Source organism: Brachyspira murdochii DSM 12563 (assembly GCF_000092845.1).
Classification (GTDB): domain Bacteria; phylum Spirochaetota; class Brachyspiria; order Brachyspirales; family Brachyspiraceae; genus Brachyspira; species Brachyspira murdochii.
Window position 1 is genome coordinate 2,825,621 of sequence record NC_014150.1, and the last position, 115,343, is coordinate 2,940,963.

Genomic DNA, 115,343 nt, shown 5'->3' on the forward strand with positions numbered 1-115,343 from the left:
GCATAAACTGATAAATCTTTATTGTTTTTTAAATTTCCATCATCAGTAAAGTAATTTTTATTTATTTTCATTGGTTTATCATCAATATTTTGAGAATAAAGATTAAAAGAAAATATAATAACAGATATTAATACTAATCTTAGCATAGTTAGCATAGATAAAAAACTCCAAATTGTAATAAATGAAGTTATACCCTATAACCCTTTATTTGTCAATATTTAAATTAATGAACTTAAAATAAAAAAACCGTTCCTAAAATATTTAGAAACGGCTTATTATTTTTTAGTATATAATTTTTATGCTCCCATATCCATTATACCGTCATTAAGCATAGCATCATTATTGTCCGGCATATATGATGGGAAGTCATTAGGTGAAGAAGGTACTGTATTATTACCCGGATTGGATCTTGCTTCATATTTCTCTAATATTCTAGCAGCAACAGCAGCATCCATCAAACTTAAAAGATATGAAGTAGTACTGTTTCTTCCTTCAGCAGCAGCCATAGAATCCATTTCAAGAAGTACATCTATTACCAAATCATCAGAACCGTTTGCAGCTAGCTGATTAAGTAAAGCTACAGAGTTTTGAGGAGGCATACTGTTTATTTTGTTTGCTAAATCTGAAAGTACCAACTGATACTGTGAAGATTCGTCCATTGTTGCCTGATAATTAGACCAAGCATTTAATAAATTTTGTCTGTCTTGTTCTATCAATTCAGACTGAGTATTTAATTCTAATGCTCTGCTTGCTATTAATGATTCCTGAGCCTGTAAATCTTTTTCTCTTAAGTTAAAAGATTCTCTCATTTTATTTAGATCATCTCTTGCAAGTAGGGACATATCTTCCACTCTTTGCTTTTGAGTAAATCTGTTTAAAAATCCCGGTACATTAGGAGCTATTTTATTACGCATTAATGTGTAGTAATTCACAACTCCGAAGATATCAAACATATAGAGTAATGCTATAAATGCTATTAAATTGACTATAGTTAAAATTGCTATTTTAAATTTCATAACCCTTAATCACCTTATAATATTATTACAACATAATATAGATAAAACAATAATATGTCAACTAGATTTTGTTATCATAATTATTATCGTAATAATAAAATATTTAGTTATCATATTTTTTTGTTTTGTATAAATAAAAATAATAAAAAAGAGACTGTGTATTAACAGCCTCTTTTATATATGCCCTAATTTTTATGTTATTTTTTAAATATGCCTAGAGGTTTTCCAACAGGAAGTACAACTCTGCCTAAATTTTTGTTTAATACTCCAGCAGCAGCACCATAGAAACCTAATAATCCAGCAGCAAGTTCAGATATGCCAGCTATAATTTGAGTTTCTTTAACTGCTATTCCTAAGTAATTTAATGCCATAGCTATTAAAAGTACATCTACAGCAACAAATATTAAAAATAATACCTTATGAGCTTCAGCCGCACCAAAAGTTAAAGGTCCTACAAGAAATAAATAACCTATACATACTACTCCAAATTGTCTGAAGTCAATAGTACTTTTCATTTCTTCTCCGAATACTCCTAAAGTAGTGAGCCAAATAAAAGCTACAGCCATCCAGAATAATCCGAAAGCACCAAATACTGTTGCCCCAAATACATTTTCTTTTTTGAAGTCAATAATAGCAGCAACAAATTGTGTTATACAGCCAAGAAATATAGCCCAAGGAATAAGACCTGAAAATCCTGATGTAAGTCCCAATTTTTGTGTCGAAGCTACGAATGTTATTACTGCAAGCCCGAATAAACCGAATGGTGCTGGATCTGCAAGTGTTTGTGTTACTTTTACTTCATTGTTCATATATGAATACTCCTATATCCTATTTATTACCTAGTATAGAAAAAAAAAAGGCTATGTCAAATTTTACGCACATAAAATGATAAAAAATTTACAAAAAATATTAATTTATGTGATTTTTTTAGTTTTTTATTATATATTAATTCTAGTATAATTAATAGCAAGTAAATATTTAATAATATATATGTTTATATTTATATATATTTTATTTTATATTGAATTCACATGTAACTATAAAAAATGTAAACGGTTACTTTTTATTTGTGAATATATATGCTCATTTTGAAATTTATTGAGATATAATTTTGTAAGTTTATCATTTTATGACAATAAATATAATATTGATTATTTTATGTATATAAAATAGGCAGATAGTTTAGTTTGAACAAATTAAAAATTGTAAATATAAATTGATTAATTATATACTAAAATTTAATGATATATCTATACAGCTATAATTGATTAAGAATGAATTTTTTAAATTTAGAATATTTTTTTGCATTGTAACTTTAGAGGCATTAGTAATTTTAAATAAACTCAGTAAAAAAGCTGATAATACATTTATAAAAGCATATAAATTGGTAAAATATATTTGTTTATATAATAATAAAAAATATTTATGTAATAATCAATATTATTGTGTAAAATATTAAATTTGTTAAAATTATATATCAATAGTTTTTGAAACAATTATAATTATAAATTCAAAATGCTATTCAGTTCTTCTTAGCATTATCATACTTATATCATCAGATAATATGTTATCTGAGAAAGATTTTAATTCTTTTATTATACAATCTTTTATTACATTAACATCTTTATGCGAATGTTTTATAAATGTGCTTTTTAAAAGTTCATCTCCAAACATTTTGCCGTCTTTATCAAATATTTCATAAGCTCCGTCTGTAAATATAAATATGATATCATTATGATTTAGCTGTATTTCAGTTTCAGTATATTCTGTATCCTCCATCATACCAATTAGAGGTCCTCCTACATCGATTTCAATTATTTCATCTTTAGATTTGCATATGGGCTTTGGAGATCCTGCAGAGGAGCATATTAATTTTCCTGTTTCATTATTATATATTGCATAAAACACAGATGCAAATAAATTTTTGTCAAAATTTTCTCCTATAAAGAAATTATTCATCTGCCTTAAAAATTCAGCAGGCTGAGTATTTTTAGAATCCATAATAACATGTGAATCAAAAAAAGATTTTATCAGTATAGTGAGCATACTAGCTGCCACTCCATGACCTGATACATCGGCAAGAAGTATAGCATACCAGCCGTCATTAATAGATTTTATGCCGCTGTAATCTCCTGAAACTTCATTAGGGGCATAATGGAATATTGATATATCATTTTTTGGTATAGAAGTGTTTCCGTAGGAGAGAATAGATTTCTGAAGTTTTGAAGCATATTCAATATCCTGCTTTAATATGTTCATATACATAAGGTTAGATTCTATAGCCTTTTTTAGTCTTATATATGCTTTCATTTTTGCTAGTAATATATCAGTATCCATAGATTTAAGAAAAAAGCCGTCAGCTCCGCATTCATAAGATTTTAGGCATTCACTTTTATTGTCAGTTGCAGTTAAAAATAAAACGGCTATATTTTTGAGTATGTTATCATTTTTTATATGTTCAGACAGTCTTGAAGCACCTGAATTTGGAAGCATATAATCTACAAGTATGCAGTCTGGTATTTTATCATAAGCCATATTCATAGCATCTTCATATGATAATGCTATATAAGATAAATATCCGGATTCTTTTAAAAACTTCTGCAGAAAGCTTGCATAATCTATATTAGAATCTACTATTAAAACTTTTTCTGTTAAAATATTACTATTTTTCATATTAACTGCTTCTCAATATTTTAATGAACATATCTTCTAGCTTCTACATTAAATATCAAACCTATAGAAATAGAAAAAGTCCATATTGATGAACCTCCGCTGCTTATAAAAGGCAATGTTAATCCAGTAATAGGCATCATACCTACAACCATACCAATATTAATTATAACATGGCATAAAAACATGGCAATAACCCCAGATACTATTAATGCACCTAATCTATCTTTGGCAAAATATGCTGCCATAGTTCCGCGTATAAATATAACTGAATAGGCAAGTACTACTAAAGCACTTCCAACAAATCCCCATTCTTCGCATATATTTGAAAATATAAAGTCATTTACCTGCTGCGGTATGAAATTTAATTGCGATTGACTTCCGCTTAAAAATCCTTCTCCGAATAATCCTCCGCTTCCTACAGCTATGAGAGATTGTATAATATTATATCCTGAACTTAATCTAGTTAATTGAGGATTCATAAATACCAATAATCTTTGTTTTTGATACTCTTTTAAACCTATATCAAATATTAAGGCAGCACCCATACATAAAAATAATACAAAAAATGTAAATGATAGAAGACCCACATATTTACTGTTCATATAAAAATTAAGCGTAAGTAAAAGAGCAGATACAAAAAGGAATATTCCAGCCAAATATCCTATATATATTCTTTGAGATAAGAAGTTAAAAAGCAAATTATCTATATCATCAGACATTCTTTTATATTCCAAAAACATAGGTATTGAAAGCCCAACAACACCTATACTTATTAATGCTATAATATATCTGGTAGGAACTCCTCCCACAAAAAGCATTATAAATACTATAAAACAATATACTAATACAGTACCCAAGTCTGGCTGAAGCAGTACCAAACCTATAGGTATAGCAATAAAAACACCAGCCAAAGCAAAATACTTTATCTCTTTTATTTTGTCTCCTATTTGATCCAAATATCCTGCTAAAAATATTATAACTACAATTTTGCCGAACTCAGAAGGCTGCATACCAAATAACCAGCTGCTGCTGCCGTTTACAGTAGTTCCAACCCCCGGTATTAACACAAGTATAAGCACTCCAAGCATTGGTATATATAAAGACATTCTGTGTTCTGCTAATTTTGTATAGTTAATAAACATACTTATAAATATGAGTACAATTCCAGTAGCACAGAAGAATATAAATTTCAAAAACATCCAGCTAGTTTTACCAGATTCAGGAGAATATGTAGAAGAATATACAGCTATGGCACCTGCTGTCATTAAAAATATAACAGCTGCTAATATTTTCCAATCGAAGACAAATAATTTTTTTAATTCTTTTTTATCATTCATATTTTATCCTTTCATCTTCATTTGCATCTTTTTTATCTTCTTCTTTTTGCTGTTCACCATCAATATTTTCTGGATTTTCACCATTTTCCTGTTCTTCTTTCATTTTTTCTCTTGCTAATCTTATCTGCTGATAAATATACTGCATTCTAGCATATATAACGTTTCTAGCCTCAACAGCATTTTCTCCTCCTAATATAGAGCGAAGCATTGCAGTAGCAATAGGTCCTGCAGTAGCACCTCCGCCGCCGCCGCTATGCTCTAACATCACTGTAACAGCTACCATATCATCAGTAGGTCTAGGATTATAAGGTCCGAATATTGTTACCCAAGTATGGTCTTTACCTTGAGCATTCTGAGCAGTACCTGTTTTTGCTGCCAATTTTATATGAGGAGACCAAGCACCGTTTCTTGCTGTACCGCCAGATACCGCCATTCTCATACCTTCTTTTACTACTGTAAATATGTTCTTATCTATATCTAGCTTTTTGATTATAATTTTATCATTATTGTATATAACCTCATCAGTCTGAGAACTTCTTATTTCTTTAACAACATGAGGTCTGTACATAACTCCGTCATTAATTATAGCTGAAGTAGACATATGTACAGCTATAGGGGTAGCAGACATGTATCCCTGACCTATAACATACTGAATAGTGTCTCCGTCCCACCAATATTCGCCAATTTTTCTTCTTTTCCAATCGGCACTAGGAACGACTCCAACTTTTTCACCAGGTAAGTCTATACCTGTAATGTCTCCGAAACCTAGCATTTCAGCGTATCTTTTTATAAAGTTAGGACCAAGCTCATATGCCAAGTTGTAGAAATATGTATTGCATGAGAACTGAATGGCCCTGTACATATTTACATAACCATGCTGACCAGTACATCTGTAGAACCTATTTTCAAGAAGCATACCGCCTCCGCAGTATCTTGTAGTATTTACTCCTATTCTTTTTTCAGCTAAGGCTCCTACAGCTGTAACTAGTTTGAATGTTGAAGCTGGTGGGTATCTTCCTCTTATAGCTTTGTTCCAGAATGGATTTGCAGGGTTGTTAATAAGTTCTGCATACTTTTGTCTGTCTATTTTACCTATAAATATATTAGGATCATACCAAGGAGAGCTTACCATTGCTAATATTTCGCCTGTAGTAGGTTTTGATACTATTACAGTTCCTACTTGTCCTCTTATTAGGTCTTCAGCATCCTTTTGTATTTTAGAATCTATGCTTAATATAAGTTTTTTTCCCGGTATAGGCTTTCCTATTGCAGGACTTATAGTCTCTTTTACTCTGTTTCTTGAGTCTACTATCCACTGAACATAACCGTCTATTCCTCTAAGTTCTTTATCATAAAATTGTTCAACACCTTCTTTACCTATTACGCTGTTTCTTCTGTATCCCTCTGCCTGTTTGCTTTCAAACTCTTCCTGTGATATGTTTCCTATATATCCAAGTACATGCGTCATAGTTTCGCCAAGAGGGTAGTGTCTTACCGATTTGCTGCCGTAATAAACCCCTGGATATTCTTCAGATCTCTCCGCTAAATAACTCATTTGTGCCATGCTTATATTTTCTGATATCTCTACTGATTCATAGCTGTTTTTTGATACTTTCTCTAAACTTGATTTTATATGTCCTAAATCTATATTAAATACTTTTGAAACTCTGTATAATAATTCCTCTCTCTCAAAATAATTTTTTGGAAGATAAACTGGTATCATATACATTGTGTATGTTTTTATATTTTCAGCTACTATAATACCGTTTCTGTCATAAATTTCACCTCTGTATGCATCTATAGGTATTATCTGTTCTTTATTATTTCTTGCCAAACTGTCATAATGTTCATTTTGTATTATCTGAAGATAAAATAATCTTAATAACAGCAATGTTGTTACAAGTACTGATATTATAAATACAACTATTAATCTTTTTCTATATTTGAAGTCTTCGCTTATAATTTTTTTGTCTTTATTTAATTCTATTTCTAAAAAATTCATGCATAAACCTTCTTAATAATTATTAATTAATATAAGTAATATTATACTAACAAAAAATTTTTATCAATACTATAAGTAACGGTATTTTTTACTGTATTATTAATATTATTAGTTTATTTATATAATTTATATAATTTATATAATAATAGAATGTTTCAGCATTAAAAATAATTAATATTTAAAATGCTGAAACATATAATTTTATAATAAAAAATATTATAAAAAGTGATATTGATTAAGTATTCTTATATTAATTTTGCTGCAAATACTTATGATATTCATTTAAATCCAAATTATCAGTATTAGCATGATATATACATAATGGATTTTCTGCTTTCAAACCTAAATATTTAAAACTTGTTGTTATAGGAGATAGTATAGTATTAATACCAAACTCCAAAGAATCATAAAAAGATTTCTCTCCTCCTGCAGTAGTAATTATTTGAAAAGTTTTTCCTTCTAAACATTTGCTTTCGCTGCCATAAAGTATATCAGTTAAAACAGTATCCTCCCATTCTTTTAATAGGCTCGGAGTGCTGAACCAAAACAATGGAAACTGAAATATTATTTTATCATGTTCTTTTAATAAAGATATTTCTGACTTCACATTGTCTTTACTTATTTTATTATCTTTATATATTTCATTTAAATTATGAATTGTAATGTCTTTAAAATCTTTTATTGATTCTAATAGTTTACGATTGACTTTAGAATCATTCCAATAGGTATGTGAAAAAATTATAAGTGTTTTCATTTTATTTTTCTCCTTTGATGTATTAATTTTTATTTTATTATTTTTTAAATATTATTATTTTTTCTAATTTTTATTTTTGGTAAATAGTAGCTTATAAATATAAATAAACCCATTATAGATAAATAATCCATAAAGAAAAGTATTACAGGCTCTTCATAATTAAAAAAAGCAAACTCTACAAGCAAAAACATTTTATTGTATAATTCTCTTTTTATAAATGAAATAATACCATATACAGCAATTAATGAAGCTATTATTAACGCTATTTGTTTTTTTATATTGATAAACTTTTTACTCATATTGATAAACATACCCCAATGCATTCCTAAATGTGCCGACATAAATATAAATCCCCAAGAGCTTGAAATCATATGAAGACGTCTTGTAAACATTCCGCTGTTATGAATATTCAAAAATCCAAGCACCCTTTGAGAAAATAGTATTCCGCTTATCATTAATCCTATCATACATAAAAAAAGCATAGTATTAATAAATGTACTTAAAACCCTATTAAAATTATATTTTCCTTTAGGCAAGTTTTTGTACCAATTAAAATTAAGTATATGATGAAGTATAAAAAATATAAAAAGAAGAAAACCCAAATATTCATGTACGGCATCTCCAGTAAAATGATATGCCATCAAAATAAAAAATAGTAAAGTCATTATTATGTCTACAGTTGTTTTTATTATTTTTTTAGTCATTATGTATTTTACTCCTTTTTATATTATTATATTAATTCTTTAATAATCCAACTTTCTAAGCCAATCTAAAACTTTATTTTTTGATGTTTTTACTTCTGGTCTGTATATTCCTATAGGCTCTAATATTTTGCAGTCATCTGGAAGTAAGTTTCTCAAATCTCTTATAGTTCTTGAAAGCCCTCCTGTTCCATGAGTACAAAATGGTATTATGGTTTTTCCAGATAGATCATAGCTTTCAACAAATGTGAAAATAGCCATAGGGCAAGTATACCACCAATTAGGAAAACCCAAAAATATAACATCATAATCATCTATATTATTAACTCTTTGAGTAAGTCTTGGTCTTTCGTTATTATCCCTTTCTTTTCTAGCTTGATTAAGACATTCATCATAATCGCTTGAGTATTTATTTTCTGTTTTTATACTAAATAAATCGCCTCCTGTTTCCTCTTGTATCCATCCTGCAATTAATGCAGCATTGCCCGGAGAAAGTACGCTTGCAGATGTTTCAGCATCTGGGTCTATAGATGAAGGATTTTCAACTACAGTATTATCTGCCCAAGTAAAATATGCTATTAATATTTTTGAATTGCTTTGAGTATAATTAATATTAACATAATTATTTTGAGTATTATAATTATTATCACTTTCTATATTAGAAGTATTGTTATTTTTGCATGATATAACTATTGATAAAAGTAAAAAAATTAAGATTAAATTTTTCATATAACCTCCTATTATTTTTTAATAGTACGCCTATTATTTATTTTTTTATGACATGTGGAAGCAAAAAATTATTAACAAGCTTAAAATATTATTTATTATTTGATAATTCTCCATACCACCAAGAAGCTGTTACGCCTCCGTCCATAAGAAAATCACTTCCGGAAATAAAAGAGCCTCTATCACTCATTAAAAGCTCAGCCACATTTGCTACATCATCTGGAGTTCCTGCTCTTTTTGAAGGGCAAAGTTCAAGCATTTTTCTGTAGCTTTCTCCTCTTGGTCCGTTTAATTCATCATTGGCTAAAGGTGTAATTATTATACCGGGACTTATTGAATTTAACCTTGCTCCTCTTTTACCCCAATTTCCAGATTCATACATTACCCTTAAACAATTGCATCTTTTTGATAATTGATATGCCTTTAAAGTGTCTGTTGCTTTATCAAGTATAGGCAAAGATAATAATTTTTCAGTAGGAGTAGTTGCAAGTATTTTATTTTCTTCATCTGTCAAAGAACCTAAACGGTAGCCAGATTGTGAAGATATTGTTATACCGCTTCCTCCTTCTTCTATCACTTTACCAAACTCTTCAAGAAGTACAGATGTTCCATATAAATCAACTTTTAAAATATCTTTAATAGATGCTTGAGACGGCGAAACTCCTGCAGCATTAACAAAATATTTTATTTTTCCAAAACTTTTTGCAAAATCAATAAGTTTTAATATAGATTCTCTTGAAGAAATATCTGTTTCATATACAGAAGTTTGAAACCCAGCATTATATAATATTTGAGATTCTCTTTCAGCATTTTTTATGTTTAAATCTGCAAGTACTATATGTTTTCCTATTCCCATTCTTCTGGCTATTGCAATTCCTATAGAACCAGAGCCTGTTAAAACAAATACATCTTTTTTATTGTTCATTTTTATTCTCCTTAATAATTATTTATTTTTAAATTTCTTATCCAAGACTTTATTCTGCCGTCCTCGTATTGTATATTAGAGGAGTCTAATGCCAAGCCATTTAATATATTGGCATTTTTTATCATGTTTCTAATAGTATTATATGATCTTCCAGCACCGTATCCGTCATGAGTACAAAATGGTACTATAGTTTTTGATGACAAATTATAATCTCTTATAAATGAACGCACTGCCATTGGTACATCATTAGCCCATACTGGATATCCTATAAAAACAGTATTATATTTGTTTATATCAATATTTAGCGGCTTTATTTTTGGAAAATAATTATTACGCATTTCTTCATGATTTTTATCAACTAAATCGTCGAAGTTATCAGTGTATTTATCAACTGTTTCTATTAATCTAATATCAGCATTTAATTCGTTTTTTATTATATTAGCAGCATATTCTGTAGTACCCACTCTGTTATTATTTGCTATAATGCTTGCTGAAGTTGATGCGTCTATATTATCTTTAAATAAAGTATTTCCTACTCTTGAAAAATAAACAATCAAAATTTTTGAATTCTGTGCATATCCTATGTATGTAAACACTATAGAAAATATTATAATAATATATTTTTTCATGTACACTCCTTTTATGATAAAATTAATTTCTATATTTTATAAATGTATTGTCAGCTTTCGCAGAGCGAAGGCGGGAAAAAAATAACAAAAAATTTACAAACTTAAAAATTGTCAGTATAAACTAAAAGTTATATTTGCTCTTCTTTCTCCGTTGTTATATAAATCATGAAAAATACTTAAATCTGATGTAACTTTTACCTCCTATAGTAAGATTGGGATTAGTTTATTGTTTTATTATTTTGTATTTGCTTTCAGTTAAAAAATATTTATTAATTTATATACTGAAAGCAAGTTTATAATTTTTATAGTATGTTTATATTTTGAAGCCATGTTCTTATATTATTTTCTGAGCTATTAACACTTCTTCCAGATATACTTAGATGGTTTAATATATCAGAGTTAGGGCATAAAGTTTTTATATCATTTAAACTTCTTCCCATACCGCCTCCGCCATGTGTGCATAAAGGAGCTATTTTTTTACCGCTGAAATTATGAGTTTGTAATAATTGTTTTACTGCCTGAGGAATAGTGCCCCACCAATTAGGGTAACATAATATTATAGTGTCATAGTTAGCTAGATTATCTATATTAGCACTTAATCTCGGTAAAACATTATTATTTAATTCATCTCTTGCCTGATTTATAGTATCATTATAATCAGTAGGGTAGCTTTCTGCAGTTTTTACTTCAAACATATCAGCATGCGTCATGTTCTTTATCATATTGGCAGCTGTTTTCGTGTTTCCGCCCCAAGAGAAATACACTATTAAAGTTTTTGAGCTTTGAGCGTATAAGCCTCCTATTAATAATGTGCTTGAAAGAAGTAATGATACTAATATTGTTTTGATAATTTTTCTCATATTTAAACTCTCCTTTTATAAAATTTTTTTATTAACTTTTATAAAAAATGTATAGCTATTTTGCATTTTTTATTTATGTTATTATCAATAGATATAATAAGTATTATTCTTGTTTATTATTATTGTATATTGTTAATTACAGTTATAGCGTTTAATGTTCTTGGGTATCCTATATAAGGAAGGCATTGAGTTACAGCTTCTATCATCATATCTTTTGTGTTTCCCATTGCTATATTAGCATTTGCATGTGCTGTAGCCTGAGGTTCAGCTCCTCCTAAAGATATTATCATTATGAATGTTAAAAGCTCTCTTGTTTTTAAATCCAAACCTGTTCTAGTATAGAAATCTCCGAAACAGTTAGCTGATAAATAGTTCTGAATATGTTTTTGATTTGGGGCAGCATTTGAATGAGCAGTAAGTATTGCATTTCCAAATATGCTTACCTGAGTTTCTAATCCCTTATCAAATCTTGTTTCCTCTGTAACAGTTGATTGACTTTCTATAGGAAGTGATATATTTTTTGCTTTAAAAACTTCATTTGCTTTTTCTAAAGCTGCAAATACTCTTGGAAAACCTACATAAGGAGAACATTGATATAATGCCTCTTTTATCTCTATAGGTGTAACTCCAACATTCAAAGCTATTTCTACATGATCTTTTATAAAGTCAGTGCCTTGTGAAGCTGTTAGAGAAACTAATGTTACAAGTTCTCTTAATTTTGCATCTAATGAACCATGATTATAAACTTCGCCGTATAAAAAGTTATTGAATATACTTTCTAATTCTTCATCATTTGGTTTTGATGATTTAGCCTCTCTTTTGAATAATTCATTATATTTACTATTTGCTTTTTCTGTCATAGTTAGATTTCCTCCGCTATTATTAGTATTATTGTTATTTGCCTGACAAGATAATATTGTCATTAATAAAAATATTGATAAACTTAATTTTAATATTTTTTTCATTTAATAATCTCCTTATATTTTAATATTTCATATTTAATAATTTTTTTATAAACTTTTCATCTTCATTAAGAAATATAATATTTTTATTATTGTCTAAAGTTTTTATAATATTCATATCATTATCATCTAATATAAAATCAAATATTTTAGAGTTTTCTATTATCCTCTCTTTATTAACACTTTTGGGTATAATAGGTATATTTCTTTGAGTTAGCCATCTTAAAATAACTTGAGCTATAGTTTTATTATATTTTTTTCCTATACTTTTTAATATTTCATTATTGAAAATATTATTACTGCCTTCTGCTAAAGGAGCCCAAGATTCTAATGTGATATTATACTCTTTCATTAATTCTTGGTCTTCCCATCTTTGAAAGAATGGATGAGTTTCTATTTGATTAATAGCCGGTATTATTTTATGATTATGTACAAAATCAATTAATCTATCTTTATAGAAGTTGCAAACTCCTATAGCTTTTATATGTCCAGCTTCGTATAATTCTTCAATTGCTTTCCAAGCAGAATAATAATTACCAAAAGGCATATGGATCAAATATAAATCTAAATAATCTAATCCCAATTTTTCCATAGATATTTGAAATGCTTTTTTTGCCTTATCATAATCTGCATCTTGTATCCATAATTTTGTGGTTATAAACATCTCTTTTCTATTTATACCGCTTTCTTTTATAGCATCTCCTACCGCTTTTTCATTCATATATATAGATGCTGTGTCTATATGTCTGTAGCCTGCTTCAATAGCATAAATACATGCTTTTTTGCATTCTTCGTAATTATCTATTTGGTATACTCCAAATCCAAGAATAGGCATTTCAACACCATTATTTAGTTTTATATTATTCATAATCTCTCCATTTTTTTATTATACCTATTTTATTTTTTTATTTTAGCATTAGAGTTTACTCCAATGTCAATAGCAAAATTGTAATTTTTTTATTTAATTTTATAAATTAGCAATTTTTAATTTGCTTTCTCTATACGAATTTCAAAATATCCTTTTATATTTGAAAGTTTTGATATATCAGAAATATTTTCAAATCTTCCCAAATAAATTAAATTATTCGAATATCTGAAATTTTTATAAAATATAGCCAAATTACCCCAAGGAGCATAATAAGTTATATCACCTGCTTTTGGAGTTATGCCGTCTGGTTCATTTTGAGTATTTAATTTTTTACTCAAATATGATATTTTCTCTGTACCATTAAAATCTTCAATCTTCAAATTCATAGGCAGAAGCGATAAAAAATCATTTCCAGCATTTGAATTTGTTATTAAAGCATAAACTTCATTATCATTAAATATTAATTTTACTTTTGTACTTTGTGTAAAAGCATTCATTGTAAATATACTCGATATAAGTAATATAAAAGCAATAGTATTTTTCATAAATAAATCTCTAGTAAAAGTATTTAATCATTTATTTTTATATTATTGATTAGTATAGCTGTAATATTCTTCATCAGTAACATGTTCCATCCAAGTAACATTGTTTCCGTTTGAATCACCTGTTATAGCAACATGTTTCATATAAGAATTTGGAGAAGCTCCATGCCAATGTTTAACATTTGAAGGGCAGTATAAAATATCTCCTGCTCTAAACTCCTGAATGGGTTTTCCTTCTTCTTGAGTAAGTCCTACACCTTCAACAACTATTAAATGCTGTCCTGCTGGGTGTGTATGCCATGCACTTCTTGCTCCCGGCTGAAATGTAACATAGGCTACTGAGAATTTAGATGTTTCATTAGGTGCTGTTATACTTTCAACTTCAACATCGCCTGTAAAATAGTCTGCTGAACCTTTAGATTTTTGACCATCGCCTTTTTTTATCAATACTGTTTCTTCTGGCGATTTTGCATATTCATAACCATTTGAAGCCTCTTTACTTCCTGCATTACATGATACAGCAGTAAATATTATTGATAAAGTAAAAGTAATTAGTAAATATTTTTTCATTTTCTCTCCTTTTTGTAAAAAATCTTTTATGATTATAGCATTAGAGTTCACTCCAATGTCAATATATAATTATGAGAAATTGAAAAAAAATAATTGAATTTTTTGTTATTGTGTTTGATTATTAAGAAGTTTTTTTATCAGTATTAATTTTGTTTATTTTTATTCTTAGAATTATTCCTATCAATGCTATTATGAATGTGATAAATAAAGCATGATACAAATTTAGTTTTATATCATATTTTAGAAAACTTATGTTGCTGAACTTTTTTGCTAAATCTATTAAAAGTGAAGAACAAAACTCTACTGTTAAAGCAGGATAAACTGATATAGGACTAAATATCACATATGAAACTATAGTTATTATCGATGATGAAAGTATTATAAATGATAAAGGCACTGCAAATATATTTGCTATTATAGAGGTTAGATTTAATATTGAAAAATGATATATGCTAAGTGGAAGAACTATGATAAGGGCAAATACATTGATAGATAAAAACGATAAAGATTTTATTATGATACTTTTTGTTATTTCTAAGACTTTATTATTAGTATTAATATTTTTTATATTTTTTATTACATAGAAATTAATAATAGGATAGTAAAGAATTATTCCCAAAGTTGCTAAAAATGAAAATTGGAAGCTAATATCTTTTATAGAATTAGGATTAAGCAGAAGTATTATTAAAGCAGATAAAAATAATGCATTAACAGAGTTTCTATTTCTATCAAAATAGTATGATATAGTAAAACATACTGCCATTATACTTGCTCTTATTATAGAAACAGAAAATAAAGTAATAGGCGGATATATTATTACTGTTATGATTGCTGATATTAATATTCTTTTGTAAAAGTTTAGATGGAAAAATGATAATATTAAATACAAAATTGAAAGTATCATTGAAATATGAAGACCTGATATAGAAAGTATATGAGATATTCCAGAATCTATAAAATATTTTCTTATATGATAAGGAATAATATTTTTATCGCCTATCATAATACCTTGTGCTATAGTATATGGTATTGCATCAATATTTTCTCCAAGCGACTTTTTTATAATGTTTCTTATTTTTAGAGCATATGCATTTATATAGTTTATAATAGAAAAGCCTTCTTTTTGAACAACAAAATTATTATACGGATATATGCTTGCTGCTCCATAAAGCATTTTCTCAGAAAGTACTTTTATTATAGTTTTTGAATCGTAAATATCATCATTGGTTAATATATTTTTATATAGATTTAATTTTGAAGATACAGTTATTTCATCATTAATGTATATTGGTTTTAGTGAACTATTATAAAGTCTTATATTTCCAGCATAATTATACCAATTAGTACCATCATAAACTTTATCTACATAGGCAATATATCTGTCTCTAAAACCTACAACTCCGTCATATGATAATATTTTTGCATTGTATGCTTTTATTGGCTTATCAAAAGTATTAAGAGGATTTTTAAATATGTCATAATATCTTGTAATAGTGTAGCTGTATCCTATAAATAAAGATGATAGTATAAGTATTATTAAAGAAATATAATAATACTTTTTTAATGCTAGTATTATTGATATAATAATTAATGTAAATGCTAATGTCAATGAAATATAAATAAATGTTTGATTTACAAATGCTAAAGAAATACCTACTGCAAAAAATAAAGTTATGTATATAATGTATGTAAGCGGATATATAAAAATATTTTTCATTATATTAATATTTATCTTTTGACAATTCCGTAGAATATGATATTTATAATGATATCCAAATCCTTTTCATAGTCTTCTGAACTTTTATTTTTTACCCATTCAATTTCAAAGCCTTTTATAATAGCCAAAACAGCCTCAGTAGCAAGTCTTAAATCTATATTAAATAACCCTTTTTTTACTCCGCTTCTTAATATCATTTTTATAGTGTTGTACTCTTCTTTATGATATTGTGCTCTCATATGTTCTATAAGAGTAAAGTCTTCAAATATTTCACTATGCAATGCTTCATAAAGATTTGCTAATTTTATATAACCTTTCTGTCTTGTGAGAATATATGCTCTTAATTTTGCTTCTGCTGTATCCTCTTTTTTTATAGCCTCATACAATTCTTTTTTTAAGTCATTAGCTTCATTTTCAGCTATGGCAAAAAATATTTCCTCTTTACTTTTAAAATAATGATAAATACTGCTTTTAGATTTATGTACCATTAGAGCTATATCGCTCATAGAAGCTTTTTTAAATCCGTACTTTTTGAATAGTCTTTTTCCTGCATTTACTATTTGTTCACGAGGCGTCATCTGTATTTACCTTCTGCTGCTTATTTGATTATAATTATTATATACTCTATTTTTTATTTGTCAAAGATGTATAATATTATAATTATTTTGTCTCATTGGTGATAATAAAAGTAGTTCTGTTTTCGTTAGTATTTCCAACATAATCTATAGATGCAGTATTAATTTCGCCTGTGGTTTGATTATTATATTTTTCATAATAATTTTTTACATCAGCCATATTTGATACTTCAGGTATTATTGTTTCTACATAAGGCATAGAAGTTACTTCAATCATATTATTTGTAAACTCTTCATTGAGTTCTATATTTTTTGTTGATAGTTTATTAGAATTGTCAATATTAACTTCTGTAAACGGTTCAACTTTAGTTCCATTAACTTCGCCTTCTCCATATAAGAATTGAGCTTTTGTGTTTCCATTGGTATATGATATTGCAGCGGCTCCTGATACTTTGATACTTGCATTAGAAGTTAATACGATGATAGAGTCTGCTTTAGCATTTGATGAAGCGGCAATTAAAAAATCTCCATTATCTAAAGTTAATTTTGTATTTCCTGTTCTATCATAGGATTCATCTATATTTAGTGAGGAGTTTTCTTTAACTTTGAATATATTATTACTTTCTAAATATGAAGTTAGAGAAGAATTATTTTCTGTGGATATATTATCTTTGGTGAATAATAAATCTCCATTTCTTGCAGGTTTTACTATAGCCTTTTGAGAAGATATTTTTACTTTTCCTTTAACATCAACTACTTTCATATACTGATTTGTTTTATATGCTGACTGCAGTGTTAAAGCTATAGAAAGCATTAATAATATAGAAATAATTTTCTTATTCATAGATAAACTCCGTAAAATACATATTACACTATTAATATTATCGGCATTAAAAAAATTATCAATACAGTTTTTTTTTACTGTACGTATATTTTTACAGTAGAGCTTCTTATAATTTCTCCATCATCAGTTTTTGCTTCTATATAAAAAGTATAATCACCTTGTTTTAATGTCCATTTTACATAATCTTTTTTTAAGTCATTAATATTCGCAATTACTTCTTTGTTACAGTATAAATCGGCTGACACTATATTTTTTGGTATGTATGATGATATAAAAATATTTTGATATTCTATAGGCAGAGTGGAGTCTATTTTGTATACAGAGTTATCAGTAGGTTCTTTTATTGAAAGCCTTTCTCTTATATTATTTATTTGGTTATTATTTTTTATTTCAGATGAAGAATTATAAGTATTTATATTATTTAGATTCATTTGAACTCTGTTAGTTGAAACATAATCAATATTACTTTCTAAATTATTGCTTTGATTATTATTTTTCATTCTATTATATGCATATATATTATTAATTTTTGTCCATTCTGAAGTAGGGCGTTCTATTTGCTGCTCTCTTATCCAGCCATTATATTCATTAGGAAGATTAATAAAAACTTTTTCTGTAAGAGATCCGTCAGAATTTGTTTTTATATATAAGTTGTGAACATCGCATTCTTCTTTTGGAACATTTATATGAGAGAACTCTTCAACTCTTGTTTCTTTGCAGAACTCTCCTCTAAGTTTTCCGCTTATAAGACATATTTCTCTTTTTACTATAGTATCTGGTTTGTCCCATTTAGTTTCTTTCTGACTTTTATTAAGCATAGTAAATATATCATAAAGTATAGGCACAGCACCATTTCCTCCAGTTATATTAATCATCTCACTTCCTGCAAAGTCTCCAAGCCAAATACCTACTATATAATCTTTAGTATAACCTACAGCCCATGCATCTCTTGATCCTTTTGATGTGCCTGTTTTTATTGCTATAGAAAATGGATATACTATTCCCTTATAACTTCTAAAAGAACCCATTCTTGCATTTCTGTCAGAGAGTATGCTTGTTATTAAATATGCACTCTCTTCTGATATAACTTTTCTAGTTGTTTTTTTAGGGAGAGTTATAATTTCTCCGTTTGCTTTTTTTAATGAAGTGATTGAGTAATGATTTATAAATGTACCAGAGTTTGGAAATATACTGTATGCCGAAGCTAAATCTATCAAACGCACTTCAGCACTTCCAAGCACCAAAGAATATCCGTAATAGTCTGGATTTTTATCTATAGAACTTAATCCAGATTTTAAAAGTATATTTTGAAAATCTCTTATACTATATCTTGCGAGCCATTTAACTGCAGGTATATTAAGTGAATTAGCTAATGCATCTCTTATGGTAACTGGACCTCTATATTTATGATCAAAGTTTTCTGGTATATAATCTCCCCCCGGGGAATTAATATAAGTTTTAATATCGGCTATAACAGAAGCAGGTGATTCTCTCTTATCAAATATATAGGCATACATAAAAGGCTTTAAAGTACTTCCAGCCTGTCTTAATGCTGTTGCTCCATTTACTGCTCCATGTGTTTCTGCATCAAAATAGTCCATAGAGCCTATCATTGAAAGCACTTCTCCTGTTTTGGCATTAAGTATTACGCATGAAATATTACGTACATTAAAGGTATGAAGAGACTGACTTGAATTGCTTATAACCAAAACTGCCTCCTTTTGCATATTGTAGTCTAATGTAGTTCTTAATTCTGTTACGCCTGTATATTTTAATTGTTCTAATGATTCTCTTGCATACATTGTAAAGTGAGGTGCTTTGAAAGTATATTTATCTTTATCATTATAAATATTTAATTTTTCATTAATACTTTTATTATAATCTTCTTCTGTGATGAAATTATTGTTTTTCATTTCTCCTAATACATATATTGTTCTTGATTTTAATCTCTCTTCATATTTATAAGGATTAAACTTTGTACCAGACTTTATTATAGAAGCAAGCATTGCAGATTCATTATTATTTAAATCATTAACTTTTTTATGAAAGTACAAATCGCTTGCTGCACCAACTCCGTAGCAGTTATTTCCAAAGAATACTCTATTTAAATATTCAGTGAGTATTTCTTCTTTTTTGAGATTTTTTTCTAGTCTTATTGCATCAAGTGCTTCATAGAATTTATTAATATATGTTCTTTCACGAGGAATTATACTTTTAGCTAGCTGCTGAGTAATTGTACTTCCTCCAGAAACTACTTTTCCGCTTATTAAGTTTGATAAAAATGCTCTTATTATAGCTTTATAGTCTATACCATTGTGATTAAAGAAGTTTTTATCCTCTGCACTCACTACGGCATTAATCAAATTTGTTGATAAATCTTTATATTTTACCTCTTCAAAAAATCCGCCATGCTTTGGAAATATAGTTGATATTAGTATTGAGTTTCTGTCATATATTTTTAAAGCTCTATCTTCATTAATATTTAATTCATTTTTTGAAAAAGGATTACTTATATATTCTTTGCAATGTTTATAAAAATTGTAGCCTTTTGGTATAAATATAATTGATAGTATTATTAAAGATAATAATATAGAGTATATTATAGTTAGTGCTGTTCTTCTTATTGTTTTTTCCATACTTATTTTCATGATTTTTCCTATTGGCATTATTTTATATAAAAGAAAAAAATAGTCAAATTATTTGTAATTTTCTGCAAAATAGAATTTGTTTATTTACTGCTGTTTTTCTAGTACATCAGTAAGTATATTTATTATAGTGCATTATATATAATCTGAAACGTAATTTTGTAAAATTATTTTAAAATTATTGACAATAGTAATTTTTTTGATTATACTTAGCTTATACCCTAATAGTGTTTATATGATATTATCATATTTGGAGTTATTATGAGCAAATTTTGCAGTTTATCATTCAAATTACCATTTATTATTATTCTTATGGCTGTATTGATGCTCGGATTTTTGTTAAGTAGTTCAATTTATTTTGCAAATAAAGGTATAACTCAAAGTACATATACAGGATTTCAGAATACTGCTGAAGGATATGCTAATTTGTTTGATTCTATATTAGATGCTCAGATTATGGTTTCAGTAGCATATGCAAGCAGTTCAAATATAAGAAATTTTTTAATATATAAAGATGATGCTTACAGAAGATCCGGTTTAGTAGACTTGGATTTATTTGTAAAAAGAAATGAATATATAGAAAATATTTACATACTTGATACTAACGGAACTATTGTTTTAGACAGAAATAATACCCTATACGGACAAAGTATAACGCAGTATAGACCAAATTTATGGGAAAATTTGAGAATGGGAGAAGAGTATGCTTTTTCTAAAAATTTAAGACTATCGCCTACAACAGGTGAGCTTACTCTAGCTTTGGGTATAGAAGTTCTCGATTTTGAAAATAGGCTAATAGGTTATTTGATAATGGTCATACAAGGTGCTGTTATACATCAGAAATATTTTGCTCATGTTCAGCTTGGTAAAACAGGAAGAATAATAACTGTCAACGATAATTCTATAGTTACTATGGATACAGACCCTGCTGAGATAAGTAAAGAAGCTCCTTCAGAATATACTAGAATAATACAAAGCGGATCTTTAGAAGGACAGTTTAGATATGAATTTAATAATCATATAAGAGCAGGATATTATCAGAAAATGACAGTTCAGCCTTGGATAGTAGCATATGCGATGGACGAGGATGAGATTTATGAAATTAATAAATCAATAGTGGCAACAAGTATAATTATAGGTATAATATCTGTTGTTTTTATGGCATTGGTGGTATTTTTATTTACTAGAAGTATTATAAAGCCTTTAAAAATTATAGTTGAAGAAGCTAAGGAGATAGAAAACGGCAATCTTATTATGCACAGAAGAAAACTAAACAGAAAAGATGAACTTGGAGAATTATCGCATTCTTTTCATAATATGAAATATAAGTTAATAGAAGTAATAGAAACTACACTTAATAATGCAGATAAAATGTCTCAGGCTGCTAATAGTCTGGCTGCTGGCAATAAAGATTTGGCACATAAGGCAGAGAATACAGCTGCTAATCTTGAAGAAACTGCTTCTTCTATGCAGGAAATAGCTTCAGCAATAACTATGGCTACGAATAATTCTGTAAAAGGTAATGAGATGATGAATGACTGTAAAATAGCTATAGAAAATGCAGCTGCAACTGTATCAAATACTGTAAAAAGTATGAATGAAGTTAATAATGACAGTGAAAAAATTAAAGATATAATAAAAGTTATAGAAGGTATAGCTTTTCAGACTAATATATTAGCTCTTAATGCAGCAGTTGAAGCAGCACGTGCTGGGGATCAGGGTAAAGGTTTTGCTGTTGTAGCAAGCGAAGTTAGAAGTTTGGCACAAAATAGTCAGACTTCTGCTAAAGATATTACAGAATTAATTAATCTGGTATATGAAAAAATAAATAAAGCTAATGAAATCGTAGAAAGTCAGGAACAATTATTTGTAGGAATAAGAGAACAAATAGAAGAGACGGCAAATATTATAAAAGATATAAGTTCAGCTGCTTTAGAACAGCAGTCTGGTGTAGATCAGGTTAATAAAGCAGTTATGGAAATGGACTCTATTACTCAGGAAAATGCTGCTTTGGTAGAAGAATCAACTGCTTCCTCAATATCTCTTTATAATGATGCTAGAGAACTTCAAAATATTGTTGGATTCTTTAAGATAGAAAAGTAAAATATTATTAGATATATATTGGAACAATTTTATTTTGTCAACTGATGCACTTTATACGTAATTATCAATTTTTGCTGAAGATTCGTCAAAGTTGCTGCCATTGTGGGGGAGAGCATCGGTAAAATAACTGCAGCATAGCTGTGAAGCTATGAAAATATTTAAAATTTAAAAAATTAATTTTTATAAACTATATATTTTTTACTATACTGGTAAAGTATTTTGAAATTTGTTATTTTATATAAAGATGAATAATATATGTTTAATATAAAAAAATTCAGCAGACTAATTGAATAAAGAACTAATTAATAATAATAAAATATTTATCAGAAAAATAATGGACTTATTTTTTATAAAAAAGAGATACTTAAATAAAAGTACCTCTTCATTATTATAATAACTTTATTAAAATCAATATTTTATAGCATTGGTTTGATTATAATTTATCAAAATATATGAATGAAGTCTTCCGTCACTTCCTTTATAAACATTCATATTAAGCGGGTCAACTTCCCATATTCTATCAACTACAAAATTATAATAATAATTTCCAGATTCTGGTCTTAAAGTTATAACCCATAAATTATTAGAATATGTCATAGGATATCTTAAACTATCAAAACCTAATTTATCTGAAGTAAACATAACTTCCTTAGCGGTATTGTTGCTGTAGAAGAAAGTAACTGTTCCGTCAGAGTTATAAATAGGATTTTTTTCATAAAAACCTATATCATTAGTTAAAACAAAGTAACTTACAGACTGATTATTATTGTCGTATTCTGTATATGGATTTACCGGATCGTTAATCCATACCCCATTAACTCTGTAACGGTATGAATATTTACCTGCTTTTAATGGTGTCTGCCAAAGATAATAATAAACTCCATATGAACTTTTAATAAGAGGTATGCTGTCTTCCCAATTATTAAAATCACCCGATACTTCTACAGAATCATAATTTTCAGCAAAAGTAAATAATACGCCGTCAGTTACTATACGAGGTGCCATAACATCTTGTATATTATAATATTTTAAAAACTCAAGGCTGTTCATTCTAGCTTCGTATTGTTCTATACTTTCATAATCTTTATCTTTACAAGAAATAAAAACTATAGAAAAAATTATAATTGCTGATATTAATGCAGATATTTTTTTCATTGTTATTTCAACCTGTTATATTTAATTTACTTTCGCCTTCATCTTTTTTGGTGCTGGAAGATTTATTCTCAGTGTTTCCTTTAGCAATCTGTTCTTCAACACCTTCCCAAGCCATTTTTAGTTCTTTAAGATATCTTATTACTTCAAGCAGAGGAGGTTTAGTTTTAGATATATTGCCTTCTGTGAGTTTTTGATTCATATAAGTATATATAGAAGCAAGTCTGTTAGCTATATCGCCTGCTTCATAATTTAGAGAAGACAAAAGTTCATAAATAATTTCCTGAGCTTTTAATATATTATTATGGGCTTCTTCAGTGCCATGTTTTTTATCCATAGCTGCACAAGCTGTTTCTAAAAACTTTATAGCACCGTCATAAAGCATAATAATTAATCTGTTTTGAGAAGCTGTGCTTACATCAACCTTTTTATATTTTTCGTAACCGTTATTACTAGCCAATTGAATCCCCCAAATATATTATTATGTTAATTGTTTAATATTATCGGAAAATCATAAAAACCATAAGATATTTTTTAACAATTAACATCTTATAAAAAATTTGCTGTAATAATATCTATTATAGCATATAATTATATCTTATAACAGATTTATTTGAAAATTATTGATAATTTAATAAATATTATACACTATTTTTATATTTTCAATAAGTATTATAATTAATAAAAACCATCAATAGGAAATAATTATGATTAATCTAAAATTAAATAACTCTATAGAAATGCCTATATTAGGGCTTGGAGTATATAAAATAACTGATAAAAAAGAATTAGAAAATGCTGTAAGATTTGCAATAGAAGCAGGATACAGAAAATTTGATACTGCACAATTTTATAATAATGAAAAGGAACTCGGAGAGGCTATAAGAAAGACTGGAATAAAAAGAGAAGAAGTATTTATAACTACAAAAATATGGAACACCAAACAAGGGTATAATTCTACAAGGAAATCATTTGAAGAGAGTTTGGAAAAACTTAATATGGACTATGTAGATTTACTTCTTATTCATTGGCCTGGTCAGAATAAAGATAGATATTTGGATACTTACAGGGCTTTAGAAAATATATGTCAAAGTAAGAAGGCTAAATCAATAGGGTTGAGCAATTTTGAAATAAAGCATTTAAAAGATATATTTGCTCATTGCAATATAGCTCCTACTGTTAATCAAATAGAAAGACATCCAAATTTGCCTAGAAATGAATTAGTTGATTTCTGTAAAAAACATAATATGGCTGTAGAGGCTTGGTCGCCTTTAGGAAGAGGAAAGCTGCTTGATAATGAAGTTATTATTGATATAGCAAAAAAATATAATAAAACACCTGCTCAAATAATATTAAGATGGAATATAGAAAGCGGTATTTCTGTTATACCTAAATCTGTAAATAAAAACAGAATAGAAGAAAATATTGATGTATTTGATTTTAATTTAGATAAAAACGATATGGAAAGGATTAATTCTTTAGAAAATGGGGATAGAATAGGGGCTGATCCTTTAGTTTTTGATTTTTGAGATGTTTATTTTTCTTACTATGCAATAAAATTAATTATTTGAAATAATAATAATTAGTATTTACAAAGTTTCAAAAAAATGTATACTATTTATTAATTTTTTATTATTTGAATATAAAGATAAAGGTTAAATATAAAAAATGTTAGTTAAATTTTCAGTAGAAAATTATAAATCTATTTATGATAAAATAGAATTAGATTTTAGAATAAATCCAGAAAATTATGATAATAAAGAAAGTATTGATAATAATCCTTTTGTGTTAAAAATAAATGATGATTATATTTCAAAATTATGCTTATTTTATGGGCATAATGGTTCAGGTAAAACCAATATATTTGAGGCTATATTAGATATATGCTTATCTAATGTTGATAATGATTTTTTAGATGATATATATAAACCTAATATTATTTATGGTGAAAATGAAGAATCTAAATTTGAAATAGAATTTTATTCTAATGTTTTGAATGAAAATAAAAATGAGTATTCATTATTTAATTATAAATTAAATGTAAAAAATAAAGAAATAGATGATAAATATAAGAAAAGCATACAAATTACAAAAGAAATTCTTACAGAAAATGGTAATGTAGTTTTTGAAAGAATTAATAATGATTTGATAAAAAATACAATAGCAAGTGATAAAAAAAGTAGAATACGTTCTGATGAAACATTTATATTGTTTTTAATGAATATATATACAGCAAAAAAAGAAAAAGAATTTGATACTATAATGAAATATCGAAAACTTATGATTTCTATATTATCTACTAATTTAGGAATAAATTATTTAGAAACTCCTAATTTTACTAATACTCTTTTTAATGAAATATATAATGATTTAGATGAAGTTAATTTATTGGAATTTTATATAAGTTTAATAAAAATAGCTGATTTGGGTATAGATGATATTTCCTTTGAATTAGATGAAGAATATGAAAAAATTGAACATCTTACAAAAGATATGAAAAAAAATTATGAGGAAAATAAAAGTAAATTAAGAGAAAATAAAGATTTTTTAGAGAAAGAAAAATATATTGATAACATAATTTCTTTGATTGAAAATTTAGAGGCATTGAATAATAAGAATGATAATGCTATAAAAAAACGTAAAAAAGTCATTTCATACAGAAATGGTAAAAAAGCTCCATTTGATGAGATAGAATCTGACGGAACTAAAATATATGCTTTTCATATGTATAACATCGTAAAGTCTTTAAAAAACGGTTCTCTATCGTTACATGATGAATTTTACGGAGTTCAGCCTGATTTGATAAAAACTGCATTTTTGCTATTTAAAAAAAATAGATATAAAGAGATTGAACAAACTTCTCAGTTATTTATGACAACACATGATATAATGCTCATGGATTTTAAATATTTGATTTTGGAGCAAGTTAAATTTGTTGTAAAAGAAAATAACAAAACTTATGTTTATTCTGCTTCTGATATAAAAGGATTAAAAAAAGAAAATTTAATTGAAAATTATAAAAATAATAAATTAGGTGCAAAATATTTTCCTAGAGCTTATGATTTACCTATAAAAATGTATCTTAATAATAATAGTGAGTTATAAATGAGTTTTACTATACCTAATCTTTTAAAAGAAAGTAAAAAGAATAAACTAATATGTCTTTCAACTGGTATTTATGAGAAGAAATATTTATATTTTTTATTAGAGAATTATAGAGAAATAATAGATTATATTTGTAATCCTAGTGAATTAGAATTAATAGATAATATAAGAAAATATCCTAATTTTAATAAAGATTTTAATCAAATAGATGATCGTTATAAAAATGCATATGAGGCTTATAAAGCAATAAATGAAATATTAGAAATTGTAAAATTAAAACTTGAAGATCAATTTGCATTAGTAAATGATAATTCCAATTATATATTAGTTATGGTAACAGATTGTGATAAGGGACCTTTAGATGCTTTTGTTAAATTAAAAAATGATGTAATGGAAATTATAAATAGTAATAATTATAGAATTGATTATTATTTTATATTTTCTTATAGAGGCTTTGAAGATTGGATGAAATTTTATCTTAATGATGAAAAAATTAATTCTAAATTAAAATATATAAAAAAAGAAATTGAATCACTTATAAAAGAAAAAAATGCTACTATTTTTAATAGGCATAGAGATGCTATAAATAAATACAAACAATTTACAAATTATGATTTACCATTAAATAATTATGAAAGTATAAGTAATTATCCGTATTCTGACTTTCCGTACTTTTTAGAATATTTAGAACAAAAATATCATGTACATATATAATTTTAATATAAAAAAATAAAAAAATAAAAAAATGTTAAAGCAGTTTTTTAATAAACCGAGAATAATTGTAAGTATTATTTTATTATTTAGGATTAAAAAACTATGAATATGTTTGCTGATACAACTTATGCTAAAACTATGACAGTGGCTAAAAAGCTTTTAAATGTTTACGGGCTTAGAGCGGAAGTTATAGCGGATAATATAGCAAATGTATCTACTCCGAATTTTAAAAGAAGCGATGTAACTTTTGAATATCAGCTTGCAAGAGCTTTAGACAGTGAGAAATATGACGGTATGGAAGCTAAAAGAACAGATTCCAGACATTTTCCTTTTCATATGCCTATGAATTATCAGGACGTTGCACCTACTCTTACAGTAGATTATGATACTAGCTATAGAAATGATAAAAATAATGTTGATATAGATAAAGAAATGGCAGAAGAAGCTAAAAATACTTTGCGTTATCAAATGTTTACTCAAATAGTTAATGCTCAGTACAGAGAAATCAGAAGAATGATAGGTAATGCTTAATAGTTGGTATTAAGGAGAATAGAAATGGGAATATTTTCAATTATCAATACATCAGGAAGCGGTTTAACGGCTCAAAGAACAAGATTGGATGTTATAGCTGATAATATAGCGAATGTTAATACTACAAGAACTACAGAAGGCGGAGCTTTCAGAAGAAGCAGAGTTATATTTAAGCCTAGAGATGACGGCAACAAATATAGAAGCCCATTTTTACCAGAGGCTTTACAGCCTAATGTTGGTACGGGGGTAAGAGTTTTCAGCATAGAAAAAGATATGGAAACTGCCACTAGATTTGTTTATGATCCCTCTCACCCAGACGCTATTAAATACGGCGAAAAGGCAGGTTATGTAGAAATGCCTAATGTTAACCCAGTTACAGAAATGGTTGATATGATGGAGGCTTCAAGAGCTTATGAGGCTAATTCTACTATGATTCAGTCGGCTAAAACTATGTTTGGAAGTGCTTTGAATATAATCAGATATTAATTAAGATTTTATTTTTATAAATTTTTTATAAAAGGATATTTTTATGAATGTTGGAAATGTTGGCGATAATTACGGATTTATATTAAAAACTACTGATCCTAGACATTACGGACCTGCTCAGCAGTTAAGAAGAAGTTCTAGTAATGATTTGATAAGCAATTTTGGTACTATGCTAAGCGATGCTATTGAAGCTGTTAATCAGAAACAAGTTGACAGAGATAATATTATAGTGCAGGCAGGCATTAGACCAGATCAGGTTGATGTATCCGATGTGATGAATGCTATTGCTGAGGCTGAATTATCACTTAGTTTTACAAAAGCAGTTGTAGACAGAGCAGTAAGAGCATATCAGGAAGTTACAACTTACAGATAATTAGATAATAAAGTAAAATATAATAAATAAGAAATAATGAACAATAATAAGCTGTTCTCCTTCAAAAAAGAGTTATTAAGGGCAAGCGTTTATGGTGTGATAGCCATAGCGTTTGCCAACTTAATTTTTTTCTCTATATACAATAATAATCAAATATATATCACAATTATTCTTATAATTCTTGAAATAATCACAATTGTATTTTTATATTTGGATGCATCAAGCATAAACAAAAGAAAATTGATATTTATAAAAAATAATTCGCAGCTGGAACATATTTTAAATAAAAATGTAACTAAAGAGCATATTATAGACAGGCTTAGATATTTTGGATACAGTATGTATTCTATTAATTCATCAAGAGTGTTTATAAATGCCGATGTAATAAAAAATAAAAAATCTATTACAATACATGCCTACTATTTCTTTTTAGCGGATATTGATAAAGACGGAGAAGCTGTTTTAAATAATATAAAAAATGAAGTAAATGAAATATTTGATTTATATATAGATGATAATCAAAAACTTTTTAGAAAAGATGATGATAAAGATAAAATATTAAAAGCCAAATTGTATAATCATGCTGTTTTTATTTTTTATGGAAATAATGTTTCAAACAGATTAATAGAGATGTCAGAATATGGATATACAAAAGAAAAATTATTAAATACTAATGCTCAGATATTTACCGTATCGTATTTGCCTAATGAAAATAAATTATATTTTGCAGAAGCTATAGAAAATGTTATAAATATATCTAAATTTCCAAAGAATGATTTTGTTTATATAATCAAAGATATTTTTTCATTGTAAATAATTTTTATAAATTGATTATTATGATTTACAAGTATAATATTGTTTTTTATTATTTTTCGATTTATATTTTTATGATAGTTAATGTATACTGTTATTATATAGATAATTGGTATAAAGATTTTATTTTATAATTTGATTTATATAATTATATAGCTGCAATAATAGATAATAGAGGAAATATGCCAGAAAATAAAAATGTAAGCAAAGAAAAAATAGCCAAATCATCATTAAAAATGTCGCTTGTAACAACAATAAGCAGAGTATTTGGACTTGTCAGAGATCAGATACAGGCGGCATTACTTGGAACTACATTTATAGCTGATGCTTTTGCCATAGGATTTATACTTCCAAATCTTTTAAGGCGTTTATTTGCTGAGGGCAATATGGTGGCAAGTTTTATACCAGTATTTACAGAACTTGAGAAAGAAAAGGGTAAAGAGGAATCAAAAAAGTTTTTTAGAGCTGTTTTTACTCTTCTTGGATTAATACTTATAGGTGTTGTTGCTGTTGGTATCATAATTTCTCCTTTACTTGTTAATATACTTTATAAATCAGGCAAAGATAATATAGAAGCATTAAGTTTGGCATCTGATTTATCAAGGATAATGTTTCCTTATCTTTTATTTATATCATTAGCAGCATTAATGCAGGGAGTTCTTAATATAAGAGGATATTATTCCATTTCGGCAGCAAGTCCTATACTTTTAAATACAGTTATTATATCTATGGCACTGTTTTTTTATTTTTTTATGCCTAATTTTTTCAGCAATATGGCTTATGTATTTGCATTTGCTGTATTATTAGGCGGATTTGTGCAGTTTGTGTATCAAATGCCTTTTGTTCATAAACAGGGATTTAGTTTTAAGCCTTATTTTAATTTTAAAGATCCTTATGTTATAAAAATGATAAAATTATTTGCTCCGGGTATATTTGGGGCTAGTATATATCAGATTAATTTACTGGTATCTACTGCATTTGCAGGTGCTATCGGAGAGGGTAGGGTTTCTGCTGTTACATTTGCCACTAGAATACATGAATTTGTTTTAGGAGTTTTTGCTGTAAGTGTTGCAACTGTTATGCTTCCAACTCTAAGTAAACTTATAACAGACAACAAAAAAGATGAAGCTGTTGAAACTTTATCATATTCTTTAAGACTTGTAGCATTAGTTACCATTCCAGCTACTTTTGGGTTTATAGTATTGGGTAAAGAAATAGTGAGAATGATATTTGAATACGGGGCTTTTTCTTCAAAGTCTACATATCTAGTATCAAGTGCTTTAAGGTATTTATCAGTTTCATTATTTTTTGTGGCTAGCTACAGAATACTTGTACAGTCATTTTATGCTATGAAAGATATGAAGACTCCTGTTTATATAGCATTTTTTACATTTATAATCAATGCTGTTAGTAATTATTTGTGTGTTTATGTATTTAAATTTGATATTATTGGAATATCTATATCAAGTGTTATTGCAAATATTGTATCTTTTTGTATACTATATGTATTACTTATGAGAAAATTGGCTGTAAGGTCAATAATAAATAAAAAGATAGAAATAGTAAAAACGGCAGTATCCAGTTTATTTATGGCAGCAGCTGTTTACGGAGTTAAATATTATTTATTATCAAATGCGGCTGATTCTAGGATATTTTTCATATTTAAAGTATTTATAGTAATACTGTTGGGAGTTTTATCATATTCTATTATTAATATATTAATAAGAAATGATGATTTTATATCTTTTATTAATATGTTTATAGGCAGATTATTTAGAAAGTTTGTAAGAAAATAATAAATATCACTCTCAATAATAAATCATAAATATCCGATAAGTTAAGTAGTAATTTTTTTAATAAAGATAAGGTTTTTTCTATGAGTCTAAAAAATAAGGTACTTTTATTAGTTATTATCGTTGTCATTTTAGCATTGTCTCCTACAATTTTTATAAATACAAAGACTAATAAAGAAGCATTATACGATTCGGCTATGAATGTTTCGCAAAATTATTTTTATGATATAGGTTCAACATTTGATAGTATATTTTCTTCAACTACAGTAGGAACAGTATCTTTAGCGGATATAGCTACAGTGTCTTATGATCTATACTCTACAGGAAGTGTTGCTGATGTTGCTACAAACCTCAGAAAAGTTATTTACCGTTTTCATAAATCTCAGACTGCTTTGCATCATATTATAGCAAACGGAATATATTTTGAACCTAATATTATAGAAAATAATCCCTATATGAGAGGTATTTATTCATTATATTTATATGATGTAGGCAATACTGGAAATATGCAGCCTATAATAGAGAATGCAGGTGAGAACTATACTCAAGAGGAATTTTATTCTTTAGCATTGCCGGATAACTGGAACAGAGAATCAAGAAGACCTAGAAATATTTATTATTCTTCACCTTATCTTAAAAATATTGATAAGCCTCAGAAAGTTATTTCTTTTTCTTCTCCTATATATTCAAGTGTAAATGATAATCTTATAGGGGTTTCTTTATCAGACCTTTCTTTGGATATAGCTCATGAAATGCTTACTAATATAGTAAAAACAGGTCCTTTTAATACTGTTATTTTTGATTCAAGAAATAAAAAGATAGTTTATCATGATAATCCTAATTATATATTAAGCAGTATAGAAGATATAGAATGGATTAATAACGCTATCAATAACACCACATTTTATACTAATACAAGAATAAGAGAAAATTATCAGGTTGAAAACGAAAATTATACATTATTTTTCAGACAGTTTGATAACGGATTTTATAATATATTTATGTATGTTCCTACAACTTTCTTTTACAATGTGCTTACTACAACCAATAATACGATATTCTTAATATTAATAGTTGCAATACTTATTATTATAATAGTGTTAAATATAACAATACCTATATCATTAAAACCTTTGGATAAAATTTCTCAGGAATTGGAGTCTGGTGTATTTGACAATAATATATTTGTCAATGTAACTAAGATTAATTCTAGGGATTCTTTAGGAGATTTAAGCACTTGGATAAGAATATTTTTTGATATGGTTCAGCATGTATTTTCAAGCGTATCAAAAACACTTAAAGTATCAAAAGAACAGAGCAATGCTTTAAAAACTAAAATGACAGATATTTCTGAGGCAGCAGGAGCTATGACAGAGAGTGTAGGTTTGATAATAGATAATATTTCCTCTCAGCAGACAGAGTTTAAGCATGTGGAAAGCAGTAATTTGGAAATATATAAAATTATAGCATCAAGTTTGGCACAGCTTATATCTATTGATGATATGACGAATAATCTTCAAAGTAAAATAGATGATCAGTCAGTAAGTTTAAATCAGATAAACTCTCTTACTGTAACTATGCAGAAAGATATGCAGGAGGTATCTACTTCTGTCGGCAAAGCTAAAGAAGAATCAGAACAGGTTGTTTCTTTAGCACAGGACAGCAAAGATAAAATAGTAAAAACAGAAAATATTACAAAATCTTTAATATCTTCAATAAGAGGTATTACAGACTTTGTAAACTCTACTATAGATATATCTCAGCAAACTAACATGCTTGCGATGAATGCGGCTATTGAGGCAGCACATGCCGGAGAACAAGGTAAGGGTTTTGCGGTTGTTGCTGAAGAGATAAGAAAATTGGCTACTACTACCAATTTGCAGTCTGAGAAGGCTTGGAAGATACTTAGAGATATAGAAAAAGAAATGAATCAGATTATGTCTAGTATGACAGAAAGAATATCAGCAACAGAAGACATGCTTGCCAAAATGCAGAATTTTGTTAATACTATGAATAAAGTGAAAAAAGTAGCTGATGAAAAATATGTTTCTACAAAAGAAATAAGTGTTTCTATAGAGAGTTTATATGATGCTGTAAAAGTTATTAAAGAACAGTATACCGATTTGCATGGAAGAATATCAGTTGCTAAAGATGATTTAGTTAATTTGTCAGATTTCTCTAAGAAAAATGATGAGGCTATGAAGCTGGTATCTCAGAATACGGACGATATAGTTTCTAAAACTCAGGATATGGGCGGTCAGATAGGAAATGTATTTGACCTTATAAAAGAAATAGAACAGCTTTCTACTGTTGCAAGTGATTCTGTAGATGCACTTGAAAAAGAGATGTCTAACTATGTTATTAAAGACTTTGAAGAAGTGCTTAAAGAAAAAATTAAGATTATTAATGAAGGCGACAGAGCCTACAGCAGAAAACCATTTGTTCAGAGCATTTATAGGTTTGTAGTTGCTTCTTTTGGTAAAGATAAGTTTCAGAATCTATTGGAACAGATGCCTGATGAATGCAGATATATATTTAAAGATATTACTAAAACTAAATTTAGAAAGAAATATCCTTTATCTTCTTCATTCTTTATTCCTATGACTTCTATAATGGACGAGTTTTATGATGGTGCTAGAGAAGGTATAAGAGAAAAAGCCAGATATGATTTTAAGAAATTTTCTTTCTTTACAAAAATGTTTATTAAAATATCATCTAAAAATGCTTTGGCTGATGTATTTGTTGACTTCAATAAAAAGATGTTCAAAAATATAAATATTGAAGTGGTTAAGGCTGAAAAAAGACGTATAATTTACCATTTACAGTATTTCCCTAATTATGATTCTATGATAGAAACATATTATGATGAAATGATAAAAAATATATTCAGATTCAAATATCCTAATGGTTCTAAAGTGAAAATGACAAAATCTATAAGTAAAGGATATATTTATACTGAATATATTATAACTTGGTAGTATATAAAAACAGAATATTTTAGTAAAGCCTAAATCTTAATAGATTTATAAGATTTGGGCTTTTTTATTGCTAATAGCTTTATATATTTTTCCGAGAAAATAATATATAAATTTATTATTAGGGATAAATTATGAACATAACTGATAAATATAATTTGAGCATAAATAGTGCCAATTTATCAAAATTAGAAAATACCAAAAAACAGTATGGAAATGCAAAGTTTTCTATAGATGAAAATATACAAAATACATCTGATAATAATGCAGTTTCAAAGTATGGAAAGGATTTTGAGAAAAAACGTTTAAGACAAGTTTCAGAAGATTTTGAGGCTTTAATGATTAATCAAATGCTTAAAGAAATGAGAAAAACAGTAGATAAAAGCGGTTTGATAGACGGCGGCATGGCTGAGCAGATATTTGAAGATATGCTTTATGATGAATATGCAAAAGAGTTCTCAAAAACAAAAACTTTCGGTCTTGCTGATATTATATATAATCAAATGGAAAAATATGTTTAAATATTGTTTGTAATATCTGTAACATAAAGTTATGAAGATATTAAAATTAATACTATTAGCTTTTTTAGCTTTATTTATCATTTATGACAATAAAAATCATATTAAATATTATCATATAGAAGTAGGAGAACTTTGTTTAATAAAAAGAACTACAGGTTTTCCTTGTCCTGCCTGCGGTATGACTAGGGCACATATAGAAGCTTTTAGATTAAATTTTAAAAAGGCATTTTATTATCACCCTTTATTTGTACTTCCTGCCATTATATTTGCTGTTATTATATTAAGAAATAAATCAAAAACAGCAAATTATATCTATAACAATAATTATATAATATTCACAGTTTTATTTATTTTTATTGCAGTATATATAGTAAGATTTGTATTATTATTTCCGCATAAAGAGCCTTTTACATACAACTATGATAGTAATTTATATATAGTATTGAAAATTTTTAAAAATATATTTTAATATTTTTATAAGTTTTATATAGAAACTTTTTTCCAAAATATTATTTTTGGAGTTTATCTTTTATAGCTGTAAGTTTCTTTAAATAGAGTGTAGGAATATAAAATGAGAAATATATTATTATTAATATTACTATGTATGTTTTTATATTCCCCTCTTTACTCACAAGAGGAAATTGATGATTATGAAAATGCTGATGATATTCAAGTATTACATAAAGAAAAACAGCTTCTTATAGACAGAGCAATTATTATTAGAAAAAGTCAGATAAAAGCCTCAAAGTCAAAGAATATAGCAGAACTAATTAAAGAATATGCAAATATAGATATAAAAAATAAAACCGTATATTCTCAGTCTACTTTTATACTAAATGGTGAAATATTAAATAATGAAGAGAAAAAGGTTTATCTTTTTTTGTATGATAAAAATAATATAGATTCCATAGATATAAATTATCATGTTTTAAGCGGATCTATAGTGTATAATATTTTAAGTAAAAAATATGCCGAAGCAGAAAAACTTTTATATGTCAATCTATCAAGAGATGTTCAGATGGATTCTGATAAAACTATTAAATATAAGAAAACTCAGACAAATGAAAGCAAAACTACAGGAAAGATGAATTTACTTGAATATAATTTGAAGAATGAAAATAATAGTTCATTGAAATTTAATGTTAATACTTCTGGAGAAGAGCGTGGAGGAAGCACTAAAAAAAGCACATCTGCTGATTTTAGGTCTTATGTTAATGGAGATGTGAATTTTAATATAAATCCAATTAAACAAATAACATTTACAGGAAAATATTTTGTTAATATGCAGACAGATATTGCCCTTCTTAATAAGGGATATACTAATAATATAAAATCACAGAATCTATATCAGGGCGGAAATGTAGGACTTTCATTAAAGCCTCATGATATAGTAACTATAGAAGCTGTATATTTTATAAGTTCTAAGAAGAATCTATTGACTAATAATAATCAGTATTTAACTACTCAGGGAAGCAAAACAAGCATAACATTCAGCATACCTATAAAAGATATTAACTCTACAATAAAAATAAAAGGAAATTATTCTTATTTGGTTGGTCAAAATCTATATAATGTTAGCGTACAAAATGACAGTCTTCCGGGGCTTCCTAAACATCAGTTTAATACTTCTCTTGAGTATATATACAGTAAAAACAGCAAATTTGAAGCAAGTATTCTTCTCAATGTTCAGTATATAGGAGATAAATACAATAATACAACTAAGTCAGAATCGGATAAGTCTTATACTACTTTTGATGTGATAAGTTCATTTGTGTTTAAAAAAGATATATCATTAAAATTGGGTATAAAAAATATATTGGATGTAAAGTATGAAACTATTAAAGGATATCCTATATCAAGCAGAGAATATTTTGTAAATGTTTCTGCCAAATTACGATAATAATTAAGCTATAGTTTAATATTTATTAATCTATTAAAATAACAGTATATGGAAATATTATGAAAAAAACTTTTCTTATTATCGATGCCTTCGGGATACTTTACAGATACCACTTTATTTTTTTGAAAAGACCTCTTTTAAACTCTAAGGGGCAGAATGTTTCATCTATCAATGGTTTTATGAGAACTTATTTTTCTCTTATAAATACCTATCCAGCAGAATATACTGCTATAGCTTTAGACAGCTCAAGAAAAACATTCAGAAATGAAATATATAAAGAGTATAAAGAAAACAGAGAAAGTATGCCTGATGATTTGAGAAGTCAGATACCTATACTTTATAATTTGATAGATGCTTTGGGAATATCAAGAATAGTGCTTGATAATTATGAGGCTGATGATATTGTAGGAACTATTGCTGAAAAAAATAAAAAAGAGAATATTAAAACTATTATTTACTCTCCGGATAAAGATATACTTCAGCTTGTATGCGATGATGTTAGGGTGGTTGCTAGTAATAAAGATAATGAACTTATGGAGTATGATGAAGAGACTGTTAAGGAGAAGAGAGGAGTTTATCCTAATCAAATAATAGATTTACTTGCTTTAATGGGAGATGCTTCTGATAATATACCGGGAGTTAAAGGGGTAGGTGAGAAAACTGCTTTAAAACTTCTTGAAGAGTATAAGAGCTTGGACGGAATATATGAAAATATTGATTCTATAAAAGGAAAAGTGCAGGAAAAATTAATAGAATCAAAAGATATGGCATATATGAGCTATAAACTTGCTACTATAGAAAAAAATATAAAAGATTTTAATTTGGATTATAATGAGATAGCAAAAAATAAAATAAATATTGAAGAAGTTAATAAAATATTAGATGAACTAGAATTAAAACAAATAAGAGATAAAATTAATTCTTATATATACGGAGTAAGCAGCAAAAAAGAAGAAAAGGTAAAAATATTGAATAATACTGATGATTCATCTAAATCCGAAGAAAATAAAGAAGATAAAAAAGAAGAAAGCCCAATACTTAGTGCTAAAGATAATAAAGCAAGCTATTATTTAATAGAAAATGAAACAGAATTAAAAAATTTATTAAATGATATTAATAGCAAAAAATTAGTATGCGTGGATTTTGAAACTACAGGTCTTGATGTATTTAAAGATACTATAATAGGAATATCTTTTGCAATAAGGTCTAATGAAGCATTTTATTTAGATGTAAGCGGAAGAACAAATATAGATAAAGATAAATGCATAGATATGGTATTTGAAACTTTAGCCAAAGAAGATATAAAAGTTATAGGACATAATCTTAAATATGAATACAAAATGATGAGGGCTATTAATAAAAGTTTTGGAAATATGTATTTTGATACTATGGTAGCAGCATATTTGATTAATCCTACAAGAGGAAGATATAATATGGACGATTTGGCTATTGCGTATCTTTCATACAATACTATAAAATACAGCGATATAACGGATAATGCTAAAAAAACTTTATTGGACGTGCCTTTAAAAGATGTTGTTGAATATGCATGCGAAGATGCGGATATAACATTTAGATTTTATGAATGCTTTGCTCCTCTTTTAAAAACACATAATCTTGAGGAATTATTTTTTAATATAGAAATGCCTCTTGTAAGCGTACTTGCTGATATGGAGTTTGACGGAGTATATATAAGCAGCGAAAAGATGAAAGCATTATCTGATGAATATTCTTCTCTTTTAGAAAAAACAAAGAAAAAAATATATGCAGAAGCAGGGGAGGAGTTTAATATTCAGTCTCCTAAACAGCTTGAATATATACTATTTGATAAAATGGGAATACCTCCTACCAAAAAAACTAAAACAGGATTTTCTACTGACGAGGAAGTATTAACAGAATTATCGCAGAAATATAAAATAGCTGAATATATGCTCACATACAGAAAATACGCAAAATTAAAAAATACTTATCTTGATGTATTTCCTACTTTGATAAATGAAAAAACCGGAAGAATACATGCTTCATTCAATCAGACAGTAACAGCTACTGGACGTTTATCATCATCAGAGCCTAATTTGCAGAATATTCCAGTGAGAGGAGAAGAGGGCAGAGAGATAAGAAATACATTCATAGCTGAAAAAGGAAATTTACTTATAGCAGCAGACTATTCTCAAATAGAATTAAGACTATTAGCACATTTCAGTAATGACCCTGCATTAGTAGAAGCATTTAAAAATAATGATGATATTCACAGAAAAACAGCAATGAAAATATATTCTGTAAGTAAAGAGCATGTAACTGCATCAATGAGAAATATTGCTAAAATAATAAACTTCTCTATTATTTATGGTAAAACAGCATTCGGACTTTCAAAAGAGTTGGGTATAAAACGTAAAGAAGCAGAGGATTTTATAAAAGGATATTTTTCTACTTATTCAAGAGTAAAACCTTTCTGTGAGGAAGTTGTTGAGGAGGTAAGAAATAAAGGCTATGTTCGTACTATGTGCGGAAGGATTAGAGATTTATCTAAGACTATAAACTCATCAAATGCTATGGCTAGAAATGAGGCTGAGAGAATGGCTTTAAATACTCTTATTCAGGGAAGTGCTGCGGATATGATAAAGGTAGCTATGGTTGCTATACATAAAGAGTTTAAAAATCATTTTAAAACTGCCAAAATAGTTATGCAAGTTCATGATGAATTAGTAGTTGAAGTTTCTGAAAAAGAGGCAGATAAAGCCATGACTATAATGAAAGAGATAATGGAGCATTCAGTAAAAACTAATGTTCCTATAACAGTTGATATACATAAGGGCAACAGTTGGGGCGAGGTTCATTAAAATTATGATATAGATTTTGAGTTTTCTATATGATAGACTTGTTTCAAGACTACTTGATAATATTAATTATAAAAATTATTTAATTTTAAAACTATAAATATAATGTTTTACATGTTGTGTAATTTGTTATTTGGGTATATAAATATGCAGTCCTTTTGCTTCTACCCTGCCTACGGCACACAGAGTGAGGCGGGCTGTGTCTGGGCACCACCGAGTAGGTGCCTTGCCTACGGCACGCAGAGCGTCGGCAAAAGAAGTGGAGCCCCGCTTATAAAATAAAAAATACTAAAAATTAAAATAATATAATTACCTATTGATTTACTTTTTAAACAAGTCTAATATTCTTATTTTTTTTATCAAATATTATAAAAATTTTTTATTGTTTCAGCTGTTTTATCCAAATCATTTTCATTTATTCTTGTATGTTCTTCTCTTCTAAACCAAGTAAGCTGTCTTTTAGCAAAATTTCTAGTACGCTTTTTGATAAGTTCAATGGTTTCTTCCAAAGACATAAAATTATTAATCAAATAATCATAAACTTCTTTATATCCTATAGCCTGCATAGATGTATAACTATTATCTATACCCATATCTATAAGTTTTTTTACTTCATCAACAAGCCCATTTTGAAACATTATATCAACACGCTTGTTTATATTCTCATAAAGAATGTCCCTATCAATATCAATTATATAACTTAAATATTCTAAATCAATTACAGGTTTTCTTTCTTTTTTTAATTCTGAAAATTTTTTACCAGTGTTATAGTAAACTTCCAAAGCCCTTACAACTCGCCTGCTGTTAAACCTATCTATATTTTCAGCAGCTTCTTTATCTATTTCTAAAAGTTCAGAATATATGTTTTCAAGCCCGTATTTATCTATCCTGTCATAAAGTTCTTTTCTAATTTTAATGGAATTTTCTTTATTGTCATTTTCTTCATCGAATATACCGTATTTTATAGCGTCTATATAAAATCCAGTACCTCCTACACCAAATATAGGTTTATTATCAATGCTTTCAATAACATTTTTAAATATATCAAGGTATTCTTTTATATTGAAGTTGATATTTGGTTCAAGTATATCAACCATTTTGTAGTTATATTTATCAATTTCTGATTTGGTAGGTTTAGCCGAGCCTATATCCATATATCTATAAACTTGTATAGAGTCTATAGATATTATGGCGGCATTATTAAAATATTTGTCTATCAATTTATGAGCAAAACTGCTTTTTCCTGATGCTGTAGCACCAGATATAAAAACTATTTTTTTCACTTTATTTATTCATCTTTCTTTTTAGAAGCTCTTTTCTTTTTTTTAGGTTTTTCATCATCTTCCTGATAATCTTCATAATCATCATCAGAATCATCTATATCAGGAATTGTATATTCTGCTGCTGTTTCTTCTTCTGAAGTATCTTCATCAGATTTGTATTCATTTTCATCATATACAGTTTCTGTATGTTTGAAAGGTGCTTCTTCATCTATAGTCATATCTACACCTTCTTCATATTCATACTTAATTTTTCCATCAAGTATATTTTTCATAACAGTAGGTATGTATTTTCCTCCTCTGTATTTAGTTTCACCTTTAAGAAGTGTAGAACCATTTTTAGCTAATTCTATCATAGCTCTGCTAAGTTCATAGCGGTTGCCTTTATATTCTATAAGTTTCTCTAACGGTATTATGCCCATATATTAAACTCCATATAATTGATTTTTATAATTTAGAATTGATAGCCTCTTCTAATTTTGTATAAGCTTCTTCAATATCATTATTTTCGATAATGATATCAAATTTATCTTTATATTCTAATTCTCTTTTGGCGTTCCATATTCTAAGTTTGATGCTTTCTTCTGTTTCAGTACCTCTTTCTTCAAGTCTTTTCTTTAACTCTTCCATAGAAGGAGGTGTTATGAATATATAATTTGCGTCTATACCTTTTTCTTTTATATATAAAGCACCTTGAATATCTATATCGAGTATTAGTATGACATTTTCATCATCGGCTTTTTCTAATTCTTTGAAAGATGTTCCGTAATAATTATCATGTACAGAAGCCCATTCTATAAAATCGCCTTCATTAATCATTTGTTCAAACTTTTCTTTATCTATGAAGTAATAGTCTTTGCCTTCAACTTCATTAGGACGCTGAGGTCTGGTGGTATAGGAAACGCTGAAAGTCGCGTTAGGGTGATTAGATAGATATTTTTTTATTAAAGTAGTTTTACCTGCAGCTGATGGGGCTGTAATAACAACGATATTGCTCATAGTACACCAAATATAGAATTGTGAATAAGTATATCATATTGCTTAAAAAAAAGCAAGTTTTATATAATAAATTTCCATCAATATATAACTTATTCAATATATGCTGTAAATAAATATATTAAACCATAAATTAAGATATTTATAATGTATTATTTTGATTAAAATTTATTTTTGCATAAAGCATTTATATTAATTGATATTTATTTGTTTTGATGTATAATTAGGAAAGTTTAAAAAGAACAAGGAGTAATTTTTATGTCGGATATAAGAGTTCGTTTCGCTCCATCTCCAACAGGTTTTTTACATATCGGAAATGCTAGAACTGCATTATTTAATTGGCTGTACGCCAAAGCTATAAAAGGTAAATTAATTTTAAGAATAGAAGATACCGACCAAGAAAGAAGCACTAAAGAAGCTGTTGATATGGCTATCAAATCTTTAAAATGGCTTGGTATAGATTGGGACGAAGGTCCTGAAGTTGGAGGAGATTACGGACCATATTTTCAGTCTGAAAGACTTGATATATATAAAAAATACACTGAAAAACTAATGGAAGAGGGTAAAGCATACTATTGTTTTTGTACTTCTGAAGAGTTAGAAAAAAAATCTAATATGCAGAGAACTCTTAATCAGCCTATTATTTATGACGGCAAATGTAAGGATATACCTTTAGAAGAGGCTAAAAGAAGGGTAGCTAACGGAGAGCCTGCTAAAATAAGATTTAGAGTACCTAAAGGTCAGATTGTTACTTTTGATGACTATGTAAGAGGCATTGTAAAGACAAACAGTGATGAAATAGGCGATATTATTATTGTAAGAGAGAATGGTTTTCCTACTTACAATTATGCTGTAGTTATAGATGACATGCTTATGAAAATTTCTCACATTATAAGAGGTGAAGATCATATATCAAACACCCCTAAACAGATACTTATTTATCAGGCATTAGGTGCAGAAGTTCCTAGATTTGCTCATACTTCTTCAATACTTGGAAATGACAGAAAGAAATTATCAAAAAGACATGGGGCAGCAACCTTAATGGAATATAAAGATGAAGGATATCTTCCTCAGGCTATGAGAAACTTTTTGGCTTTGCTTGGCTGGACACACCCTGATGCTTTAGAGACTATGGTTGATGATGATATGATTAAAGCTTTTAAATTAGATCGTTTTTCTAAAAGCCCTGCTATTTTTGATACGGCCAAATTAAGACATTTAAATGCTTGGCATATAAAAAATACTGATTTGGACGAAATAACTAAACTATTTATACCATATTTAGTTAATGGCGGATTTTTAAAAGAAAATTACACAGAAGCAGAATATGCTTGGGCTAAGAAACTGGTATCCGTTATAAGACATAACTGCGTTGTTTTATCAGATATTGTTAAATATGTACCAGTATTTTTTGAAAATGATTTTGAGCTTACAGATGAAATGAAAGAGCTTGTCAATAAAGAAGAAAGTAAAAAACTTCTTCAATTTATTAAAAATGACATAGAAAATACTGATGAAATCACAGATGAATATATGAAAGCATTAATTAAAAAAGCACAGAAAGAAACAGGATTAAAAGGACCTAATCTATACCACCCAATACGTTATGTATTGACTGGAAGTGCCGCAGGAAGCGAATTATCTCATATATGCGAACTTCTGGGTAAAAAAAATGTTCTTTACAGACTATCTAAATACATTTAATATTGGGGAATTAAAATATGATAAATGGTAAACCTTTAATACTTGCTGTAGATGACGAAGAGCCTATTAGGGATCTTATCACATACACTTTTGAACCTCATAATCTTGAAGTTGTTACAGCAGAAAACGGTAAATCTGCTATAACTATATTAGAACATAATCCTGTAGATGTTATTATTACAGATTTGCTTATGCCTTCTATGACAGGGCTTGCTCTTATAAGAGAGATGAAGAAGAGAAAGAGTTCTATACCTATCATAATAATTACTGCTTATGGCAATACAGAAATGGTAAAAGAGATTATTGCTGAGGGAGTATTCAGACTTATAGAAAAACCTCTTGACTTTGATGTATTAGTTCCAATAGTTCAAGAGGCTATAGAATATAAAAATAAGCAGGAAAATAAATAAATTAGTTTTTAATTATAAAAAGGCTTGAGTTTAATTAAAACTTGAGCCTTTTATTTTTTATTTATATGCATTTTGCTGCATAAAAAGCTATGATTTATTTTAGAATATACTAAAAATTTTTAAGTTTGTAATTTTTTTTATTCAACTTTTTCCAGCCGCACTTTCATTCGGTCGCAGGCAGACTTCGTCAAAGTTTTTATCTTTCGGATACGCTTCGCGAAAAACTCAATTGCTAGAACTTTATATCTTAAATATATGGTAATATTTAAAATTTGTACTAAAAATGCAGTTCTTTCACCGAAGGTGTACATCGTATGCTTCAGAGTGAGGCGGGATGTGCCTGTGTCACCAAAAGAAGTGGTGGTGTGCTTTGAGAGCTAGTCCCCGCAATTATAAATAAAAATAGTTTTGAAACAAGTATAATAGACTAGCAATAATAAAAGGCTTGAGTTCAATTAAAACTTAAGCCTTTTTTAATTTTCACAACAAAATATTAATCGTATCAATCAAAAAGATTCTCTATCTTTTCTCCTGCTTCATCTAATGCCTTTTCAGCTTTTTCACCCGCTTTTTCCATATTTTCTTCTGCTTTATCCATTGACTTTTCTATTTTGTCAGTTACTTTATCAATTTTATTTTCAACTTTGTCATCTTCGCATGATATAAAGATTATTGATATTATCATACAAAAAATAAAAATAATTTTTTTCATACATTTTTACTCCTAAAAAATATTTATTCCGCTAATGAACAGTAAAGTATAGCCCAATATGTGTTTTTAGCATTTTTATATATTCCAATGCCTATGTGAGTATAGTCGGTATCAAGTATAGAAGATGAATCGCTTTGGTCTTTAATCATAGCTTTGAATATACCGCTTGCTGTTTCATAGCCAGTTCTTATGGATTCTCCGTAATATGCAACTCTTATACCGTTTTCTGCATATATGGTATGCATTTCGCTTCCGTCTGGTCTTTTTGATTCAAATACTTTTGATATCTCTTCTGCTCTTACTGCTGCTGCATTTTGAAGTTCTTCATTTGTTTGATACTCATAAAGTCCAGCCTTTTTTCTTTCGGCATTTATTAATTCAAGTAATTTAGCTGCCTCTTCAGGGTCTTGCGAAAACAAAGGTAAGGCAGATATCATCATACATACTAAAATAAATATAGTTTTTTTCATAGTATAAATCCTAATATAAACTTAATTATAATATATAAAAGCACATTTGTTTATAATAGTAAAAATATTTTTATACTTTTTTATTATTTACATTAAATATCCGCCGCTTTTTTCCAAAACTTCTGCATATTTTTTTACACCTGTATTAACATTCATAAAATCTTTATTATATCCAGCTGCTCTTAATTTTTTCAAATCTGCCTGAGTATATTTTTGGTATTTACCTTTTAATGCTTGAGGAAATCCTATATATTCTATTTCAGAAGATTTGTAAATCTCTCTCAAAGCCTTCGCTATTTCTACAAAACTTTCTGCATTTCCAGTACCGCAGTTAAATATACCGGATTTATTTTCATTTTCAAAAAAGAAATTATTAACTGCTGCTACATCATCAATATGTATAAAATCTCTTAAAAAGTTTTCACTTCCTTCAAATATTTTCATTTTTTCTCCGGCTTTTATTTGATTGAACAAGTGAAAAGCAACAGAAGCCATTCTTCCTTTATGATTTTCCTGCGGACCGTAAACATTAAAATATCTAAGTCCCACTACCTGACTTTGAACTTTATTTTCTTTGAATAATTTATTTAAATATCTGTCAAACTGATATTTTGAAAAAGCATAAACATTTAAAGGATATTCATTTTTTTCATTCTCTTCAAAGCCGTTATCTCCGTTTCCATATACTGAAGCACTTGAAGCATAAAAAAGTCTTATTTTTTTATCCAAACATACATGTAAAATATTTTTAGTATATTCATAATTATTTTTCATCATATATTTACCGTCTGTCTCCATAGTATCAGAACAAGCACCCTGATGAAATATTGCTTCTATTTTATTATTATTTACAAAAGAGGCTGCATCAAAATCCTCTTTATCCATATAATCTTTAAACTTAATCCTATTTAAATTTTTGTGTTTTGAGGCATTTTTAAGATTATCTACTATTAATATATCATCAATGCCCAAATTGTTTAATCCTCTTACAATATTAGAGCCTATAAATCCAGCTCCTCCTGTTACTATAATCATATTAATAACTCCTAATTTTATTTTAGCTGTTAATTTTTTTTATAATATTTGTAGTAGAATATCCATCTACAAAGTCTATAAGCACAGTTTCCTTAGAAAACTCTCTTCCAACAACATCTTCTATTTTATAGTCGCCGCCCTTTACTAATATATCCGGCTTTACTATTTTTATGAGTTCAAGCGGTGTATCTTCATCAAATATCGATATATAATTAATACATTCCAAAGCAGATAAAACAATAGCTCTGTCTGTTTCATTGTTGATTGGTCTGTCATTACCTTTTAAGCGTTTAACGGAATTATCACTATTAAGTCCAAGTACGAGCAAATCTCCAAGTTCTCTTGCTTTTTGCAGATATTGAACATGTCCGCGATGAAGTATATCAAAACAGCCGTTTGTAAATACTATTTTTTTATTTTCTTTTCTATATTCTGATAATACATTATTTAACATTCTTCTTTCTATAAGTTTGTTATTCATATTTGTTTCCAAGTATAAAATTTATTCAATTATAGCATAGAACATATTAATAACAACAATATAATATTGATGCTTCATGTTAAAAATTATTTTTTTTCGCTGCCTCTTAAATTAAATTGTGCAGAATAATTATATATCTGTTTTGGAGTATTGAGACTTTTTTGTTCTAACAGTACATTTGTAGCATTAACTCCTATATCAAAAGCTGGAAATACAACTTCTGATATGTTATCATTTTCATAATATAATGATGGGTAAAGATTTACTAATTTATCGAAAGTAATTATTGATACATCATTTGGTATCGATAATTTTAATTCTCTTAGAGCTTTTAATATTCCTATTGCTAATATTTGATTTGCAGCCAAGATAGAATCAAATTCAACTTTTTCTTTTACTAAAGTTTTTATCATATCATATCCGCTGTAGCTGTTATTAAAGTCTCCGTAATAAACTCTATTAACGCCATTATCTAAATGATGATTTTTTATACTTTCCAAAAATCCTTCTTTTCTTTCTTGGGCATTACTGAGATTCAAACTTCCAGTTATTATGATGGGATTTCTAGCTCCGCCTTCTATTAATAGGTCAGCTGCTTTTTTTGCAGCACTGAAGTTATTAGATAAATTTTTTATATATATATCTTCAAATTCTAAATTTCTATCAACCAATGATATGATATTAGTATTTTTATTATAAGGCAGTCTATCTCTTTTATCTGAAGCAGGAACCCATATTACACCTATCCCTTTATCTTCTTCTATACGGGAAAAAATTTTTGTTTCTTCTTCTATTGATTCATTAGTTAAATATATTTCAAAAGGTATATTATTTTTTTGAACTACCGAAACTATTCCGTTAAACAGATCCAAATAAAAAGTATTGCTCAAATCGGGAATGACTAATATTACTCTTTTTACACATTTTATACTAAAGCATTTATCCATGCCGTTATTTTTTAATATATTATTAACTTTATTTCTTGTAGATTCTTTTACAGAATTTGGGTCTTTTAGCATTCTAGAGATAGTGGCAGGAGAAATTCCGCTTATCCTAGATAGTTCTCTTATTTTCAATTTTATATTTCCTCAAAATTATTTACAAATGTAGTATTTGATGATAAATACCAAAAATATATTATAATATTAGATAAAAAAAATCAATCTATATTATTAGATAAAAAATTAATCAATATTAAAAATATTATACTTGTTTTTTACACTATATCAATAAATATTTATACTGTTTCATTTTTTATTATTTTATGATACCTATTTTCAATATAGTTTTGCATCTCTTACTTCAGTATTCCCATACGCCTCATAAAACGCCCCCCTAACGCGACCGAAGGAAGTACCTTTAGGTATGCGGCTGATTACTACTCGCCTAGCTAACGCACTCCCTACGGTCGGGGGCAATCCGCACGGTATTGCAAAACGTTATCAAACGCCCCCTATACGTGCGGCTGATTACCAAATATTAAATATAATCTATAAAACAAAAACTTTATAATTTAAAATATTATCATAAAGGAAGTACATCTTCAATTCCAAGATTTATTTTTGCATCCTTAAATGAGTAAATCTTTAAATTATTAGTTTTATATTTTTTCATATTTTTATCTTCTGTTAGTAACCAAAATTCAGAATATTTATCATTATTATAAATATTATTAGCATAGGCAGATGCTTGGGCTACTATTAAAGCATCAATTTTATGTTTATATTTTTTTGATTTACATACATCTTTTTTATTATCACATTGACATTCTATTAAGAAGCTAGTATTTTTATATAGGTTTCTGTATTCTGTAATAGAGTCTTCATTAAGATCTATAATTTCAACTTTATCAATACCAAAAAAATATTTAAAGAAGTTAAAAATTTTTTTTAATACTAAATTACTATCTTTGTTATCTTTGGCTTCAGGGATATTTATATTCAATGATAATTCATGCATTACTAGTGAAGATATTACAAAAACATCTATTTTATTTTTTATAAGCTCAAAACTATTATACCATTCTTTTTCACTCTCATTTAACTCACTTTCTTTTTCTAATAAAAAAGATAATGCACATGTATCTAATACGCAGCAAATTTTATTATTCATCTTTATGCCTCATATCTAAAATTCTTTCTGTCAAATTACTGAAATCTAACTCTTTAATTAGCTCTTGAAATTCTTTATAAACTTTTGTATTATCTATTTTTTCAATAGGTTCTAATTTAAATATTTCTATTCCTTCAGTAATTGTTCCATCAGTACCTTTTTTTACTTTGGCATAAATTTTAACATCTTCATATAAATAAATACCCCATTTTTTAGCAATTTTTTTATCTTTAATTGGAAATTTTACTGTTTGATTATTTATAAGAATATGAATATTAATATTAGGAATTTTACCGCCAACATCTGTAATATGCCCCACAAAATAACCAACATAATTATATATAATATCATCGTATATATAATTATTTTTTACAGATTCAAGTAATACATCATTTTCTTCTATGTCTATTTTATCTATACCGTACCTTTCATTAGGGAAGAACTTAGTATTTAATACATCTTTTATTTTATTAATCCAATTTTCAGATTTTTTATTACTATCTTCTATAAATTCTCCCATATCTAATGAAATAAGCAGAGAGCCAGATTTTATATTATTAAGTTTAAAATTTTTATCAATTTTTCTTATTGTTTTCACAAAATTTTTAATAACAGAAATAGCATCTTCTGGCTTCATATCATTAAGATTGATATTATTTCCTTGTAATTTAAAAGTAATAACTTTATTCTCCATATAAAATATATTAATCAATAATAATAAAAAGTCAAATATTTTTTATCTTATTTTGAGTCAAAAAAGAACAAGTAAAAGTTTGCCGTCTTTCCAAAGAACTAACCCTCCACAACCTTAACCTCTTCATCACTCAACCCATAGAGCGAATAAACAATCTCGTCAATTTGCTTTTCTAAAGCGGTAGTATCTTTATCTTGCTTTTTTAGTATTATAATCTGATCAACGAGTTTTGTTATATTATTTTTAGTCTTAGAGTCGGCTTCTGGGATAGGAATATTTGCAAAAAATATTGCAGATAATTCTCTAGTACCACCCTGTAACTCTGGACAATTCCACCTTATCCAAAAATGAGATACTTTAGAATTTAAAATACCCGTTAAATATTTTAAATTATTTTTATTGTTTTTGTTATCAATTATAAAAAAACACTTTTGATTAACATAAAAATTATTTTCATCATATATGAACGGTAAATATTTTGTCATATTAGGATATATTATTTTATTATTTTCAAAATCTTTATAATAAGATATAGTATCTTGAGTTTCAAACCACTTGTTATTAGTTTTTTTACGGCAGCCTTTTTCTCCGCTTTGTTCTAATCTTTTACCAAAACTTTCTAAATATTTTTTTATAGCTTTATATTTATCTATATTTAGTTTTAAAGCAGGAAAAGTGCATATAAGGTATAAATTATTAAAATCGTATGAATACCTTTTAATATCACGCCCCCTAAGTAAAGGTTTTATTAATTCTGCACTCTTTTTATCCTCTTTAATAAGCCTATCTTTAGTTTCCTCATCTATGATAAACGCCTCATTATAACCAGTCTTGATACCATAATTAATTTTTATATCCCAGTCCTTCAAAGCCTTGTGCCTGCTAATCTTGTTAAAAATGCTCCTCTCCAAGCCGCTCATTATCACCCATTCTCTGCCAGCCTCACTGACCACAGCGTCAAACTCGGCACTTGCAATCTCTTTCAAACTGCCAGAATAGGTAACCCCTTCAAAACTACGCTCGCCCCGAGTATGTTTTTCTTTAGTTTTAGAATAAAAAATTATGTTAACATCCACCGTAGCACTTTCAAACCTGCCAGCCCCCAAATCTATGATACGAAACACATCGGCATTCTTATAAAAATATTCCCTAGTACTAGCTCCATAACCTGCACGCATCCACTTATTAGAAGTTATCAAACTAGCCACCCCGTCATCGCTGAGAAGTCCCAAGCATTTTTCATAAAACAGCTGATATATGTCCCCAGTCGATTTAAAACTCTCATAACCAGCATTCTGATACATCTCTTTTAATCCCTTAGCCATACCCTGAAGCTGTATATAAGGCGGATTTCCTATCACAATGTCAAAATCCCTATCAATACCAAACTGCACCAAAGGCGAAAAGAACTCTGCCGATTTATTGTCAAACGGACACCAAGACAAAATTTTCGCTTTTATACTCTCATCTATAAAAGCAGAATTTTTTACAAACTCCCGAAACTCTTCAAATTTTATTTTTACCCTCTCTTTTTCTTCCAAAGACGAAGCCACATAAAACATTTCAGATATATTTTTCATCATTGTTTTTATGCCCTCTAATACGCTGTACTCAAAAGTTCCTTTCTTTATATTAAAATCCACCCCTATTAACGCATTGGTGCAAAGAAATTGAAACTCCAAATTCGGCAAAGTTCTAATACCCAAATTATGCTCTTTTTTCTCTTTTTTCTCATCAACTACCAAAGATAAAAACGCCCTCAATTTACTAACTTCAATCGCTATAGGCTGTATATCTACCCCATGTATCATACTCTGAAGTATATCAAGTTTATACGCATAGCTGAATTTCTTTGCATCATACAATTTTTTAAACTCAGCCTTAGCCCCAGAAGGCAGCTTATCAATAACATAATTTTTATAATATTCATGATTAGGGTCTAGCTTATCAATCACATTAAAAACCCTCTGTAGTATCCCCAAAGGAAAGGCACCGCTTCCGCAGGCAGGGTCTAATATTATCATGTCATGTATATTCTTCAAAATACCCTTTCGCTCTTCGTCTGTATATTTTACGCTCTCATCAACATCAAAAATCCTGTCAATCTTGTTTTTCTCCATATCGGGCATTTTCTTATACAGATAAAGTTTTATAGCCTCCATTACCATATAGTCCACAATCTCACGAGGCGTATAAAATGATCCCGTCTCCTTCCTAGCACTCTCTTTTGTCTCTGGGTTTATCTCCGCAAGCAGATTTTCAAAAATACGTCCCAGCATCTCTGGGTCTATGCTTATCTCCACATCAAAAGGGGCACTCTCATCAACCGTGAAATTGTACATCTCAAAAAATTCAAACAACCCCTTTATTATCTCATCATCTATACTCTTTACAGCCTCATCGTCCTCCTTCTTTGAAAATAATCCCCCGTTCAAAAATGGTATAGCCTTCTCATAATTATATATCACTCTCTCTTTTGAAAATTTACGCTTTTCCATATCCATATTAAGAACATTAAAAAACAAATCCTCAAGCACATCGCTGTAATAATTTTTCTTGTATTTAAGATTTTCAAAAACCCCGCTGTTTAATATCTCATTCGGTATCAATTCCTTCTCCCGTAAAAACCAGCAGAAAAGCACACGACCCAAAAACCTTAATGCAAACTCTTTAGCCTTGTTTTCGTCCTTATCAAAATATTTTATGATATCATTATGTATCTTCTCAAAATATTCCTTAACCCCTTTATAAAACTCCTTATTAACACCCTCCACACTGAAAGCATTTTCTATACTCTCAACACTTCCAAAAATATCGCTTGTAATCCTGCTTGCTGGCGTATGTACCTTTATTCCCTCCCCAAGCAAAAAAGTATATCTTTTAGGATTACTGTAATCATCTTTCATTATGATAAGACCATTTTCGCCTTTTATACCCATCTTGTCATGCTTTACATACGATACCCTATAATTATTTTTATTATCTTCATAAAGTATAAAAAATATACCCTTACCATAACTGCCAGACATTAATATCCTGCTGCAAATCCTAGAAATTTTTACTCTGCTAGCAAGCCTAGTATTTTTTATATATACTTCAAACACCCCGATAACTTCATTTTCATTTATATTCAAATCCCCAATCCAAATAATTTTATTTAAAAAATCTTTATTCTTTTCTATTATTTCTTCTTCGCCAGCCACAGAGCCATATTCTTCTTTAAAATTCTCTCCAAAATGCTCAGCCCATTTTTGTTTATTGTAAGGCTCATCAAATTTAAAATTATTATTTTGAGTATTAATATTTTTCACACTATTATTTTTTTTCATAAATACGTATTCCTTAAAAAGAAATTAAATATTAATCTAATAATATATTAAATCATCATAAAAATAAACAATATTTTATATAAGACTTGTTTCAAAAGTACTTGACAAGATTATGTATAAAATTTTATAATTTATCAATTATAAAATTAATGTTTTAAATGTTGTATAATTTATTATTTAAGTATATAAATATGCAGTCTTTTTGCTTCTTTGGGTCACCAAAAGAAGTGGGGTTTGGGGCAAAGCCCCAACTATAATTAAAAAATATTAAATAAAAATTTATAAATATTAATAAATTTAGTTTTGAAACAAGTCTATAGTTTTAATGTATTAAAAATGTTTTATTTACAAACAAAAAGTAATAATATTTAATTGACTTTACTATAATTTGTGTTAATATACACATATCACTTACAGGGTATAATTAATATGTGTATAATTAATAATTTAAAGCTAACTTTATTTAATAATCAGTACGCTTTCCCCGAGACACACTCTCTATAATATACCGTGCGTATATTCTAAAAATCATATCTAACAATAATAATCAAATTACATTATTTTAAAGAAATTTTTATATTATTTTTATTTTAGAAATTAAGTTTTATTAATATTTTATAAGGATTTTTTATGTCTAAAGTATTAGTTGAATTTATTAATACCTGCCCAACCTGCGACGGCTACTCATCATTTTTAAACGAATTGCAAAAACAGTATAATGACCAAATAGAAGTAAAACTCTATTATGCAGGTAAAGATTTTGATTATTTAGAAAAATACGGAATGATAGACAGAGGTACATTAATTATAAACGGAAAAGACAGATACGATGTCTTAAGCAAAAAATTAATAGAAAAAGAAATTAAAAAGGCACTGGAAGTACAAAACGCTTAATAAAACTATTATGATAATGAATTTTTTGTATGTATTTTGGGACTTTCTCCTAATAAGTTCTGAATGGATTGTCATAAGTTTAATATTATCTGGTATAATACATGCTTTTGTACGTCCTCAAGTACTGCAAAAATCAATAGGCAATAAAAAAATATCTTCTTTAATAAAGACTACAATATCAGGAGCAATTCTTCCTATATGCAGCTGCGGAGTACTTCCTTTGGCATTAAGTTTATACAGGACAGGTGCCTATTTAGGACCTACACTTTCATTTTTGGTATCAACCCCAATAATTAACCCAGCTGCAATAATAGTTGCTTTTGCTATGCTAGGTAAAGAAATTACTATTATATATATATTATGCGGAATATTTCTTCCTTTAATAATAGGAATATTAGGAAACACTTTCGGCGGCAAAGAATTAATAGCCCCTGAAGTTTTGAAATTGCAAAGTATGAATATTAAAATCCCAGAAACAAATTATGTAGATAAAACGCCTTGGTACAAAAAATTATACAATGGCATTTTATGGGGATTTAATAATCTTGGAATAGAAATAAGCAGATTTATTTTAATAGGTACTTTATTTGGGGCATTGTTATTAACTGTAGTTCCTCAGTCATTTGTTATGCAGTATTTAAGCAGCCCAAAATTAGTATCAATATTAGGTATAACTTTAGTAGGCTGTATGATGTATGTATGTGCTTTAGGTCATATACCATTAATAGCCGCTTTAATATCAGCAGGTGCTTCACCCGGTATAGCAATAACATTTTTGATTACAGGGGTAGCAACCAATATTTCCGAATTAATCAGCATATATAAGCTCATAGGTAAGAGAACTTTAATCATATATTTAGTTTCTATGCTTTTTTTTGGTATCTTGATAGGTTACATTACAAATATTTTATTAACGGATAATTTTACGCCCATCTTTGATTTATCAAATTCTACTAAGCAGATAGAAATAGCCAATAATATAAATATCACTTTTCCAGATTGGTTTAAGAATATATGTGCTATTGCAGTTTTATTTATGGGCTTATATTCATGGTTTATGATAATAGTAAAGAAAATAAAGCTGATTGTAAGCAGGGAAAAAGAAGTTCAATGCTGAGATTATTTTTTGTTTTATGTGTTTTTATATTTGTTTCATGCGGTAATAATACACAGGATATAAAGAGTGCAGAAGGCATAAATAATGATGAGCTTTACAAATCCTATATGAAAGAATACTCAGAAAAAGAACTTCTTACATTTTTGGAGGGCGATTTCAGCGGTGATGATAAAGATGATTTAATAATAATTTACAGAGAGTCAAAGTATTCAAATAAATTGATTGGTATATATAAAGACTATAACAGCGGAAAAATATTAATGACATCTCCTATACCTGCCCCTATAGAGAGTTATACTATGAAGTTTTATAATATAGACGAAAAAGTGCCAAATGAAATTTTGGTATCTGGTAAAAAGGGAGCACATATAGGTTTTGCTGTTTATAGGCTTGAAAACGGAGAGTTTATAAGTTTATTTGAAAACGGAATGGAAGATTGCTGTTAAAAAAACATATATATAATTTTTTAAGGAGAACAATAATGAAACAAACTATGATTATTTTGTCTATGTTTATTATGATGCTTTCATGCGGAAGAGGGAATAATTCTAAAGAAGCAGTTCAAATACCTGCAGATGTGCAGGCTATAATTGATGACTATAATTTGGAAGAATTAAGCGACGATGATAAAAAATATAAAATTAATTTGGGTTATTATAACTGCGACCATATGACAGCAGCTTGTGTAGGTGAGGATACTGGTATATTTAAAGCATTAGGTTTGAATGTTACAGTAACAGGTAATGGTAATGTTCCAGAGGCTATGAGTGCAGGTCAGATGGATATGGCATATGCAGGTTTTACAACTACTTTAAATGCTGTAAAAAATAAAGTACCTCTTTTTATAGCGGCAGAAAATCATACAGGCGGAGCTGAATATTTTGTTGTTTCTAAAGATATTAATAAACCAGAAGACCTTTTAAATAAAAGAATATCTATGGGAGCAAATGCTGAAACAGTAAATTTAAACTGGGCTGAATGGACAGAACAATTAAATATACCAAGAGATACAACTTATTATGAAAACTTTTCTATGAGTGATTCTGATGCTTATTTTGCCTTTAAATTAGGTCAATTAGATGGTTACGGAGCATGCGATCCTTGGGGTTCTATGGCAGAATATGAGAATACTGGTAAAATATTAAAAAGACAAAATACCGATAGAGAAATAGACGGTCATGGAACTTGCTGTAAAGTTTGTATGAATTATAACTTTGCTAAAGCTCATCCAAAATTGGCTGAACGTATACTTCTTGCTCATGCTATGTCTATAGAATATATGTATCTACACCCTTATAAAGCAGCTCAGATATTTGCTGAAAATTATAATGTTCCTTTGGAAGTTGGTCTTATGACTTTATGGAAAAAACTTAATGAGGAAGGAAGAACTATCACTTGGAAATTAAATAGAGATTATGTTCATAACCAAATGAAAACCATGAAAAGATTAGGTGTAAGAGATGATATTAACTCCCTTGATATAGATGATTATATAGATTTATCATACTTTGATAATTGCGGAGCCAAAGATTTTGATGTATTTCTTAAAGAAGAAGTTGACCCTATATTCCCTCTTGGTATGAGTTATGAAGAATGGAGAGCTAAAGCCGTAGAAGTAGATAACATCAAAGAAGAACCTGAAGTGTGAAAATATAATAATAAATTATATATAGTAAATAAAGGAATGAGATGGGGCATATAATAAAAAGAAATAAATATATTATTATATTTAGTATTGTTTTTATAATATGTTTCATCTTATTTCAAAACTATAAAATTTTATTAAACGATATAAATAAAGATAAAATCACGGTAGCATGCGGTAATGATGCTTCTGGAATGCTCTTTGATTATATAATAAATGATAAAGATTCTAATATAGAGTTTTCAAATATTGATTATGTTCAGTTTTTGGATTGCTGCGGTTCTCAGGCCGAATTTGCTTTTATATCTGGAAGGATAGACATGGCTGTTTTATGTCCGGATGCGGCATTTCAATTAATTTATACTGATACAAATTATTATATAGTAGGCTCTATAGTTAAAGGCTCTAATATATTGGTTTATTATAATGAAGATTATGATAATAATGTTGAACCTAAGAATATAGGATATATGAATAAAAGGCTTCTTCAGGAGGCTTTACTTAAATGTAGGTATTCTAATTCTAATTATTATCCTATGCTTTCAACAGCATTGCCTTATGCTTTAGAGAAAAAAACTGTTGATGCTATTTTTATTGATATTATATTGGCTTTAAAAATCAAGAATGCCAGATTTAAAAAAATTGATACTGAAGAATCCGATTATTATTTGGTTGCTTCAAAAAAACTAAAAGACACTGTTATTCTTAATGATTTTATTAAAGTTTACAATGAAGCAGTTGATGATATAGAAAATGATACAATATTATCTAATATACTCGTTAGTTATTTAGATATTTCAAACTCAGAAGGAGAAATGAATATATGGAAAACAATGGGCGTCAAGTTCAGCAAAATAAAAGCAGAGTTATAAATTTGGGAAATGCTGGAAATAGTATTTTTATGAAATTTTACAGTGTTTCTGTGCTTATAGTTATAATGGTAGTTTGGTATTTCCTTGCAAAAAAGATAGACAATAATTTACTTCTTCCAGATTTTTTATTAACCTGCAAAGAATTTTTTCTTTCTTGGGTAGACCCTTATACTGTTCAAAATTTGCTTATAACATTAGAGCGTGTATTTAGAGGATTTATTATAGCTTGTATAATAGGATTGCCTTTAGGACTTATTATGGGATATTCAAAACCTATACTTTTGGCTGTTTCTCCGATTATAAACTCTATAAGACAAGTTCCTATAATGGCTTGGATACCATTAGCAATAGTATGGTTTGGTCTTGGCGACGGACCTACTATATTTTTAATAACTATGAGTGCTATATTTCCTCTTATAATAAATACTATAGACGGAGTTAGAGGAATTGACCCAAATTATATTAATGCGGCTAGAAGTATGGGGGCTAGAAATATAGATATTATGTTTGATATAATTTTACCCGGTGCTTTGCCTTCATTTTTAACGGGATGCCGACTTGCTTTAGGTTTAGGCTGGATGAGTGTTATTTGTGCAGAGTTTATTGCTACAAGTAAAGGTTTCGGCTTTATATTGGTTGAAGCTCAGCAGAGACTTGAAACACCTAAACTTTATGCTCTTATGATAGTATCTGCTATTATAGGATTTAGTATGGATAGGGTGCTTGTTGTATTAGAAAAAATATTAACTTCTTGGAGATTTAAAAATGGCAATTCTTGAAGTAAATAACGTATGCAAATCTTTTAAAACTTCAAAAAAATCTCCTGAAGTTGAGGTATTAAAAGACATTAGTTTTACAGCGGAAAAGGGGGAGTTTGTAACTTTGCTTGGACCTTCAGGCTGCGGTAAAACTACACTTTTAACTATAATAGGAGGTTTTCAGAGTGCAACATCTGGAGAGGTACTGCTTGAAGGAGAGAGAATAGAAAAACCTTCTTCAGACAGAGGGTATGTTTTTCAGAATTATGCATTATTTCCTTGGATGAATGTTGAAAAAAATATACTTTATTCTCTTAAATTTTCAAAGATGAGTAAAGAAGAAAAGAAAAAACGTTTGGAAGAGCTTCTTGAAATGTCGCATCTTAAAGGGCATGAAAAGAAGTATCCTATTTCTTTATCGGGTGGGATGCAGCAGAGGGTAGCTGTTGTAAGGGCATTAGCACCTTATCCTAAAATACTGCTTTTAGATGAACCGCTTGGAGCTATAGATTTGCAGATGAGAGAGCATATGCAAAATGAGCTTTTACAGTTAGTTAAAGAGAGTAATAGCACTATACTTATGGTTACGCATGATGTTTCTGAGGCTGTTTATATGAGTGATAGGGTTATTGTTATGAGCTTAAATAAGGGTGAGATAGTGGCTGACATGAGAATAGATATTAAGCACCCTAGAGAAAGAGACAGTGAGGAGTATATAGAATGTGTTAGAGAACTTACTAATAATGTTAAAAAGGCTTTTATCAATAAAGTGCCTGTTTCGGTATAAGTAATTTCTTCTAAATACATAAATACATAAAAATAATATAAATATTTTTGGAGGGGTAAATAAATGAAAGTAGCTTATATTTTCAGTAGCCAAAATTCGCATATGATTTTGGACAAAATGATAATTCCGCAATTATTAAATGATAAACATGGTGCGGAAGTTGTTGGTATGATGTTTTTTGCAGACAATACTTTTCTTCTTACAAAAGGAAGCAGTGTTGGAGATAGACTTGCAAAAGTATTAGAAAGCAAAAAAATTCTTCTTATGGCATGCAATATATGTGCTATAGAGAGAGGCATTGATGACAAACTTATAGATGGTGCTTGTATAGGTTGTTTCCCAGACTTATATAAAGCTTTGGAAGGAAGCGGGGTTGAACAGGTTATAACTTTATAAGGATTGTTTATGTTTGATACTGATTTTATGGAGAGATATGGTATATCTGATAAATATCATAATTTACCTTCGGATATACAGAATGCTAGATTAAGATTGATGAATAGAGTTATAGATACAGGCTGCACTATTAACAAAGCTGAAGCTATAGAAATATGTGGAGATGAAAGTTTGTATAAAACTCTGCTTGAAAAAGAAATTATCACTTTAAGCGGAGATGATGTTGCTTTTCTTTATCCTGTATCTGCTATGGAAACTAATCATAGGGTAAAACTTGCTGACGGAAGAGAATTCTGTTCAATGTGTGCTATAGATGCACTTGGCTCTTACAGTTTATTTCATCAGGATACTGAAATTAATTCTATATGCAGTCAGACTGGCGAAAAAATATATGTAAGAATTAAAGACAGATGTATTGTTGAACATTCGCCTGATGATATACATGTAATACATGTTGATTTAAATAAAAATAAGAATTGGGCTAGCACCTGCTGAAATATCATGAATTTCTTTGGGTCAAAGAATGATATGAATGAATGGCTTAAAAATCAAGATATAGATAATAATACTATATATCTTTTAGATTTAGAAACTGCTTTTAAAGTGGCAACTGCAATATTCAGACTATAAGCTGTTTCCTTAAAATTAATTATATATTATAGGTGATAGATATATTTTTTATATCTATCACCTTTTTATTTTTAATTGCTATATTTACTAAACTCTTCTTTTACTATCAAATAGGAATCTTCGTATATGCTTTGAAGATTGTTTGAAGAATAATTGAATTTCTCATTTACCTCATCAGAAGATATAATATTCTGAAGTATTCCTACAGAACATCCGCTTTTTGATTTTAATGCTTTTTCTATTTCTTTTATAGTTTTATCAGACAAATATTTATTTTCTGTAATACTTATTAATTTTTTTACATAATCTCTCTCTTCATCATTGTCAAGATATTGATAAAAATTATTAAGTGCACTGTGGCTGCTTGTAGACTTTTTAATATTTTTTCTTCTTTTTAATTCATCTTCAAAGTTTTTTATATTTTCGCTTGGAGGAATATATTTTTCATTTTTATCAGCTTTTAGAGTTTTAAATATATTTTCTATATTAAAATCTATTTTTGAGTTTTTTAATAGAGAACCGAATACTCCGTTTTTTGATTGTATTATCTCTAATAAACCGCTGAAATTTGACTCTCTTCTTATTACTATATTATTTTCTATTGATTTTATTCTTTCAAGAAGTTTATCATCATTTTTTATTTTATTATAAATATCTCTATATTCATTATCCCAGCTTACATCATCATCAGTTAGAATTTCATTTTCTCTTTTTAATGAGAATAGCGAATTAATTTCATCATCTTTTTTTAATATTTTTGTATCATTTCCGAATATAGCATTTATCAAGTTTAATTTAAAATTGGATATCTGCCAATTCTTTATATCTTTCTGAGCTTCAAGCCTAGGTATAAAGTTATGTATATATATTTTATCAAATAGTTTTTTGCCTATTCTGTTTATACGTCCCACTCTCTGTATTACTCTTGTAGGATTGTAAGGAATATCATAATTTATTATTATACCAGCCCTATGAAGATTGATACCTTCTGACAGTGTATCAGTAGCTATTAGTAAAAAATAATCATCTTCTTGTTTATCAGTATTCAAAGAAGCATCAAAATTGGCTGCTATTATATCTCTGTTTTTTGACTGTGATGTTGATTTTATAGGTTTAAATAGTTCTCTTAATTCATCATCTTTATACACAGATTCATATAAATAATCTGCTGTATCTTTAAACTCTGTAAATATTATAATTTTTCTTTTATCATTTTCTTTTTTGAATTTTTTTAATTCTTCTATTAGTTTAATAAATTTTTTGTCTTTATCTGATGATATATTATCCCAATCTTTTTTTATCTGTTTTAATATTTTCAAATCATTTTCAAAATCTTCAAAAAATTTATCTTCCAAAACTTCTTTAACATTTTCTATTATTTTTACATCTTTAATTTTTTTATTTGTCTTATTAAAATCTAATACTTCATCATATTCAATATCATTCTCATCATCTGCATTTTCATTATTATAAGAAAAGAAATCTTCTATATATAGAGTATCACCTTTTTTATAAATAGGGTATAAATCTTTATTAATCCAAGTTTTTATATTTTCGTATTTATCTATCATATTATCTATACTTTTTTTAAAAGCATAAAGAGAACTTTCAAATCTTCTTACAAGCAAATGTTTCATAAATTTAGTAAGGTTTCTTGAGGAAGTGGAGGCAAAATCTGCATTAATATTTTCTCCGTATACGTATTCTATTATTTTATCAGCATTTTTCTTTTCTTCTATCGTAGTATATTTAAGATAAGTTAAAGGCTCATAACGTACAGCTTTGAACTTATTATTATTTATTTCTGTACTATTGTTATTATCATCAAATAGAGTTTTATCATTTCCTTTATTATTATATTCATCGTCATTTGGAGTAATTTTTTCAAATGTATCAGAGTATAATTTTGATATATCGCCTAAATTATAATCATGAAGTTTTGGGTCTTCTACATTATTAAACTCTGTTTTTTGCTCTTCTAAATCTTTTCTGTATTCCAAATCCTCTTTTAAATCTTTTCTTGTTCTTCTTATTATTATAGGATTAATCAAACCTAAAATTTGTTTTGATATATCTTTTATTTTTTCTTTAGTTTCTTTTTCATTATCATCTTTTTTGTATTTGCTTTTTATAATTCGCTCTTCTTTTAGAATAGATGATTTGATTTCTGCTATACTTTTATCTGTAGTGAGCATTCTGTCAAATATATCTATTAAAGAAAATATATCAGAAGTTGTATTATGCATAGGAGTTGCGGTAAGAAGCATAACTTTATTTGCTGAGCATATATTTTTTATAATATTGTAAGATTCTGTTTTGCTATTTACAAATCTATGAGCTTCATCTATTATAATAAGTCTTGTTTTTTTATGATTCTTCACATATTCGTATAATTCATCTAATTTACCAACACTTTTTATTACAGCATTTAATTTGAACTCAGTATTATAATTTTCCCAAGAATATATTATTTTTGGAGGAGATACTATTATAATTTCTTCAGCAGCTTTCATTTCAATCAAATTTTTAGCTATTGCCGAAGCTATTATACTTTTTCCAAGCCCTACAACATCAGATATTAAAACCCCGCCATATGTCATAATGCTTTTTATTCCGCTTTTTATAGCGTCTATCTGATATTTATAATTTGAATAATTAAAATCTTTAGGCGTGAATAATAATTTTTCATTGGTAAAAAAATTAAAATATTCGTATATAACTTTTAAATATATTTCGTAAGGAGTAGCGTGTTTAGTAGTTTCTTCAGCTTCATTATTATTTTGTTTTATTTCTTCTTTATCTTTTATTCCCACTCTATCAAAGAATTCTTTTTCATTTTCTTTGTCTAATATACTTGATGTGTTTTTCCATTCATCTTGAAAAAAGTTATAAAAATCTTCAAATCCGTCTTCTGTGTATGCATTAATTTCTTTTCTTTGATGAAGACCTTCTCTTGAAAAATTGCTTGAACCTATTATTGCACAGCCGTGCATTTTCTTTATTGTACTTTTATCGTTATATCTTAATACATAGAGTTTTGCATGAGTTTTATCGTTTGCACTTCTTATTTCAAGGGAGGAGTTTTGGCATTTTTCTTTAAATAGTTCCAATACTGTTTTATTGTTTGGATTTTTATTTAATTCACTAATTGTATACTCTATAAAGTCATTAAATTCTTCTTTATTTGTTTTTGTATTATTTTGATTATAATTAATATATAAACACTGAATTTTAGGGTCAATATTCATACCCATGATAATTTTGACATTTGCTTTAAAAAATGTTTCTCTAGCTGTTTTGTCGTTTGATATATCATAAAATGCACTATAACTGCAGTAAGCAGAGAGTATTCCTATTTCTTTAATATTTTCTTCAGTTTTAAAAATTTCAAAAACTTTAGTATTAACATTATCCAATATTTTCATAAATATATTCCATATTCAAGTTTAAAAAATATTATAACATTAAATATCTTTTTTATGAAGTATAGAATATTGTTAATAATAGTGTATCCCTAAACAAATATAGTTTGTCAAAATTAATTTTTTAATTTTAAATGTTTACAGGTGCCCTTACGAAGTACACAGCATGACAAAGCTATGTGCTGTATTTTTAGCCCAAATTTTAGGTGTTCCATATATTTAATACATATATTTAAAATATAAAGTTCTAGCAATTGCATTTTTAGTGAAACGTGCATGTGGCAAAAACTTTGGCTAAGCCCGCAGAGAGTGTGCGGCAAAAAAGTTGATAATACTTATCAAAAATTAATCCACACTGTATTCAGCTTCACTGTCTCCGCTTATAACAAATCTGTATGGGTTGGTAGGGAGTATTTTTATTAAATAGTTATATAATAGTGTAGAGCTTTGAAGAACATTGTTATTTGTATTATAATAAAAATATTTAGGATAATCCAGTACATATTCATAATAAGGGTTATTTTTAGAGCTTACAAGTTCTCCTATTTTATTATTAACTTTCCAAAGAAAATATACTGATTTGTCGGTAAAGTAATTGGTCTGAGGGCTGTTTAATACATATGAAAAGAAATCAGATGATTTTAAATAATCATAATTTTTATATGAGTTCATAGCTGATTTATAATTTTCAAATATATCTTCTATATTCTGTATATTATTAGTCATATATCTTAAATAGCTCCAGCCCACTATAGGTCCGTAGTATGTATCATATCTTACTAAAGCCCAATCCTCTCTTTCTCTTTCTTTAGCATTGTATACATTAGTTTTATTTAATACAGTTACAAAATCATAATTATATAGTTTGTAAAGCTCTTTTTCTGTTCCTGAAGTTACAGCAGGTATTCTGTCTCTTATGATAATACCATTTCCTATTACATAATATTCTTCTTCATATGCAGCTTTTATTCCGTCTATTCTGTTTTTGACAGCTTCTACGGTATCATCATAGTTTTTTTTCTCATTAGCAGTTAAAGTAAATGGAAGAACATCTGGAAAATATGCTTTATTATTTAATATGCTTTCTTGCAGTACACTTGTTCTGTAGCGTTCAGAAAATCTTTTTAGGTATGTTATGTTAGTTATAAATTTTGCTTTATCATTTTCATTTTCTATATTACTGAATCTGTGCCTTATACTAAAGTAGTAGGCAAAATCTTTTAATGGAAAAGCACTTTCTTCATCTTGGAGTATTCTGTCGAAAGTATATCCGTTAAAAGAGTAATTGCCGTCTTTTACAATAATTCCTAACTGACTGTATATATTATTTAAAGAAGCTGTGAGATTTGTAACATTATCATCGTTATTCTCTTCGCCTTCAACTATACCTTCTGATAATAGCTGCGTATAAAACTCTTCTATATATGAAGGTTCATTTTCTACCATATATATTAAAGCCTGACCTAGTAAATAAGATGCCTCGCTTTCATAATAACTTGAAGGATATGTGAATAAAAACCTTGCCAAAGTCTCAAAACCTTCTTTGTAGTTTGATGATAATATTTGATTTCTTCCTTTAATGAAGGCTGTTAATTCATTATATGGAGATTGGGCATTTTCTTCTTCAGTTTTAGGCAGTGTTTTTAAGAAATCTCCCAAAGGTCCGTAATCCTCTGTTTTTTCTATTGTTTTTAATTTTTGGTATTCATTTATAGATTTTGTTACTTTGCATGATATTAATATACATGCAGCCATTAATATTAATAAAATTTTTTTCATTCACTTATGCCTTTATAATTTTTTATATCTATTTTTTTAATAAAACTATTTAAAATTGATTTAGAAAAATTGTTGTCGCATTTTTCAAGCATTTCATTTACCAATTTTGTGCATTCTTCTATAGTTATACTTCTTATGAGATTTTTTATTTTAGCAATAGAAGTAACAGACATAGAAAGTTCCCTTATTCCAAGACCAAGAAGAACAGGAATATACATAGCAACACCAGCCATCTCTCCGCATAATGTTATAGGCTTATTACTCTTATTGGCTGTTTCTATTACTCTTTTTAATACTCTTAAAACAGATATATCTATAGGGTTGTATAAATATGATAATTTCTCGTTAGTTCTGTCGCAGGCCATCATATATTGAACCAAATCATTAGAACCTATTGATATAAAGTCGGCTTCTTTTATTATCAGGTCTATTATTACAGCAGCAGAAGGCGTTTCTATTAAAACTCCTATTTTTATATTTTCATTAAATGGCTGATTTTCGTTTCTCAATTCTTCTTTTATACTTTCAATAAATCTTTTAGTTTCGATAAACTCTTCTAAAGTGCTTATCATAGGAATCATAATTTCTATATTTCCATAATGTGAAGCTCTTAGTAATGCTTTTATCTGGTCTTTAAATAACTGTCTGTTTGATAAGCAGAATCTTATAGCACGCCAGCCTAAAAAAGGATTATCTTCTTTAAAATTAAGCCCTAAAGCAGGAGATATTTTATCACCTCCTATATCTAAAGTCCTTATTATAACTCTTCCTTTCATTTTTGAGGCTATATTTTTATATACTTTGAATTGAACTTCTTCGCTAGGAAGTGTTGTAGCAATATCTTCTTCTGAAAAGATATATAAAAACTCCGTTCTATATAATCCTATTGAATCTATACCATGTTTTAATAAATTTTCTGTCTCTTCTGGGATATCTATATTGGCATGAACTTTTATTTCTATATTATCTTTTGTCAATGCTTTTTCTTTTGCATCTATTATAGACTGTTCTTTAAATTGTTTTATATTTTCTGTAAGTATAGTGTAGTTGGCTATGTCTTTTTCATTTGGATTCATAATTACAATATTACTTCTGCAGTCTATAATTATTTTTCTTCCGTTTTTTATTTTGCTTGATATATCTGCTATATTAAATATAGTTGTTATGCTAAATGATTTTGCAAGTATAGCAGCATGCGAAGTATATCCGCCGCTTTCTATTATAAATCCAGATACTCCTATACTCTTAAACTTTAGTACGTCGCTTGGAGTAAGTGTTTTTGCTATTATAATACAATTTTCTGGTATTTGAGAGTAATCTCCTGAATTAGGCTGTATTAGATTTCTTATTAGTCTTGATTTTATGTCTGCTATATCACTGCTTCTTTCGGAGAGCATTTTATTATTAACAGAAGACAGTTTATCAAGATATCCAGATATTATTGTGTCGTATATATGCTCTACATTAAATAGTTTTTCTTTTACTTCTTCTTTAACCTGTCTTATTATTACTCTGTCCTGAAGCATTAATATATGTGTATAGAGAATATTTTTAATATTATTATCCACATGATTTTGAAGCTGTTCAATTTCTTCTATTGATTTTTTAATAGCTTCATCAAATCTTTTATATTCATCTTCTACATCACTTTCTTCGATTTTATAAACTGGGGTACTTAGCGAAGGTGTATAAAGAAAAGAATTTCCTATTGCAACATCATCACCTACGCCATTACCGTTTAATATCGTTCTTTTATCAGGCATAGAAACTCCGATATTATGTTAATTAATAGTAAAGATTATATTATAAATGTATAATATTTTCAATAGTAAATTTATTATAAGCAGTAATATTTTATATATGTATGATATGTATATATGAAAAAACTATTTAATTTTAAAAATTGTGAATCTGATTTATGCGGAAGATAAAACGTATGTAATACTTGAATTATAAACAAATAGAGCTATTTAAAACTTTATATATTTATTTTTTAAACAACTCTATTATTTATTTTGAAAATTATTTCATATTCTCAAGCATTTCTACTACTATTTTCATAGAGTTTTGAGCAGATTTTACTACAAATTTAGGAAAATCTGCTACAGCATCGCTGTCAGCCTTATCGGATAATGAACGTATTACAACAAAAGGTATTTTATACATCAAAGCAGCATGAGCCACAGCAGCTCCTTCCATTTCTATAGCACCTGCTTTAAATTTATTATGTATCTGCTTAACTTTTTCATTATTACCTACAAATTGGTCTCCTGTAGCTATAGTGTCAATATATATTCTATTATCTGTAATAACTTTTTGTGCAGATTTTTCAGCAAGTTCTATTAATGATTTATCGGCAGGATAATAATTTTTATCATAGCCTTTTACAAGTACAGTAAGTTCATCTCCGTCTAAATCGCTTGTGTCGAAATCATGCTCTATTAAATCTTTTGATATTACTATATCAGATATATCGTAATTTGGATTTCCAGAACCAGCAACACCAGTAAATATTATTTTTTCTACATTAAATCTTTCTATGGCTATAGTTGTAGCAATGGCAGCATTAACTTTTCCTATTCCAGATTTTAATAATACCACATTTTTTCCGCATAATACCCCTTTATAATAAGTAATGTTAGCTATTTCAATTTCTTCTATGTTTTCTATCATACCTTTAAAATTGGTTATTTCAGAATCCATAGCTCCTATTATAGCAATTCTTTTTACCTCAGACATAAAATAATCTCCTCAAAATAAGATAATATATAACATTATACATTAAAAATATTTTTTTATAAACTTATTATTTTATTTTTTTATTATATAGATAAATATAATACTTAATTAGTTTATTAGATGTTTTAAAAAATAAATAATTTTATTGTCATGAAAAAATAAAATGTTAAAATATTAAAAAAATATATATATAACTTTTATGAGCATAGATATGAATATAACAAAACAAATTAATTCTGATATATTAATAGTAGGAGGAGGCATAGCTGGTCTTATTTCTGCCGAAAGAGCATTAAAGATTTTTAAAAATGTATGCATTGCTACTACTGGAAAAATTTGCGGCGGTGCTTCTTATTTTCCTCTTAAAGCTACATTAGGTATACAAGTTACAAAAGATAAAAATGATTATAATAAATATTATGAAGACATTACAAATATGGGTAAAGGTGTTGAAAATAAAGAGCTTATAAAAACATATATAAAAAATATTAAAAGAAATATTCATTTATTAAAAAAAGTAGGATTCAAACCTTGGCTTAGAAAAGATAAAAGACCTGCATGTTTTGCTAAATATTCAAGAGATATTTTTCTTATTAATAATTGGAATGGGGCTAGAGAAAGAGCAAAAAAGATATTTAGAAAAAATAAAAGACTAAAAATATTTGAAAACTCTTTATTAATAAGAATTATAAAAAATAATGATAAAGTGATAGGGGCGGTATTTCAAAATAATAATAATTTTTTCTTTATAAAGTCTAAAGTAATAATTTTAGCTGCTGGAGGAATTGCAGGAAATTATAAAAATAGCTTGTATCCCAAAAATATTAATGGTGCCGCTCTTACTGCAGCCTTAGATGCTGGAGCTTCGGCACAGAATATGGAGTTTATACAGTTTATACCAGCGTATTTGAAACCTAAATATAATGTTTTATTCGGAGAGCATACACTTAAATATTGTACTGCTATGTATGATACAGAAAATAGATTAATTTTAGACGCTGAAACCGACGAAGAAAATAAAAAACTATTTATTGAAAGAAGTGCTTATGCTCCTTTCAGTAATGATTTTGAGAGCAGAAAAGTAGATTTTAAAATATCATCTGATGGAGTAAAATTAAAATATTCTGAAGATTTATATAAAGATAAAGAAGAGTTTTACACAGTATATTTGGATTGGCTTAAAAAAGATATAGGAATAGATTTAGTAAAAGATGAAACTGTAATAACGCATTTTGCTCATAGCTGTAATGGAGGTATAAAAATAGACAGCAATGCATTTACAGGTGTTGATGGTTTATATGCAGTAGGGGAGATATCATCATGTATAGAAGGGGCTAACAGATTAGGCGGCAATTCTGTGGGAGGGGCTTTAGTATTTGCAGATAATGCTGTAAAAAATGCTTATGAATATATTAAACAAAACAATTTCAATGATTTTGATAATATAAAATTAGATTATAAAGAGATTAATGATTGGATTAATAATATTTCAAAAGATGATAAAGAAAATAATATTACAAAGATTGAAGTCTTAAAAAATATAAGAGAAATAGCAAGTGAGTATTTATCTGTTGTAAGAAACAAAGAAAAAATAAATACTGCCATTAATAAACTTGAAGAGATTAGAAGTAATTACAGTATAAAAGAAAATATTAATAAAGGTTCTATTGAAGTTTATTTAATAATTGAAGCTGTAAAAATATTAGCTTTAAGTATGCTTGAAAGGGAAGAGAGCAGAGGTGCACATTACAGAGAAGATTTTGATTTTTCATTAGATAAAGTGTACAAACTTGAAGTAAGACGTGAGAACAATAAAACAATAATAGATAAGAAATATTAATATATAATTTATCTATTATAAAAAGTAAGCGGAGCTATAAGCCGTATTCTGTCATTTAAGGTAAACATTTATCTTGATATTATATCACTATAATATTCTAGCGAGCCACCTGAAACTTAGGAAAAGGGCAATCCGTTTCTGTTTGCTCTTGCCTCTCATGGGGTTTACACTGCCATTTATGTCGCCACAAATGCGGTATGCTCTTACCATGCCTTTTCACCCTTACCAAATTGGCGGTATATTTTCTGCTGCACTTTCCATAGACTTTCGTCTTCAAGCCGTTAGCTTGCATGATGCCCTTTAGAGGTACGGACTTTCCTCAGTATTAGTTACTTAAATACCGCGTTTACCCACTCCGCATAGCGATTACTCTATTATGAAAATCATAAAATGTCAATCATAATTTTTTAATATTAAATTAATTGATTTTTTTATATTTGATTATTATACTTAATATATGAATACAGAAATTATTGAAAACACATTATTAACTTTAATAAATGAATTTAAAAAAGATGAAAAAGAAAAATATAATGCATTAGAAAATACTATAAAGTCTATACATAAATCATTTTTAGAGGAAGAAGAATTAAAAACGAATATATTAAATAAATTTCTTCCTCAAATAAAAATAGTAATAAAAGAAGTAAAAGAGCAAATGAAAAAATATCCTCCGCAGATTTGTATATTTGAGGCAGTAAATTTACAAAGACATGAGAATTATAATAGTAATTTACTTGCCAATTTTCTTAAAATAAATATAAAGTATGGAGAAAATACTGAATTAAGTTTTGTTAAAGATTTTTTACTATATTTGCATAATAAATTTAATTGGGATTATGGATTAAAAAGCATTGAAGAAATAAAGCATTCATATATAAATATAAAAAGAGAAGAAAAAGCAGACACTAGAAGAATAGATTTATTTATATCTTATAAAAAAGAGTTTGCAATTATTATAGAAAATAAAATATATGCTAAAGAGCAGACAAATCAGTTAGATGATTATTATAAGAATAAGAAAAAAGATAATTATAAAAACTTGTATATGATTTTTCTCAATCCTTCAGGTTATGAGGCTTCTACTTTATCAGAAGAATCAAAAAAGGAACTTGGAGATAATTTTCAAACATTAAAACATAGCGATATAGCTTTATGGCTTGAGAATATTTTAGAAAATGAAAAGTATTATTTTTTGCATGAGAAAAATATTTTATTTAAAGATAATGATAATAAATATATAAGAGATTATAGGCTTTTGAAATCTGCTATGATACAGACTATACATAATGCCAATATGATAAGCAATAATACAGAGGAGCTTGATATGACAAGAGAAAAAATACAAAACCTATTAAAAGAAAATATTTTTAAAGACATACAAACAGTAGAGGACGCGGAAGAATATGAAAAAATATTTAATAGTGTTAATGAGCTTTTATATGAAAAGAAAAGAAAAATTATAATAGATAAAATTAACAATATTTATAGATTTACAATGGATATTGTTAATTATTTTATAAAAAATGATATAAAAGATTATTATAAATTAAATTATGATGAAATTGTAGATAAAATGTTAGATAATAAAAATCCTTATCCTCATAATATAGAATTTAATACAATAAATGATAGCAATATAATTTTAGAGAGTTTTTATCATAAAAATAATAATAATACCCAATTTTATTTCGGTATATACACAGAATCTGAAGATAGTAAAATTAAAATAAAAAAATTAGAAGAGAAGATTAATAAAATATTTACTAGATTTGAAGAAGATGAGTATTGGATTTATTGGGCTTATATAGATACAGAAAAAGACAGCCCAGAAGAAATTGCTGAGGCTATGATTAATCTTTATAATCTTTTGAAAGAGAATTTATAATATTAAATATATACTTATTATATACCTAAACAACTATATTTTGTCAAAAATAAATTTTTAAGTTTGTCAACTGATGAACTTTATGTAAATTTTATCTACTTTTTTTGTCGAACAAAAAAGTATCAAAAAACGCACATACTACAGCTTAATATTTTAAGAATATCTATCAAATATAGTGTAATACATAATTTTAGTTCAAAAATGCAGTCTTTCGCGAAGCATATCCGAGTCTGCCGATGATATAGGTTCTTTGTGACAACAAAAGAACTGGGGTGAGGCACGGCTGTGTGCTTCGCAGCAAAGCTATGCATTATAGTTAAATTTAAAAATTTTCAGCACATGCTATATTTTCTATCTAATTATATCTATTAATATTTTTAATGTAGTAAGTAGTGATATAGTTACGAATATTGGTTTTATTACTTTTATCCCTTTTTTAATTGCAAACTTAGCACCAAAGTAGGTTGATATCATTATAAAAGGTATAACAAATATTCCAGCCATATAATTAACTTTTCCTTCTATAGCAAATATTATAAGTGAACATAAATTGCTTGTAAGGTTCAAAGCCTTAGCATTGCCGGATGCAAGAAGAAAATCCATTTTATAATAAAGTACAAAAAACATTATTAAAAAACTTCCAGTACCGGGACCGAATACCGCATCATAAAAACCTAAAAGAAAAGCAAAAAACATACCAACTATATAATTTTTTCTTTTTAAATTATTTTCATCAAATAGGTTCTCGGTTCCAAAACTTTTTGAAAATAAAGTATAAATACCTACAGCTAAAATTAATATCATTATTAAAGGCTGTAATATTTTTGCATCTATTAGTACAATAACTTGCACACCTACAATAGAACCTAATATTGTCATAGGTATTAAAAACTTTATTAGCTTAGTTGTAAGTTTCCCATTTTTGAAGAATGTAAAAGCAGAAACTATAGCCCCAGATGTTGAAGTGAATTTATTGGTAGCTAATGCAGTATGCGGAGGAATACCTGCTATTAAATATGCCGGAAGACTTATAAGTCCGCCTCCTCCTGCAGCAGCATCTACAAAACCTGCTATTGAACAGCCTATAATTATTATAATTAGATTCTCTATACTCAGCATAATACAACACCGATAATTTATTTTTTATTGATGAAAAATATTATACCTATGATAAATTTTTGTCAAATTATATTTAAAATTTATTTATAGGAAATATATACCTAAATAAATATAGTTTTTCAAAATTAATTTTTTAAATTTAAATATCTGCATGGCTTTAATGTGCCGACAATACCGCTTGTTTTACGAAAGCTGGAAAAAGAATAATAAAAAATTGACAAACTTAAAGATTTTTAGTATATATTTTTTATATTAAGCTCATCGATAGTGAAAAATTATTATTGATTTATTTTTCACATACTATATATTATATAATTATGTAAAGTAAACATAATATAGTTTAGGTTATATAAATAATAAAGGAAAAAATTATGAATAAATCAATACCATTTTCACCTCCAGATATAACAGACAGTGAAATAGAAGCAGTAGTCAAGGTATTAAAATCAGGCTGGATAACAACAGGACCAGTTAATAAAGAGTTTGAAGAAGAGCTTTGTAAATATATAGATGTAAAAAGAGTGAAGCTATTATCAAGTGCCACGTCAGCTATGGAGCTTGCCTTAAAAGTATTTGGAATAGGGGAGAATGATGAGGTAATAGTTCCAGCTTATACTTATGCTTCAACTGCAAATGTTGTTATTCATCTTGGAGCTAAAGTTGTATTTATAGATGCTAATGATAATAATTTTAATATAGACTTGGAAAAGTTGGAAAAAGCTATAACAGATAAAACAAAAGCCGTTATTGCTGTAGACATTGGGGGAAAACCCTGCGATTATAACAGCATTATAAAAATACTTGAAAGTAAAAAAGAATTATTTAATGCTTCAGAAAATAAATATCAAAGAGAATTAAAAAGACCATTATTTTTACTTGATGCGGCTCATTCTATAGGTGCTGTTTATAAAGGAAAAAGAACAGGTTCTCAGGCGGATTTCAGTTCCTTTTCTTTTCATGCTGTTAAAAATGTTACTACTGCGGAGGGAGGGGCTTTATCTTTTAATGATATAGGCAGTATTAATGCTGATGATATATATAAAGAGCTTTCTGTATTATCGCTTCATGGACAAAATAAAAGTGCATTAGATAAGAGCAAAGGAGGCAGAGGGGCTTGGAGATACAGCATTGAGTTAGCAGGATATAAGGCTAATATGAGCGATATTCATGCTGCCATTGGTTTGTCTCAGCTTAAAAGATATGATTCTATGCTTGACAATAGAAAAAAAATAGTAAGCATTTATAATGATATTTTATCTAAAAATAAAAGAATAATACTTCCTAGTTGTAATGATAGCTTTAGTGAGTCATCTTATCATTTATATTTGATTAGAATAAAAGATTACGAAGAAGAAGATAGAGATTTGCTTATAGATAAAATGTCCGAAATTGGAATAACTTTAAATGTTCATTATCTTCCTCTTCCTGCCCAGAAGGCTTATATTGATTTGGGATATGATATTAATGATTATAAAAATGCTTTTAATTTATATAAAAATCAAATAACTCTTCCATTGTATAGTACATTAAAAGAAGAGGATGCCGTATATATTGCTGAAAATATTATTAAGTATTTGAATTAATGTTTTATTTTTGACAAAATACTATATTTTTAGTATAATAAAATTATGAAAGAGATCAACAGACTTAATGATTTATTTGTACGATATCTAATTGGTACTGAAGGTGATGAGGATATATTAGAAAATATTGTTAATGCTGTTTTAAATGATGCAGGTTTTGAATCAGTAGGAAATCTCGAAATTATTAATCCTTATAACTTGGCAGAAAATGAGAATTTAAAGGAATCAATCCTTGATGTTAAAGCAAAAACTAAAGACGGCAAAAAGATACTTATTGAAATACAATTAGTTGGAAATAATAATTTTATAAAAAGAATATTATATTACATAGCAAAAAATATAGCTTCTGAGTTAAAAGAGAGTGATTTATATATTGGTATAAGTCAGATGATTAGTATTAGCTTTATAAATTTTAATTTGGATATAGGAAGCGAGACTGATATAAGAAGAGAGCATAAATGTTTAACCTTTTCTGATGTCAATAATCCTAATCTTAGACTTGACGATTTACAGATACATTTTATAGAGATTAAAAGATTTGTAGAAATATTAAAAAATGCTAGTATAGATAACTATAATGAAAATAAACTTTTATCTTGGATTGATTTTTTTACTACTAAAGATTTAGAGAAAGATATTAATAAACTCATAGGAGGAAATACAATTATGAGTAAGGTCATAGATAAATATAAAAGATTTGTAGCTGATGAAAAAGAGATGTCAGCATATAATGAAAGAGATACTTTTCTTTATGGTCAGGCTGCTATGCTTCAATATGAGAGAGCAGAAGGAAAAAAAGAAGGCATAGAAATAGGATTTCAACAAGGTATAGAAAAAGGTATAGAAAAAGGTATAGAAAAAGGTATAGAAAAAGGTATAGAAAAAGAAAAATATTTATTAGCTAAAAATATGAAAAATAAAAATATGGATATTAACCTTATTAGTGAATTAACAGGACTAAGTATAGAAAAAATAAAAAACTTGTGAGTGCCTGCCATTCGTAAGAATGGTAGGGATTTTTGCGAGCAAGTTTTTTATGGTATAAATAGAAAAAATAAAAAACTTGTGAGTGCCTGCCATTCGTAAGAATGGTAGGAATTTTTGCGAGCAAGTTTTTTATGGTATAAATAGAAAAAATAAAAAACTTGTGAGTGCCTGCCATTCGTAAGAATGGTAGGGATTTTTGCGAGCAAGTTTTTTATGGTATAAATAGAAAAAATAAAAAACTTGTGAGTGCCTGCCATTCGTAAGAATGGTAGGGATTGTTAGTTTTTTATATATAGATAAAAAATAGAAAAACTATAAATCAAATATATAAAATTTAATTAAAGGTTTATTTTGCTTCTATCTTAAAGTACTAATTTTATAAATAATAAAATTAGTATATATGAAAATATTATATAAATAAAGTATAATAAAAATAATGATTTACATTGTTATAGTTTCAATATTATTATTAATTTTATTTTTTATTTTTATTTATCTTTATGACAATTTTAATATTGTACTGAAAAATAATAATAAAGAAAGCATTAAAAATAAAAAAGAAATACCATTTATAATATCTGTAAAAAATTATGATGATAATTTAATAGATATAATAAATAAAACCAATATATCAGGTATAATAATAAATATAGATAATTTGTATATTGAAAGCCTTGATAAAATAATAAAAAAAATAAAAAGAAATATTAAAAGAAAAATATTTATAGCAATAGATCAGGATTATAAAAACACTTCCAGTATATACTATGATAAGGAGTTTAAGGTATTTTCAAGCTATATAGGTGAGAGAAAAAGCGAAGAGTATGCATACAAAATAGCATATGAAAGAGCATCAAAATTAAAATCTATAGGTATTAATATGATTTTATCTCCAATATGTAATACCTATTGTAATGAAAAATCTCATCTAAAAGAGCATATATTTTCAGATGATAAAATACTAGCCTCTAATCTTATATACCAAACAGTAAAAGCGTATAAAGATAATGGACTTATAACAGTATTAAAATATTTTCCAAAATACTATGATGATGAGTTATATATAGATGAAGATATAGATAATGTAGAAAGTATTATTGATAACAGAGAAACTTTTTTAGCTGCTATAAAGGCAAATGCTGATATTATAGTAATGCCTCATATAAAAGATAATTATAAATACAGAGATTTTTTATTTAATAATATGAAGTTTAAAGGCATTATAATGACTGACTATATTAATAATGATAAAAATATTATTAATTATGCCGTTAATGTACTTTCTAGTAATTATTATAAAGATATAAATAAATTAAAAAATATTATAGAAACTAATATAAAAGAAACGGATATTGTGTTATGCTCAAAGCTCTCAAAACTAATAAAAAAATTATAAGCTGTATATTATATTTATTTATAATATTATTATTTTCGTATGCATGTAAAACTGCTTCAAATGTACTTAAAGAAAAAGAATATATATTAAAATTAAAAAAGGATTATCCTGAATTATCATATTATATAGATGAAGTATCCAAAATGAGTAAGAAAGAAAGAAGAGGACTTTTACTTATGGTAGGAATAAAAGATAAGGTACTCTCTAAAGAAACTATTAAAACACTTAAAGATAATAATATAATTGGGGTAATACTTTTTGATTATAACATAAAAGATGAAAAACAGCTTAAAGAGTTGACAAGCGATTTAAGAAAATATGTTAACTCAAATATGTTAATTTCTATAGACCAAGAAGGAGGCGAAGTAAACCGCATAGACTTTGACCCTCTTAAAGATATATCTCCTAAAAATATAGGGGATTCAAACAGTACTGAATATGCATATGATATAGCATACAAAAAATCAAAGTTCTTACTTGATTTAGGCATTAATGTAATATTAGGATCATTATGTGATATACCTAGTGATAGTAATTCTTATTTATATAATAGAAGTTTTTCTGCTAATACAGATGTAGCTGCAAGAATGGCAGAGTATACAGTAAAGGCACAGAGAGATGCAGGAATTATAAGCGTATTAAAACATTTTCCGGGACATGGCGATACAGCAGTAAACTCTCATAATGATTTTCCTGTTATTGATAAAACCACAAATGAGCTTTTTTTGAAAGAGTTTGTTCCTTTTAAAAGAGCAATAGATGCGGGAGCTGAAATGGTTTTGGCAGCACATATAAAAAACAAATATATAGATAATGAAAAACCTGCCAGTATGTCAAGAGAGTATGCTTATATACTAGAAAATGAATTAGGTTTTAATGGAGTTGTTATTACAGATGATTTAGCTATGACTGGCGATATTGATAAGGGAATTAATTTTGGTATAAACTTAATTAGTAATTTATATGAGAATGTAGAATATATGTTTGAAGATATAGATGCGGATATTCTTTCATGTGCGAGAGTTCTAAAGATGGCTTCAGAAAATGTCCTTTCTTCCCGCACATAAAATTATCATTCATTTTAATTGACCTGTTTCTTTTTTCTATTGCTGTTTGGATTTCTTTTATATGTCAGCGTTTCATCTAATCCGGACTTGACATATTCATTAATAATGTTTACTACAGTATGATATGTAACATTGTATTGTTTAGCAATATCAGTATGAGTAAGCCCTGTGTTTTTCTTATCATCTAAAGCAAGAATGATATTTGCCCTAGAAATAAGTCTTTTAGATTTTCCTTCCTTTTTAATGAATTCTTTGATTTTTTCCTTTTCCTCTTCACTTAAGGATATCATATGTTTAGTTGTTATACTCATTAAAGCCTCCTAATATAAAGAATAAATATAACTAACAAATTAAGGACAAAGAGATTTTTTAAGAATAAAATTATATTAAGATAAACATATTGATAGAAGTTTCTAGTTGTTTAAGAAGAAAAAAATTACAGTAATTTAGATAAATTACATCAGCTATTTAAGAATAAAACATTAAAAACGTTCTATTACTATATTTTTATTCTCATATATATATATTTTATAAACCCTTGTTGTCTGGAATTAAGATTATCATAATATAAATAAAATATCAATATGAAAAAACAAAATTAGGATTTTGTATACAAAATATAGATATTAATAACATAATCTTTATCATTTGCAGCGTTTATACATTAAATAATGAAATTACTTTTGATGTTTTTATGTAAATATTATCTATTTCATTAATATATTTTTTAGTATCGGTTTTAATATACTCTAAAAATACATTATCATCTATCATAGGTATATTAATGTTGATATTAAGTACAGAACCTTTAGCACAGGCATATATTAAAATGTAAGCAGCAGCAATATCGCTTATAACGGCACTATTTGCATATTTAGTAACAGTATCAAAAAGAGGCATTAATTCATAACAATATTTCAAGGCATTAAAAGGTATTTCTATAGCTTTTTTTGAGGCTTCAGACATAGCCTTTTTTCTATTTTCTTTTTCAGCATCTGTTTCTTTAGGCATTTTCATAGCTTCCATAAATAAATTAAAACTTTCTGCATCTTTGTCTATTATATCAGCTAAGTGTGATTTTATTTCTTTTATTTTTTCTATTGCATTTTTAAAACTATTTTGATGTTCCTCTTCTAATTCTAAAAACTTTTTTTTGTTTACAGTAAGATGACCAACCATACCAGCCAAAGCACAGCCCAAACTTCCTACAAGCCCCATAACACTTCCGCCTCCCGGAGCAGGTAAGGAACTGTCTACATCATTTATATAATCAGCCAAAGTTTTATTTATTAATTCTTTCATAATATACCCTTATACCTTATATAGTAATAAATATTTTTAAGGCATTATTTTAATATAATATAAAATAAATATCAATATACATTTTATCATTTTCTTTGAAGATGTTTAAATCTATTTTTTGTAAACTCTATTATTTCATCTTCAGTCATATTATCTATTCCAAGTCTTTTTTCTTCTTCAAGCAGTTTTTCTCTTTCTAGGAGTTTTTTCATTTTTAGCTTATCATATTTATATTTCTTATGGATTTCAATTACTTTATTATAATTTTTTTATTTTTTTACTTTATTGATAATCTCTACTATCTTTTTTTCTGATTTGTATTATATTGTTTCATATGTATTCCTTACATTTATTTCTAGTAATTTAAATTATAAGGAATACCTTCTTTTTTTAAACTAAAAGTGTGCAATATCTATGGCTCTTAAACAACAAACTTAAAATTTATATATTGAATTTATAAGAAAATATTATATAATATTTATATTAAAATAGTATTTAATTTGGTAAAATATATGTTCAAGACAAGACAAGACAAGACAAGACAAGACAAGACAAGACAAGACAAGACAAAACTATTATCTAAGAAATAATACATCATAATTATATAAAGCTATAACCAATGTTTCAGTTTAGAATTAAATTGAGGCATTGGTTTTTTTGTGTTTTAAATAATAAAATATGGAGATATAAATGAAAACAGATTTAAATAAATTATATGATGACAATTTAAATGAATTTAATGAAATAGAAAAAATAATTAATAAAGATGGCATATCTTTATTTGGAGCAGGTGAATTTGGATATAGATGTGCAAAATATTTAATGGACAATAATTACAAAATTAATTGCTTTATAGATAATGATATTAACAAACAAAATAAAGAAATATATGGTATAAAAATTGTCCCTAAAAATGATATTTTATCAAAAAATAGCAAAGTTGTATTAATTAGTACAACTAAATATATTAATGAAATTATTAATGAAAATAAAGATAATTATACATATATAATACCATTCGATAAATATTTTATAATGAAAAATTTTAATAGATTTATTTCTATATATGAATACTTGTATGATAATAAATCAAAGGAAATATTTGAGAAATTATTATATTGTAAATACAATGGATTCATAGAAAGACTTTCTGATATTTTTGAAAAATCTCATTATTTTTCTGTAAATGCATTTTTGTCAGATAGTAAAAAACAAATTTTTTTAGACTTAGGAGCTTATGTAGGAGACACTGTTGAAAAATTTATAGAACATTCTGAAGGAATATTTGATAAAATATATGCTTTTGAACCAGGAGACAAACAGTTCTCTGCTATGAATATTAGAGTGTCAAGATTAATAAGAGAATGGGCTATAGACAGTAATTCTATAATACTTGAAAAGCTTGGAATTTCAGATACAAATAAAGAAGTATTTTTTGATGAATCTTGTGATATATTATCAAGTAATATTACTAACAATGAAACAGGAATAAAAATAAAAGTTGTTTCTGTAGATGAATACCTAAATGGCAGACCGATAACATTTTTAAAATCAGATATAGAAGGTGAAGAATTAAATATGCTCAAAGGTGCTTCAGAAACTATAAAAAAGTACAAACCTAAAATGGCTATATCAATATATCATAGACCAGATGATTTTTTTACTATACCAGAATTTATAAAATCTTTAGTACCAGAGTATAAATTTTATTTAAGACATCATTCTATAACTTTTGCTGAAACTGTATTATATTGCTGCATATAATTATAAAATTGTTTTAAGTAATTCTTTATGCTATTTTTTAATATATGTTTTTATATATTTTATTGTACTGTCTTTTTTATTAAAGGCAGTACTTTTTTATATATAAACTTTATTTTATAATTGAAAAATATTGTATATAGTATAAAATATAGTATCAATTTTTAGTATTAATTTGCTATTTTATCGGAGGAAAAAAGAATATGAAACATACTTTAGAAGGAGCATACACTCCTAAAAATATCGAGGACAAATTATATAATTTCTGGAAGGAAAGCGGATTTTTTCATGCTGTTATGGATAAAAATAAAGAACCATATTCTATAGTCATACCTCCTCCAAATGTTACAGGCGTACTTCATATGGGACATGGACTTAATAATACGCTTCAGGATATACTTATAAGATTTCACAGAATGCTAGGCAAATGTACTTTATGGATGCCGGGTACGGACCATGCAGGTATTGCTACACAGAATGTTGTTGAGAGAAGATTAAAAGCTGAAGGCAAAAATAAATATGATTTGGGAAGAGAGGCATTTGTTAAAAAGACTTGGGAAGTAGCTAATGAACATCACTCTATAATAGTAAAACAATTAGAAAAAATAGGCTGCTCCTGCGATTGGGAGAGGGAAAGATTTACTCTTGATGAAGGCCTAAGCAATGCTGTAAGAGAAGTATTTGTTGAGCTTTATAATCAGGGTTTAATATACAGAGGAAAATATCTTATCAACTATTGTCCTAGCTGCGGCACTGCTTTAGCTAATGATGAAGTAGAACATGAAGAGGTTGCTGGTGCTTTGTATCATGTTAAATACCAAATAGACGGCACTAATGATTATATTGAAATAGCTACAACAAGACCTGAAACTATTTTGGCAGACGTTGCTATTGCTGTTCACCCAGATGATGAAAGATATGCCCATCTTACAGAAGAGAATGTTTTGATACTTCCTATAGTAGGCAGAAAATTAAGACTTGTAAAAGATACTTATGTTGATAAAGAGTTTGGTACTGGAGCTTTAAAAATCACGCCTGCTCATGACCCTAATGACTTTGCTATAGCTAAAAGACATAATTTAGAGATTATTAATATCTTAAATCCAGACGGAACATTCAATGAAAATACTCCTTCTCATTATCAGGGTAAAACTGTAAAAGAAGCTAGAAGTATGATTATAAAAGAGCTTGAAGAGTTGGGAGCTTTTGTTGGAAAAGATAATATAAAGCACCAAGTGGGACACTGCTATAGATGTCATAATGTTGTAGAGCCTTATTACAGCGATCAATGGTTTGTAAAAATGAAGCCTTTAGCAGAAAAAGCATATAAGGCAGTTAATGACGGCAATACAAAAATTTATCCGGAAAGATGGATTAATACTTATAATCACTGGATGACTGATATTAGAGATTGGTGTATAAGCAGACAATTATGGTGGGGACATAGGATTCCAGTATGGTACTGCGATGACTGCGGCGAGATGATGGTGTCAAAAACTGATATTACAGAATGCAGTAAGTGTAAATCTAAAAACATTCATCAAGATGAAGATGTACTTGATACTTGGTTTTCTTCTTGGTTATGGCCTTTTTCTACTTTCGGCTGGCCTGAAGTTAATGAAGAATTAAAATATTTTTATCCTACTACTGCACTTGTTACAGGTTATGATATATTATTTTTCTGGGTTGCTAGAATGATTATGGCTGGAACTCATTTTATGAATGATGTACCTTTTAAAGATGTTTATCTTAACGGACTTATAAGAGATAAAATCGGAAGAAAAATGTCCAAAAGTTTGGGAAACGGCATTGACCCTATAGAAATTATTGATGAGCATGGGGCTGATGCTTTTAGATTTACTTTATCATTTATAACTTCATTAGGAGGTCAGGATATTTGGCTTGACAGAGAACTTTTCAAAATGGGAGGAAAGTTTGCTAATAAAATATACAATAGTGCTAAATATATTTTCGGCAGCATTGAAGATAATGCTGATATAAAAGATTTAGATAATTACACTCTTGAGAATAAAGATAAATGGATATTATCAAGACTTCAGAAGGCTATTGATGATACTACTAAAAAATTAAAAGAATATAGATTTGATGAGGCTTCTCAGACTATTTATAAATTCTATTGGAATGAGTTCTGCGATTGGTATATAGAGATAAGTAAATTTGATTTAAAAGACGAAAGCAAAAAAGAAAAAACTATTGCTGTGTTATTGTATGTGCTTGAAGAGTCAATGGCTATGATTCACCCATTTATGCCTTTTATTACAGAAGAGATTTATTCTAATTTACCAAAGCATAATATTGATTCAAAGGCATTGATGATTAGAGAATATCCTAAAGCTAATAGTAAATATATATATGAAGATATAGAAAAAGATTTTAACTTAATTCAGGATATAGTATCTGGAATAAGAAATGCACGTTCATCATTTAATTTGCCTCCTAATAAAAAACTTGATGTTACAATACGTTATACTTCAGACTATTTCAAAGATACTACAGAAAGCTATAAAGATATTATATCATCGCTTTCGCTTACTGAATCATTAAATATAGTTTCTTCAAAAGATACTCAAAGAAATAAAGGCTCATTTGTTAAAGTATTTGAAGGCGGGGAGATAAATGTTAATCTTGTTGGCATAATAGATTTAGAAGCTGAAAAAAAGAGATTAGAAAAAGAGGCATCTAAATATAAAAAAGATTTGGAAGCAGTAAACAAAAAACTTTCGAATGAAAACTTTATTAATAAAGCTAAACAGGAAGCTATTGATACAGAAAACAGAAAGAAAAAAGAGTTTGAAGATAAATTAAAAGGTATAGAGGAAGTTTTGGCTTCTTTATAATTTTTATAATGCTTAAATAATATTTTTAATAAAAGTAAAATTAAAAACTTGGCTTATATTTATTGAAAAATGTAGGTCAAGTTTTTTTAATACTTAATAAAAAAATCAAGTATTAATCATACAAAAATTAATTTTTTATTAAGAAATTTCTAAGCTTTTTCTAAAGTATATAACAGAATTATTATTTTTTATTATTGCTAATAAAAATTATTCGCTAAAAGTGTATAGCAAATGAATTTGCTATACGCTCATAATTTTTATATTTGGTTTCTAGTATTTAAAAATTATTATTTTTATCTAAAAGTCTGTATACTGTATTCATTTTACTTGACAGATTTTGAAATATTTTCTTCTTCCATTATAGATTTTAATTGATAAACTATTAATTGATGATAACGATAAAGATTCTTCTAAAATATTTTCTTCTTTAAGATAATCAAAGAAATATCCTCCTATAGGATTATTTGTTTTTTTAGTATTATTATTTTTCACTGTATTTTTAATTATTATAAACTATTATAAAATTTAATTATTTTTATAGTGGGTTTTACAGCCAACTATGAATAAATTATTATCTTCAATATAGTATACTAATCTATGTTCATAATTTATTCGCCTAGAATATAATCCGTTTAATTCACCTTTTAATCTCTCTGGTTTTCCTATACCAATCAATAAACCATTTCTTTCTATATCTTTTATGAGATCATTAATTTTCTGTAATATTTTTTTATCGTTCTTTTGAAAATAAATATAATCTTCCCAAGCTTTATCATAAAAAATTTTATTCATCTAATAACTCTCTTTTATGACCTAATCCAGACTTTAATTCCAAATATCCTTCTTTTAAAAATTTTATATTTTCATCATTGTAGAAATTATCATTATCTAATTGTTTATTTTTTTCTATTTTAAATGGAATTGACTGAGTATTTATAGAAGTTCTTAAAAATATATTAATAGCTGTATTAAAGTCTAAACCTAAATCATTAAAAAGTTTATCGGCTTCATTTTTTAATTTATCATCGATTTTAATAGTTACTTCTGACATATGAAACTCCATTATTATTTAATGAAATTATATCTGTAAAAATATTAAAATACAATAGCATAATATTTTTAAATTATATTATTTATTCTATGCTATGTATCTGTTTACTTTATTTTTATATTTGTTATAATCGCCTTCTATTAAAATATCAATTTTTAAGGAAACATAAAATGAAAACTTTATTAAAAACAATATTGTGTTTTGCAGTCTCGTCTGCATCGGTATTTGGTATGTACGGTTTTAGCAATGATTGGATGGATTTTCTTACAGACAGCAGTCATCTTAGAGCTAGAACAGATCAATTAGGTTTTGTATTGGGTAATAGTGCAGTAAAAGGCACTTTTGGCTTTAAGGCAGATACTCTTTCTTTCGGCAATATAATGAGTTATATTGATAATGGAAAATTATCATTAGATGCAACTATTTCTGTAGGTTTGGCATACACTTCAGATATTATAAGTGTAGGACTTGGATATAATTATACTTATATAGATTCTTCTTTAGATGTTCATACTCCTGTTTTAATGCTTAATGCTATGAATGACAGTTTGAGAATATGCGTGCCTTTTCAAATAGCTGATTCTAAAGACAATTCTGATTATTCTGCTTTTAGTACATCTAGTGAAATTAGATATTATACCGGGCTTGATTCTGTTAATGCTGTAAGACTTTATATTAATTATGGTAAAAATAGTTATAATGGTAATAGTGCTTCTTCTTTTGGATTTGAGTTAAGATTTTATTTTCTTCCTACTACTATTAATAATGTTTGGATTAACCCTTTTATAAAAGTGTTATATTCTTCATCATTGGATGCAAAGGGTAAAGATATTATTAATGAAAATACTGATACTTTAGTAAATATACAGTCTCAAGACAGGATATCATATACTTCAAATAATGCAAATGAAATATATGAGTCTAATCCTTATATTGTGAGAATAACTCCAGCATTATCATTGTATGCTAATTCTGATTTTGTTAGTTTATATTTTGAACCTAGTATAGGCTATAAAATAATATATGACGGTAAAAAAGTTGGTAATCTTAATCATACTCTTACTTGGGGAGCTTATTCTGAAGTGAGAGTATATCCTGTAAGTGATTTGGAATGGTATTTTGAAATGGGTATAAACTCATCAAATAATCCAATACCAGTTAATTTTAGGTCTGCAACAGGTATAAATTGGTACTTTACTCAATTATAGATTATAAGTATCTAATTATTTTATTGGCTTTGTATATTAATTTTTAGTGATATACAAAGTCAATAAAAATTAGCCGTTAATTATAATATCAGGATTTCTATTTTTATATAAAGCTGTCGATACAATTAATGTTATAATCTCGCTTAAAATATAATTAGTACGATTTAGTATTATTATCTATTCTTTAGTCTTTCCGATAATCGCCTGCTGACATATATCGTTATACCTTGTATCTCTTTTTCTTTTTTCTATGATAACAATTCCGTCATAATAATGGATAGAGTATGCACTGTCAGTAAAACTATTTGGGTATAAATCATCTTCTTCGGTAGACCAATATGCATTTAAATAGTCTATTAAGTTTTTGGTATATTCTATAAATGAATTAGGATTTTTATAACCGCCTCCGAAATTAGGCCAGTATGAAGTGTATACATCTTCGCATAAATAAATACCATCATCTTTTATATGTCCGTACATCTCTTCAAAAGTTATTATCTGCTGATTCATTCTGTGTCCGCCGTCATCTATTAGTATGTCCAGCTTTGGTATTTGGCTTTTTACTTCATTTAAAAAATCTCTGTCATCTTGAGAGCCTATAAATATTTTTATATTGTCCCCTTCAAATTGTTTGCATTTTGGATTTTTGTCTATTGAGTATATATTAACATTAGCATTGGGGTTGTTATTTTTGAAATATTCTCTCCACATCTTCACAGCTCCTCCGCTTCCAACACCTATTTCCATCATGTTAATATCTTTTCCTCTGTATTTAGAAAAATGTCTTTCGTATATATCAAAAAAAGGAAGATGTTTAAATATTGCTTCTCCTTTATTATTGAGAAAATAGTTATGCAAGTCTGCTTTATCTTTATTATCATCGTTTATTAGTATGTCTCTTATTATTTCAAGTTTTTTTTTATCTTCTTCGCTGTCGCTTTTTACTAATAATAGGTTCTTATGCGTTTTTACTCTCAATTTTTTTATTTCAGACTTTTTACCTTTTTTCATTTTTTGTTCCTTTTATTTGTATCCGTAATTTTATACAATAAAATTCTAATTTGTCAAGGATTATGTAACTTATAGTTTTATATAAAATGTAATCTTTTTTTATATAAATAATATATGTTTGTAAAAAAATATTATAAATACAAGATTTTTTTATTGATAATTTTACTTTTAATGTTAAATTTTAAATATCATATAAATACGGTTGGAGTTCAATTTATGAGAAGAATAATACTTTCTATTATGATGTTTGTATGTACAGCATCAGCGTCATTTGCTTTAGGCGGCGGATTTGAGTTTATATTAAATGTACCTGTTGGTATGAGCATAGGTGTTTATGATTATGAGTTAAGTGATTATGCTGAGAGAATGGACGCTATAAGCGGAGGAGCTATACGAAGTTCATTTGCTAGAAATGGAGGTATTGGTTTTGATATAGGAGCTTCTCTTCAGATTGGATATATGATAAAGTTTACAGATAGTATTGGTCTAAGTATACTAGCAGAAGCAGGATATAGTCATGATACTTATTCTTATATAAGCAGATTAGATAAAAATAATTCTTATTCATATTCTTTTGAAAGTTTGCAGTTGGGCGTTATACCTAAGTTTAATATCAAAAACTTTGCTATAGGTATTGGCGGAGGAGTAAAGATTCCTTTAGCTGGAAATATACATACAAAAACTTCATTGTTTGAAAGCAATACTAAATTAACTTCAGATGATATAAAAAGACTATATGAAAAAGCCTTAATGCCTTATATTAAAGTTACTTTTGATTATTCTATATTCTTCACTCAGAAAACAGCATTTAATATAGGATTATATTTAGGATATGATTTTGGTTTAGAGCCTAATATATATACTGTTGACGGTGCTATCGATGGAAACAGATTGGTTGTTGATGAGGTATCATATTCTAGTTTTGATGTGGGACTTCAGGTAGGATTAAAATTCGGACCTAGCACAAAATAGATTGTTTTTAATTACTTGTACAAAGATAAACAGCTTATTTATATATTTTTATAATAGGCTGTTTTTTTATTATATAAAATTTATTTAGGATTAAAATATGAATAATGATATTAATGCTATTATAGAGATTTCATTAAATAATCAAAAGAATGCTTTCAGTATTATAAAAGAGCTTAATATAGAAAATGCTTTTAAATCTATTGGTGCAAGAGTAAATTTAGTAGGTTCTCTAAAGATGGGACTTTTAATGAAAAATAAAGATATAGACTTTCATGTATATACTTCTTCTCTTGATATAGAAAAGAGTTTTTTGGCCGTTTCAAAAATAGCAAAAAATAAAAAAATAGAGAAAGTAACATATACTAATTTGATAGATACAGATGAGCATTGTATAGAATGGCATTTATTTTACAAAGATGATTGTAATTCTGATAATATAGAAATTTGGCAGATAGATATTATTCATATATTAGAAGGTTCTTATTATGACGGGTATTTTGAAAAAGCTGCTGATGATGTAATAAATATGCTTACACAGGAAAAAAGAAATATAATATTAAAATTAAAATATGAAACACCGGATAATATAAAAATAATGGGTATAGAATATTATAAGGCTGTGCTTAAAGATAATATTCAAACTTTTGAAGAGTTCATCAAATGGAGAGATAAACAGTCATTTAATGGTATAATAGAGTTATAATAAAAATTATTAAAATTACATATAGTATATTTACATTTTTTATGTATTGAAGTATTATATTCTATAATTTTTTAAGGAATATTTATGAATAATAAAAAAGTAACAGTTATTATATCTATACTTCTTTTAATTATATCTATATGTTTAACCATTTTTACAAGAGTATATTCTTTTCCCAAAGCTGGAACAGACTTTGTGGATTTTCTTACACATTTTTATGATATGAAAAAATATTATGATAATAATACGATTCCTACAGTAGGTGCCAGATTTCAAATGGGACCATTAACTCAGGAAGTAGCTCCGCGTGTACCGGGAGGCTTTTTCTATATTCATTATTTAATGTGTTATAAACTAGCTCATGAAAATATAGAATTAGCAAGAGTATTTAACTTTGTTACTATGTTTCTGCCTGCTATTATATTTTTGTTATGGGTTTATAAAAGATTTGGTATTTCAATAATGTCAATATTATCTGTATTAACATTATTTAATGTGTATTTTGTATATACAAATAATATATTTTATAATCCAAATATTACGCTTTCTTTATCTTTTCTTCTTATACCATTACTAGGTGAATATATTATTGGAGATAGACCTTATATTCCAGCTATGATGTTTTTTCCATTGCTTGCATTAATGGGACAGGCACATTTTGCTGTTTATTATGGAATTGTCCCTACAATAATTGTTTATCTTATCATAAGATACAAATACACAATAAAAAATATTAAAGCACTTTCTGTAGGTGTGTTTTTAGCATTTTTGACATATCTGCCTTATCTAGTATCAGAAATAAAAAATGGTTTTTATAATACAAATAAAATGCTCAATTTTTCAGCAACTAGTGATTTAAGACAGGTATTTCCTTTTCCTCAGGTACATTCTTTATTAATGTTTCCTACAAATGAATTTTCGGTTATGTATTCTGCCAATAATTTTACAAAGATAATGAGTTTTTATTTGAATAATAATCCTTTTTTTGTATTTACTTTGGCTGTACTTATAATATCTATATTGGTAATATTTATAGCTTTTTTATATTCAGCTATAAATTTTTTCAAAAATAAGCAGTATAAATTTGATATAAAAACTGATGATAAATTATTGTTTTTAACAAAAGAATTAATGCTAATATTTTTATTATATTTCCCAGTAACTATAGCTGTAACATTTTTAGGCAGAGGAGTATCAGGACAATTCAGATATCATTTTGGAGCTTTTTCTTTATCGTTTGTTCCTATGCTTTATTTATTATATAATTTGAGTATTCGCTTAAAATATAAATATATAAATTATCTTTCTATATTTTATATGTTAAGTGCATTGGCTATGACTTTTAATATAGTAATATTTTATAAAAATTATCAGGAACCTTATAAATGGAAAAGTTATATTGATACAGTTCAGAATATAGCGAATGATGCAGATGGTGAAAAATTTATTATAGAAAATGGTTCTCATGATTTTAGTCAAATGGGTTTTGTTTATAATAAAAAAGGATATTGGAATGAGGTTACAAATGATGCTAATATTATTTATCATTTAGAAAGCTCTAATAACAATACAAACATTATTAATTTACCAATAATATCAAGTAATAATATTTATATAGTTTATAAAGAGCAATTAAAGTAGTATATTTATTTTTGTTTATAAACATTTTCTTTTTTTGATATATTAAATTTTGAAAGTATATAAACAACACCAATTAAAAATCTTAAAAAGTACATAGAAATTGAGTAAATAGGGTGAGCTAGTAGTTTTTTCCATTTACCATTTTCTATGTACACGCCAATATAACGGTAGAACATACCAAATTGTTTTTTTGTGGTTTCATCATGTCCCCATTTTTTGAAGTAGTTATCAAAGTTTGAGGCATAATAGCTTTTTTTAATTATATATTGTTTTAATGTGTGATTTTCATGATGGTATAGAGGAGATTTTATTATAGATACTTCGCCTATTTGTTTTATGCGTCTGTCAATATCCCAATCTTCAGTACCGTTTAAGTTTAAGTCAAAGCCTCCTATTTTTATAAAAGCCTCTCTTCTAAAAAAACGCACAGCATCTATCACTGTGGCATCATAAAAAGAACGCTCAAAACTTCTTACTCTGTTAAAAAAGTTTTTTCCGTATATTTTCTCTGGTATGTATATTGCATTAATATTTTTATTATTTTCAAAAATCTCTAAACATTCTGTAATAACATTTTCTGATAAAGTCATATCTACATCTAAAAAACCTATTATTTCTCCTTTGGACATCTCAGCTCCGTAATTTCTTTGTGCAGAACGTTCAGGTCCTTTAATAAAAGTTTTTGCTCCTAATGATTTTGCTATTTCTGCTGTTTTATCTGTTGAACTATTATCTACTAATATTATTTCTGTATCTTTGTAGTTAGAGTTTTTTACAGCATTGATACAGTTAGCAATAAAGTTTTCAGAGTTTTTTGTTGTTATTATAATGCTTACCATTTATTACTTACCAATATTTTAATATTTTTATATTATATTAATAATAAAAAAATAACAATGTTTATTTGATAATATATTAATTTAATTTATAAACTATGAATGTAGTGTTTTACATATTTTATTATTTTAATGTGTAAATATTCTTTTTTATATTATAATAATTTTGTACTATTAAAAATTGTACCCAAATTCAAATTCCCAAGTAAAAGGCTTTGCTATAGAATATGCTGAAAGAATAGGAGTTTTATTAAAAATATTTTTGAAGTTCATAGAAAATATTAAATGCTCAAACCATATGGAGTAGAATGATATATTAAAGTCATGAAAAACTTCTGAATAATATATAGGTCTGTATTCTGATAAAGGTCTTGGGGCAGAGTATGTATAATAAATATTTAATGACAATGAAGTTAATACTTTATGATTTGGTATAAAGTCATATCCAAGCAATGCTGTAACTACATGTTCTGGCAAACCTATTTTAGGAAGTTTATTTTTTCCCATATAAGCAAGCTGATAAGAGTAACTTAACTTTGTTTTTATCTTATGATATTTAGCAAAAGGTATATTATACTCAATTCTTGGTGTAACTATATGCGAAACTGCTATGTCTACATTTTCTGGAACAGTTGAATACCAAACTATTTTATTTGTGTATGTTGTATATGTATATGAGGCTTCTATTTTTAAATTTGTTATTGGTTCTAATGTTAGTTTAGTATATATTTGATTGTATTCTTCAGGTTTTAAATATGGGTTTCCAAAGTTGTTATAAAATAAATCATTGAATGTAGGTACAGAGTAGTCATGAGAGTATGAAAAATATAAACTGTATCCTCTGTAGAAGTTTAGATTTGCTGCAATATTGTATGCCAAGTAATTATTATTTCTGCTTATATCAAAATCTTCATGCTGAAATTCATATTTTATACTTGGAAGAAATGAGAATATAGGTGTATTGTTATCCCAATATCCGAAAGATAATTGAGGCTCATATAATAATGAAATGGAATGTCTTTGAGGTGTAAAATTAAAATTTTGTTCTATAGTATTAGTGTCTTCAATTAAAAAGTCATATCTATATTCTGGAGTTAGTTTATTGTAGAATGTTATAATATTTGGAATAAGCTCATCCATTCTTGATATGGAAGTATTTAATGCTATTGCATGCGACTTATAGTCCGATATAGGTTTTCCATTTTGATAATAAGGTCTGTCAACAAAAGAATCAAAAACATAAGATAAGTTTATATTATAATCAAGTATATCAGAAAATCCATTGTATGAAATAGAAGATGTTAATGTTGTAAACTTAAACCATGAATCTGTTGTGTTTATAGGAGGAAGCTGATATTTTGAGACTGCATCCGAATATGATATATTAACAAAAGCTCTTATGTAGTTTTTATTTTCAAAATTATATCTGTAGTCAAGAGATGAGTTTACTATAAGCTGTTTATTATCATTAATATATCCTATTATAGGTTTTTGAGAGCTATTTAAAAAATCATAATAATAATTGCCGTCAGTGTAATATGAGTCGGCGGTAAAAGTAATAATATGCTTATTGTCAAAGTTTTTAGAAAAAAGTATTGAAGGCGTTATAGTATTGTATGCTCCGTAGCCCAAAGATACTAATACAATATCTTCCAAAGGGGTTTTTGTGGTAATATAAATACTGTTTCCTATAATCTCAATTTTTTCTATTAGATTGGCAGGTATTCTCCTTAAATCTACCCCAGCGTCAGCATTTCCTTTTGCCGTATTCATAAGAACGCCGTTAATATATATTTTCATGTTGTCGGCATTTCCGCCAGCAGGTTCAACTGTTTCATTTCCCATATAAGAGCCTTTATTGACAAAACCTGACTGATTGGCAAGTACCTCCTGAGCATTTTTATAGCCTCTTCTTTCAATTTCTTCGGAAGTTATTACATTGTTATTAATCTTTATAGGAGTTTTAGGGATTTTTATAGGGTTTGCAGTGTTGTTTGTATTATTTGTCTGAGCTGCATTAGTAATTTCAACCTGCGAAGTAACCCAGATACCGCCTTTAAGTTCTCTTATTAGATAAGTTTGAGCATTTATATTTTGATAATAAAAAAATATAGATATTATAATAAATAATGCTTTTGAAAGAATATTTAGTTTTTTCATTTTTATATAAATATGTAAAAGGGAGAATTATTTTATTTCTCCCCATAAATTATCATTTGATTATTAATTTAATTTAATATACCCATAAGTTGCACTTGGAGTTGTATACCATTCAGTGCTAGCATCAGGAAAAGTGTTTTCATCGTCACTTAAAGTACCTTTTGCATTGACGCATATTTCAGCACCTTCTTCATTAAGATATATAATAAACCACTTATAACCAGTGTAGGCAGTAGAACTATAATATAGCCCTCCTATATAATTTTTTCCATTGTTCACTACATTTGTAGCATATTTGAATTTTGTTTTAATAGTTTCTTGACCATCATCATAATAATTACAATTTTCATCTGTTCTGCCATTTATAGTAGAATATAGATTGTCTTTATATATGATTTGATTTGCTAAGTTTTCTTTCCAACTATTTTCAAAATAATCTTTTTTTGTCTGGTCAGTCCAAGGTTTTGATAACATTTCTTCCGATGCTATGAAAGTATATGTTCTTTCTCCATCTGAACCGCCATTATTTATATTATTGTTTGGGTTGTTTGGATTGTTTTTAGCACATGATACGGCTAATATTAACACTGTTATGAGTGTTAATAGAATTTTGATTTGTTTTTGCATAAAAATGCTCCTTTATTTTTATTAAATTAAAAGCTTTTCAATAAAGGAGTGCATAAAATAATAATTTTTAGATATTAAAATGCTAAATATAAAATTGTGAACGTATATTTTTAATGAACAATTTTTATTAGCAATAATAAAAAAATAATAATTTTTCAGTGCACTCGCCTGTTTAAATGGTAAATCCGACTTCGTTAATTCTTTTATTAAAATAAAAAAAATTAAACTTTACGGTTGCGTGCCAGCGTGGGATTTTCACCCTCATTCCCATAGAATACAATATATTATATATGTTTGTTTTTTTTATATCAAGATGTTTTATAAGTAAACTTTTTAAAAAATTATATAAAAATTATTAAACTAGTTTTGTTTTCGTTTAATTTGTTTCATAAATGATACTTTTATTGTTTCAAAATTGAACTCTTAATTATCTATTTAAGCATGAAATTATACAATATTTCTAAAGTTTTTCTATATCTGAAGCATTCAAGCCTGTTAATTTGCTTATAAGATTGATGTCCATATTTTCTTTTTTCATTTCTTTTGCTATATTTATTTGACTTTCTTTGTAGCCTTGTTCTATCCCTTGTTCTATTCCCTTTTCTATACCCTTTTCTATACCCTTTTCTATACCTTGCTGAAAACCTATCTCTATGCCTTCTTTTTTTCCTTCTGACCTTTCATACTGAAGCATAGCAGCCTGTCCGTAAAGAAAAGTATCTCTTTCATTGTAAGCAGACATCTCTTTTTCATCAGCTACAAATCTTTTATATTTGTCTATAACTTTAGGCATGATATCATTACCTCCTAATAGTTTATTTATACTTTTTTCTAAATCTTTAGTTGTAAAAAAGTCAATCCAAGATAAAAGTTTATTTTTGTTATATTCACCTATACTAACATTTTTTAATATTTCTGCAAATCTTTTAATTTCTATAAAATGTATCTGTAAATCGTCCAATCTAAGATTAGGATTATAAACATCTGCAAGTGTAAAACATTTATGTTCTTTTTTTATATCTGTTTCATTTCCTATAGTTAAATTAAAATTGATAAAACTGATACTAATCATCTGACTTATACCTGTATATAAATCATTTTCTTTCAATTCAGAAGCTATATTTTTTGCTATGTAATATAATATTCGTTTTATAAAATTATTGTTTCCTACTAACTGTATTTCTATAAGTATCTTTTTACCGTCTTTTGTTTTTGCTTTAACATCTAGAATAGATTCTTTTAGGTTTTCATTTGAAGCTAAATTATAAGGATTAATAATTTCAAGATTGCTTACCGATTCAAAGTCCGCATCATTTAAAACAGCATTAACAATATTTTCTAATATATCCTCATCACCTTCAGTACCGATTAAATATCGTACAAATAAATCATTAAGTCTGTTAATCTCTTTCATAGCTTAATTATACTGAAATTTTTTTAGTTTGTCAAAAATTAATTTTTTAATTTAAAAAATATTTGCAGTATTTAATAGACTTAACTTATACTCCAGTTCTTTAAACTAGGTTTAATATATAAATAAAGTATGATTTTTCAGGTTTATGCAAAAAACATCAAAAAATTGATAATACATTTGCAAAAATATAAAGATTAACAAACTATATTTTTATGTATATAAAAAAGTCATAAACTTTTAATATTGTCTTTTATTATTAATTGACATTATTATTATATGTAGTATAATTACTATATGTAGTTTTTTGATTTTTTTATCAATTATTAAATTAGGAGTTTGTTTTATGAAGTATTTATCTTCTTTATTTCTTATTATGTCTATGATATTTGTTTCATGTTCTAATTCATCGTCTTCTTCAAATGCATCAGGAGATAAGGTATTCAAAATAGGAATTTTACAGTTAATAGAGCATGATGCTTTAGATGCTTCATACAGAGGTTTTGTTGACGGACTTAAAGAGGCTGGATATGAAGATGGAAAAAATATTATAATAGATTATCAGAATGCTCAGGGCGAACAGGCAAACTGTGTTACTATAGCTCAGAAGTTTGTTAATGATAAAAGCGATTTGATACTTGCAATAGCAACACCTGCAGCACAGGCAGTAGCTAATATGACAAAAGATATACCTATATTAGTTACAGCAGTTACAGATCCAGCAGCTGCCAAACTTGTAGCAGATAATAATGCACCGGGCGGAAATGTTACTGGTACTTCAGATTTAACTCCAGTAGAAGCTCAGATAGAATTGTTAAATGAGATTACTCCTAACTTAAAAACTGTAGGACTTTTATACTGTTCAAGCGAGCAGAACTCAGTATTTCAAATGGATATAGCAAAGAAAAAATTAGACTCTATGGGTATAAAATATATAGATGCTACTGTTACATCAGCTAATGAAATACAGCAGATGGTACAAAGTTTAATAGGCAGAGCTGAGGCAATTTACACTCCTACTGATAATATGATAGCAGCAGGTATGGCTACAGTGGCATTAGTTGCTGAACCTGCTAAACTTCCAGTAGTTTGCGGGGAGGGCGGTATGACTATGCTAGGCGGAACTGCCACTTATGCTATAAGCTATTATGAACTTGGCAAATTAACAGCTACTCAGGCAGTATCTATATTAAAAGGTGAGAAAAAGCCTGCTGATATGCCTATAGAAACTTTAAAAACTTTTGATTTGGTTGTTAATACTAATATGGTTAATAGTATAGGTATAACTATACCAGAATCATTGTATAATAAATAATAAAAAGTAATAAATAAAATAAAGTAATAATAAAGAGGGTTTGTATATATGGAAGGGCTTTTACTTGCTATACAAGGTGCAGCGTCTCAAGGTATTATTTGGGGTATAATGACGCTTGGAGTTTATATAACATTTAAGGTTTTGGATTTTCCAGATTTAACTGTTGACGGCAGTTTTGCATTAGGCGGTGCTGTAAGTGCTATACTTATATCTAATGGTATGAATCCTTTTTTTACTTTATTTTTTGCTTTTTTAGCGGGTGCTTTGGCTGGATTTGCTACTGGATTTTTAAATACAAAATTGCAGATTCCGGGTATTTTGGCTGGTATTCTTACTATGATAGCTTTATATTCTATTAATATCAGGGTAATGGGAAACAGACCTAATATACCTCTTTTAGGAATGGATACATCTTTGACTATAATTCAAAATATGTTTTCATTGAGTAAAGTATTATCTGATTTGCTTGTAGGATTTATATTTTCTGTAATTATTATAATTTTGATGTATTGGTTTTTTGGTACAGAGATGGGCTGTGCTATAAGGGCTACTGGAAATAATGAAAAGATGATTAGAGCTTTGGGTGTAGATACTAATATTATGAAAATAATAGGACTTATGATATCAAATGCTTTGGTTGCTTTGTCTGGTGCTTTAGTTAGTCAAAGTCAGGGTTATGCGGATGTAGGTATGGGAACAGGTACTATAGTTATAGGGCTTGCCTCTGTTATAATAGGGGAGGTTGTATTTGGAAATAGATTTTCTTTCTGGTACAAACTTGCTTCTGTAGTGCTTGGTTCTATAATATACAGAATAATAATTGCGATAGTTCTTCAGTTGGGACTTAAAGCTACTGACTTAAAACTTCTTACTGCGATAATTGTTGCTATTGCTCTTTCAGTGCCTGTATTAAACAGAAAGGTTACAAGAGTTGTAGGCGGTAAAAGAAAAGGTTAATCGGAGGGCAATAATATGTTGGAATTAAAAGAAGTTTATAAAACGTTTAATAAAGGCACTATTACAGAGAAAAAAGCAATTAAAGGTATAAATTTAAAATTAAATGACGGAGATTTTGTTACCGTTATAGGCGGAAACGGAGCTGGTAAATCTACGCTTCTTAATTTGATTGCAGGAGTTTATGAAGTTGACTACGGCACTATATCTGTTGACGGAGTTGATATCACAGATAAAAAGGAGTATGCAAGAGCTGGACTTTTTGGAAGGGTATTTCAGGACCCAATGGTAGGCACTGCTTCAAATATGGGTATAGAAGAGAATCTTGCACTTGCAAAGAGAAAAGGAAAGAGAAGAACTTTGAGATGGGGGATTACTCATGCTGAAAGAGAAGAGTATGTAGAAAAATTAAAAAGGCTTGATTTAGGACTTGAAACAAGGCTTCAGTCAAAGGTAGGTCTTTTATCAGGCGGACAGAGACAGGCTTTGACACTTCTTATGGCAACTCTTAAAAAACCTAGACTTTTATTATTAGATGAACATACTGCAGCTCTTGACCCTAAAACTGCTAAAAAAGTATTGGAGCTTACTGAAGAGATAATAAGAGAAGATAAACTTACGGCGTTTATGGTTACTCATAATATTAAAGATGCTATTCATTACGGCAACAGGCTTATAATGATGAATGATGGTAATATTATATATGATGTTTCAGGCGAAGAGAAAAAATCTTTAGAAATATCGGACTTGCTCAAAAAATTTGAAACTGCTGACGGTTCTTTAAGCGACAAATTATTATTATCATAATAATTAATATGCATACACTTAAATATACAGCAGTTTATTTTATGCTTGTAAAAAAGCTATCTTATATATATAATTTATATAAGAGATTAGGATAAATATGTTTTCTAAAAATAAATTGCTGGGGGTGTTATGATTAATAAATTCTATATAGTATTTTTTATTTTTATACTAATTTTTTCAGGATGCAGTAATAATTCTGTAAATAATACAAATGCATCCAATACTAATAATACTCAGGAAGAAATAGTAACTAATATTATAGATAATAAACTCCCGTTCTTTGATATGAAGTATGTATATAAAGCTGTGAGAGTCGATAAAGATAGTTTCAGCAATGCTTTAACAAATTATTATCAAGATGAATATTACAGCAATATTATAAACAGAAATAAAGATTTTCTTAATAAAAAACTTGTTGGAGATAATGATATAAAAAAATATTCTATAGATTTTATATCTAATGCCTATCATTACAGCTACAGAGATGATGTATCAGGAGATGATTTGTATGCTGATGATTTTACTCCATTTTATGCTTCAGAATATATATATGTAGAGAGAAATTTAGCTTTAAAAAAGGCTAGAGATTTGCTTTTAAGTATTAACAATAAAGATGCTGATACCTATTTTGCTTTATTTTTATCGTATATTGCCTGTGATTCATTGTATTATTTTTCTGACTTGCAGAATTATTTAAGGGAGTGGAAAAAATCAGGCGGTACTAATATATCAATGATTATAGGTATAGTAGGTGAATATGATAATACAAATGAAATATATTCCAACAAAATGAATTTAGTCAATTATATAATAGAAGCACCAGAAGATTTAAGAGCTGAACAATTAATTGCTGATGCTTTTGAAAAAAAATTCTTAAAATATATATCAAAAAATACAGGCTATTTAGATGTTTATAATGAAAATAATTATAATATATCTTCTATAATTTATGAAGGTACAGCACATATCTCTTCTATTGGAGTAATAAAAGATGTGTTAAATACTAATATAATGAACAGATATATAAGAACTTATGCCTCAGGAGCTTTGAACAGAAACAAAATAGATACTAACATAGAATATTATGAAAACTTTTATAATCTTGAAAATACATCTCCTAAAGAAAAGTATGATGAGTTTTCAGATTTATATTTTTTGGAGTTTAATAAAAATACTTTTGTTTATGCTATTGAAAATGATAAATTAAAAGAAGTTTATTACTTTAATCCTTTGTTCATTGGAAATACAAGATATGCAGTTTATGAAGCAGATGAAACATTTAATTTCCGTCTTGGCGATGATTCAAAATTAACTTCGGCTAAAACTAATGCTGTTAAAAATAATAATTTAAAAGATTTTGTTACCAATTCTAATTTTATCACTAATGGTAAATTTCAAAGTGAAGAATATGCTGAGTATTTAAATGATATATTGTCTTTTCCATTATATTATCCTAATTTTTTCTTATGCGATATAAATAATGACGGCAAAGAAGAGATAATGGTAACAGGTACTTATGAGCATTCTGGAGGAAGAGGAGGTATGGCATCATATACTTTGCTTTTGAAGGATAATTTGGAGCTTGATTTGGAAAGTGCAGCAGGAAAATCGATAAACAGCAGCAGTAAGCAGGGATTAAACACTTATCAGAAAATATATGAAGAAGATGGAAAAAATAAAATGCTTCTTATAGATCCTCAGGCAAATACTGCTCAGGATATTTTTACAGAAAACGGCGTTGTTAGTGTAGTTCAGTTTACTTATAAAAATTATAAATTTATACCTAGATTATTATGGAAGGCAGATTTAATTGAAAAAGCTTTAAAAACAGATGCCAGCTTTGATATGAATAAAGCAGGCAGTGATTCTGATAAGGCAATAGTTTCTGATAAAACATTAAGAATAGGTGATAAACTTATAAGTGATAATTATTACAGAGAAAGAGAAAAACTTAATGAAGACGGAAAAGAAAAATTATTGGAAAACAGACGCCTAGAGACTAAAACTATTCAGGATAAACAGGGCAATGTCGAAGAAATAGAAAAAGAAATGATGAATATATTAGGAATGAAATAATTAGAGTTTGTAATTTTTTTTGATTTATTTTATAATATTTACGTATTTTTTTAATATTAAAGGTTTTATTATGAAAAGTTTAGTTATAAGAAAAACAAATATTAATGCTCTTATATTGATTCTTCTTACTTTTATAAGTTTGGCTTCTCCAATAGCAGTTCATTATTTTGGATTAAGCGGAAAGGAGTTTCTGCCTATATTTTTTGCTTTATCTTTGGGAGCTTATATATTAAATCCTTTATTTTTAATTCTTCTTTCTATTATATCGCCTCTTATAAATTATTTTCTTACTAATATGCCTATGCATCCTACTTTATATTTTTTAATTTTTGAGGGTATTGTATTTTCTTCTATAGTATTATTTTTTAGAAATAAAAATGTTTCTTTTATATTGATTACATTATTTGCTTTTATTTTTGCAAGATTTTCATCTATTATTTTGACATTTATTTTTGATATAAGTATTGATGCTTGGTTTAGAGGAGTTTTAAGCGGATATAAAGGAATTATAGTAAATTTTGTATTTTCTGTTTTGATGTATTTCATATTCAAAGAAAATAATGTTAAAGATATTATAAATGAATAATTTTAATCCGTATAAAGTTTTTTATATAGATGATATAAAAGTAACAGCACTTGGCGATTTAGATAAAGAGCTTGGCGATGAAATAAGGGCTTTGAAAAAAAAAGAAATAGATATACCTTATAATATTTTTAATTGTATAGATGATTATATAAAAGCAAATGATAATAAATTTGATATACTTATTTATATACCTTCAAATAAAAGCTCTGGTATTATGAATTATTTTTCTGATTATATATCTGATAAGTTTGATATAGCAAAATATGATTTAATAAAAATTATTAAAAATATAAAAGAGCAGAAATATTTAGAAAGTTTAAAAGAAAGAAAGGATAATATCAAAAATGCTTTTGAAATGGAAGAAAGTTTGATATTAATAAATAAAAATATACTTCTAATAGATGATGTTTATGCTTCAGGAGAAACTTTGAAAGAGGTTATTAAATTATTTAAGGCATTAAATTTTAATTATTATCTTGAATGTTTAATTTTTTGCTATAGAAATCATTTTTTTAGCTGAAATAAAAAAATAGTATAAGGATTTAATATTATGATGGACGCTCATATAAAAGAACTGACTAGAAAAATTGAAATGGAATCTAAAAAATTAGATAGAAAAATTAAAGATATAGAAAAAATAAAATCAAGCATAACAAAAGATTTGAAAAAGAATGTTAAGGAGTTAAAAAACAAACAGTTAAAGAAACTTCAGGAAGAGAAGAAAAATATTACAGATAAAGTAAAGCAGATGAAAACAAATCTCATCAATGTAAAAAAAGATGATACTGCAAAAGAAGTTAGTAAGAGAATAGAAGACAGTAAAAAATTAAAAGAAAATCAGACTGTGAAAAAGCCTATAGACAAAACGGCAAAAAAAATGATGAATTTAATGGCTTTATATAATAAAAATGCTAATGAAGAGCTTATTGAGGTTTTATTAAAAGTAAAAGAAGATGATTTAAAAAAAGATGCTGGTGCTTATTTTAAATCTGTATATGGAATATTTAAGCATATGATTCAATGCGATATGTATTTTTTTGGTATATTCAGAAAATATTCCAATAAAAAACATATTGTTAATGAAGAGGTATTAACATATTTAAATAATGATTTTAGTTTTAATATAGATATAGATAAAGATTTAAAAGCATTAATAGATGTAAGAGAAAAACTTGATGATGTAATAATAGCTATTGTTAATTCTATAGATGATTTTAATATAGCAGGTAAGGTAGTAGTACCTAATAAAGAAGTAAAAAAGCCAAGATATCATTTAATAATGCATGAATTAAATCACAGTACTCATCATAGAGGTGAGATTTCGGTTTTATTAGATCAAATGGGTTATAAAAATGATTATTCTAATTTAATGACTATGGTATAATTTTAACTATAAAAATAACGATAAAAAATTAGGCATATATTAAAAAAAATTTATTTTGTTAATTTTGATATTTTTTTAGTACGATACTAAATGCTTATTTTGTATATGCATCAAAGTTATTTTAGAAAATAAAACACTAAAAATTAAGACATTGCGGTAATTTATTAATTTAGTTTTGAAGCAGTTATACTAGTAATAAAAAATCGTCTGTTATTAGAATATATGGCAAATGCTTATATTTATTTTTTGTTTATGATGTAGTTATTTTTATATTTCTCCGGCTTATTTGTATATCAGCATTATTTTTTCAATAGCTTCATAATCAGCAATACATATATTAAGAATTTTAGAGTAATCATATGAAGTATAGATAGCAGAATGTATTTGTTTAGTTATATTGCCTAACATTTTATTAAATTCTTCTGCGAAATATTCATAAGCCTATTGGAATTCCATAGTCATCATAAACAGGAAGATATGATTGGAATAAGCCTTAATTTTTATATATAGCAGGCAGTTTTACTATTTCAGCCTGTTTGTTTATTCTGTCATTATATGAAAAGATAACCACAGAAAATAAAATTATTAGAAACAGATTTAAATAACATTTTATATGGAACTCTTTAAATAAGATAGGTAAATTTATTACACTGCTTATATTATAAAGAATAATTTTATTGAGGTAAAAAAGGTCAGTAATATATATTTTTATCAATTTATTGTAAAAGCAGAAATATATAATATGATATAGGAGCTGTTAATATTACACTGTCAAATATATCAAACACCCCGCCATGACCCGGAAATAATTTACTTGAATCTTTTGTATCATACATTCTCTTTATGAGGCTCTCTCCCATATCTCCAAGAAATCCTGTTAGAGTAAATATTGAAGTTAGTAGTATTATTTGCGGCAATGTAAAGTGCGGTATATTTTTACCAAGTACTGTAGTTAAATACCCATTAGAATATAAATAGTAGTACAAAATTCCTGTAGGTATTGTAAATATAAACATTCCTATAAGTCCCTCATAGCTTTTATTTGGAGATGCACTATTAGAAAGTTTATGCTTTCCTATTTTTCTTCCTACTACATATCCTCCTGTATCGCTTAGCCAAGCACATAATAAAATGAATACTATATAATATTTACCGCTAGGCATAAAACGCATAAGAGATATATGCCATACCCCTAAACCTACATATATAAAGCAGAAAACAGCCGTTAATATAGCACGTCCTTTTTCTTCAAATGTTGAGACATTAACTTTAAATATATTTATGATAAATAGGGCAGCTATCAAGGCAAAAACCATAACTAATGACAGATCCATAGAAGGATTTTTAGTTTCTATTATTTTATAAAGTGCTGAAAAATCGCCTTTGAATACTTTAACCCCGCAAATAGTTATAACATATCCTAATACCATAGCTATCATGGTGGCAACAACTGTTCTTAGATTTTTTTGTCTATGAACTTTAGCCATATAGAATATTTCAGAAGCACTGAAAATTGATATTGATAATATTAACAAATGAAACAGAGAAATAACTTTGTCATAAAGCAATATTATAATAAAGAGCGGTAATGTAACTGCTACGGATATAAGTCTTTTTTTCATAATAAAATTATAGGCCTCCGTATCTTCTATTTCTGTTTGAATATTCTTCTATAGCTTTTTTAAAATCTTCTTTAGAGAAATCAGGCCATAATATATCAGTAAAATAAAGCTCACTGTATGAGGCTTGATACATAAGAAAATTACTTAGTCTTGCCTCTCCAGATGTTCTTATAATAAGGTCTGGATCCGGCATATCTTTTGTATATAGATAATTTTGAATAAAGTTTTCATCTATATTTTCTATATCTATTTTATTATTTTTTACTTCATAACATATATTTTTTACAGCGTTTTTAAGTTCATCTCTAAAACCATAATTTAAAGCTAATACTACAGTTAATATCGGATTTTTACATTTTTCCAATGTTTCTTTTTCTGTTTCTTCTATAGTTTTTATAGTATCTTTTGGAAAAAGAGAAATATCGCCTATATGTTTTACAAGTATATTATTAGAAATAAGTCTTTTTATTTCTTTTTTATAGAATTCTTTTAATAATCGAAAAAGTGCTTTTTTTTCCTCTTCAGGTCTTTTCCAATTTTCTGTGGAGAAAGCATATAAAGTTAAGTATTTTATATTTAATTCTCCGCATGCTTCGACTATGTTAATGACATTTTCGCTTCCAGCCCTATGTCCGTAACTTCTGCTTTTATTATGAGCTTTTGCCCATCTTCCATTGCCGTCCATGATTATAGCTACATGTATTGGTATATTCTGTTCAATCATATAGTGTCTAATTCTTTTTCTTTTGTATTAATCATTTCATCTATTTTTTTGATATAGGCATCTGTTTCGTTTTGTATTCTTTTCTCTTGAGATTTTGATTCATCTTCTGTAATTGTTTTATCTTTTAATTCTTTTTTTATTTTATCATTTTCATCTCTTCTTATATTTCGTACGGCTATTTTAGCTTCTTCGCCTCTATGTCTTACACCTTTTTTTAATTCTTCTCTTCTTTCTTTTGTAAGTTCAGGTACAACTATTCTTATATTTCCGCCGTCATTGAAAGGATTAAAACCCAAATCTGCTTTTAATATAGCTTTTTCTATGTCGCTAACCAATCCTTTATCGAATGGCTGTATCATAATAGTTCTTGAATCTGGAGTAGAAACATTTCCAACTTGTTTTAACGGCATATTGCTTCCGTAAGCCTCTACTTTAACTCCGTCTAGTATAGAAGCATTAGCTCTTCCTGTTCTTATACCTTTTAAATCATTTTGTAAACTTGAAATAGCTTTTTCCATTCTGTCTTTATACGATTCTTTTGACATAGATAATAAAACCTCTTTTAATTTTAAATAATTTTATTTTAGTAAATTATAATTTAATATAATACTATTGTCAAGTTAATTATATAATTTATGGTTTTGTTATATAATTTATTAATGTAATTTTTATTTTGTTAATATCAGTATTTATTTTAAATTTATATTAAAATAATTAAAAATATTATAAATTTTATTTTATATAAATAACAATATAAAATAAATTACAATGCTGTAAATAAAATGATTTTAAGCTATAATAAATAATCAAAAAATGTATGGAGTATATTTTTATGAATATATTAGTAAGTGCATGTCTTTTGGGTGTAAAATGCAGATATGACGGGAATGACAATAAATCAGACATTATTATAAAACTAATATCTAGGGGTTATAATATTATACCAGTATGTCCAGAACAACTGGGAGGGCTTACTACACCTAGAAAACCTGCTGAGATTATTAATGGAAGGGTTATAAATATAGATAATGAAGATGTAACAGAAAATTTTATAAAAGGTGCTGATGAGGTACTTAAGCTATCAAAATTATATAGTGTTGAATTGGCTATATTAAAAGAGAAAAGCCCTTCATGCGGATTTGGAGAAATATATGACGGTACTTTTAGTAAAATATTGATAAAAGGTAATGGCATTTGTGCTGATTTGCTTTCTAATAATAATGTAAAAATTATAGGTGAGTGTAAAATAAAAGAATATTTTGAATTATAGTATATTGAATTATTTATTTTATCTTATATAATTAAATTATGTATTTGCTAGAATTTTATGAAATACCAAAAGAAGTTATTTGGGGAGGCAGTTCATTAGCTTCCGTATATTCAAAGCCTTTTGATAAAAGTAAGATTATAGGTGAGAGTTGGGAAATTTGTGATTTGCCTAATGATAATAGTGTAGTGTCCAATGGCGAACTTAAAGGAAAAACTTTATCATATTTGGTGAAAGAATACGGCAGCGAACTTTTAGGAACAAAGTGTAAAGAAGATTATTTTCCTCTTTTAATAAAACTTATAGATGCAAGGGATAAATTATCTATACAAGTACACCCTGATGAAAAATATGCTAATAAAAGACATAATAAGCATGGTAAAAATGAGATGTGGTATGTTATTGATGCCTTGGATAATGCTAAACTTCTTATAGGACTAAAAGAAAATATTACTAAAGAAGATTTAAAAAGAGCTTTGTATAATAAAGAAAATATTGAGGATAAGTTCAATTATTTTCATATAAAAAATGGTGATGCTTTTTATATACCAAGCGGCTGTATACATGCTATATTAGGAAATGCAGTTATATCAGAGATACAAACTCCAAGCGATGTTACTTACAGGCTTTATGATTGGAATAGGGCTGATAAAAATGGAAACTCTAGGGAGCTTCATATAGAAGATTCTTTTAATGTTGTAAAAGATATTAATGCTTTTAACTTAAAATCTGCTAAACATAATAAAATCAAAGATGCATCATTAGAAATTAATATAGTATTTTCTAATGAATACTTTACAGCAGATGAATATATTGTTAGCGGGCAGTATTCTTCTAAAACTAATAAAGAAACTTTTGAAATAATTATGGTTATTGATGGAAATGGTTCGATAGAATCTGATATTCCAAATAATATTATTAAACTTAATATTGGAAAAACGGTTTTGATACCAGCTAGTTTAGGAAATTATATAATAAAAAGTGATAAGTGTATAAAATTTCTGAGGGTAACTGTATAATATGAGCGATATTATTATAGAATTAAAAGATGTTTATAAAACTTTTGGACCTCAAAGAGTACTTAATGGTGTTAATCTTAAGGTTAATAAGGGAGAGACTTTATCTGTTATAGGAAATTCTGGATGCGGTAAAAGCGTGCTTATAAAACATTTAATAGGTCTGCTTCAGCCTGATTCTGGGTCTATAGTTGTAGACGGACAGGATATTAATAAAATTTCTGATAATGAACTTACAGAAGTAAGAAAGAAATTTGCAATGGTGTTTCAAGGAGCTGCATTATTTGACTCATTAAATGTATATGAAAATGTGAGTTTCGGGCTTAGAAGAATAAAAAAAGATATGCCTGAAGATAGAATAAAAGTAAAAGTAGCAGAAGTTCTTGAAATGGTTGGTATGCCAAATATAGAACATAAAATGCCTTCAGAGCTTTCAGGCGGTATGAAAAAACGTGTAGGTTTGGCACGTGCTATTGCTATGGATCCTCAGATACTTCTTTATGATGAACCTACTACTGGATTAGACCCTGTAATGTCTAGGGTTATAGATGATTTAATAGTAAAAATGCAGTCTATTCTTAATGTTACAAGCATTGTTATAACTCATGATATGACTAGTGTATTTAGAATGTCTGATAGAGTTGTTATGCTTCATAAGGGGCAGATTATTGAGGGAGGAGATCCGGATCATTTGGGTGAAACAGATAACCCTCATTTGAAATTCTTCTTTATGAGCAGTATAGCAAAAAAAGGTGAAGATATAGAAAGTATAAGACCAAAAGATTAATTCATTTTTTATATATAATTTTTAGGATAAGGAAAACTATTATGAAAAATAAAGTAAAATTAGGAATATTTTTTATAGTTACATTAGTATTATTTGTAGGTGCTATAATACTTCTCGGCAAGATAAAATTAAAAGGCGACGGATACAGACTTTATGTAGACTATATTTTTATAGGAGATTTGCAGGAGAATGGTAAAGTTTCATACAGAGGCGGCGGCATACAGATAGGTTTCATTGAAAAAATAAGTATTAATCCAGATGGTACTATAAGAGTAACTTTATTTATAACAGATAAAACTGTTGTAATTCCAGAAGGAACAAAATTTTCCATACAAACTGTTGGTTTAGGACTTGGAGAGAAGTATATAATGGTGTCTCCTCCTGCTACTACGACTACAGGTATGACCAGTATAGCAGCAGGAAGTGTGATAAAAGGTGTTGAGCCTTTCAGTATAGAAACTACATTAGGCTCTATTGGAGATATAGGAAAAGATTTAAACTTTCAGGAGTTTTCATCAGTAATAACTAATTTGGCACAGACTATAAATATGATATCAGATATTATAGGTACTAATGAAGTAACTATAACAAAAGCTATTTCAAATGTTAATGATAGTTTAGCCAATATTAATAATATAACTAGAGATTTATCCTATATTATATCAGATGTTGAAAGCGGTAAAGGTACTGCTGGAGCTGTAATGAAAGATCCTACTTTGCAAACTAATATTAACGAAATAATAAATAATATGAGAATATTTAGTGAGAAATTAAGAGATAATCCTTCAACTTTACTATTTAGAGAAACAGAAAAGAAATAATTTTTTATTTATGGGAGATTAATAATGATAGATGATATTATAACATTAATTATGAAAAGTATTAAAAATATTTCAAGCAGCAAAGAAAAGCCTAAAGCATCACTATCAGAAAAAGAAATCGAATACAATAATATATTAAAAGAAATAAATAGTATTCCAAAATCTAAGTTAAATAAATGCTTAAAATCAGCAGAAAAAATAGCTGTAAAAGCAGGTAAATATTCTTTAAAATATTTCGGCTGTCCTAAAAGCATATCCAAGAAAGGAAAAACGGATTTATTTACGGAAGTCGATTTAAAAAATGAAAAGATTATCAGAGAATATTTATTAAAATGCTATCCTAAATTTGGTTTTTATGGGGAAGAATCAAGTACTTCAGATAGTTCTGAAGAAAAGAAATTCACTTGGATAGTAGATCCTATAGACGGAACTAGTAATTTTGTACATGGATATCCATTTTATTGTGTATCAATAGGTCTTGCTTATAAAGGCATACCTATACTTGGAGTTGTTTATGCTCCTTTAACTAATACAGTTTATAAGGCACATATAAAATCTAAATCTTATAAAAATGATAAAGTTATTAGAGTAAGCAGCAGCAGTAAACTAGCAGAATCAATGATAATAACTGGTTTTTATTATAATGCCAGTGTAGATGATGATTTCTTACATGACAGAATGGTGGATTTTGCCAATATGGTAAAAAGAACTCTAGCATTAAGACGTGACGGTTCTGCTGCACTTGATATATGTATGGTAGCAGAAGGAGCAGCAGACGGATTTTTTGAATACGGGCTTTCCCCTTGGGATATATGTGCAGGAACAATTATACTAAAACGTGCAGGCGGAATGGTAAGCAATATAAATATGAAAGAATATGATATTTTCTCAAAAAAACAATATATAGCAAGTAATAAAAAAATTCACAAAGAAATGATAAAGGTACTTGAATAAGTTTTTAATAGGTATAAAATAGGAACAATAAAAAAACAATAAAATATAAGGAATGTTTTATGGTAGAAGGAAAAAGAGGTAAAGTTGTTCAGGTTGTAGGTTCTACCCTAGATGCTGAGTTTGAGGAAGGACATCTTCCTGCTATATTAAATGCACTTTATATAGATAAAGAAATAGAGGGTGTTAAAAGACATATAATTTGCGAAGTTCAGCAGCATTTAGGTGGCGGAAGAGTAAGAGCTATAGCTTTGGAATCTACAGACGGTATATCTAGGGGCGATGATATATTTGATACAGAAAATCACATAATGGTGCCTGTAGGAACTGAAACTATAGGTAGAATTTTTAATGTATTAGGTCAGACAGTTGATAAGGGAGAGCCTGTAGAAGCTAAAGAGTACAGATCTATACATGCTGCTCCGCCTAAATTTGAAACTCTAGAGCCTAAACTTGAAATATTTGAAACAGGTATTAAAGTAATAGACTTATTAGCACCATACATTAAAGGCGGTAAAACAGGTCTTTTCGGCGGTGCTGGAGTAGGTAAGACTGTTCTTATAATGGAGCTTATACATAATATAGCAAGCGAACATGGCGGTTATTCAGTATTTGCCGGTGTTGGTGAAAGAACAAGAGAGGGTAATGATTTATGGTCAGAGATGAAGGAATCGGGAGTTATTAATAAAACTTGTCTTGTTTATGGTCAGATGAATGAGCCTCCGGGAGCAAGACTTAGGGTAGCATTAACAGCATTAACTATGGCAGAATATTTCAGAGATTCGGCAGGTCTTGATGTTCTTTTATTTATAGATAATATATTCAGATTTACTCAGGCCGGCAGTGAAGTATCAGCCCTTTTAGGACGTATGCCTTCGGCAGTAGGTTATCAGCCTACATTGGCAACAGAGATGGGAGGTCTTCAGGAGAGAATTACATCCACTAGAAACGGTTCTATTACATCTATACAGGCGGTTTATGTACCTGCAGATGACCTTACAGACCCAGCTCCTGCTACAGCATTTACTCACCTTGATGCTACTACTGTATTATCAAGAGAAGTTAGTGAAAAAGGTATATATCCTGCAGTAGATCCTCTTGCTTCAACAAGCAGAATACTAGATCCTAACATCTTAGGTCAGGAGCATTATGATACTGCAAGAAGAGTACAGCATATACTTCAAAGATACAGAGATTTGCAGGATATTATTGCTATACTTGGTGCTGATGAGCTTTCTGAAGAGGATAAACTTGTGGTATCTCGTGCTAGAAAAATAGAACAGTTTTTAAGCCAGCCTTTCTTTGTTGGAGAACAGTTTACAGGTCTTCAGGGAAGGTATGTTAAATTGGAGGATACTATTAGAAGTTTTAAAGGTATTTGTAACGGCGATTATGATGATTTGCCAGATCAAGCATTTAGATTTGTAGGATCTATAGAAGAAGCTGTTTCAAAAGCTAAGACTATGAGTAATTAATATATTATTACTGCTAAATAATAATAGTATTATACCGATAGTTTAAATAGTATTCAAAATATTTTATAGGTTGTATAGTATGCTTTTTCAAGTAAATGAAGATAAACTAAAAAGAAGATTAAAATTTTATATACCAATATCTTTTATTATAATGGCCTGTATATCGGTAGGCTCTTATTCTATTCTATTAAGAACAATTTATCAGTTGGAAAACTCATTGATAGGTTATGTGTACTTATTTATATTCCTATTAATGATAGTTATTCCTGTTAGTATGTTTTTTGATTGTTTAAAGGTAGAAAGAGGAAAGTATATACCATTAGGAAAAATATTTGTTATTAAATCAGGTATTGCTGTAATTTTAGTAGCAATTGTATCATATGCTATACACCTATTAACAAAAAAAGTTACTTTATTTGAAATTATTAATATACGTCTTACAATGGTAATATTTTTGATTACCGTGGCTATGACATTCTCATCTATATTTTTTAATATATTAGTAAGACCTTTATATAAAAAGACAGGAAGAAAAGAGTATTATTTGCCTATGGTATACAGTTTTCTGCCTGCTTCTATGGCTACTATGATATTTATTGTTACATTAATTAATGGTTTGCATTACAGATCGGAAATTATTTATGACAGTCAGTATGATATGATGTTAAAAAAAGGTTATGCAAATGATTTTATTAATAATTTTTATGACGGTATGTCTAAATATGTTACAGCAGCAGATAACATATCTACATATATGAAGCTTATATATAGTAATTCTTATACATTAAATAATTATGTAGAAACATTATCTTCGTATTTGAGTACAAGATATGCTAATGATCGTAATATTGCAGGTTTCTCTATTTTTATAAGAGATTTAGAAAATATTAATATAACTCTTAATAGAGAAGACATGAATAGTTTATCTATGGAATGGAAATATGATAATAATAATTTAGTTACAATTAGTACTAATATCAGACCGAATCTTTCTGGAAATAATTTGACAAAAATGTATGAAGGTACTAATTCTATAGTAGATATTATGCCTAATTCAGAGTTGTTTTATATTTATGCTCCTATTATTTTAAATGGTAAAAATATTGGTTTTGTTAGTTTAGAAGTTAGAAGTTCTGTTTATCAGGATATATTAAGCGATATAACTTTTAAAAATAATTTGGATATTTTTATAACAGATGATTTATATGTTATAAAAGCTTCAAATAATCCTTCAGCTTTAGGAAATATGCAGAGAGATTTGGATAATGCTGTTGTTTCTGCTGATATTAAAGATGTTAGAAATAATAATTATAGAAATAATATTAGTGATGTTAAGATTATTGCTTTGAAAAATACAAATAAATTTGTAATTAAATATTCTGTCTTTAATAATTTGTATATTATTAATTTATGGCAGCACAGCAATGCTTATAATAATCAATTGTTTAGGGAAACTATTATAAAATCTTCAGTAGCTATTTATTTGGGATTATTGGCATTTTTAATAGTAATACTAGCATTAATTCTTTCTTTGAGAAAAACTCTTGTATTTGCTAAAAATGTTTCTGATTCTATTAGTGAGGGCGACGGAGATTTAACTATAAGGCTTCCTGTTATCAGTAATAATGAATCAGGAGAGTTAGTTCACTCTTTCAATAAATTCTTGGATAAAGTAAAAAATATTATTGTAAGCGTAAAAAATAATGCTTATACTTTAACCGGAAATATTCAAAACATGAGAGCTTCTATTAGTATTAGTATAAGCGATTTTAATACTATATATAAAGAATTTGAAACAGAGCTTGAAAATTCTAATAAAATAGCAGAATCTTCTGCAAATGCCGCCAGAGTAAGTTTTATGCAGAGAACTAGATTTACTGCTGTTAATGAAACAGTGCAGTTATTGTTAGAAAATATTAATGATATTAATAATAAAATGAAACTACAGTCTGAAGCAGTATCTAAAACAAGCAGTTCTGTACAGCAGATGATGGCTAATATTGTTACTGTAAGCCATGGAGCTACAAAAGCAAATGACTATGCTAAAATACTTTATACAGAAGCTCAGGACGGAAGTAATATAGGGGAATCTGTTGTGGATTCTATTCAAAGTATTAAAGAATATTCTAAACAGATTACAAATATTACTCAGGTTATACATAATATTGCAGAACAGACTAACCTTTTGGCTATGAATGCGGCAATAGAAGCAGCACATGCAGGAGAGCATGGAAGAGGATTTACAGTTGTTGCTGATAAAATTAGAAAATTGGCCGAAGATACCGGAGAAAACTCTAAAATAATTAATGAAATCATTGAAGAAACTACTCAGGCTATAGATAAAACTGTATCTTTAGCTTTTAGAAGTTCTGAATCTATGGAAAAGATTTTGGAGGGTTCTAATACTCTTGCTGATTTAATATCTACTATATCAGGTGCTAATGACGAGCTTGACATAGGAAGACGTGAAATACTTATGAATATTACTAACTTAAATAATATTACTGAAGATGTTCAGGAGCTTTCGCTTAAGCAAATGCAGATGAGTTCGGCTGTTAGTCAGAATATTTCCAGTGTTGATAAATTGGCTGAAGATGTTGTTAATGTTGTTAATGCTACAGAAAGCGATATGAAAGAGCTTGTAAATTCTATAGAGAATGTTTCTAATCTTTCTACTACAAGCAGTAATAATATGGAAGTTATGGATAAGAGAATTAAAGAACTTCAATATATATTCCTACAGCTATACAAATTAGTTATATCTTTCAAAACTGAAAAGACTGAGGAAGAGCTTGCTAAAGATAAAGGTAAAACTACATCTGTAGATAAGGAAAGATTAAAATTAGAACGTAAGGCAGAAAAACAAAGGGTTAAAGAAGAAAAGAGAAGATTAAAAGAATTAAAAAAAGAAAGCAATAGAGTAAAAAATAGATAAAAATAAATATGTATTTTAATTATGAAAAGAGTTAGTATTTTTGTATTTATATTTCAGCTATTACTCTTTAGCATAGTATTCTCTGAAATAACTCATAAATTCTATTGGAATTTAGAGAAAGGAAAAAGAATAGAATCTGTTAAAACTGCTGATGTAGAATATTATGAGAATGGTATATTAACAAGTATATACAAGGAAAGAAATATCGTTGATTTAACTGTTATTGCTATTGCCCCTAAAGGCGGATACAGAGTTAGCGGAGTATTTAAAATTTTTAGAATGATGAAAGGCGAAAAAGTTTTTCATCTTGATGAAGAGTATACAAGCGATTTTATTATACATACTAATGGTAAATTTGAAGTGCCTTATAATTATTTTATGCCTAATGTAAGGCATGTCCCCACTTTTCCAGATAATGAAATTAAACTTACAGAATCTTGGAACAGAGAATCTATTGAAATTATAAAAGTAAATAATGCTCCTAACCTTACCATGGCATTATCAGCAGATTATTTATTTGCAAATATTGAAACTAATGATGACGGAAGCAGAAATGCCGTTATACAATATCATATTATGACTGATAAAGATTTACTTCAGGCTGGACTTTCAAGAAAAGGATATCCTGAAAGAATATACGGATTTAATTATGGTACTTTTCTTTGGGATATGGATAAAAATATTCCGGTATCTCAGCAGGAAAGATATCAAATATTATTCGGATACGGCAGAGAATTATCATATGCAAGTCTTCAGTATAAAATGAATATCATAAGCACATATAAAATTTATGACTCCATCACTAAAGAAGAAGAAGACTACAATAGAAAAAAATTAGAAAATGATTTGTATGATGATGATAATGTTACTATAGATACAGTTCCTGAAGGATTGGTTGTAAGACTTGGAGAGATTTTATTTGATACTGATTCTTATACATTAAGACCAGAAGCTAAAAATACTATAGATAACATTGTAAAAGCTATTAAAGAAACTTATCCAGACAGAGAGATTATAGTTGAAGGGCATACTGATAATACTGGAAGAAAAGAATATAATCAGGAATTATCAGAAAAAAGGGCAAAATCTGTAGCTGATTATATACTTCCTAATCTTGAGCATGATAAATTATCTTATAAAGGTCTCGCTGATGAAGAGCCTATAGCTTCTAATGATACAGCAGATGGAAGACAAAAAAATAGAAGAGTTGATATTATAATAAAATTAAGATAATAATTTTTATATCTTTTTAAAAAATGATTTTTTAGCTTATAATTAAAAATTAATTATA

Annotated in this window: 105 protein-coding genes and 1 other RNA gene (2 of these 106 running past the window's edge); 52 read left to right on the plus strand and 54 right to left on the minus strand. The window is 27.5% G+C overall.

The window, feature by feature from the left end; translation table 11 throughout:
• From BMUR_RS12500 to pbpC, 20 genes are all read right to left on the minus strand, one after another.
• Positions 1 to 155 carry the 5' end (the start) of a hypothetical protein gene (locus BMUR_RS12500; protein ID WP_013114906.1) on the minus strand. It extends 442 nt beyond the left edge of the window, so only the first 155 of its 597 coding nucleotides appear in the window; it begins with the start codon at positions 153 to 155; the stop codon falls past the left edge of the window.
• A gap of 141 nt (positions 156 to 296) precedes the next feature.
• Positions 297 to 1,016, minus strand: coding sequence for a periplasmic-type flagellar collar protein FlbB (locus BMUR_RS12505; RefSeq protein WP_013114907.1), 720 nt, complete (start codon positions 1,014 to 1,016; stop codon positions 297 to 299).
• A gap of 197 nt (positions 1,017 to 1,213) precedes the next feature.
• Positions 1,214 to 1,825, minus strand: a complete 612-nt coding sequence (locus BMUR_RS12510; RefSeq protein ID WP_013114908.1) for an acetate uptake transporter — start codon at positions 1,823 to 1,825, stop codon at positions 1,214 to 1,216.
• A gap of 709 nt (positions 1,826 to 2,534) precedes the next feature.
• Positions 2,535 to 3,689 (minus strand): SpoIIE family protein phosphatase, encoded by a 1,155-nt coding sequence (locus tag BMUR_RS12515; protein WP_013114909.1) that lies wholly within the window; start codon positions 3,687 to 3,689, stop codon positions 2,535 to 2,537.
• A gap of 20 nt (positions 3,690 to 3,709) precedes the next feature.
• On the minus strand, positions 3,710 to 5,026 hold the full coding sequence (locus BMUR_RS12520) for an FtsW/RodA/SpoVE family cell cycle protein (RefSeq protein WP_013114910.1): 1,317 nt from the start codon (positions 5,024 to 5,026) through the stop codon (positions 3,710 to 3,712).
• A complete protein-coding gene (gene mrdA, locus BMUR_RS12525) occupies positions 5,019 to 7,028 on the minus strand; it encodes a penicillin-binding protein 2 (RefSeq protein ID WP_013114911.1) in 2,010 nt (669 codons plus the stop codon). Before mrdA ends, BMUR_RS12520 begins: the two co-directional genes overlap by 8 nt.
• A gap of 250 nt (positions 7,029 to 7,278) precedes the next feature.
• Positions 7,279 to 7,782: an NAD(P)H-dependent oxidoreductase gene (locus tag BMUR_RS12530; protein WP_013114912.1), complete on the minus strand. Its 504-nt coding sequence runs from the start codon at positions 7,780 to 7,782 to the stop codon at positions 7,279 to 7,281.
• A 44-nt stretch (positions 7,783 to 7,826) separates the two neighbouring features.
• Positions 7,827 to 8,486, minus strand: coding sequence for a DUF4405 domain-containing protein (locus BMUR_RS12535; protein ID WP_013114913.1), 660 nt, complete (start codon positions 8,484 to 8,486; stop codon positions 7,827 to 7,829).
• A gap of 39 nt (positions 8,487 to 8,525) precedes the next feature.
• Entirely contained in the window at positions 8,526 to 9,212 is a 687-nt protein-coding gene (locus BMUR_RS12540) for a flavodoxin (protein WP_013114914.1), read from the minus strand.
• A gap of 88 nt (positions 9,213 to 9,300) precedes the next feature.
• A complete protein-coding gene (locus BMUR_RS12545; protein WP_013114915.1) occupies positions 9,301 to 10,134 on the minus strand; it encodes an SDR family oxidoreductase in 834 nt (277 codons plus the stop codon).
• An 11-nt stretch (positions 10,135 to 10,145) separates the two neighbouring features.
• Positions 10,146 to 10,763: a flavodoxin gene (locus BMUR_RS12550; protein ID WP_013114916.1), complete on the minus strand. Its 618-nt coding sequence runs from the start codon at positions 10,761 to 10,763 to the stop codon at positions 10,146 to 10,148.
• Positions 10,764 to 11,065: 302 nt separating this feature from the next.
• Entirely contained in the window at positions 11,066 to 11,623 is a 558-nt protein-coding gene (locus BMUR_RS12555) for a flavodoxin (RefSeq protein WP_013114917.1), read from the minus strand.
• Between the two features lie 119 nt (positions 11,624 to 11,742).
• Entirely contained in the window at positions 11,743 to 12,588 is an 846-nt protein-coding gene (locus tag BMUR_RS12560) for a carboxymuconolactone decarboxylase family protein (RefSeq protein ID WP_013114918.1), read from the minus strand.
• A 19-nt stretch (positions 12,589 to 12,607) separates the two neighbouring features.
• A complete protein-coding gene (locus tag BMUR_RS12565; RefSeq protein ID WP_013114919.1) occupies positions 12,608 to 13,453 on the minus strand; it encodes an aldo/keto reductase in 846 nt (281 codons plus the stop codon).
• Between the two features lie 116 nt (positions 13,454 to 13,569).
• Positions 13,570 to 13,998, minus strand: a complete 429-nt coding sequence (locus tag BMUR_RS12570; protein ID WP_013114920.1) for a cyclophilin-like fold protein — start codon at positions 13,996 to 13,998, stop codon at positions 13,570 to 13,572.
• Positions 13,999 to 14,040: 42 nt separating this feature from the next.
• Entirely contained in the window at positions 14,041 to 14,565 is a 525-nt protein-coding gene (locus BMUR_RS12575; RefSeq protein WP_013114921.1) for a (R)-mandelonitrile lyase, read from the minus strand.
• A gap of 121 nt (positions 14,566 to 14,686) precedes the next feature.
• Positions 14,687 to 16,282, minus strand: a complete 1,596-nt coding sequence (locus BMUR_RS12580; RefSeq protein WP_013114922.1) for a ComEC/Rec2 family competence protein — start codon at positions 16,280 to 16,282, stop codon at positions 14,687 to 14,689.
• A gap of 11 nt (positions 16,283 to 16,293) precedes the next feature.
• Positions 16,294 to 16,860, minus strand: a complete 567-nt coding sequence (locus BMUR_RS12585) for a TetR/AcrR family transcriptional regulator (protein ID WP_013114923.1) — start codon at positions 16,858 to 16,860, stop codon at positions 16,294 to 16,296.
• Between the two features lie 82 nt (positions 16,861 to 16,942).
• Positions 16,943 to 17,701, minus strand: a complete 759-nt coding sequence (locus BMUR_RS12590) for a FecR domain-containing protein (protein ID WP_013114924.1) — start codon at positions 17,699 to 17,701, stop codon at positions 16,943 to 16,945.
• A gap of 74 nt (positions 17,702 to 17,775) precedes the next feature.
• Positions 17,776 to 20,337, minus strand: coding sequence for a penicillin-binding protein 1C (gene pbpC / locus BMUR_RS12595; protein WP_041750136.1), 2,562 nt, complete (start codon positions 20,335 to 20,337; stop codon positions 17,776 to 17,778).
• Between the two features lie 270 nt (positions 20,338 to 20,607).
• Here pbpC and BMUR_RS12600 point away from each other — a divergent pair, with 270 nt between their 5' ends.
• On the plus strand, positions 20,608 to 22,449 hold the full coding sequence (locus BMUR_RS12600) for a methyl-accepting chemotaxis protein (RefSeq protein ID WP_013114926.1): 1,842 nt from the start codon (positions 20,608 to 20,610) through the stop codon (positions 22,447 to 22,449).
• A gap of 408 nt (positions 22,450 to 22,857) precedes the next feature.
• Here BMUR_RS12600 and BMUR_RS12605 read toward each other — a convergent pair whose 3' ends face one another.
• Both BMUR_RS12605 and fliS read right to left on the minus strand, forming a co-directional pair.
• The gene (locus BMUR_RS12605; protein ID WP_013114927.1) at positions 22,858 to 23,604 is read right to left on the minus strand and encodes a glycoside hydrolase family 13; all 747 of its coding nucleotides are present in this window, start codon (positions 23,602 to 23,604) and stop codon (positions 22,858 to 22,860) included.
• A 7-nt stretch (positions 23,605 to 23,611) separates the two neighbouring features.
• Positions 23,612 to 24,061 carry a flagellar export chaperone FliS gene (gene fliS / locus BMUR_RS12610; RefSeq protein WP_013114928.1) on the minus strand — a complete coding sequence of 150 codons (450 nt, stop codon included), beginning with the start codon at positions 24,059 to 24,061 and terminating at the stop codon, positions 23,612 to 23,614.
• A 247-nt stretch (positions 24,062 to 24,308) separates the two neighbouring features.
• Between fliS and BMUR_RS12615 the strand changes: the two genes are divergently transcribed.
• From BMUR_RS12615 to polA, 13 genes are all read left to right on the plus strand, one after another.
• Positions 24,309 to 25,130: an aldo/keto reductase gene (locus BMUR_RS12615; protein WP_013114929.1), complete on the plus strand. Its 822-nt coding sequence runs from the start codon at positions 24,309 to 24,311 to the stop codon at positions 25,128 to 25,130.
• Between the two features lie 139 nt (positions 25,131 to 25,269).
• Positions 25,270 to 26,706 carry an AAA family ATPase gene (locus BMUR_RS12620; RefSeq protein ID WP_013114930.1) on the plus strand — a complete coding sequence of 479 codons (1,437 nt, stop codon included), beginning with the start codon at positions 25,270 to 25,272 and terminating at the stop codon, positions 26,704 to 26,706.
• A complete protein-coding gene (locus BMUR_RS12625; protein WP_013114931.1) occupies positions 26,707 to 27,420 on the plus strand; it encodes a hypothetical protein in 714 nt (237 codons plus the stop codon).
• Positions 27,421 to 27,522: 102 nt separating this feature from the next.
• Entirely contained in the window at positions 27,523 to 27,951 is a 429-nt protein-coding gene (gene flgB, locus BMUR_RS12630) for a flagellar basal body rod protein FlgB (RefSeq protein ID WP_013114932.1), read from the plus strand.
• A 24-nt stretch (positions 27,952 to 27,975) separates the two neighbouring features.
• Positions 27,976 to 28,437: a flagellar basal body rod protein FlgC gene (gene flgC / locus BMUR_RS12635; RefSeq protein WP_008724603.1), complete on the plus strand. Its 462-nt coding sequence runs from the start codon at positions 27,976 to 27,978 to the stop codon at positions 28,435 to 28,437.
• A 43-nt stretch (positions 28,438 to 28,480) separates the two neighbouring features.
• Positions 28,481 to 28,810, plus strand: coding sequence for a flagellar hook-basal body complex protein FliE (gene fliE, locus BMUR_RS12640; RefSeq protein ID WP_013114933.1), 330 nt, complete (start codon positions 28,481 to 28,483; stop codon positions 28,808 to 28,810).
• Between the two features lie 36 nt (positions 28,811 to 28,846).
• The gene (locus tag BMUR_RS12645; RefSeq protein ID WP_013114934.1) at positions 28,847 to 29,623 is read left to right on the plus strand and encodes a hypothetical protein; all 777 of its coding nucleotides are present in this window, start codon (positions 28,847 to 28,849) and stop codon (positions 29,621 to 29,623) included.
• Between the two features lie 182 nt (positions 29,624 to 29,805).
• Positions 29,806 to 31,419, plus strand: a complete 1,614-nt coding sequence (gene murJ / locus BMUR_RS12650) for a murein biosynthesis integral membrane protein MurJ (protein WP_013114935.1) — start codon at positions 29,806 to 29,808, stop codon at positions 31,417 to 31,419.
• Positions 31,420 to 31,499: 80 nt separating this feature from the next.
• Entirely contained in the window at positions 31,500 to 34,394 is a 2,895-nt protein-coding gene (locus BMUR_RS12655; RefSeq protein WP_013114936.1) for a methyl-accepting chemotaxis protein, read from the plus strand.
• Positions 34,395 to 34,525: 131 nt separating this feature from the next.
• Entirely contained in the window at positions 34,526 to 34,912 is a 387-nt protein-coding gene (locus BMUR_RS12660) for a rod-binding protein (protein WP_013114937.1), read from the plus strand.
• Positions 34,913 to 34,943: 31 nt separating this feature from the next.
• Positions 34,944 to 35,381 carry a DUF2752 domain-containing protein gene (locus BMUR_RS12665; RefSeq protein WP_013114938.1) on the plus strand — a complete coding sequence of 146 codons (438 nt, stop codon included), beginning with the start codon at positions 34,944 to 34,946 and terminating at the stop codon, positions 35,379 to 35,381.
• 102 nt (positions 35,382 to 35,483) lie between these two features.
• Positions 35,484 to 36,812 carry a TonB-dependent receptor domain-containing protein gene (locus BMUR_RS12670; RefSeq protein WP_013114939.1) on the plus strand — a complete coding sequence of 443 codons (1,329 nt, stop codon included), beginning with the start codon at positions 35,484 to 35,486 and terminating at the stop codon, positions 36,810 to 36,812.
• Between the two features lie 59 nt (positions 36,813 to 36,871).
• Entirely contained in the window at positions 36,872 to 39,652 is a 2,781-nt protein-coding gene (gene polA / locus BMUR_RS12675; protein ID WP_013114940.1) for a DNA polymerase I, read from the plus strand.
• Between the two features lie 356 nt (positions 39,653 to 40,008).
• Here the strand turns inward: polA and miaA are convergent, their stop codons facing one another.
• The 3 genes from miaA to gmk are packed head-to-tail and all read right to left on the minus strand — an operon-like array spanning position 40,009 to position 41,928.
• The gene (miaA, locus tag BMUR_RS12680) at positions 40,009 to 40,932 is read right to left on the minus strand and encodes a tRNA (adenosine(37)-N6)-dimethylallyltransferase MiaA (protein ID WP_013114941.1); all 924 of its coding nucleotides are present in this window, start codon (positions 40,930 to 40,932) and stop codon (positions 40,009 to 40,011) included.
• Between the two features lie 5 nt (positions 40,933 to 40,937).
• Positions 40,938 to 41,351, minus strand: coding sequence for a DNA-directed RNA polymerase subunit omega (locus BMUR_RS12685; RefSeq protein WP_013114942.1), 414 nt, complete (start codon positions 41,349 to 41,351; stop codon positions 40,938 to 40,940).
• A 25-nt stretch (positions 41,352 to 41,376) separates the two neighbouring features.
• The gene (gene gmk / locus BMUR_RS12690; protein WP_013114943.1) at positions 41,377 to 41,928 is read right to left on the minus strand and encodes a guanylate kinase; all 552 of its coding nucleotides are present in this window, start codon (positions 41,926 to 41,928) and stop codon (positions 41,377 to 41,379) included.
• A 255-nt stretch (positions 41,929 to 42,183) separates the two neighbouring features.
• Here gmk and gltX point away from each other — a divergent pair, with 255 nt between their 5' ends.
• Both gltX and BMUR_RS12700 read left to right on the plus strand, forming a co-directional pair.
• A complete protein-coding gene (gene gltX / locus BMUR_RS12695; protein WP_013114944.1) occupies positions 42,184 to 43,629 on the plus strand; it encodes a glutamate--tRNA ligase in 1,446 nt (481 codons plus the stop codon).
• Positions 43,630 to 43,646: 17 nt separating this feature from the next.
• Complete coding sequence (locus BMUR_RS12700) at positions 43,647 to 44,039, plus strand: response regulator (protein ID WP_013114945.1); 393 nt, start codon at positions 43,647 to 43,649, stop codon at positions 44,037 to 44,039.
• 502 nt (positions 44,040 to 44,541) lie between these two features.
• Here BMUR_RS12700 and BMUR_RS12705 read toward each other — a convergent pair.
• From BMUR_RS12705 to BMUR_RS12740, 8 genes are all read right to left on the minus strand, one after another.
• Positions 44,542 to 44,751, minus strand: coding sequence for a hypothetical protein (locus tag BMUR_RS12705; protein WP_013114946.1), 210 nt, complete (start codon positions 44,749 to 44,751; stop codon positions 44,542 to 44,544).
• Positions 44,752 to 44,774: 23 nt separating this feature from the next.
• Positions 44,775 to 45,221, minus strand: a complete 447-nt coding sequence (locus tag BMUR_RS12710) for a CAP domain-containing protein (RefSeq protein ID WP_013114947.1) — start codon at positions 45,219 to 45,221, stop codon at positions 44,775 to 44,777.
• 87 nt (positions 45,222 to 45,308) lie between these two features.
• The gene (gene rfaD / locus BMUR_RS12715) at positions 45,309 to 46,256 is read right to left on the minus strand and encodes an ADP-glyceromanno-heptose 6-epimerase (RefSeq protein ID WP_013114948.1); all 948 of its coding nucleotides are present in this window, start codon (positions 46,254 to 46,256) and stop codon (positions 45,309 to 45,311) included.
• A gap of 22 nt (positions 46,257 to 46,278) precedes the next feature.
• Entirely contained in the window at positions 46,279 to 46,737 is a 459-nt protein-coding gene (gene rfaE2, locus BMUR_RS12720) for a D-glycero-beta-D-manno-heptose 1-phosphate adenylyltransferase (RefSeq protein ID WP_013114949.1), read from the minus strand.
• 86 nt (positions 46,738 to 46,823) lie between these two features.
• Positions 46,824 to 47,813 carry a LacI family DNA-binding transcriptional regulator gene (locus tag BMUR_RS12725; RefSeq protein ID WP_013114950.1) on the minus strand — a complete coding sequence of 330 codons (990 nt, stop codon included), beginning with the start codon at positions 47,811 to 47,813 and terminating at the stop codon, positions 46,824 to 46,826.
• Between the two features lie 448 nt (positions 47,814 to 48,261).
• Positions 48,262 to 48,849: a PIN domain-containing protein gene (locus tag BMUR_RS12730; protein ID WP_013114951.1), complete on the minus strand. Its 588-nt coding sequence runs from the start codon at positions 48,847 to 48,849 to the stop codon at positions 48,262 to 48,264.
• Positions 48,842 to 49,543, minus strand: coding sequence for a hypothetical protein (locus tag BMUR_RS12735; protein WP_013114952.1), 702 nt, complete (start codon positions 49,541 to 49,543; stop codon positions 48,842 to 48,844). Before BMUR_RS12735 ends, BMUR_RS12730 begins: the two co-directional genes overlap by 8 nt.
• Positions 49,544 to 49,641: 98 nt before the next feature.
• The gene (locus tag BMUR_RS12740) at positions 49,642 to 52,872 is read right to left on the minus strand and encodes an Eco57I restriction-modification methylase domain-containing protein (protein WP_013114953.1); all 3,231 of its coding nucleotides are present in this window, start codon (positions 52,870 to 52,872) and stop codon (positions 49,642 to 49,644) included.
• Between the two features lie 630 nt (positions 52,873 to 53,502).
• On the opposite strand from BMUR_RS12740, the gene saoT reads away from it, so the two are divergent.
• From saoT to saoL, 9 genes are all read left to right on the plus strand, one after another.
• Positions 53,503 to 53,766, plus strand: coding sequence for a thioredoxin-like (seleno)protein SaoT (gene saoT / locus BMUR_RS12745; RefSeq protein ID WP_013114954.1), 264 nt, complete (start codon positions 53,503 to 53,505; stop codon positions 53,764 to 53,766).
• Positions 53,767 to 53,776: 10 nt separating this feature from the next.
• The gene (gene saoE / locus BMUR_RS12750; RefSeq protein WP_013114955.1) at positions 53,777 to 54,883 is read left to right on the plus strand and encodes an efflux transporter SaoE; all 1,107 of its coding nucleotides are present in this window, start codon (positions 53,777 to 53,779) and stop codon (positions 54,881 to 54,883) included.
• Positions 54,877 to 55,329, plus strand: a complete 453-nt coding sequence (gene saoC, locus BMUR_RS12755; protein ID WP_013114956.1) for a Cys-Cys-COOH (seleno)protein SaoC — start codon at positions 54,877 to 54,879, stop codon at positions 55,327 to 55,329. Before saoE ends, saoC begins: the two co-directional genes overlap by 7 nt.
• 35 nt (positions 55,330 to 55,364) lie before the next feature.
• Complete coding sequence (saoX, locus tag BMUR_RS12760) at positions 55,365 to 56,531, plus strand: ABC transporter substrate-binding subunit SaoX (protein WP_013114957.1); 1,167 nt, start codon at positions 55,365 to 55,367, stop codon at positions 56,529 to 56,531.
• A 41-nt stretch (positions 56,532 to 56,572) separates the two neighbouring features.
• Positions 56,573 to 57,400: an ABC transporter substrate-binding (seleno)protein SaoB gene (gene saoB, locus BMUR_RS12765; protein WP_013114958.1), complete on the plus strand. Its 828-nt coding sequence runs from the start codon at positions 56,573 to 56,575 to the stop codon at positions 57,398 to 57,400.
• Positions 57,352 to 58,179, plus strand: coding sequence for an ABC transporter permease subunit SaoP (gene saoP, locus BMUR_RS12770; RefSeq protein ID WP_013114959.1), 828 nt, complete (start codon positions 57,352 to 57,354; stop codon positions 58,177 to 58,179). Before saoB ends, saoP begins: the two co-directional genes overlap by 49 nt.
• A complete protein-coding gene (saoA, locus tag BMUR_RS12775; RefSeq protein ID WP_013114960.1) occupies positions 58,166 to 58,945 on the plus strand; it encodes an ABC transporter ATP-binding protein SaoA in 780 nt (259 codons plus the stop codon). The genes saoP and saoA overlap by 14 nt, the downstream gene beginning before the upstream one ends.
• Positions 58,946 to 59,008: 63 nt before the next feature.
• Positions 59,009 to 59,341 carry a DsrE-related protein SaoD gene (gene saoD, locus BMUR_RS12780; RefSeq protein WP_013114961.1) on the plus strand — a complete coding sequence of 111 codons (333 nt, stop codon included), beginning with the start codon at positions 59,009 to 59,011 and terminating at the stop codon, positions 59,339 to 59,341.
• Positions 59,342 to 59,350: 9 nt separating this feature from the next.
• The gene (saoL, locus tag BMUR_RS12785) at positions 59,351 to 59,971 is read left to right on the plus strand and encodes a MerB-like organometallic lyase SaoL (protein WP_244833456.1); all 621 of its coding nucleotides are present in this window, start codon (positions 59,351 to 59,353) and stop codon (positions 59,969 to 59,971) included.
• A gap of 71 nt (positions 59,972 to 60,042) precedes the next feature.
• Here saoL and BMUR_RS12790 read toward each other — a convergent pair whose 3' ends face one another.
• The 4 genes from BMUR_RS12790 to BMUR_RS12805 form a co-directional block, all read right to left on the minus strand.
• Entirely contained in the window at positions 60,043 to 63,396 is a 3,354-nt protein-coding gene (locus tag BMUR_RS12790; protein WP_013114963.1) for a helicase-related protein, read from the minus strand.
• Between the two features lie 342 nt (positions 63,397 to 63,738).
• Complete coding sequence (locus tag BMUR_RS12795) at positions 63,739 to 65,172, minus strand: hypothetical protein (protein ID WP_013114964.1); 1,434 nt, start codon at positions 65,170 to 65,172, stop codon at positions 63,739 to 63,741.
• Positions 65,169 to 66,935 (minus strand): phosphoenolpyruvate--protein phosphotransferase, encoded by a 1,767-nt coding sequence (gene ptsP / locus BMUR_RS12800; protein ID WP_013114965.1) that lies wholly within the window; start codon positions 66,933 to 66,935, stop codon positions 65,169 to 65,171. Before ptsP ends, BMUR_RS12795 begins: the two co-directional genes overlap by 4 nt.
• Positions 66,936 to 67,194: 259 nt before the next feature.
• Entirely contained in the window at positions 67,195 to 67,911 is a 717-nt protein-coding gene (locus BMUR_RS12805; RefSeq protein ID WP_013114966.1) for a 5'-methylthioadenosine/adenosylhomocysteine nucleosidase, read from the minus strand.
• 211 nt (positions 67,912 to 68,122) lie between these two features.
• On the opposite strand from BMUR_RS12805, the gene BMUR_RS12810 reads away from it, so the two are divergent.
• Positions 68,123 to 69,751, plus strand: coding sequence for an FAD-binding protein (locus tag BMUR_RS12810; RefSeq protein WP_013114967.1), 1,629 nt, complete (start codon positions 68,123 to 68,125; stop codon positions 69,749 to 69,751).
• A 21-nt stretch (positions 69,752 to 69,772) separates the two neighbouring features.
• Here BMUR_RS12810 and rnpB read toward each other — a convergent pair.
• An RNA gene (gene rnpB / locus BMUR_RS14390) (RNase P RNA component class A) lies at positions 69,773 to 70,113 on the minus strand.
• Between the two features lie 95 nt (positions 70,114 to 70,208).
• On the opposite strand from rnpB, the gene BMUR_RS12815 reads away from it, so the two are divergent.
• Positions 70,209 to 71,639, plus strand: a complete 1,431-nt coding sequence (locus BMUR_RS12815; RefSeq protein WP_013114968.1) for a PD-(D/E)XK nuclease family protein — start codon at positions 70,209 to 70,211, stop codon at positions 71,637 to 71,639.
• 351 nt (positions 71,640 to 71,990) lie between these two features.
• Here the strand turns inward: BMUR_RS12815 and BMUR_RS12820 are convergent, their stop codons facing one another.
• Positions 71,991 to 72,758 carry a sulfite exporter TauE/SafE family protein gene (locus BMUR_RS12820; RefSeq protein WP_013114969.1) on the minus strand — a complete coding sequence of 256 codons (768 nt, stop codon included), beginning with the start codon at positions 72,756 to 72,758 and terminating at the stop codon, positions 71,991 to 71,993.
• A 371-nt stretch (positions 72,759 to 73,129) separates the two neighbouring features.
• On the opposite strand from BMUR_RS12820, the gene BMUR_RS12825 reads away from it, so the two are divergent.
• From BMUR_RS12825 to BMUR_RS12840, 4 genes are all read left to right on the plus strand, one after another.
• Positions 73,130 to 74,341, plus strand: coding sequence for a DegT/DnrJ/EryC1/StrS family aminotransferase (locus BMUR_RS12825; protein ID WP_013114970.1), 1,212 nt, complete (start codon positions 73,130 to 73,132; stop codon positions 74,339 to 74,341).
• Between the two features lie 45 nt (positions 74,342 to 74,386).
• Positions 74,387 to 75,328, plus strand: coding sequence for an Rpn family recombination-promoting nuclease/putative transposase (locus tag BMUR_RS12830; RefSeq protein WP_013114971.1), 942 nt, complete (start codon positions 74,387 to 74,389; stop codon positions 75,326 to 75,328).
• A 436-nt stretch (positions 75,329 to 75,764) separates the two neighbouring features.
• Positions 75,765 to 76,724, plus strand: coding sequence for a glycoside hydrolase family 3 N-terminal domain-containing protein (locus BMUR_RS12835; protein ID WP_013114972.1), 960 nt, complete (start codon positions 75,765 to 75,767; stop codon positions 76,722 to 76,724).
• Positions 76,688 to 77,791: a glycoside hydrolase family 3 N-terminal domain-containing protein gene (locus BMUR_RS12840; protein ID WP_013114973.1), complete on the plus strand. Its 1,104-nt coding sequence runs from the start codon at positions 76,688 to 76,690 to the stop codon at positions 77,789 to 77,791. The genes BMUR_RS12835 and BMUR_RS12840 overlap by 37 nt, the downstream gene beginning before the upstream one ends.
• 14 nt (positions 77,792 to 77,805) lie before the next feature.
• On the opposite strand, the gene BMUR_RS12845 is transcribed toward BMUR_RS12840, so the two are convergent.
• The 3 genes from BMUR_RS12845 to BMUR_RS15210 form a co-directional block, all read right to left on the minus strand.
• Positions 77,806 to 78,102 carry a helix-turn-helix domain-containing protein gene (locus BMUR_RS12845; RefSeq protein WP_013114974.1) on the minus strand — a complete coding sequence of 99 codons (297 nt, stop codon included), beginning with the start codon at positions 78,100 to 78,102 and terminating at the stop codon, positions 77,806 to 77,808.
• A 346-nt stretch (positions 78,103 to 78,448) separates the two neighbouring features.
• The gene (locus BMUR_RS12850; RefSeq protein ID WP_013114975.1) at positions 78,449 to 79,093 is read right to left on the minus strand and encodes a cyclodeaminase/cyclohydrolase family protein; all 645 of its coding nucleotides are present in this window, start codon (positions 79,091 to 79,093) and stop codon (positions 78,449 to 78,451) included.
• Positions 79,094 to 79,179: 86 nt separating this feature from the next.
• Positions 79,180 to 79,305: a hypothetical protein gene (locus BMUR_RS15210; RefSeq protein ID WP_013114976.1), complete on the minus strand. Its 126-nt coding sequence runs from the start codon at positions 79,303 to 79,305 to the stop codon at positions 79,180 to 79,182.
• A 478-nt stretch (positions 79,306 to 79,783) separates the two neighbouring features.
• Here BMUR_RS15210 and BMUR_RS14375 point away from each other — a divergent pair, with 478 nt between their 5' ends.
• Together BMUR_RS14375 and BMUR_RS12860 are read left to right on the plus strand one after the other, a co-directional pair.
• Entirely contained in the window at positions 79,784 to 80,857 is a 1,074-nt protein-coding gene (locus BMUR_RS14375; protein WP_013114977.1) for an FkbM family methyltransferase, read from the plus strand.
• A 200-nt stretch (positions 80,858 to 81,057) separates the two neighbouring features.
• A complete protein-coding gene (locus tag BMUR_RS12860; protein ID WP_013114978.1) occupies positions 81,058 to 83,712 on the plus strand; it encodes a valine--tRNA ligase in 2,655 nt (884 codons plus the stop codon).
• Positions 83,713 to 84,030: 318 nt separating this feature from the next.
• Here the strand turns inward: BMUR_RS12860 and BMUR_RS14820 are convergent, their stop codons facing one another.
• From BMUR_RS14820 to BMUR_RS12870, 3 genes are read right to left on the minus strand one after another with little or no spacing between them, the layout of a single operon-like run.
• Positions 84,031 to 84,204: a hypothetical protein gene (locus tag BMUR_RS14820; RefSeq protein ID WP_187287617.1), complete on the minus strand. Its 174-nt coding sequence runs from the start codon at positions 84,202 to 84,204 to the stop codon at positions 84,031 to 84,033.
• A gap of 33 nt (positions 84,205 to 84,237) precedes the next feature.
• On the minus strand, positions 84,238 to 84,504 hold the full coding sequence (locus tag BMUR_RS12865; RefSeq protein ID WP_013114979.1) for a Txe/YoeB family addiction module toxin: 267 nt from the start codon (positions 84,502 to 84,504) through the stop codon (positions 84,238 to 84,240).
• Positions 84,497 to 84,763, minus strand: a complete 267-nt coding sequence (locus BMUR_RS12870) for a type II toxin-antitoxin system RelB/DinJ family antitoxin (RefSeq protein ID WP_013114980.1) — start codon at positions 84,761 to 84,763, stop codon at positions 84,497 to 84,499. Before BMUR_RS12870 ends, BMUR_RS12865 begins: the two co-directional genes overlap by 8 nt.
• A 170-nt stretch (positions 84,764 to 84,933) precedes the next feature.
• Between BMUR_RS12870 and BMUR_RS12875 the strand changes: the two genes are divergently transcribed.
• Entirely contained in the window at positions 84,934 to 85,971 is a 1,038-nt protein-coding gene (locus tag BMUR_RS12875) for a serpulina hyodysenteriae variable surface protein (RefSeq protein WP_013114981.1), read from the plus strand.
• Between the two features lie 177 nt (positions 85,972 to 86,148).
• On the opposite strand, the gene BMUR_RS12880 is transcribed toward BMUR_RS12875, so the two are convergent.
• Entirely contained in the window at positions 86,149 to 86,982 is an 834-nt protein-coding gene (locus BMUR_RS12880; protein WP_013114982.1) for a class I SAM-dependent methyltransferase, read from the minus strand.
• A gap of 216 nt (positions 86,983 to 87,198) precedes the next feature.
• On the opposite strand from BMUR_RS12880, the gene BMUR_RS12885 reads away from it, so the two are divergent.
• From BMUR_RS12885 to BMUR_RS12895, 3 genes are all read left to right on the plus strand, one after another.
• Entirely contained in the window at positions 87,199 to 87,954 is a 756-nt protein-coding gene (locus BMUR_RS12885; RefSeq protein ID WP_013114983.1) for an outer membrane beta-barrel protein, read from the plus strand.
• A gap of 97 nt (positions 87,955 to 88,051) precedes the next feature.
• Positions 88,052 to 88,657, plus strand: coding sequence for a hypothetical protein (locus BMUR_RS12890; RefSeq protein ID WP_013114984.1), 606 nt, complete (start codon positions 88,052 to 88,054; stop codon positions 88,655 to 88,657).
• 84 nt (positions 88,658 to 88,741) lie between these two features.
• On the plus strand, positions 88,742 to 90,298 hold the full coding sequence (locus BMUR_RS12895; protein ID WP_013114985.1) for a hypothetical protein: 1,557 nt from the start codon (positions 88,742 to 88,744) through the stop codon (positions 90,296 to 90,298).
• Between the two features lie 5 nt (positions 90,299 to 90,303).
• Here the strand turns inward: BMUR_RS12895 and BMUR_RS12900 are convergent, their stop codons facing one another.
• From BMUR_RS12900 to BMUR_RS12915, 4 genes are all read right to left on the minus strand, one after another.
• The gene (locus BMUR_RS12900; RefSeq protein ID WP_013114986.1) at positions 90,304 to 91,137 is read right to left on the minus strand and encodes a glycosyltransferase; all 834 of its coding nucleotides are present in this window, start codon (positions 91,135 to 91,137) and stop codon (positions 90,304 to 90,306) included.
• A gap of 171 nt (positions 91,138 to 91,308) precedes the next feature.
• Complete coding sequence (locus BMUR_RS12905) at positions 91,309 to 93,294, minus strand: TonB-dependent receptor plug domain-containing protein (protein ID WP_013114987.1); 1,986 nt, start codon at positions 93,292 to 93,294, stop codon at positions 91,309 to 91,311.
• A gap of 63 nt (positions 93,295 to 93,357) precedes the next feature.
• Complete coding sequence (locus tag BMUR_RS12910; RefSeq protein ID WP_013114988.1) at positions 93,358 to 93,921, minus strand: hypothetical protein; 564 nt, start codon at positions 93,919 to 93,921, stop codon at positions 93,358 to 93,360.
• Between the two features lie 460 nt (positions 93,922 to 94,381).
• Entirely contained in the window at positions 94,382 to 95,335 is a 954-nt protein-coding gene (locus BMUR_RS12915) for an Rpn family recombination-promoting nuclease/putative transposase (protein ID WP_013114989.1), read from the minus strand.
• Between the two features lie 343 nt (positions 95,336 to 95,678).
• Between BMUR_RS12915 and BMUR_RS12920 the strand changes: the two genes are divergently transcribed.
• The 7 genes from BMUR_RS12920 to BMUR_RS12950 all read left to right on the plus strand — a co-directional run bounded on the left by BMUR_RS12920 (position 95,679) and on the right by BMUR_RS12950 (position 102,454).
• Positions 95,679 to 96,647 (plus strand): ABC transporter substrate-binding protein, encoded by a 969-nt coding sequence (locus BMUR_RS12920; protein WP_013114990.1) that lies wholly within the window; start codon positions 95,679 to 95,681, stop codon positions 96,645 to 96,647.
• A 48-nt stretch (positions 96,648 to 96,695) separates the two neighbouring features.
• Entirely contained in the window at positions 96,696 to 97,604 is a 909-nt protein-coding gene (locus BMUR_RS12925; protein WP_013114991.1) for an ABC transporter permease, read from the plus strand.
• A gap of 15 nt (positions 97,605 to 97,619) precedes the next feature.
• A complete protein-coding gene (locus BMUR_RS12930; RefSeq protein ID WP_013114992.1) occupies positions 97,620 to 98,408 on the plus strand; it encodes an ABC transporter ATP-binding protein in 789 nt (262 codons plus the stop codon).
• A gap of 129 nt (positions 98,409 to 98,537) precedes the next feature.
• Positions 98,538 to 100,484, plus strand: coding sequence for a lysozyme inhibitor LprI family protein (locus BMUR_RS12935; RefSeq protein ID WP_013114993.1), 1,947 nt, complete (start codon positions 98,538 to 98,540; stop codon positions 100,482 to 100,484).
• A 70-nt stretch (positions 100,485 to 100,554) separates the two neighbouring features.
• Positions 100,555 to 101,070, plus strand: coding sequence for a hypothetical protein (locus tag BMUR_RS12940; protein ID WP_013114994.1), 516 nt, complete (start codon positions 100,555 to 100,557; stop codon positions 101,068 to 101,070).
• Entirely contained in the window at positions 101,063 to 101,590 is a 528-nt protein-coding gene (locus BMUR_RS12945) for a ComF family protein (RefSeq protein WP_013114995.1), read from the plus strand. Before BMUR_RS12940 ends, BMUR_RS12945 begins: the two co-directional genes overlap by 8 nt.
• Positions 101,591 to 101,620: 30 nt before the next feature.
• Entirely contained in the window at positions 101,621 to 102,454 is an 834-nt protein-coding gene (locus BMUR_RS12950) for a DinB family protein (protein ID WP_013114996.1), read from the plus strand.
• 716 nt (positions 102,455 to 103,170) lie between these two features.
• Here the strand turns inward: BMUR_RS12950 and BMUR_RS12955 are convergent.
• From BMUR_RS12955 to frr, 3 genes are read right to left on the minus strand one after another with little or no spacing between them, the layout of a single operon-like run.
• Positions 103,171 to 104,076 (minus strand): phosphatidate cytidylyltransferase, encoded by a 906-nt coding sequence (locus BMUR_RS12955; RefSeq protein WP_013114997.1) that lies wholly within the window; start codon positions 104,074 to 104,076, stop codon positions 103,171 to 103,173.
• A 7-nt stretch (positions 104,077 to 104,083) separates the two neighbouring features.
• Positions 104,084 to 104,800: an isoprenyl transferase gene (locus BMUR_RS12960; RefSeq protein WP_013114998.1), complete on the minus strand. Its 717-nt coding sequence runs from the start codon at positions 104,798 to 104,800 to the stop codon at positions 104,084 to 104,086.
• Positions 104,797 to 105,345 (minus strand): ribosome recycling factor, encoded by a 549-nt coding sequence (gene frr / locus BMUR_RS12965; protein ID WP_013114999.1) that lies wholly within the window; start codon positions 105,343 to 105,345, stop codon positions 104,797 to 104,799. The genes BMUR_RS12960 and frr overlap by 4 nt, the downstream gene beginning before the upstream one ends.
• Positions 105,346 to 105,632: 287 nt before the next feature.
• On the opposite strand from frr, the gene BMUR_RS12970 reads away from it, so the two are divergent.
• From BMUR_RS12970 to BMUR_RS13005, 8 genes are all read left to right on the plus strand, one after another.
• Positions 105,633 to 106,070, plus strand: coding sequence for a DUF523 domain-containing protein (locus BMUR_RS12970; RefSeq protein ID WP_013115000.1), 438 nt, complete (start codon positions 105,633 to 105,635; stop codon positions 106,068 to 106,070).
• A 38-nt stretch (positions 106,071 to 106,108) separates the two neighbouring features.
• Positions 106,109 to 107,086 (plus strand): type I phosphomannose isomerase catalytic subunit, encoded by a 978-nt coding sequence (locus tag BMUR_RS12975; protein WP_013115001.1) that lies wholly within the window; start codon positions 106,109 to 106,111, stop codon positions 107,084 to 107,086.
• 1 nt (position 107,087) lies between these two features.
• The gene (locus BMUR_RS12980; RefSeq protein ID WP_013115002.1) at positions 107,088 to 107,870 is read left to right on the plus strand and encodes an ABC transporter ATP-binding protein; all 783 of its coding nucleotides are present in this window, start codon (positions 107,088 to 107,090) and stop codon (positions 107,868 to 107,870) included.
• A gap of 41 nt (positions 107,871 to 107,911) precedes the next feature.
• Positions 107,912 to 108,691: an MlaD family protein gene (locus tag BMUR_RS12985; RefSeq protein ID WP_013115003.1), complete on the plus strand. Its 780-nt coding sequence runs from the start codon at positions 107,912 to 107,914 to the stop codon at positions 108,689 to 108,691.
• A 24-nt stretch (positions 108,692 to 108,715) separates the two neighbouring features.
• Positions 108,716 to 109,645, plus strand: a complete 930-nt coding sequence (locus BMUR_RS12990; protein ID WP_013115004.1) for an inositol monophosphatase family protein — start codon at positions 108,716 to 108,718, stop codon at positions 109,643 to 109,645.
• Between the two features lie 59 nt (positions 109,646 to 109,704).
• Entirely contained in the window at positions 109,705 to 111,117 is a 1,413-nt protein-coding gene (atpD, locus tag BMUR_RS12995; protein WP_013115005.1) for a F0F1 ATP synthase subunit beta, read from the plus strand.
• Positions 111,118 to 111,196: 79 nt separating this feature from the next.
• Positions 111,197 to 114,052 (plus strand): methyl-accepting chemotaxis protein, encoded by a 2,856-nt coding sequence (locus tag BMUR_RS13000; protein WP_013115006.1) that lies wholly within the window; start codon positions 111,197 to 111,199, stop codon positions 114,050 to 114,052.
• A 21-nt stretch (positions 114,053 to 114,073) separates the two neighbouring features.
• Entirely contained in the window at positions 114,074 to 115,285 is a 1,212-nt protein-coding gene (locus BMUR_RS13005) for an OmpA family protein (protein WP_013115007.1), read from the plus strand.
• Between the two features lie 49 nt (positions 115,286 to 115,334).
• Here BMUR_RS13005 and BMUR_RS13010 read toward each other — a convergent pair whose 3' ends face one another.
• Positions 115,335 to 115,343, minus strand: partial view of a dihydroorotase gene (locus BMUR_RS13010; protein ID WP_013115008.1) — the final stretch only. It continues 1,209 nt past the right edge of the window; the window shows 9 of its 1,218 coding nt (coding positions 1,210-1,218); the start codon falls outside the window, past its right edge; the stop codon is at positions 115,335 to 115,337.

Coding starts and splice junctions, on each gene's coding strand:
- BMUR_RS12580 (WP_013114922.1), bottom strand. CDS start 16,282: ATGAAAAATATTTTTATATATCCGCTTACATACATTATATACATAACT.
- BMUR_RS12615 (WP_013114929.1), top strand. CDS start 24,309: ATGATTAATCTAAAATTAAATAACTCTATAGAAATGCCTATATTAGGG.
- BMUR_RS12645 (WP_013114934.1), top strand. CDS start 28,847: ATGAACAATAATAAGCTGTTCTCCTTCAAAAAAGAGTTATTAAGGGCA.
- BMUR_RS12560 (WP_013114918.1), bottom strand. CDS start 12,588: ATGAAAAAAATATTAAAATTAAGTTTATCAATATTTTTATTAATGACA.
- BMUR_RS12805 (WP_013114966.1), bottom strand. CDS start 67,911: ATGTCTGAGGTAAAAAGAATTGCTATAATAGGAGCTATGGATTCTGAA.
- saoD (WP_013114961.1), top strand. CDS start 59,009: ATGAAAGTAGCTTATATTTTCAGTAGCCAAAATTCGCATATGATTTTG.
- BMUR_RS12975 (WP_013115001.1), top strand. CDS start 106,109: ATGTATTTGCTAGAATTTTATGAAATACCAAAAGAAGTTATTTGGGGA.
- flgC (WP_008724603.1), top strand. CDS start 27,976: ATGGGAATATTTTCAATTATCAATACATCAGGAAGCGGTTTAACGGCT.
- BMUR_RS12705 (WP_013114946.1), bottom strand. CDS start 44,751: ATGAAAAAAATTATTTTTATTTTTTGTATGATAATATCAATAATCTTT.
- atpD (WP_013115005.1), top strand. CDS start 109,705: ATGGTAGAAGGAAAAAGAGGTAAAGTTGTTCAGGTTGTAGGTTCTACC.
- BMUR_RS13000 (WP_013115006.1), top strand. CDS start 111,197: ATGCTTTTTCAAGTAAATGAAGATAAACTAAAAAGAAGATTAAAATTT.
- saoA (WP_013114960.1), top strand. CDS start 58,166: ATGGCAATTCTTGAAGTAAATAACGTATGCAAATCTTTTAAAACTTCA.
- BMUR_RS12950 (WP_013114996.1), top strand. CDS start 101,621: ATGATGGACGCTCATATAAAAGAACTGACTAGAAAAATTGAAATGGAA.
- BMUR_RS12990 (WP_013115004.1), top strand. CDS start 108,716: ATGATAGATGATATTATAACATTAATTATGAAAAGTATTAAAAATATT.
- BMUR_RS12890 (WP_013114984.1), top strand. CDS start 88,052: ATGAATAATGATATTAATGCTATTATAGAGATTTCATTAAATAATCAA.
- BMUR_RS12980 (WP_013115002.1), top strand. CDS start 107,088: ATGAGCGATATTATTATAGAATTAAAAGATGTTTATAAAACTTTTGGA.
- BMUR_RS12860 (WP_013114978.1), top strand. CDS start 81,058: ATGAAACATACTTTAGAAGGAGCATACACTCCTAAAAATATCGAGGAC.
- gmk (WP_013114943.1), bottom strand. CDS start 41,928: ATGAGCAATATCGTTGTTATTACAGCCCCATCAGCTGCAGGTAAAACT.
- BMUR_RS12710 (WP_013114947.1), bottom strand. CDS start 45,221: ATGAAAAAAACTATATTTATTTTAGTATGTATGATGATATCTGCCTTA.
- BMUR_RS12820 (WP_013114969.1), bottom strand. CDS start 72,758: ATGCTGAGTATAGAGAATCTAATTATAATAATTATAGGCTGTTCAATA.
- BMUR_RS12600 (WP_013114926.1), top strand. CDS start 20,608: ATGAGCAAATTTTGCAGTTTATCATTCAAATTACCATTTATTATTATT.
- BMUR_RS12520 (WP_013114910.1), bottom strand. CDS start 5,026: ATGAATGATAAAAAAGAATTAAAAAAATTATTTGTCTTCGATTGGAAA.
- BMUR_RS12915 (WP_013114989.1), bottom strand. CDS start 95,335: ATGAAAGAGATTAACAGACTTAATGATTTATTTGTACGATATTTAATC.
- BMUR_RS12970 (WP_013115000.1), top strand. CDS start 105,633: ATGAATATATTAGTAAGTGCATGTCTTTTGGGTGTAAAATGCAGATAT.
- BMUR_RS12790 (WP_013114963.1), bottom strand. CDS start 63,396: ATGAAAATATTGGATAATGTTAATACTAAAGTTTTTGAAATTTTTAAA.
- BMUR_RS12585 (WP_013114923.1), bottom strand. CDS start 16,860: ATGACGCCTCGTGAACAAATAGTAAATGCAGGAAAAAGACTATTCAAA.
- BMUR_RS12945 (WP_013114995.1), top strand. CDS start 101,063: ATGAATAATTTTAATCCGTATAAAGTTTTTTATATAGATGATATAAAA.
- BMUR_RS12900 (WP_013114986.1), bottom strand. CDS start 91,137: ATGGTAAGCATTATAATAACAACAAAAAACTCTGAAAACTTTATTGCT.
- ptsP (WP_013114965.1), bottom strand. CDS start 66,935: ATGCCTGATAAAAGAACGATATTAAACGGTAATGGCGTAGGTGATGAT.
- saoX (WP_013114957.1), top strand. CDS start 55,365: ATGAAACAAACTATGATTATTTTGTCTATGTTTATTATGATGCTTTCA.
- BMUR_RS12530 (WP_013114912.1), bottom strand. CDS start 7,782: ATGAAAACACTTATAATTTTTTCACATACCTATTGGAATGATTCTAAA.
- frr (WP_013114999.1), bottom strand. CDS start 105,345: ATGTCAAAAGAATCGTATAAAGACAGAATGGAAAAAGCTATTTCAAGT.
- BMUR_RS12515 (WP_013114909.1), bottom strand. CDS start 3,689: ATGAAAAATAGTAATATTTTAACAGAAAAAGTTTTAATAGTAGATTCT.
- BMUR_RS12700 (WP_013114945.1), top strand. CDS start 43,647: ATGATAAATGGTAAACCTTTAATACTTGCTGTAGATGACGAAGAGCCT.
- BMUR_RS12810 (WP_013114967.1), top strand. CDS start 68,123: ATGAATATAACAAAACAAATTAATTCTGATATATTAATAGTAGGAGGA.
- BMUR_RS12510 (WP_013114908.1), bottom strand. CDS start 1,825: ATGAACAATGAAGTAAAAGTAACACAAACACTTGCAGATCCAGCACCA.
- BMUR_RS12660 (WP_013114937.1), top strand. CDS start 34,526: ATGAACATAACTGATAAATATAATTTGAGCATAAATAGTGCCAATTTA.
- BMUR_RS12740 (WP_013114953.1), bottom strand. CDS start 52,872: ATGAAAAAAAATAATAGTGTGAAAAATATTAATACTCAAAATAATAAT.
- BMUR_RS12985 (WP_013115003.1), top strand. CDS start 107,912: ATGAAAAATAAAGTAAAATTAGGAATATTTTTTATAGTTACATTAGTA.
- BMUR_RS12830 (WP_013114971.1), top strand. CDS start 74,387: ATGAAAGAGATCAACAGACTTAATGATTTATTTGTACGATATCTAATT.
- BMUR_RS12940 (WP_013114994.1), top strand. CDS start 100,555: ATGAAAAGTTTAGTTATAAGAAAAACAAATATTAATGCTCTTATATTG.
- BMUR_RS12885 (WP_013114983.1), top strand. CDS start 87,199: ATGAGAAGAATAATACTTTCTATTATGATGTTTGTATGTACAGCATCA.
- BMUR_RS12865 (WP_013114979.1), bottom strand. CDS start 84,504: ATGAATAAAATTTTTTATGATAAAGCTTGGGAAGATTATATTTATTTT.
- saoC (WP_013114956.1), top strand. CDS start 54,877: ATGCTGAGATTATTTTTTGTTTTATGTGTTTTTATATTTGTTTCATGC.
- murJ (WP_013114935.1), top strand. CDS start 29,806: ATGCCAGAAAATAAAAATGTAAGCAAAGAAAAAATAGCCAAATCATCA.
- BMUR_RS12795 (WP_013114964.1), bottom strand. CDS start 65,172: ATGAAAAAAATTTTATTAATATTAATGGCTGCATGTATATTAATATCA.
- BMUR_RS12870 (WP_013114980.1), bottom strand. CDS start 84,763: ATGTCAGAAGTAACTATTAAAATCGATGATAAATTAAAAAATGAAGCC.
- BMUR_RS12685 (WP_013114942.1), bottom strand. CDS start 41,351: ATGGGCATAATACCGTTAGAGAAACTTATAGAATATAAAGGCAACCGC.
- BMUR_RS12845 (WP_013114974.1), bottom strand. CDS start 78,102: ATGAGTATAACAACTAAACATATGATATCCTTAAGTGAAGAGGAAAAG.
- BMUR_RS12880 (WP_013114982.1), bottom strand. CDS start 86,982: ATGAAAAAAGGTAAAAAGTCTGAAATAAAAAAATTGAGAGTAAAAACG.
- BMUR_RS12955 (WP_013114997.1), bottom strand. CDS start 104,076: ATGAAAAAAAGACTTATATCCGTAGCAGTTACATTACCGCTCTTTATT.
- BMUR_RS12840 (WP_013114973.1), top strand. CDS start 76,688: ATGCTCAAAGCTCTCAAAACTAATAAAAAAATTATAAGCTGTATATTA.
- BMUR_RS12620 (WP_013114930.1), top strand. CDS start 25,270: ATGTTAGTTAAATTTTCAGTAGAAAATTATAAATCTATTTATGATAAA.
- BMUR_RS12910 (WP_013114988.1), bottom strand. CDS start 93,921: ATGCAAAAACAAATCAAAATTCTATTAACACTCATAACAGTGTTAATA.
- BMUR_RS15210 (WP_013114976.1), bottom strand. CDS start 79,305: ATGAAAAAACTCCTAGAAAGAGAAAAACTGCTTGAAGAAGAAAAAAGA.
- rfaE2 (WP_013114949.1), bottom strand. CDS start 46,737: ATGAATAACAAACTTATAGAAAGAAGAATGTTAAATAATGTATTATCA.
- saoB (WP_013114958.1), top strand. CDS start 56,573: ATGGGGCATATAATAAAAAGAAATAAATATATTATTATATTTAGTATT.
- BMUR_RS12590 (WP_013114924.1), bottom strand. CDS start 17,701: ATGAATAAGAAAATTATTTCTATATTATTAATGCTTTCTATAGCTTTA.
- BMUR_RS12550 (WP_013114916.1), bottom strand. CDS start 10,763: ATGAAAAAATATATTATTATAATATTTTCTATAGTGTTTACATACATA.
- BMUR_RS12625 (WP_013114931.1), top strand. CDS start 26,707: ATGAGTTTTACTATACCTAATCTTTTAAAAGAAAGTAAAAAGAATAAA.
- BMUR_RS12575 (WP_013114921.1), bottom strand. CDS start 14,565: ATGAAAAAATATTTACTAATTACTTTTACTTTATCAATAATATTTACT.
- rfaD (WP_013114948.1), bottom strand. CDS start 46,256: ATGATTATAGTAACAGGAGGAGCTGGATTTATAGGCTCTAATATTGTA.
- BMUR_RS12605 (WP_013114927.1), bottom strand. CDS start 23,604: ATGAAAAAAATATCTGCATTAATATCAGCAATTATAATTTTTTCTATA.
- gltX (WP_013114944.1), top strand. CDS start 42,184: ATGTCGGATATAAGAGTTCGTTTCGCTCCATCTCCAACAGGTTTTTTA.
- BMUR_RS12555 (WP_013114917.1), bottom strand. CDS start 11,623: ATGAGAAAAATTATCAAAACAATATTAGTATCATTACTTCTTTCAAGC.
- BMUR_RS12655 (WP_013114936.1), top strand. CDS start 31,500: ATGAGTCTAAAAAATAAGGTACTTTTATTAGTTATTATCGTTGTCATT.
- BMUR_RS12535 (WP_013114913.1), bottom strand. CDS start 8,486: ATGACTAAAAAAATAATAAAAACAACTGTAGACATAATAATGACTTTA.
- polA (WP_013114940.1), top strand. CDS start 36,872: ATGAAAAAAACTTTTCTTATTATCGATGCCTTCGGGATACTTTACAGA.
- BMUR_RS12665 (WP_013114938.1), top strand. CDS start 34,944: ATGAAGATATTAAAATTAATACTATTAGCTTTTTTAGCTTTATTTATC.
- BMUR_RS12815 (WP_013114968.1), top strand. CDS start 70,209: ATGAATACAGAAATTATTGAAAACACATTATTAACTTTAATAAATGAA.
- saoT (WP_013114954.1), top strand. CDS start 53,503: ATGTCTAAAGTATTAGTTGAATTTATTAATACCTGCCCAACCTGCGAC.
- BMUR_RS12505 (WP_013114907.1), bottom strand. CDS start 1,016: ATGAAATTTAAAATAGCAATTTTAACTATAGTCAATTTAATAGCATTT.
- BMUR_RS12925 (WP_013114991.1), top strand. CDS start 96,696: ATGGAAGGGCTTTTACTTGCTATACAAGGTGCAGCGTCTCAAGGTATT.
- flgB (WP_013114932.1), top strand. CDS start 27,523: ATGAATATGTTTGCTGATACAACTTATGCTAAAACTATGACAGTGGCT.
- saoP (WP_013114959.1), top strand. CDS start 57,352: ATGGAAAACAATGGGCGTCAAGTTCAGCAAAATAAAAGCAGAGTTATA.
- BMUR_RS12730 (WP_013114951.1), bottom strand. CDS start 48,849: ATGAATAATAAAATTTGCTGCGTATTAGATACATGTGCATTATCTTTT.
- BMUR_RS12905 (WP_013114987.1), bottom strand. CDS start 93,294: ATGAAAAAACTAAATATTCTTTCAAAAGCATTATTTATTATAATATCT.
- saoE (WP_013114955.1), top strand. CDS start 53,777: ATGATAATGAATTTTTTGTATGTATTTTGGGACTTTCTCCTAATAAGT.
- BMUR_RS12935 (WP_013114993.1), top strand. CDS start 98,538: ATGATTAATAAATTCTATATAGTATTTTTTATTTTTATACTAATTTTT.
- BMUR_RS13005 (WP_013115007.1), top strand. CDS start 114,074: ATGAAAAGAGTTAGTATTTTTGTATTTATATTTCAGCTATTACTCTTT.
- BMUR_RS12930 (WP_013114992.1), top strand. CDS start 97,620: ATGTTGGAATTAAAAGAAGTTTATAAAACGTTTAATAAAGGCACTATT.
- BMUR_RS12960 (WP_013114998.1), bottom strand. CDS start 104,800: ATGATTGAACAGAATATACCAATACATGTAGCTATAATCATGGACGGC.
- fliE (WP_013114933.1), top strand. CDS start 28,481: ATGAATGTTGGAAATGTTGGCGATAATTACGGATTTATATTAAAAACT.
- BMUR_RS14375 (WP_013114977.1), top strand. CDS start 79,784: ATGAAAACAGATTTAAATAAATTATATGATGACAATTTAAATGAATTT.
- BMUR_RS12570 (WP_013114920.1), bottom strand. CDS start 13,998: ATGAAAAATACTATTGCTTTTATATTACTTATATCGAGTATATTTACA.
- BMUR_RS12920 (WP_013114990.1), top strand. CDS start 95,679: ATGAAGTATTTATCTTCTTTATTTCTTATTATGTCTATGATATTTGTT.
- BMUR_RS12565 (WP_013114919.1), bottom strand. CDS start 13,453: ATGAATAATATAAAACTAAATAATGGTGTTGAAATGCCTATTCTTGGA.
- BMUR_RS12825 (WP_013114970.1), top strand. CDS start 73,130: ATGAATAAATCAATACCATTTTCACCTCCAGATATAACAGACAGTGAA.
- BMUR_RS12850 (WP_013114975.1), bottom strand. CDS start 79,093: ATGAAAGAATTAATAAATAAAACTTTGGCTGATTATATAAATGATGTA.
- BMUR_RS12735 (WP_013114952.1), bottom strand. CDS start 49,543: ATGGAGAATAAAGTTATTACTTTTAAATTACAAGGAAATAATATCAAT.
- BMUR_RS12835 (WP_013114972.1), top strand. CDS start 75,765: ATGATTTACATTGTTATAGTTTCAATATTATTATTAATTTTATTTTTT.
- BMUR_RS12540 (WP_013114914.1), bottom strand. CDS start 9,212: ATGAAAAATTTAATCTTAATTTTTTTACTTTTATCAATAGTTATATCA.
- mrdA (WP_013114911.1), bottom strand. CDS start 7,028: ATGAATTTTTTAGAAATAGAATTAAATAAAGACAAAAAAATTATAAGC.
- BMUR_RS12895 (WP_013114985.1), top strand. CDS start 88,742: ATGAATAATAAAAAAGTAACAGTTATTATATCTATACTTCTTTTAATT.
- pbpC (WP_041750136.1), bottom strand. CDS start 20,337: ATGGAAAAAACAATAAGAAGAACAGCACTAACTATAATATACTCTATA.
- BMUR_RS12875 (WP_013114981.1), top strand. CDS start 84,934: ATGAAAACTTTATTAAAAACAATATTGTGTTTTGCAGTCTCGTCTGCA.
- BMUR_RS12545 (WP_013114915.1), bottom strand. CDS start 10,134: ATGAACAATAAAAAAGATGTATTTGTTTTAACAGGCTCTGGTTCTATA.
- BMUR_RS12670 (WP_013114939.1), top strand. CDS start 35,484: ATGAGAAATATATTATTATTAATATTACTATGTATGTTTTTATATTCC.